We start from the raw sequence: 114845 nt of genomic DNA on the forward strand, positions 1-114845 counted from the left end.
CCCATCAGCTTGCTGCAGGCTTCGCTGCCGTCGATGGTCATGACCTGGGTGCCTTCCTTCAGCGGCATCCGCACGATGCGGTTGCGCACGCCGAAGCTCTTGTGCTCGTGGGGAATGCCCTCGGCGTCCCATTCCGCGGACTGGCGGGCGTAGTGGGCCAGGAACTCTTCGCTGGCGCGGGGATCGTTGGTGTCATCCCACTCCAGCAGGGTGTTCAGCAGTTCCGGGTGGCTGCCTGCGCAGTGGTAGCATTCGCGGTTGTTCTCGAGGACCAGCTTCCAGTTGGCCTGCTCGTACATGTTGGATTCCACCGCCAGCTTGGTGTTCTCAACGTCGTACGGAGCCATGTACTCGTCCAGAGTTGCCAGGAACTCTTCGAAGTCGCCCTCCGGCTCTTCCTTGCCGAGGCAGACGAAGATGAAGCCGCCGGCGGTCTTGCAGAAGGCTTTCTTCAGGCCGTGCTTGGTCTTGTCGAAGCTGTCGCCCATATCGGTGCCGGCGAACAGCAGGTTGCCCTTCAGGTCGTAGGTCCACTGGTGGTAGGGGCACACCAGGTTGGCGACCTTGCCGCGGTGCTGCGAGCAGATGCGCGAGCCACGGTGACGGCAGGTATTGTGAAAGGCGTTGATGGTACCGTCGGCATCGCGTACGACGAGGACCGGGTTCTGGCCGATTTCGACGGTGAGGTAGTCGCCCTTCTTGGGAATTTCGCTGCTCATGCCAACGAACAGCCATTCCTTCTGGAAGACCTCTTCCATGTCGACTCGGAACATCTGCGGGTCGTTGTACAGCTCCCGCGGCAGCGAGTAGTTACGCTCGCGGGTTTTCAGCAGGCGGTCCATCTCCTGGCGCGCGGTGTCGATGTCGGCGTAGGTGATGTTCAGCAGGTCGTTCTGGTTCATGTAGCGCTTATCCTCGTTAACCCTGGGGTCACACGGGTGACCCTGATTTGACCCATTTACGTTTTTCTTGGAGACGCCGCCTTGCCTCATGCAGTGCGTCTTGAGACGAATAGTGCGCCAACACCTTTTGTGGGGTTTATCTGTTTGCGACACTAACCGCTGTTCTTTTCGACGTCCCAGTAATGGCGGGGGGTTGAGGTGGTGTGAAGAGACACGTTTGTGTCGCGCAGAGTTAAGTCGCCGGCAGCGACCGGGCACAAAATGGCGCTATAAAAAAGGGGCGGAATCGAGAGATTCGCAAGGTCGCCCCGGACGCGGAACCTGAAGGTATTCAGGCTGCACCCGACCCAACCTGCGTCAGCGCACAACCACGAGAGATGCACCATGAACAATCCCACTGTCAGCCTGGTGAATACCGAAGCCCTCAACCCGGTAACCACCCAGACCTGGGCTAACGGCCGCCACGTTGTGCGCTGTGTCAAGGCGATCCAGGAAACCTGGGACGTCAAGACCTTCTGCTTTATGGCCGAACAGCCTGTGATGTTCTTCTTCAAGCCCGGACAGTTCGTGACGCTGGAGCTGGAGATCGACGGCGAGCAGATTTTCCGTTCCTACACTATTTCCAGCTCACCTTCGGTGCCGTACAGCTTCTCCATCACGGTCAAGCGCGCGCCGGGCGGTCTGGTGTCCAACTGGCTGCACGACAACATGGTCGAGGGCACCGAGCTGGCCGTGCACGGACCGGTTGGCCAGTTCAACTGTATCGATTATCCGGCGGACAAGGTGCTGATGCTGTCCGGCGGTGTGGGGATCACCCCGCTGATGTCCATGATGCGCTGGTACTTCGACACCAATGCCGGCGTGGACGTGGAGTTCATCCACAGCGCCCGCTCGCCGAGAGACATCATCTATCATCGTGAGCTGGAGCATATTTTCTCGCGTATTCCCGAGTTCAAGCTGCATATCGTCTGCGAGCACAGCGACAAGCTGGGCGAGGCCTGGTTTGGCTTCCGTGGCTTCCTGACAAAGCCGATGCTCGAGCTGATGGCGCCGGACTTCATGGAGCGCGAAGTCTATTGCTGCGGCCCGACCCCCTACATGAACGCCGTCAAGAAGCTGCTCAAGGACAACGGCTTCGACATGAGCCGTTACCACGAGGAATCGTTCGGCGCGACTCCGGTCGATGTTCAGGAAGAAGTCGTCGAGTTCGCCGAGCAGGCGCTGGAAGACGCCGAAGCCATCCAGGCCTCCGACATGCTGCGTGTGGACTTCTCCAGCACCGGCAAGAGCGTACAGATCGTACCGGGCGAAACCGTCCACGCCGCTGCCTCCAAACTGGGACTGCACATTCCCAAGGCCTGCGGCATGGGCATCTGCGGTACCTGCAAGGTACTCAAGGTCTCCGGCGACGTCGAGATGACGCACAACGGCGGCATCACCGATGAGGACGTCGAAGAGGGCTACATCCTGTCCTGCTGCAGCGTGCCGCAGGGTGACGTGGTCGTCGAGTATTGAGCGCAGGAGCCCGCTCCGCGGGCGAACCCGTTCGGTAGGCGCTGTACGGTTCGCCCGGAGACAGGACTCCCGCGCTGCGTCGGCCGGGCGAGCACACCCCTGAATACCGTTGTCTTGATGCCCGGCCCCGAGCCGGGCTTTTTTATGCCGTCATTCCCGCGTAAGCGGGGAGCCATCAGCCGCACGCCGGTATTGCCTGATGGTGCGGTTCGCGAGGCTCACCGATCACCACCGCTTCATTCCGTTCTTTATCCTTGCTATGCTTCACTCCACTTAGGGGAGTAGTCTCCTGGCGCCCGCCAGGATGGTCGTCAACAACCTCCGGACCCACAGGTCCGTGGCGGCCGTGTCCGATTCCGGATTGATGAGACCTGAGACGAACCGATCGCCACAGGGCCGGCGCTTTCGGTGCGTCTCCGTGTCGGTGCCGGCCCCGAATAATCCCATGCCAAGCTGCCAATACCTCTTGCTTTCGCCCACTGCGCGAACGTCGACTTCCATAGCCTGCATTTTTGCGGAGGTGCGCCCATGACGCTGCCTTTGCTCGCGCTGGTTGCAGGCCTGGCTTTGCTGGTCTGGAGCGCAGACCGCTTCGTTGACGGTGCTGCCGCCACCGCCAGACACTTCGGCATGCCGACCCTGCTGATCGGCATGGTGATCATCGGTTTCGGTACCTCGGCGCCGGAGATGGTGGTCTCGGCCCTGGCCGCACTGGACGGCAACCCTGGACTGGCGCTCGGTAACGGCTACGGTTCGAATATCGCCAATATTGCGCTGATTCTCGGTCTGGTCGCGGTGATGAGTCCGATCGCGGTGAAGTCGGGCATTCTGCGCAAGGAGTTGCCGCTGCTCGCCGCGATAACCCTGTTCGCCGCGGTTCAGCTTCTGGACGGTGCGCTGAGCCGGCTCGACGGCTTTCTGCTGCTGCTGGTGTTCTTCGCGGTTTTCGGCTGGCAGATACACGGCGGCCTGCGTCAGCGCAACGACGTGATGCTCGCGGAGCTCGAAGCCGAAACCGAGGCCGAGTTCGAGAGCCACCCGATGCCGCTGGGCAAGGCGGTTTTCTGGCTGCTGTTCGGCCTGGTGCTGCTGATCGTCAGCTCCCGCGTGCTGGTCTGGGGGGCGGTGTCGATTGCCCAGAGCCTTGGCGTCAGCGATCTGGTGATCGGTCTGACGATTGTGGCCATCGGCACGTCGCTGCCGGAGCTGGCATCGTCGATAGCCGCCGTGCGCAAGAACGAGCACGACCTGGCGCTGGGCAACGTGCTGGGCTCCAACCTCTTCAATACCCTGGCCGTGGTCGGTATCGCCGCGTCGATCCATCCGCTGGAGGTGGAGCCGGTCATTCTTTACAGGGACTGGGCGGTGATGATGGCGCTGACGCTGGCGCTGTTCGTCATGGGTTACAGCTTCCGCAAGGGGCGGCAGGGCCGCATCAATCGCTTCGAGGGCGCCGTTCTGCTGGCCGCCTATGTTGGCTATATGGGGTATCTCGGTACGACCGTGATTTCGTCCGCGGGCGGCTGATCATTCGCGGCCCGGCAAACGGGCAGGGGCGACGTCTAAGCGTTGTTGCGCCACCCATCCGGTTCGCCGGGCGAATAGTGGCGGGCGACAATCGGTAACAGCTCGTCGTGCACACCCGCGGGGGCGGCGACGATCAGCCGGTCCTCGCCCATGCGGTAGGGCTCTCCGTCCCCGTTGCTGACCCTGTGTCCGGCTTCCTCGAGCAGCAGCAGCGCCGCGGCAACGTCGTAGGGCTGCAGGTCGGTTTCCCAGAACCCCTGCAGATAGCCGCAGGCCAGATAGGCGAGGTCCAGTGCCGCAGAACCGAAGCGGCGAATGCCGCGACAGCGGTACAGCACGTCTTCTGCGCAGGCGAAAAAAGCCCGGGCCTGGTCCGGCGAACGGTAGGGGAAACCGGTGCCCAGCAGGGCATCGGCAAGCTGCAGTCCGGCGGGCAGTGGTGTTGCCGGGCGGCCGTCGTGCTGCAGCCCCTGGCCCCGGATGGCGCTGAAGACCTCGTCCGAGGCCGGCCGGTAGACGACGCCGAGCACCGGCTGGCCCTGCTCGAGAAGGGCGATGGAGATCGAGAACTGATCCAGTCCCGAGAGGTAGTTGCTGGTGCCGTCGATCGGGTCGATCACCCAGCAGCGGCGCTGGTCCCCCTCGCGACCGCTTTCCTCTCCGAAGATGCCGGCATCCGGCTGCAGTCGCTTCAGACCTTCGATCAACCGGCGCTCGCTTTCGATATCGACCCGTGACACCAGGTCGCGGGGGCCCTTGTGCTCGCCGCTGCCCGGCGGCATGCGGCGGAACTCGCCAAGCTGGTAGCGTCCCGTGTCCCGCGCCAGGGCCACCACCGCCGTCAGCAGTTTTTCGGGCGCTTGCATCAGGCCTTCGACTTCCACTTGATGTTGCAGCCGCTACTCGGCTTCTGATCCGGGTCGATGGGATCGCCGGCGAAAAGGGCGTCACAGGCATGGCGCAGGTCCGCCCCTGTGGCGGCTTGTTTGCTACCGGGGCGGGTGTCGTCGAACTGGCCGCGATAGACGCATTTGAGCTGGGCGTCGAACAGATAGAGGTCGGGAGTGCAGGCGGCATCGTAGGCCCGGGCGACCGCCTGGGTTTCGTCGTAAAGGTAGGGGAAGGGGTAGCCCTTGGCGGAGGCTCTGTCCTGCATCAGCTCAGGGCTGTCCTGCGGGTGGCTGTCGACGTCGTTGGCCGAGATGGCGATGACGTTGATACCGCGGGGCTGGTAGTCCCAGGCAAACTCGATCAGGGCGTCTTCGATATGGCGCACGAACGGGCAGTGGTTGCAGATGAAGATCACCAGCGTGCCCGCCGCGCCGGCGCCATCCTCCAGCGACAACGGCTGGCCGTTGCAGACGTTGAGCAGTTCGAAGTCGGGCGCCCGGGTGCCAAGGGGCATCATGGTCGAGGGGGTAACAGCCATCCGTCTCTCCTTTGTCGAAATCGGAACAATGTCCGCAGGCATGCTGGAATAGTAGCAGCTGGTGGCGGGAGGGCTGGCAGCCGGCGTCGTCTTTCCTTTCAGGAGGTCATGTATGCGCGCTGTGCGAAAGCTGCCACCGGCAGGATATATTCACAAACATCGACAGCCCCTAGTAACATGGCGCGATTTGTCGGGGATATCGCGATGCTGGAAACGCTGGCAGAGATCAGGAATGCGGCCATCCGGCTGCTGGCCCGGCGCGAGCAAAGTCGCCAGGAGCTGCGGCAGAAGCTGGGCGCGCGCTGCGATGAGGTGCTGTTGGAACAGGCGCTGGATGCGCTGGAGGCGGACGGCTATCTCAGCGATGCCCGTTTTGCCGCCAGTTATCTGCGCAGCAAGGCCGGCCAGGGATTCGGTCCGATGCGGATACGCGCGGATCTGGGGCGCAAGGGTATCGGCAGCGATCTCTGGCAGCAGGCGCTGGACGAAGAGCCTGTGGACTGGTTCGCGCAGGCCCGGGATCTGGCCCGCCGGCGCTTCGCGCCTGTGGCACGGGATGACCGCCAGACCTGGGCCAAGCGCATGCGTTACCTCACAGGGCGCGGCTACAGTCCCGATCAGGCGCGCTACGCGCTCGAAGCGGACGAGGACGACTGAGCGGGCAATGTCCAGTCCGGGCGGCCCGAAATCGGAAAAAAGGTCGTACAATAAACGCCCGTGTTCTATACTATCTCGCCTTTTTTCGCCCGGTTTTCACAGTCGGGCCGGATTTCCAGTCGAGCAACCAACCACCCGTAACGGTTCGTGCTAATGAAATACATGACGAGTGCCGAGATTCGCCAGGCTTTCCTGGATTACTTCAAACAGCAGGGCCATGAAGTCGTGCCCACGAGCCCGCTGATTCCCGCGAACGACCCGACCCTGCTGTTCACCAACGCGGGCATGGTGCAGTTCAAGGATGTGTTTCTCGGTGACGACAAGCGCGACTACAGTCGCGCCACGACCGCACAGCGCTGCGTGCGCGCCGGCGGCAAGCACAACGACCTGGAAAACGTCGGCTATACCGCGCGCCACCATACCTTCTTCGAGATGCTGGGCAACTTCAGCTTCGGCGATTACTTCAAGCCGGAGGCGATCCGTTTTGCCTGGACGCTGCTGACCGAAGTTTTCCAACTGCCGAAGGAACGCCTCTGGGTCACCGTGCATCACAGCGATGATGAAGCCGAGCGCATCTGGAAGGAGGATATCGGCGTCGATCCGGAGCGTTTCTCCAGACTCGACGAGGACAACTTCTGGGCCATGGGCGACACCGGTCCCTGCGGTCCCTGTACCGAAATCTTCTTCGATCACGGCCCCGAAGTGGCCGGTGGTCCTCCGGGCAGCCCGGACGAGGACGGCGACCGCTACATCGAGATCTGGAACGTGGTCTTCATGCAGTACAACCGCTCCGCCGACGGCGAGATGACGCCGCTGCCGCGCCCGTCCGTGGATACCGGTATGGGGCTCGAGCGTATCGCCGCGGTGCTGCAGGGCGTGCACAGCAACTACGAGATCGATCTGTTCCAGAACCTGCTCAAGGCCGCCGCCGCCGCTGTCGGCACCGACGATCTGAACAGCAAGTCGCTGCGCGTCATTGCCGACCATATCCGGTCCTGCTCCTTCCTTATTACCGATGGCGTGCTGCCGTCCAACGAAGGACGCGGCTACGTGCTGCGCCGCATCATCCGCCGTGCCATCCGTCACGGCAACAAACTCGGCGCGCGCGAGCCGTTCTTCCACAAGCTGGTCGCGGCGCTGGTGGCGGAGATGGGCGAGGCTTATCCGGAGCTGGCGAAGCAGCAGGATCAGGTGGAGCGCGTGCTGCTGAAAGAAGAGCAGCAGTTCGCCCGCACCCTGGATAACGGCATGCGCCTGCTGCAGCAGGCGATCGACGAACTCGACGGCAAGGTCATTCCGGGCGAGACCCTGTTCCGTCTCTACGATACCTACGGATTCCCGGTCGACCTGACCGCCGACGTGGCGCGCGAGCATGGCTTTGGCGTCGACATGGACGGCTTCGAGCAGGCGATGGCGGAGCAGCGCGAGCGTGCCCGCGCCACCGGCGCCTTCTCGGTCGACTACAACGACAAGCTGGACCTCGAGGGCGAGACCGCTTTCAGCGGCTACGAGCTGCTCGAGGACAGCGCCTCCGTGGTGGCGCTGTTCCGCGACGGCGAGGCGGTCAACCAGCTGTCCGCCGGCGAGTCCGGCATCGTGGTGCTCTCCAAGACGCCGTTCTACGGCGAGTCCGGTGGCCAGGTCGGCGATAGCGGCGTACTGCGCTGGGATCGCGGTGAGTTCGCCGTGGCCGACTGCACCAAGGAAGGCAAGAATCATCTGCATCACGGCAGCGTCCGTGAGGGCGTGCTGAAGGTTGGCGACAAGGTGGCCACCGAGGTCGATCGCAAGCGCCGTCAGGCCACCGCGCTGAACCACTCCGCCACCCACCTGCTGCACGAGGCGCTGCGTCGCGTGCTCGGCGAACACGTGCTGCAGAAGGGCTCGCTGGTTAACCCCGAGCGCCTGCGCTTCGACTTCACCCATTTCGAAGCGATGACGCCGGAGCAGATCCGCGAAGTCGAGCAGATGGTCAATGACCAGATCCGCGCCAACAGCGCGGTCGAGACCGAGGTCATGGACATCGAGGCGGCCAAGGAGAAGGGCGCGATGGCGCTGTTCGGCGAGAAGTACGACCAGCAGGTGCGGGTACTGTCGATGGGCTCCGACAACTTCTCCACCGAGCTCTGCGGCGGCACTCACGTCAAGCGCACCGGTGACATCGGCATGCTCAAGGTCGTTGCAGAGAGCGGTATCGCCTCGGGCGTGCGCCGTATCGAAGCAGTGACCGGCACCGGCGCCGAAGCCTACGTCGGTCATCTCGAGAGCACCTGCAGCGAGATTGCCAGCCTGACCCGCGGCAGCCGCGATAACCTGACCGACAAGGTCCGCGGCATGGCCGAGCGCAATCGTCAGCTGGAAAAGGAACTGGAGCAGCTCAAGGGCAAACTGGCCAGTCTGCAGGGCGGCGAACTGGTCGGCAAGGCAGTCGAGATCAAGGGCGTCAAGGTGCTGGTCGAGAAGCTCGAGGGTGTCGAGCCCAAGGCGCTGCGCGACACCCTCGATCAGCTCAAGAACAAACTCGGCAGTGGCGTGGTGGTGCTGGCCGTGGCGCAGGACGACAAGGTCAGTCTGGCCGCGGGCGTCACCAAGGATCTGACCGGCCGCGTCAAGGCCGGAGACCTGATTCGCGAGCTGTCCGCCAGGGTCGGCGGCAAGGGCGGCGGTCGCCCGGATATGGCGCAGGGCGGTGGCAGCGACGTGGCTGCCCTGCCGGCGGCGCTGGAAGCGGTGCCGTCACTGCTCGAGGCGGCACTCTAAAAGCCAGTTAACAGTTTACAGACAACAGAAACGTAGGATGGGTTAGCCGCCACGTCGGTATATCCTGCCGATTGGCACTCGTGTGTGATGGCGGCGTAACCGCCAGGGATGGCGGGAATCCCGAAAACGCAGGAGCGGCTTGTCGGGTAACCCATCATAGGCGCCGAAGGCGACTTGATGTCCGTCCGCTGCGGGGCCTTTACAAGGAACTGAGGAAAAATGGCTCTATTCGTACAGAAATACGGCGGGACGTCCGTTGGTACCGTAGAACGAATCGAAATGGTCGCTGACAAGGTCAAGCGCTTCCGTGACGAAGGGCACGATCTGGTGGTGGTGGTCTCGGCCATGAGCGGTGAAACCAACCGCCTGATCGGCCTGGCCAACGCCATTCAGGAGACGCCGAGTCCGCGTGAGCTGGACGTGCTGGTCTCGACCGGCGAGCAGGTTACCATCGCGCTGCTTTGTATGGCGCTGGAAAAACGCGGCGTCAGCGCCCGTTCCTACACCGGCAGTCAGGTGAAAATCCTGACCGACAGCGCCCACACCAAGGCGCGAATTCAGGATATCGAGGTCGAAGGCATGCGCCGTGACCTGGCGGCGGGCCGCGTGGTCGTGGTCGCCGGCTTCCAGGGCGTCGATGATCACGGCAACATCACCACCCTGGGGCGTGGCGGATCCGATACCACCGGCGTGGCGCTGGCGGCGGCGCTGAAAGCCGACGAATGTCAGATTTATACCGACGTCGACGGTGTCTACACCACCGACCCGCGGGTGGTTGAAGACGCGACCCGTCTCGACAAGATTACCTTCGAGGAAATGCTGGAAATGGCCAGCCTTGGCTCGAAGGTGTTGCAGATCCGCTCGGTGGAGTTCGCCGGCAAGTACAAAGTGCCGCTGCGCGTGCTGCACAGTTTCCAGGACGGCCCTGGCACCCTGATTACCATAGAGGATGAGGATACAGTGGAAAAACCAGTTATCTCCGGTATCGCTTTCAACCGCGACGAAGCGAAACTGACCGTTATGGGCGTTCCCGATATTCCCGGTGTCGCCTCCCGCATTCTCGGTCCGATCAGTCGCGCCAACATCGAAGTCGACATGATCGTGCAGAACATCGCCGACGATCGCACCACCGACTTCACCTTTACCGTGCACCGCAACGACTTCGTCAAGGCGCAGGATATTCTGAGGCAGGTTTGCACCGAGCTTGGCGCGCGCGAGGTGCTGGGTGACAACAAGATTGCCAAGGTCTCGATCGTGGGCGTCGGCATGCGTTCACACGCCGGTGTCGCCAGCAAGATGTTCGATGCCCTGGCGCAGGACAATATCAATATCCAGATGATATCGACGTCCGAAATCAAGGTTTCGGTAGTCATCGCCGAGAAGTATCTTGAGCTTGCCGTGCGCGGTCTGCACTCCGCATTCGAGCTCGACAAGGCCGATACCGTCAGCGAATAGTGACGTCGTTGAAGTAGGCTATAGTTAATTCAGCCTCAACCGACCCGGATTATGCAAGAGGGGAGCCATAAGGGCTCCCCACTGGGCAGGGGGTCCCGAACTTTCCGTCAGGCTGTGGAGCCATGGGGGTATGGAACCGGCGGAAGGTTCTGAGAAAAGCGGCTGGCCGACGATCCACGGGCCTGCAGTACCAGGAAAGCTTAAGGAGATCCGACAGATGTTGATTCTAACCCGTCGTGTGGGTGAAACCCTGATGGTCGGCGACGACGTCACCGTTACCGTGCTGGGCGTCAAGGGGAACCAGGTCCGCATCGGTGTCAATGCACCGAAGGATGTCTCCGTGCATCGCGAAGAGATTTATCAGCGCATCCAGCGCGAGAAATCCGGCGATAACCCGGAGCAGGAATAAAAAGTTTAATTTCCCCTTTTCTTTTTAAAATCAGTCCTATATAGTACGCCCCGTTGTCGCGGTGAGATGGCCGAGTGGCTGAAGGCGCACCCCTGCTAAGGGTGTATACCTCCTGGGTATCGAGGGTTCGAATCCCTCTCTCACCGCCATTTTCTGAAGGCGCCCGTAGCTCAGCTGGATAGAGTACCTGGCTACGAACCAGGCGGTCGCACGTTCGAATCGTGCCGGGCGCGCCACTTCTGAGAAGAAGCGGATAGAGTACCTGGGCTCTCATGAGCTCCGCGGTACCAGGCGGTCGAAGGTTTAAACCTTCCAGACTCGCAACTTTGGAAAATGACTTTGAAGCTCCGGGGATCCAGGCGGTCACCGAAGCGGAAAAAGACCAGACAACAATCCCCCAGGGGAATCAGGAAGCGCCCGTAGCTCAGCTGGATAGAGTACCTGGCTACGAACCAGGCGGTCGCACGTTCGAATCGTGCCGGGCGCGCCACTTAGAAAGAAGTGGTCAACTTTCCTGAATAGTCCTCATACCTGATACGCGCCCGTAGCTCAGCTGGATAGAGTACCTGGCTACGAACCAGGCGGTCGCACGTTCGAATCGTGCCGGGCGCGCCACTTCTTTTAAAGAAGGCAGTAAAGCTTCCACAGCTTCCACAGCATCCACCCATCTATTCGAACATGTAGGATGGGCTGAGCGATGCATCCGCAGGAATTCTAACGTTACCCTGATCTTCGGGCATCGCGAACCCCGTCATATCGATCGCCTTACAGATCGATGGGTATCGGCTGGCACATTCCCGAGCCTGTATGAACCCGTGGCTCAGCTGGATAGAGTACCTGGGCTTTGACAGCCGCAGGCGCTACCAGGCGGTCGCACGTTCGAATCGTGCCGGGCGCGTCACATCCTTTAAAGAAGGCAGTAAAGCTTCCACAGCATCCACCCATCTATTCGAACATGTAGGATGGGCTGAGCGATGCATCCGCAGGAATTCTAACGTTACCCTGATCTTCGGGCATCACGAACCCCGTCATATCGATCGCATTACAGATCGATGAGTATCGGCTGTCACATTCCCGAGCCTGTATGAACCCGTGGCTCAGCTGGATAGAGTACCTGGGCTTTGACAGCCGCAGGCGCTACCAGGCGGTCGCACGTTCGAATCGTGCCGGGCGCGCCACTTCTGAAAGAAGCCTGATAAGCTTGCATAACGAAGCGGTTAAATTCCTCGTTTTCCCACATCTGTAAGCACCGGTAACGTAGGACGGGCTGAGCGATGCATCCGCAGGAATTCTAACGTTACCCTGATCTTCGGGCATCGCGAACCCCGTCATATCGATCGCATTACAGATCGATGGCTATCGTCTGGCACGAAAAGCTGTTGGGTTCACTTGAAATTGCTCCTGCAGTTCAAGTATTCCCGTCGTCCCTGACGGTTATGTGGCTGCGCCACTTCACCCAACCTACCCGACGCCACATCACGAACCCCGTCATATCGATCGCATTCCAGATCGATGGGTATCGGCTGGCACGAAAAGCTGTTGGGTTCACTTGAGATTGCTCCTGCAGTTCAAGTATTCCCGTCGTCCCTGGCGGTTACGTGGCTGCGCCACTTCACCCAACCTGCCCGACACCGCGTCAGCGAATGCCCTTCGAACCCCGTCTTTGCATCTGCGGCGCTAGAGTACCGGTGCAGCAAGCCGCGAGAGGTTCACCGCCAGGCGCCACCAGAAGGGTTTCTGCGTCACTGCCTCAGGGTCGATGAGTTCCGAGTGGGCGAAGTCGGCTTCGAACATGCGTGCCATCTGTGCGGCGAATGCAGGGTCTCTGATCAGTGCCGTGACTTCGAAATTCAGACGAAAGGACCTGTTGTCGAAGTTGGCGGTGCCGATGGTCGATATTTCGTCATCGATCAGCATTACCTTCTCGTGCAGGAAACCCGGCGTGTAGGCATAAAAGCGGATCCCCAGGCCTTTCAGGTGATCCATATAATGGAAGGCTGCCAGGAACACCGGCAGGCTGTCCGCCTTGCCGGTGGTGATGATACGCACATCGACGCCTCTGAGGGCTGCCAGTTCCAGTGCCTTGAGTATGGCTTCGTCGGGCACGAAGTAGGGAGCCGAGAGCCAGATGCGCTCCTGCGCCGACTGCAGGGCAGCCACGAACATCAGTCCGGCGGTTTCGAGACGCTGGGATGGCGACGAGGCGATGATCATCGCCTGGAGATTGTCGTCCGGTGCGGCTGCCGGTTCCCAGTTCAACCTGGGAATGCGTCTTGTCGCCCAGTACCAGTCCGCGAGCAGTACGGCCTGCAGTTGTTGCACGACCGGACCTCGCAGTTTGACGTGGGTATCGCGCCAGGGACTGAACTCGGGGTCCCGCCCCAGGTATTCGTCGCCGATATTATGGCCCCCGACCCAGGCGCTGCGCCCGTCGACAACGACCATCTTGCGATGATTGCGGAAATTGAGCTGAAAGCGGTTTTTCTGCCCCTGAGTGGGTTTGAAAGAACTGACCTCGACGCCGGCGGACCTGAGTGCCTCCAGGTAGCGCTCCGGCAGGCCCTTGCTGCCGACTTCGTCATACAGCAGATGCACGCGCACGCCGGCGCTCGCCCGTTCGATCAGCGCCTGCTGGATACGTCTGCCGAGTCCGTCGTCGTGGATCATGTAGAACTGAATCAGGATGTAATCCCTGGCATCGGCAATGCCCGCCACTATGCTGTCGAAGGTCGCATCGCCGTCGATCAGCAGCTGCGCGCTGTTGCCACCGGTCAGTTCGGTGCGGGACAGCTGACGTATCGCCCGGTGCATGCCTTTGCGGCTCTGCACCTCGATCTTCCAGGGTTCGAGTCCCTTGGCGAACTCGGCCAGCAGGCCGTCGATTTCGTCCTTGTTCTGCTCGTAGGCTTCGACCATGCCCGAAAATTTGCTGCGACCCAAGACCCAGTAGGCAGGTACCGCGACAAACGGAATCGAGACCAGTGAGATGGACCAGGCGATGGCGCCCTGGGCGGTGCGCGTGGTCATGATAGAGTCGATGGCGCTGAATAGGCCGGCCAGGTAGAACAGCGTGACTAAGGCGGCGATCATGCGACTTTTCCTTATCCTCAACCGGTATTCCATTCTTTTTCGCCGCGCAGGCGGCGTACAGGTGCCGGGTTTCGTTCGCCCCGGGTTATAGAGCCCCTTCAGTGTAGTCGCTGACCCGAATCGCTGGCCTGGCCCGCATGCCTGCCTGCAGGCGGTTGCCATGCAATTCGACTATTCTCATCTGAGCTGCACGGTTGGCGGCAGGGAGGAAAGATAATTTGCGGAAACTGAGAATGTCCGGGCACTGGCACCGGCTGTGCATGGGTTCGGGCGCGGGACTGGTAGCGGTGTCGCTGGCGGCCCTGAGCACTCCGGCACCGGGTTCTGTGATCGAAGACTGGGTTCTGGCTTTCGAACAGAGCGATATCGAGTTTCAGCGCAGTATCTCGAATGCGCCTTTCCCGCCGATCGCCTTTATCGAGGCAACGCACTACGACAACATCGACCTGAGCCTGCGGAATGGTCGCGAACTCAGCTATGACCATTCGTCCATCTCCCAGGCAGCCGGAGTGCCTTTTCTGGTCGGTGATCGGGATGCCTTGTTTGTGGGCGAGTATCTGAGCCGCTCCCGGTTCGAGGCGCGCAGCGCCGGTCGAAAATCTTTCGATGTTCATGCAGTGGGAATTCCTGTCGGCTGGCTGCGTCAGGCTTCGCCCGCGTGGCAACTGACAGGCTTCGTCATGCCGCTGGGGCACAAGGCCAGTCTCGACGGCGCTTCCTGGGAGTGGGAGTACATGGGAGGCGCCTTTGCGCGCTATGTCCAGAACGACCGGCTCTGGTGGGCCGCCGGCTTCTTTGCCGATGTGGGTCCCGGTGATGACATGGTGTTGCCCTACATGGGCGCATCCTGGGCCATTTCCGAACAGTGGCTGCTGAGCGCGGTGATGCCCTGGCCCGGCATTAGCTGGGCGCCGTCCGGCGATGCCTTCGTGCGCCTGGGGATATCGCCATCCGGTACCAGCTGGTCGCTGCAGGATGACCAGAACGATCTGTCGTTCGAACTCGATGCCTGGGACTTCGGGCTGAGTGCTGGCCGGCGCCTCGGCGGCAACCTCTGGGGACGAGTCGAAGCCGGTGTCGGTGGCCTGCAGGGGCTCAGTATCAGCAATGACAGTGTCCACGAGCCGGAATTCGAACTCGACAGCAGCCCCTACCTCAGCCTCGGTCTCGAGTTCCGTCCCTGAGATATAATGAGTACTTACTGCCCGCCGGTCGTATCAATGGCGCCGCACATCCATTCACCGGATGATCCCAGGAGGTCAGAATGATGCTTCGACTGACCGCGATGGCCGCGCTGGCCGTCGCTTCTACACCGCTGCAGGCAGCGCCGGACATACCCGAGGGACAGGTCGTGATCGACAGCGCCGCCGAGGCGGTGCTGCTCGATGCCTGCGCCTGGCTGAGGGATGCGCAGAGCTTCAGTGTTCAGGTCGATATCGGCTTCGATGAAATTACCACCGACGGTGCCCGCGTCGAGTACCATCGCCAGGACGTTGTCGCTCTGAATCGTCCCAATCATCTGCGCATCGAGGTCGAGGGAGACCAGGGCCGACGTTCGGTCTATTACGATGGCGAACAGGTCACACTGTACCGGCCCGGCAGCGGTTATTACACCCGTATCGATGCCCCGGACAGCCTCGACGCCACCCTGGATATGGTCCTCAACAGCGGAATCGAGATGCCGTTGAGCGATATGTTCTACAGTCATCCCTGCGCCGGTATCGCCGATCATCTGCGCACCGCCACGTACGGCGGCCTGCACTTTCTCGGCGGCGACAGGTACCACCACCTGCTGCTGACGACCGATGCGGTCGATGTGCAGATGTGGGTCGCCAACGACGAGGTACCCAGCATTCGCAAGGTGGTGATCGCCTACAGCCGGGAGCTCGGCACGCCGCAGTACAGGGCGCTGTTCTCCAACTGGAACTTTGCACCGAACATCGCCGACGACATTTTCCGCTTCGAGCCTTCGGACGGAGACCGTGAGGTGCCGTTCCGTGCCGCTGCAACCGACCCGGAGGAGGCCGAACAATGAATATCGACAGACCCTCGATCCGGCGCCGGAGCCTGAATATCGCCATGAAGGCGGCCCTGGCCGCGATGCTGTTCGTCGGGGCCGGTCCCGGCGGCAACCCCCTGGTGCCGGTCGCAGGCCAGGCCGAAGCCGCGCTACGCGACCGTGTCGGTGCCGACAGGGCGGGGCATGCCAAGGCCAAGCGCAGCAAGATCGACCGCAAACCCAAGGCCGCGAGCGCTCGCAAGGGTTCGGTGAAGAAGGCCAGCAAAGCGCCGCAACGCAAAAAGGTCGACCGCAGCAACTCCGAGATCGGCAAGAAACTCGCGGCCCGGGAAAAGAAACGCGACGTACGCAAGACCCGGCAGATCGAGCGCAGTCCCAATACCAAGAACCGGCAGGAGCTCGGCAAGAAGCTGGCCGCGCACAAGCCGGCGAAGATCAGCCCTGAACGCAAACAGGCACTCGCCGAACGGCGTGACAGTCGCCCGCAGAACCGGCAGGCGAACGAGGATCGTCGGCAGCAGCTGGCGGACCGTTTGCAAAACCGTCCGGGCAATCAGCAGGGCGGTGACCGCGCAAGCCTGGCCGACCGTCTGGAGAACCGTCCGGGCAACCAGCAGGGCGGCGATCGCGGGAGCCTGGCCGACCGTCTGGAGAACCGTCCTGGCAATCAGCAGGGCGGCGATCGCGGGAGCCTTGCCGACCGTCTGGAAAACCGTCCGGGCAACCAGCAGGGTGATGATCGCGGGAATCTGGCCGACAAGCTGGAGGATCGCCAGGACAATCGGGAGGAGCGGCGCGAAGAGCGTGAGAAGCGCAGGGAGGAACGGCGCGAGAATATTGCCGACAACCGCAAGAAGTTTGCCGACAACCGCGAGGATATCCGTGAGGAGCGGCGCGAGGCGCTGGAGGATATTCGCGAGAATCGCCGCGACTTTCTCGAGGAACGTCAGGAGGACCGTCAGGACTTTATCAGGGACATGGCGCACGAGCGCCGGGACCTGTGGGACGATATCTACGACGATCATCATTACTGGGGCCACTACGACCGCTGGGAAAACGATGATGACGACGACTGGTTCTGGGGCTTGTTCGGCGGCGCGGTCGGCTTTGCCATCGGGGCGGCGGTGGCTTCGCCGCCCGAAGGCACGGTGGTGGTGCCCTACCAGAACACGGAGTATCAATACTATGGCGGCGCCTTCTACGAGCCGGCTCCGAGCGGCCAGGGCTACGTGGTGGCGCCGGCGCCGGTCGGTGCGGCTGTGGAGGCGCCGCCAGTCGACTGCACCATCGTATTCAGCCCGAATCCGGACGACCCCGGTTACTGCTATTTCCAGGGAGCATTTTTCGTCTACGACGATCAGGCCGACAACTATGTCGTGGCCGAGCCGGCCGAGGGTACCGAGGTGCCCTACCTGCCGGACGGCTACGAGATCATCACGGTCAACGGCATCGATTACTATCAGCTCGGTCCGACGCTTTACCGCCCCTATATCGCCGGCGACAGCGAAGTCTACGTGGTGGCCGGCGGCTGACCGGCGGTTCGTCGGCAGGGGGAGCACGTCAAGCGACGGCCTCCCCGCGCCGGCGCCCAATCGGGGCGCCGGTAGGGTATAATATGGCCCCTTCCACTGTCCCGTCCCGTTGCTGGTTGTTCGCATGAAATTTATCGTCAAGCTGTTTCCCGAAATCACCATCAAGAGCCGTCCGGTACGCAAGCGCCTGATCCAGCGCCTGAGCACCAACCTGGACGTCATGCTGCGCCGTGTCGATGATGGCATCAAGGTCAGATCCACCTGGGATAGGGTCGACGTGCATTGCAGCAGCGACGCGCTGCGGGACGAGGTGGTCTCGGTACTCAGCCGTACGCCGGGCATCCAGGCCTTCCTCGAGGTGCGGGAATTTCCTCTGGTCGATTTCCACGATGCCTACGAGCGCACGCGCGACGCCTATGCCGATGTCATAAGGGGCAAGACCTTCAAGGTTCGGGTCAAGCGCAGCGGCAAACACGACTTCACCTCGGTGGACATGGAACGCTATATCGGCGGCGGTCTCAACCAGCACACGGAGGCGGCGGGTGTCGATGTGCGCAACCCGGACGTCTACGTCGATCTCGAGGTGCAGCAGGACAAGCTCTTCATCGTCACCGAGCGCCACGCCGGCCTCGGCGGTTTTCCGCTTGGCACCCAGGAACCGGTACTGTCGTTGATCTCCGGCGGTTTCGACTCGGTGGTCGCCTCCTATATGTCGATGCGGCGCGGCTGCAAGACCCACTTCGTGTTCTTCAATCTCGGCGGCCATGCTCACGAGATCGGTGTCAAGCAGGTGGCGCTGTATCTGTGGCAGAAGTATGGCTCCAGCGCCCGGGTGAAGTTCATCACCGTGCCCTTCGAGGAAGTGGTCGGCGAGATCCTGCAGAGCGTGCATCACTCCCATATGGGCGTCATTCTCAAGCGCATGATGCTGCGCTCCGCCGAACGGGTCGCCGATTTCATGAAAATCGATGCGCTGGTGACCGGCGAGAGTATTGCCCAGGTCTCCAGCCAGACGCTGCCGAACCTGGCGATCATCGACCGGGTCACCAACAAGCTGGTCATCCGGCCGCTGGTGACCATGGACAAGCAGGAGATCGTCGATCTGTCGCAGCAGATCGGCACCTTCGACTTCGCCAAGAACATGCCGGAGTACTGCGGCGTGATCTCGGACAGACCCACAACCCGGGCCAAGCTCGAAAGGGTGCTGGAGGAGGAGGAAAACTTCGACTTCGAGGTGCTCGAGCAGGCGCTGAAAAAGGCCCAGGTAATCTCCATCGACGATATCGTCGAAGACGTCAACGCCCACGCTACCGTCGAAGCGCTGACCCGGGTGGCCGACAACCAGGTGATTGTCGACATTCGCGCCGGCCATGAGCAGGAAAGGAAGCCCCTCAACATGCCGGGCTGCGAAGTGCTCTGCATTCCGTTTTTCAAGCTCGACGCCGCAGCCGAGAACTTCGACAGCGACAAGGAATACCTGCTGTACTGCGAGAAAGGCGTGATGAGCCAGATGCAGGCGCATCACCTGCAGGAAAAAGGTTACGGCAACGTTAAGGTTTTCCGCCCGGAAGCCGGCTGACGCGCGGATGTATCGCTCCGGGGCCGTGCTTCGGAGCGAAGATGTCTTTTGCGGTGCACAAGGAGGACTGCGGGGAAGGTTCCCGGTCCTGCGGCAGGCGCAATCGATCACCCCTCTTATAATGCCTGGTATTAATCCTACTATAATCAGGTATAAGCTCTTCTAAATGCTGTCCATAAATTCTATTGTCGACAGTAACCTCCCCTGTTTTTCGGCTTTTGTTTACTATACGTTCGCGTATTACGTGGTTTGATGCGGTTGCATCTGACCTGACTGAAAGGCCTGTTGCTGACTGATACCCCCGGTTTTTCGGGAAATTGCCGCGAAACGCCGGCAAATACCCTCGTCTCGACAGGCATAGAAGGAGCACTCGAATGGAAAACCTGCTCTCGGAAGGCGTTTCTCTCATGGTGTTTGGCATGGGGTTCGTGTTCGTTTTCCTGACGCTGCTGGTATTCGCCACGAGCCTGATGTCCAAGCTGGTGGTGAAATATCAGCCGGCGCCGGAACCTAAACCGTCTGCCCGCAAAGCGGCCAAACCGTCGGCGGGCACCGGCTCCGCCGCGGCCACTAATGACGAGCTGGTCGCCGTGATCAGTGCTGCGGTGCACAAGTACCGGTCCCGTTGATTGCAGCGGAAACGACAAGAATATCTGCATTCACTCGATATAAAGGCCCTTGAACATGTCCGACGCTAAAAAACCTCTAGGCATTACCGACGTAGTGCTGCGTGACGGCCACCAGTCGCTGCTGGCCACACGCATGCGCCTCGACGATATGCTGCCGATTGCCGAGAAACTCGACCAGGTCGGTTACTGGTCGCTGGAAAGCTGGGGTGGCGCCACTTTCGATTCCTGCATCCGCTTTATCGGCGAAGATCCCTGGGAGCGTATCCGCGAACTCAAGAAAGCGATGCCGAATACCCGCCAGCAGATGCTGCTGCGCGGTCAGAACCTGCTCGGTTACCGTCACTACGCCGACGATGTTGTGGCCAAGTTCGTGGAACGCGCCGCGACCAACGGCGTCGACGTCTTCCGCATCTTCGACGCCATGAACGACCCTCGCAATCTGCAGGCTGCGATCAAGGCGGTCAAGGAAACCGGCAAGCACGCCCAGGGCACCATCTCCTATACCACCAGCCCGGTGCACACCATCGACAACTGGGTGGATTACGCCAAGACGCTCGAAGACATGGGTGCAGAATCCATCTGCATCAAGGATATGTCCGGTATTCTGACGCCCTATGACGCCTTCGATCTGGTATCGCGTCTCAAGAGCCAGACCGATCTCGAGGTGCAGCTGCAGTCCCACGCCACCTCGGGCCTTGCCGACATGACGCTGCTGAAGGCGATCGAAGCCGGAATCGACCGGGTCGATACCTCCATCTCGTCGATGTCCATGACCTACGGTCACACCGCGACCGAAACCGTCGTTGCGGCCCTTGCCGGCACCGACCGCGATACCGGTCTGCGGCTGGAGCTGCTGGAAGAGATTGCCGCTTACTTCCGTGCCGTGCGCAAGAAGTACGCACGGTTCGAAGGTTCACTGCGCGGAACCGATTCCCGCATCCTGATCGCTCAGGTTCCGGGCGGCATGCTGACCAACATGGAGAACCAGCTGAAGGAGCAGGGCGCCGCCGACAAGTTCGACGAGGTGCTGGCCGAAATTCCGCGTGTGCGCGAGGACCTGGGTCTGATCCCGCTGGTGACCCCGACGTCGCAGATCGTTGGTACCCAGGCGGTTATCAACGTGCTGATGGGCGAGCGCTACAAGAGTATCTCCAAGGAAGTTCAGGCGATTCTCAAGGGCGAGTATGGCGCGGCGCCGGCACCCTACAATGCCGAACTTCAGGCACGTGTACTGGAAGGCGGCGAAGCGATCACCTGCCGTCCGGCGGACCTGCTCGAACCCGAACTCGACAGGCTGACCGCGGAGCTGCGCAAGCAGGCCCAGGAGAAGGGCATCAGGCTCGCCAGCGGCGGCGACGAGATCGACGACGTTCTGACCTACGCTCTGTTCCCGCAGATCGGCCTTAAATTCCTGGAAAATCGCGGCAACCCCGACGCATTCGAACCTGTACCGACTTTAGAGGACGCTCAGACCATGGCAGCACCGAAGAAAACCGGCCCGGAAGTCTACACCATCACCGTCAATGGCCAGAACTACGTGGTTCAGGTCACCGAGGGTGGCGACGTCTCCGCCATCACGCCGGCGGCACCGGCTGCCACCGCCGCTCCTGCTGCAGCGCCGGCGGGCGAGGGCGAGGAAGTGCCGGCACCGCTGGCCGGCAATATCTGGAAGGTACAGGTCAGCGCCGGCCAGGCCGTGCAGGAAGGTGATGTGCTGGTGATCCTCGAGGCGATGAAGATGGAAACCGAAGTCCGCGCCGCCCGCGCCGGTACCGTGGTAACCGTCGACGTCAAGGAAGGCGATGCCGTCCAGGTGGGCGACTCCCTCCTGACGCTGGCATAAGCGAGGCTCGCCATGGAAAAGCTTTTGACACTGCTGACCGCGTCGGGGATCTACAATATCTCCGCCGGGCAGTTCTTCATGATCCTGATTGGCCTGGGGCTGTTGTTCCTCGCGATTCGCAAGAATTTCGAGCCGCTGCTGCTGGTGCCGATCGGTTTCGGCGGCATCATGGCCAACATCCCGGAAGCGGGACTGGCCTACTCTGCGGTCGAGAACGCGGTTCATTTCGCCAAGCCTGAAGTGCTGCAGTCACTGGCATCGGTGCTGAATATCGGCAGCAGCGACCCCCACGACATCCTGCATGCCTATCACGGATCCAACGCGACCGTGCATGCGGCGGCATCCCTGGCGGCGCAGGATGCCGGTTACAGCAACGGCATGCTGTACAACTTCTACCTGGTGGCGATCGCCTCGGGAGTCGCGCCCTTGCTGATCTTCATGGGCGTCGGCGCCATGACCGACTTCGGTCCGCTGCTGGCCAACCCGAAGACGCTGTTCCTCGGCGCCGCGGCGCAGTTCGGCATCTTCGCCACCGTGCTCGGCGCGGTCGCGTTGACGATGCTCGGATTGATGGACTTCAGCATCCAGGATGCGGCGGCCATCGGCATCATCGGCGGCGCCGACGGTCCGACGGCGATCTATGTGACCAGCCTGCTGGCGCCCCAGCTGCTGGGTGCGATCGCGGTTGCAGCCTACTCCTACATGGCGCTGGTGCCGCTGATTCAGCCGCCGATCATGCGCGCCCTCACCACCGAGGCCGAGCGCAAGATCAAGATGAGCCAGCTGCGTCACGTGTCCAAGACCGAGAAGGTTCTGTTCCCGATCGTGCTGCTGATTCTGGTCGCGTTGCTGCTGCCGGATGCCGCACCGCTGCTGGGCATGTTCTGCTTCGGTAACCTGATGCGCGAGTGTGGCGTCGTCGATCGTCTGAGCGATACCGCCCAGAACGCGCTGATCAACATCGTCACCATCTTCCTGGGCCTGTCGGTCGGCTCCAAGCTGTCCGCCGACAAGTTCCTGGATTTCCAGACGCTGGGCATTCTGCTGCTGGGTATCGTGGCCTTCGGTATCGGTACCGCCTGCGGTGTGCTGATGGCCAAGGTGATGAACAAGATGGCCGGTGGGGATTCCATCAACCCGCTGATCGGCTCCGCCGGCGTGTCGGCAGTGCCGATGGCGGCACGTGTGTCGAACAAGCTGGGTCTGGAAGCCAACGCCCAGAACTTCCTGCTGATGCACGCCATGGGCCCGAACGTCGCCGGCGTTATCGGCTCGGCCGTAGCGGCGGGTGTGATGATCAAGTTCGTCGGTTGATGGTTAAGCGTTACGCGTGACCAGTTACGCGTGACGCGTCACCAACAAAAAGGGCCTTCGGGCCCTTTTTTGCGTTGTCGGGTTACGCGTGACAGGTGACGTGTCATTATTTTCCCGTAACCCGTAACCCGTAACCCGTAACCCGTAACCCGTAACCCGTAACCCGTAACCTTCAATACCCCGCCAACACCTCCAGATGCGCCTGCACCGAAAACGCCAGCGCCACCGGGTTGTAGCCGCCCTCGAGCACCGACACGATGCGGCCCTTGCTGTAGCGCCGGGCGGCATCCATGATCAGGCTGGTCGCCCAGCGGTAGTCTTCCTCGGACAGCTGCAGGTCGGCCATCGGGTCTTCGGCGTGGGCGTCGAAGCCGGCGGATATGAAGATGATGTCCGGCTTGTGCGCCTCGAGCGCCGGCAGCCAGCGTTCCTCGAGGGCGCTGCGAAACAGCGTCGCGGCGCTGAAGGCCGGCAGCGGGCAGTTGACGATATGGTCGCGCCGGATATCGAAATAGCGCTCGGGGTAGTAAGGGTGCTGGAAGGTGGAGCAGACCAGCACTTCGGGTCTGTCCTTGAAGATATCGACGGTGCCGTTGCAGTGGTGCACGTCGAAATCGAGGATCGCCACCCGCCCGATGCCCGGCTGTTGCAGCGCGTGCAGCGCGCCGATAGCGACGTTGTTGAAAAAGCAGAAGCCCATCGGCAGATCGTACTCGGCATGGTGACCGGGTGGGCGCACGGCGCAGAAGGCGTTTTCGTTGCTGCCGCCGATCACCCGGTTGGCGGCGAGTATGGTGGCGCCGGCGGCCAGCGTTGCAGCATGCAGCGAATCGGGGCACAGAGCGGTATCGTCGTCGGTGTAAACAACGCCTTCGCTGGGCTGCATGCGGATCAGACGGGCCTGGTGGAGCTTGGCGTGCGCCAGCTGAATCTGCTCCGGCGTGGCGGCAACCGCTTCGTGCCTATCGAGCTGCTGAATCAGACCGGTACGTTCGAGTACCCGGCCGATCGCGGCCAGCCTGATGGGACTTTCCGGATGCTCCGGCCCCATGTTATGCAGGGTGCAGTCCTGGTGCGAAATATAGGCGGTGGTCATCTTCGGCAACTCTTTTCGTTATTGTCTGCGCGGCAGTGTATCGGATCGCGACACCGATTACCGCTAGTCTAAGGTATCCCGGTGCTGCTGTTTCGCGACCGTTCGCTTTAATTGATCCAGGTCATTTAGCCTTGGCCGGTCGCGGGCTACTATCCCTCTGACAGCATAGAACTGTATTCAGCGCCGAATGTATCACCCTGCATTCGGCGTTTTTTTTGTCGTCATTCCCGCGCCAGCGGGGATCCAGCAGTTCCCGGTGTTTATGGATTCCCGCGTTCGCGGGAATGACGGTGTCTCTAAGGTTTGATGATATTCCCGCAGGGCAGCCTCCCGCCGTCCTTGGCGGTCATGCCGCGGGCGCATGGATGCGTGCGAGCGGCGCCTGTACGGTCTTTCGCGTTTCCTCCAGACTCGCCGCCTTTTATACTCTCGGGATCTCGCCAAGCAATCTGGGATCAATCAGCCGGTGGCAACCAGACGGATCGACTATTCAGACAAGCAGGTCTTGCTCATCGACAGCAGTGGTCATGTTCGATCCGCGATCGTTCACATGCTGCGGCAACTGGGTGTCGACAATATTCGGGCTGTCGGTGTCAATGACCGGGTATTGCAGCTGATCGCCGAGGGCAACTTCGACATCCTGCTGCTCGGCCACAATGGCAGCGATGTGCTGACCGGCGTCCAGATTCTCGAGGAAGCCCGCTACCGGGGCTTTATCAAGGCCAGTGCCTGTTGGGTGTTCATGACCAGTGACGCCAGTCAGGAGCTCGTGCTGCATGCCATCGACAGCCATCCCGATATGCTGCTGACCAAACCCTTTACCATCGAGGATCTGAAGTACCGGCTCGATACGCTGGTCAGGCGCAAGGATCTGCTGCGTCCGGTCGATACCGCTGTGGAGGCCGGCGATCTGGAGACCGCGATCGCGCTGTGCCGTGATCTGGTGAGCCGGCAGGATCCCCTGTACGAGACGGTGCAGCAGGTGCGGGGGCGGCTGCTGATAAAAGCCGGGCGCTATGACGAGGCGAAAGCGCTGTTCGAGAATCGTTTCTGGCAAAGTCAGGACAAGGAGGCCGGATTCCATCTGGCCGAGGCGCTGGCAGGGCTGAGCCGGGTGCGGGATGCGATCGAAGTGCTGCAGGGTCTGGTGGCCCAGTATCCGCTGCTGATCGCGGCTTACGACCTGCTGGCAACATTGCATGAGCGCCTGGGGGAAGTGGACGTCGCGCGGGACGTGCTGCAGGAGGCAACTGCCCGCAGCCCGCTCGGTATCCCCAGGCAGATGGCGCTTGGTCGCGTCGCTACCCAGACCCGCAGCCTCGATACGGCGGAAGGCGCCTATCGCAAATCGATCCAGCTGGGCCAGCGCAGTGTTTACCGCTCGCCGGAACCTTATCTCAGGCTCGCCAACGTCCATCGCCTGGCGCTGCAGGATGCCGACGAGCGGCAGCGTGGGGCTCTGCAGGAAGCTTTTGACCGGGCGCTGAATCAGGCGTCGTTCAATTTTCCCCGCGACGAACGCTGCAAGATCCAGTCGGCGCTGTTGCGCGGCCAGCTGCTGCGGGACAAAGGAGACGAGTCCGGTGCAGAGCGCTGTGAGCGCGAGGCGGAGCACATCAACAGTCAGCTCGAGACGCCGCTCGATCTGAAGCGCGAAGGTTTGCTGCTAAGCGCAGACCCGGTACCGATGCTGGAGCCGGCCCCACCGGCCCCACCGGCCCCGCCGGAGCCTGCGAACCCCGGCAAACGAGACAGCGCCATGAGCGAAAAGGTCAACCGGCTGGGGGTCAAGCACTACATGGCGTCCAAGACGTCGCAGGCGTTTCGCTACTTTGGCCTGGCGATCGAATACGATCCCGCCAACCCCTTTGCGCTGCTGAATCTGGCGCAGTTGTACCTCGAGCTTGCACGGGACAGCGAGAACAAGCGCAAGGAGCGCCTGCGCATGTTCGACCGTTACCTGCGCCTGACATCGCAGCTGCCGCTGCAGGAGCCGGCCCTGAGCCGGCAGCGGCAGCTGCTGGCGCTGCGCCATCAACCTCTGGCGGCATTGCCGGGAGGATGCCTGGCGCCGCTGCTGGGATAGCTGTGAAAAACCGCCTGTGGATAACATCTCTGTTGAGAACGGTGGATTTCATTCACAGAAACCCTGAGCAAGATTGTGAGTATCCTTGGTATAACCGCCGCACAGATGGCTGTAAAGGCCGCCCGCGCGGGCGTTGCAATAGCTGTACAACATTTCGGCCCGGGCAGTGCAAATCCGGCGCGTAAACACCCGGGGCCTGTTCCGGTGCCGAATTTATCCCGAGGTTTTCAACAGCTCTTACGGATCCCGGCGGTTCGCATAAATTCCGCCTGACCGCTACGCTTGAGAAAGGGGCGCCGTCATCATGGTTTCGTGTGCCCGCTTACCCGTTCGTCGCGACCGGGTGATTGCTTGACGACCCTGAATCTCAGAGCCAAAGCAGGCCCGGTGGAACTTGAGTCTCCGCTATCCGGCGACGGGGCAGGTCGAACTGCGGGGACAAGGCTGATCACCGATGGCGCTGGCGCTCGTCTTTTTCATCATCGTTGCCGGATCCGTACTCTTTCACCTGCTCAACCCCTGGCACGCCACCGAGGCGGCGTCGAACTGGGGCAGTATCGATCAGACGCTGTTCCTGACCCTGGTGATCACCGGCGCGTTTTTCGTTGCCATTGGCCTGTTCATCATCGTCGCGCTGATCCGCTACCGCCATCGCGACGGCACCCGGGCTCACTCAGATCCTGAGAGCAGGCGGCTGGAGTGGTGGCTGATCGGCATTACCACTGTTGGAATCGTCGGGCTGCTGGCGCCGGGGCTGGCAATCTACAGCCAGTTCGTCCGGGTACCGGATGACGCCTACGAAGTGGAGGTGGTCGGCCAGCAGTGGCAGTGGGCGTTTCGCTTCCCCGGCGCCGACGGCACGATGGGAGCCTCCGGTATCGACTGGATCGGCGCGGGCAACCCGCTGGGCGTCGACCCCGGGGATCCCGCCGGGCAGGACGATATCATCGTCAGCGGTAACGAACTTCGCCTGCCGAGCGGCAGGTCGGTGAAGATGCTGCTGCGCTCCAAGGATGTGCTGCACAATTTCTACATACCGCAGCTGCGCGCCAAGATGGATATGGTACCGGGGCTGGTGTCCTACTTCTGGTTCGTGCCGACCCGGCCGGGCAGCTTCGAGATACTCTGCGCCGAGTTCTGCGGCGTCGGTCATTACAACATGCGCGGACGACTGCAGGTCGAGGAGCCGGCGGGTTTCGAGCGCTGGCTCGGCGAGCAGCCGACCTTTGCCCAGCTGCAGAGCGAGCAGCGGGGCCAGCCCTCGGATCCACAGGTCGAGCGGGGGCGACAGCTGGCACAGCGCCACGGCTGCGTCGCCTGTCACAGTCTCGATGGCAGCCAGAGCCTGGGGCCGGGGTGGCTGGGGCTTTATGGCAGTCGCGAGACTCTCAGCGATGGTAGCGAGGTAAAGGTGGACGACGCCTACCTGCGCGAGTCGATCCTCGATCCCGCGGCGCGTCTGGTCGAGGGCTATGCGCCGGTGATGACCGCCTACGACCTCGACGAAGCCAGTCTGGAGGCGCTGCTGGCGTTGATCCGGTCGCTGGGATCATCCACTGAAACCCTGGTCGAGACCGGCCGTCAGCTGGCGCAATCGCTGGGATGTCTGGCCTGTCACAGCGTCGACGGCAGTGCATCGCCGGGGCCGGGATGGCAGGGGCTGCTGGGACGCAGCGAAACACTGGCGGACGGTTCCCAAATCAGGGTCGACGAGGCCTACCTGCGCAGCTCCATTCTCGAACCCGGCGCCCAGATTGTCGAAGGGTACAGTCCGATCATGCCGGCCTACGACCTGGATGAGGCGGAGCTCAAGGCCCTGGTCGCTTTCATCGGCGCCCAGTAGGGGAGGAGACAGCATGGCCTATGCGGATCAGGCGGAGCGGGAAGCAGTGCACGAACCCACCGGATTCGTGCGCCGCTATATCTGGAGCCAGGACCACAAGGTGATCGCGGTACAGTACGCGCTCACGGCAATCTTCGTCGGCCTGGTGGCGCTGGTGCTTTCGGCGCTGATGCGCCTGCAGATCGGCTTCCCCGGCAGCCTCGGGTTCATGGACCCGTCGGCCTACTACCAGGCCATGACGATGCACGGCATGATCATGGTGATCTATCTGCTGACTGCACTGTTTCTCGGCGGCTTCGGCAACTATCTGATACCGCTGATGGTCGGGGCCCGGGATATGGTGTTCCCGTACCTCAATATGCTCAGCTACTGGTTCTATCTGCTGTCGGTGCTGGTGCTGCTGGCCAGCTTCTTCGTACCCGGCGGCCCCAGCGGCGCCGGCTGGACCCTCTATCCACCGCAGGCGATAACAGCGGGAACGCCGGGCAGCGAGTGGGGCATCGTGCTGATGCTGGTGTCGCTGGCGATTTTCATCGTCGCCGCCACCATGGGCGGGCTCAACTATGTCACCACGGTGCTGCAGGCCCGTACCCACGGCATGACGCTGTTCCGCATGCCGCTGACCGTCTGGGGCATCTTCATGGCCACGGTGCTGGCGCTGCTGGCGTTTCCGGCGCTGTTCGTCAGCGCGGTGATGATGCTGTTCGACCGCCTGCTGGGCACCAGTTTCTTCATGCCGGAGATGGTGCTGCTGGGGCAGCAGAGCGAGCACAGCGGCGGCAGCCCGATCCTGTTCCAGCACCTGTTCTGGTTCTTCGGCCATCCCGAGGTATACATCGTCGCGTTGCCGGCCTTCGGTCTGGTCTCGGACCTGATCAGCGTGCACGCGCGCAAAAAAATCTTCGGCTATCGCATGATGGTCTGGGCCATCGTCGTCATTGGCGTGCTGAGTTTCGTGGTCTGGGCGCACCATATGTACGTCAGCGGCATGAATCCCTACTTCGGTTTCTTCTTCGCCACCACCACCCTGGTGATCGCGGTGCCGACCGCGCTGAAGGTCTACAACTGGGTGCTGACGATCTGGCGCGGCGACATCCGGCTGACGGTGCCGATGCTGTTCGCCCTGGCCTTCATCCTGACCTTTCTTGTCGGTGGTCTCACCGGCCTGTTCCTCGGCAACGTCATCGTCGACATCCCGCTGTCCGACACCTACTTCGTCGTTGCCCACTTCCACATGGTGATGGGTGTGGCGCCGATTCTCGTGGTGTTCGGCGCCATCTACCACTGGTTTCCCAAAATCACCGGCCGGATGCTCGACGACCGCCTGGGCAAGCTGCATTTCTGGATCACCTTTCTCGGCACCTATGCCATCTATTTCCCGATGCACTACCTCGGTTTTCTCGGTATGCCGCGGCGTTACTACAACTACGACGGCTACGAGTTCATTCCCCAGTCCGCCCACGACCTCAATGCCTTTATCACAGTGGCGGCGCTGATCGTCGGCGTGGCGCAGCTAGTGTTCCTTTTCAACCTGTTTCACAGTGCTTTTCGCGGCCGTCGTTCCGGTCCCAATCCCTGGCGGGCGGCCAGCCTGGAATGGCAGACGCCTCAGACGCCGCCGGCGCACGGTAACTGGGGCGCGAAGTTGCCGGTGGTGTACCGCTGGGCCTACGACTACAGCGTACCGGGGGAGAAACAGGACTTTATTCCACAGACTGTCGCGCCGCAGGAGCTGCAGGGACCCGGAATCGAGCCGGAATCGGAGGTGAAGAGATGAACGAATTGCCGCTGTCGGGCTTTCGGGATAACGCGCTTCCGTCCGAACGCGAGGGCAGAGGCACGGCGATTGCCGGCATGCGTATTTTCCTGACGGTCGTAACGATGCTGTTTCTGCTGTTGCTGATCGCCTTCCTCGCCCGCTCCCAGGGCGGTGACTGGCGTTCGTTGAGCGACCCGACCGCGCCACTGAGCCGGCCCTGGCTGCTGTGGATCAATTCGCTGTTGCTCGGGCTCGGCTGCCTGGCGTTGCAGTGGGCCCGCGTTGCCGGTCGCCATGGTCAGCGAGGCGAAAGCCTGGTGGCCTTCTGGCTCGGAGGCCTCTGCACCCTGGGCTTCATCTTCGGGCAGCTGGGCGCCTGGTGGCAGTTCGAGCTCTGGGGCTACGGCGTTGCCGCCAATCCGGCGAGCAGCTTTTTCTATCTGCTGACCGGACTGCACGGACTGCACCTGGTCGGCGGGCTTTTGGTTTGGGGACTTACGTTGCGAGGCTTTAGCCGGGGAAGGGCGCCGGCACGGCTGCAATTGCGTGTCGAGCTCTGCGCCATCTACTGGCACTACCTGCTCGCGCTCTGGCTGCTGCTGTTCCTGGTGTTGAGCAGCCCGCCCGGGGTCTATAGCGTCATAGCAGCGTTGTGCGGACTGGGGTGAGCCAATGAACGATCGGAGCGAGGGCAGAGCAGGCAGCGGCTGGCAGAATATCTATCGCGACTGGGCCTCGGACAAGGACGCCTTCAAGCAGGTGCCCTGGGGCAAGGCGATGATGTGGATATTCCTCGTCAGCGACACCTTCGTGTTCTCCTCTTTCCTGATCGGCTATATGAGCGTGCGGATGACCACCACCGAGCCCTGGCCGGTGCCGAGCGAGGTGTTCGCGCTGACGATTGCCGGTCAGTCGATTCCGCTGATCCTGATCGCCATCATGACCTTCATTCTGATCAGCAGCAGCGGCACCATGGCGATGGCCGTTAATTTCGGCTATCGCCGCAATCGCGTGGCGACCGCGGTACTGTTGCTGGTCACGGCATTGCTCGGTGCCAGCTTCGTCGGCATGCAGGCGTTCGAATGGACCAAGCTGATACACGAAGGCGTACGTCCCTGGGGCAACCCGATGGGCGCGCCGCAGTTCGGCGCCGCCTTCTTTACCATCACGGGCTTTCACGGCATGCACGTTTCGATCGGCGTGCTCTACCTGCTGGTGGTGGCGATCAAGGTACTGCGCGGTGATCTGGACCGTGTCGGGAACTATCAACTGGTGGAGATTGCGGGACTCTACTGGCACTTCGTCGATCTGGTCTGGGTGTTTATCTTTGCATTCTTCTATCTCTGGTGAGGAGGTCGTTATGGCATCTTCAGAAGGCCAGCAGCATCCGATAGGACTGTACCTGAAAATCTGGGCGTTGCTGTTCGTGCTCAGCACGCTGTCATACCTGGTGGACTATTTCCATTTCCAAGGCCTGTTGCGCTGGTCGCTGATCGTCGTTTTCATGCTGTTGAAGGCGGGCCTGATCGTCTCGATTTTCATGCATCTGGCCTGGGAGCGCCTGGCAATGGTGTATGCCATTCTGCTGCCGCCACTGTGCCTGCTGGTACTGATGGGTCTGATGGCGGCCGAGGCTGACTATGTGCATTTCAGCCGGGTGCTTTTCTTCGGTGCCAACGGCGGATGACAGATAGGATTGGCGCCCCGCCGCGAAGGTTGAGCGGCACGGCGCCGGATCGGCTGGCCCGCGGAGCGATCTCCAGCAGGAGCCTCAGATGGTGCGCTTGAACTGGTGCCACCTGTGCTGCCAGGCCACCAGCCAGTGAGGCGCGCCGGAGCCGTAACCGGCGGTCTTGAGGTGCGGATGCTGCCTTAACACCCGGTTCAGCGTGGCTTCCTGCTCCGGCTCCACGTCGACGAAGAATATATGCTTGCCGTGCTTGAGCAGTTTTTTGAAGCGCCGGAAGTGGGCATTGGGCTCCTGGAAGCCGAAGAAGCCGCCTTCCCAGGTGCAAAACCCGAACACGACCACGGCCAGGAAGATGAATGGCAGCCAGCCGGCCGCGGTGTCGGTCCAGCCCAGAAGCCAGGCTCCGACCAGTAGCAGGGCCGCGATCAGCAGACCGACCACGGCGCCAATTTCGCCCGAGTGGACCATGTCCTGTTTCATGAATGACGTCACCTCATGGAGGTGATGTTGTTCGACTTCCGCATCCTTTTCTGTCAGTACGTGCATCTGCTCGGGGGCGATGCCGCCGGCCTCCAGTTCCTGTTCGACCGATTCCAGTTCGTCGAGATCTGCGCTGACGTAATAGTGCCGGTTCATAAGACACCTCCCGGGTTGGGTTGTCCTCCATTATTGTGCCGTCGCCAGTGGCGAAGGCTATCTTCTTCCTGAGCTTGCTATGCGTACTACCGAAGTATAGCAAGGGCTCGAAGTCCACTGCAGATAGCCGTATGGGTTACTACGCAGCGGTTGCCATTCGGGATCACTAAAGCTCGCGACTGAAGTCGACGGCCACGGTTGTCCCGCCAAGGTTCAGTTCGGGAACAGCGGGAGCCGTGCGGGCGATGACCTTGCCACGGCTTACGACCAGCAGGCGCTGGGGACGCAGACGCAACGCCTCGATCGGGTTGGGCGCCTGCAGTATGACGAGGTTTGCGCTGTTGCCGGTTTCGAGGCCGTAATCACGAAGCCCAAGCACCCGGGCGCCGTGATCGGTAACGGCGGCGAAGCATTGGCGCATCTCCTCGATGCCGGTGAGCTGGCCGACGTGCAGGCCCATCTGGGCGACTTCGAGCATGTCGTGTGACCCGAGGCTGTACCAGGGATCCATCACGCAGTCGTGGCCGAAGGCGACGTTGATACCGGCCTGCATCAACTCCTTGACGCGGGTCATGCCGCGCCTTTTCGGATACTGATCGTGCCGGCCCTGCAGCGTGATGTTGATCAGCGGATTGGCGACCACCTGGATATCGGCTTCGCGCATCAGCGGCAGCAGCTTGCTGACGTAGTAGTTGTCCATCGAGTGCATCGAGGTCAGGTGCGACCCCGTGACCCGTCCCTGCAGGCCCAGTCTCTGTGTTTCGAACGTCAGGGTCTCGATATGCCTGGACAGCGGATCGTCGCTTTCGTCACAGTGCATATCCACGGGTAGCCCGCGTTCTGCGGCCAGTTCGCACAGGGCGCGGATCGACCGGGCGCCCTCGTCCATGGTGCGCTCGAAATGCGGAATGCCGCCCACGATATCGACCCCCTTGTCGAGCGCTCGCCGCAGATTCTGCTCCGCGTCGGGACAGCGGAAATAGCCGTCCTGTGGGAAGGCGACCAGCTGCAGGTCGAGGTAGGGTTTCATCTCTTCCCGTACCTCGAGCAGGGCCTCGACGGCCAGCAGGCGGCTGTCGCAGATATCGACATGGCTGCGGATCGCCAGGGTGCCGCGGGCGATCGACCACTGGCAGAGCTCGAGTGCCCGCCGCTTGATCGCCTCGACCGTCAGCTGGGGCTTGAGCTCGTTCCAGAGCCCTATACCCTCGAGCAGGGTGCCGCTCTGATTGAGCCGCGGCAGGCCAAGGCTCAGCGTGGCATCCATATGAAAGTGGCTGTCGACGAAGGGCGGGGATGCCAGGCAACCCGGGTGGCGGAACTCCTGTTGTGCGGATGCCGGGATGTCGGGCCCGATCTCGACAATGCGGCCCTTGTCGATGGCGATATCGACGTTTCGGGTGCCGTCGGGCAGGTTGATTTGACGAATCAGCAGGTCGATCATCACGGTGGCTCCCTGGCTATGCCTGTGGCTACCGATACAGAATAAGCGGTAACCGGTCCGCTTTGGCAAGCGGTATGGCGGTTTGATAGTGCCGGATCCCGGCTGCGCACCACCGGTCGTTTTTCTGCCGACAGGATAAATCGTGTAAACAGATGACCGTGACAGGCGCCTGGGGCTGGCATTCTGGCCTTGTTTGTTTTGGCCGAGGGCTTGTATGGACTGGTTGGATTCGACTTGCGAGTGACGGATATGGATGAAACAGGAGTGATTGCCCTGGTGCTGGCGGCCGGGCGCGGCAGACGTTTCGGCCAGGACAAGCGGTGTCTGGTCATGGATGACGGCAAGACGCTGCTGAGGGCGACGATCGACAGCATTGCGTCGCACTTTGCGCAGGTGACGGTGGTGCTGCGTCCGGAGGACGACGCCGAGGCTCTGCAGGCGGCCCCCTGTCCGCTGATTCGCTCACCCAATGCCGATCGTGGCATGGGATTCAGCATTGCCGACGGTTTTGCCGCGATCCGCGCTTGCGATGCCGTAGCCGCGGCCGTTTTTCTCGGCGACATGCCCTGTATCGAGCCTGCGACTTTAGCGGGACTGCTCGAGCACGCAGGCCCGGACCGGATCGTGCGGCCGGCATTTCATGGCCGAGCAGGGCATCCGGTGATATTCGGGCGCGATTTCTGGAGCGAGCTTGCCAGTCTGGGAGGCGAGGAGGGCGCGCGTTCGGTACTCCACGATCATCCTGAGGCTTGCATGCATATCGAGTTGGATGACCCCGGGGTGCTGATGGATGCCGACCGCCCGGAGGCGTTCGAGGCGCTGCGCGAGCGCTATCGGCTCATGCATGCGGGCGATTAGTCTACAGAGCGCCGGTTAAACCCTTACAACGACGGTGCTTCAGCGCCGGGCGGTACATTTTATAGCACATTATTTACGTACTTCATCTTGCTGTACGGCCGGGATTTTTACTTGTATTTCCGCCAAGCCTGCCGACTATGACGGTGAAATGACAAATTGAGGTCAGAAATGACTTCCGTGTTGCAGAGCATTGCGAGACACTTAGCCGCTCAAAAAAGAGCCTGCAACAAAACCGAAATCCAAAGGCGGGCGTAATATTCAATCGATTGAGATGCATCGACAGTCAGGTCGGGGCAGACTGCAGGGTGACAAGATGATTTCCAATGAAGCGCAGCGCGTTCGCGAGGTGTTGATCGAGAAGGGGCTGGAGACGCCCCTGAAAGAAAACGGCATGACCGCGGAGCAGAAATACGAGCGTATCAAGGGGCTGATGGCAGAGGTTGTCGGTACCCTGGGGCTCGACCTCGAAGACGACAGCCTGGCGGAAACGCCGCACCGTATCGCCAAGATGTACGTACGCGAGATCTTCGGCGGGCTCGACTACGCGAACTTTCCCAAGATGGCGCTGATCGAGAACAAGATGGGCGCCGAGGAGATGATCAAGGTCCGTGACATTTCGGTCACCAGCACCTGCGAGCATCATTTCGTTACCATCGACGGCTCCGCCAACGTGGCCTACATCCCGGGCGACAAAATCATCGGTCTGTCGAAGATCAATCGTATCGTGCGCTTCTTCGCTCAGCGCCCCCAGGTGCAGGAGCGCCTGACCCAGCAGGTGCTGGTGGCGCTGCAGACGCTGCTGGAAACCGAGAACGTCGCCGTGACCATCAATGCCGCACACTACTGCGTCAAAGCGCGTGGCGTCATGGACGTCAACTCCCAGACCGAGACCACGGCGCTTGGCGGTATCTTCAAGAGCGACGCCCGCACCCGCGCCGAGTTCCTGCGCAATTGACCCCGGTGTTGGGTCCGCTCCTGCGTCGCTTGACCCAACGACGCTATATCACAACGGGCTAACGAGGTATCCGGCCGGGTAGGATGGGTCAAGCGATGCAATGGCAAGCCGGTTAAGGGTTGCTGCAAGGTCCGGGCATCGTGGACCCATCATATCGATCGCGGTACAGATCGATTGGCATACGTCGGCTCGGATCTTCCCGGCCGACAGCCATGCCAACGCCTCACACCCCGCTGTACAGCGCCTTGGTGGTGATATCGGCGACAGTCGGCGTACCGGCCAGAGCCATCGTCACTTCCAGCTCCTCTCGCAGTACCCGTAGCAGGTGAGCCACACCGAGCGCACCGGCTGTCGCCAGTGCGAAAATCTGTGGCCTGCCGATCATTACGGCATCGGCGCCCAACGCCAGCGCCTTGAAGACATCGGTGCCGCGCTCGATGCCGCCATCGAGCAGCAGCGCAACCTCTGCACCCACCGCCGCGCGTATCCGGGGCAATACCTCGATCGCGGCCGGCAGGCAGTCGAGACCCCGGCCGCCGTGGTTGGATACCACTACGCCGTCGAGCCCCATGTCCACCACCCGCCGCGCGTCCGCCGGATGCAGTATCCCCTTGACCAGGATCGGCAGCTCCGTCTGGCCACGCAGCCATCGCAGGTCCTGCCACACCGGTGCTTCGCTCATCATGCCCTGAAACACGATGCTCTGGTGCGGTTTCAGCGTGGCCCGCGGCAGCGGCGGGCGATCCTTCAGGTTGACCGGCTCGATTCCCGGCGGCAGCTCGAAGCCGGCGCGCTGGGCGCGGTTGCGGATGCCGTGCAGCGGCGCATCCACGGTGACCACCAGGTGCGAGTAGCCGGCGCGCTCGGCCCGGCGTACCAGCGACAGGGTGAAGTCGCGGTCCTGCTGGAAGTAGAGCTGGAACCAGCATGGCGCCTCGGTTTGCGCCGCAATCGCCTCGAGTGGCCGAGACGCCAGAGTGCTCACCACCATGGCGGCTTCCAGTGCGCTGGCGGCATGCGCGGTGGCCAGTTCGCCGTCGTCGTGAACCAGCCGCTGAAAGGCGACCGGCGCCAGCAGGATGGGGTGCCGCAAAGCCTGCCCGCAGACAGCGGTTGCGGTGCTGCCACCGGTACAGTCGACCAGTGCCCGGGGCTGTATCAGAAGCCGGTCCAGCGCTTCGCGGTTGCGACGCAGCGTCATTTCGTCGCCGCCACCGCCGGCGATGTATTCGAAGATTGGCGCCGGCAGGCGCTCGCGGGCGTGTCGGGCGTAGTCGGCGGCGCAGACAAGGTCCTGCGGGATACGGTCGAGAGGGGGGAGCAGCGCTTGTCGGTTCATGTGTCGGCCCATTGCCGGATCAGGTTGTGGTAACAGCCGGTGAGGCGCACGACTTCGGCATCATCGCCACCGAGACGGCCGCCAAGGCTCTGGATGCTCTGGTCGAGGTCGTAGAGCAGCTCGCGGCGGGCGTTGTCGCGCACCATGCTCTGCAGCCAGAACACCGCGGCGATGCGCGCACCGCCGGTTACCGGTGTCACGCGGTGCAGGCTGGTGGACGGGTAGAGAACCAGGTCGCCGGCCGCGAGCTTGACGGTCTGGGCGCCGAAGCTGTCCTCGATCTGCAGCTCGCCGCCGTCATAGTCGTCCGGCTCGCTCAGGAACAGGGTCGCGGAAAGATCCGCGCGCACGGTTTCGGCGCTGCCCGGCACCTGGCGGATGGCGTTGTCGACGTGCAGGCCGTAGGTTTCGCCAGACTCGTAGCGGTTGAACATTGGCGGCATGATTTTCAGCGGCAACGCCGCCGAGAGAAAGCGCGGGTGACGGGAGAGTGCGGCCAGCAGGGTCTCGCCGAGCGTACGCGACAGCGGGTCGTCGGCGGCCAGCTGACGGTTGCGCTTGACCTGCAGCGCCTGGCCCCCGGCGGTGGCGCGCCCGTCGATCCAGGTGCCGTCCTCGAGTTGCTCGCGGAGGCGGTGCGCCAGCTCGGTGTCGAGCAGCGCGGGAATATGCAGAATCACAGTATGTCCTTCAGAGCGTCCTTCAGATGCAAAAGTATCCGGAGCGCGTGAAGCCGCGCTCCGGGTGGGTGGAGGCTGTTTCAACTCTATACAGGTTGCCGGCTGCAGCGCTCCAAACAGGCTCGGTCTGCAGGATGGGTGGAGCCGCAATGGCTCCGTGCTGCCAGGCGGCACGAAGCTTGTTGCGGCGCAACTCATCAACGATATCAGCCGTCGCCTCTATGGACTGATCGCGCGGGATGGGTTTCACGACGCCTTCACCGCGTCAGTCATGTACGCTCCTTGCCATGCGTCGCTTCACCCATCCTACGGCGCTTCAAATAGCCTTTTAGAACCTGTACGTCAGCGCCAGGTTCGCGGCACGACCGTCGCCGATGTAGACAATGCTGCCGCCGCGGTAGGTCGCGGTGTAGTAGTCCTTGTCGAACAGGTTCTGGACGTTGGCGCGCAGGTTGAGCTGCGGACTGAAGTCGTAGCTGACGAAGGCGTCGTAGACGGTGTAGCCCGGCAGACGGATGCTGGTGCGGGCCGCCGCATCCGGCTGACCGCCGAAGATTTCGCTCGAATAGGTCATGACACCGCCGAAGGCGAAGGCTGGCGTTGCCTGGTAGCGCAACTGGATGTTGGCGCTCTTTTCGGCGAAGTTGGCCTTGGGACGACCGATGTTGGCCTCGTCGTAGGAGTCCAGGGTCTCGGAGTTCATCAGCGCGATGCCGGCCTGGCCGCTGAGCCTGTCGGTAATATTGCCGGAGAGGCCGAGTTCGATCCCTTCGACGCGGTTCCTGCCGGTGTTGAGGTTGCCACCGGTGGCATAGGAATCGCCATTGTCCTCGATGACGTCGTCCTTGGTGGTGCGGAACAGTGCCGCGGTCAGCAGCAGGCGCTCGTCCATCAGGTTCCACTTGGTGCCGAGTTCGAGGTTGGTCGACTGCTCCGGATCCGCCGCCTCGTATTGGCCATCGGCATCGGTGCAGATGCCACCGTAACCGCAGTTGGTCGCGGCATCGGCTTCACCGCCGTTGATGTTCGACGAGGTGCTCCAGGTTGCATAGACGTTGCCGTCTTCCCAGGGCGACCAGGTCGCGCCCAGGTGGCCGTTCCAGAAACCGTCGCTGTACTTGTACTGCGCCTCCGGAATGATGACACCGCCACGCCCGGTACGCTCGCCCGCCCAGAGGTCGTAGTCGAAGTGGTCATAGCGCACGCCGGCGAAGATTTCCCAGTCGTCGTTCAGCGTGATGGTGTCCATCAGGTAGGCCGAGACCGTTTCCAGGTTCAGGCGGGTCAGGGTATCGCTGCGGCCGTAGGAGCCGTTCCAGCCGGAATGGACCGGGTTGTACGGATCGACGACGAAGCTGCCGTCGGCGGTGACGTTGTAGTTGCCGGCGTCGGTGTCTTCGTCGGCGTACTCGATACCGCCGATGATGGTGTGGCGCATGCCGCCGAGGCGGGTGTCCCAGATCAGGTTGGTCTGGTTGCCGACGTAGTCGTTTTCCTGCCAGCCGGTGAACGAGCGCAGGCCGCCGCTGCGGGCGCTGTAGACCGAAACGATATAGTCGTTGGCGGTGGAGCCGATACGGCTCTTGTTTTCCAGGCGCAGCTCGTCGGTCAGCTCGGCGTCGATTTTAAAGGTGAAGATATCGGCTTCGGTATCCTGGAAGTCCAGACCGTCGGGGCCGACATAGCGGGCGTCCTGGTCCGGGCGGCCATCGGTCATGAAGGTGCCGGGATCGGAGCGGTCATCGCCGCGGAAATAGTAGTAGTCGGCCGACAGCGCGAGCGCGGCGGTGGCCTGATAGACGCCGGACAGCAGTGCGCCCTGGCGCTGTTCGCCGGCCGGCTCGCGGTCGGGAATGTCGGCTTCGGTATAGAGGGTGTTGAAGCGCACCGCCAGATCGTCGTTGACGACCTTGTTGCCGTCGAAGGTATAGCGCTGGTAGTCGTCGGTTCCGAGTCCGCCCTGGACGGTGGCGAAATCGTCGTCCAGCGAGGCTTTCTTGGTCACGCTGTTGACGGCGCCGCCGGTGGAGCCGCGGCCGGCGAAGGTCGAGCTCGGCCCCTTGGAAATCTCGATCTGTTCGAGAGCGAAGGTTTCGCGGGTGATCAGACCGGGGTCGCGCAGACCGTCGGTGAAGACGTCGTTGCGGGCTTCGTAGCCGCGGATGATGTAACGGTCGCCGAAGGAGTTGCCGCCCTCGCCGGTGCCCAGGGTAATGCCGGGCTGGGCGCTGAGGATGTCCTTGAGCTCGGTCTTGCCGGAGTCCTCGATGGCATCCTTGGTCAGCACCGTCATGGTCTGGGGCGTGTCGGCGATGTCACGGGCGCGGCGGCTGTCCGAGGTGCGCCTGGCTTTGTATGGAGCGTCCGGTTCGGCGTAGGGGTTAGCGTCGGCGGCGATGCGCCCGTCCTCGATCACCAGCGTATCGAGGGATAGTTCCTCCGCAAAGGCCGGCGTGATCATGGCCGACGACAGTGCCAGCGACAGGGTGCCGGCGATGGTCGCCGAGCGGTTGAAATCCAGCTCCCTGCGCAGCGTTGCAGGTCCGTTTACAGCTTTTCCGGTCATTTTTCCTTTCCTGATGACGTGACGGATGAGACCTCCCGCCCGGCGGGAAGCCACTAGATTGCTTTTATCGATTCGTGGAGGCTGTCAGTTAGCGGCGATCGTTTATCGCGAAGGCGATGGGAACGTTCACGGATAGCCTGGCCTGACCCATATCCGGCGGGAAAGCCGGCAGTGGAGCGGCACTTTCGAGCATCTTCAGTACCGCCGCATCGAGCCGTTCGTGCCCGGAACTCCCGGTGATGCGGTAGTGCAGCACGGCGCCGTTGCGATCGATCTCGAAGAACAGCCTGACGACGCCTTCTTCGCCGCGCCGTCGGGACGCTGCCGGGTAGCGCTTGTGCCGGGCCAGGTGCGCGGCCAGTGCGGCGTAATAGGTTCGTTGTGCGCCCGGATTGCCGCCGGCGCTGGCCGCGTTGCCGCTGCCGGTCGTCGCCTTGCGGCTGCTCCGCTGTGCCGGCGTATCCAGGTTTGCCGTCTCCGCCGCCGGGTTGGGCTCGGGCTTTGGCGCCGGATTGGATTGCGGTTCCGGCAGTGGTGCGGGCTCAGGCTCAGGCTCGGGACGGGCTTTCGGTTCGGGCTTTGGCTCGGTACGCACCTCGGCCTGCTGTCTGGGTGTCACCGGTTCGGGCTCGACGATCGGCTGCGCAACGGGTTCCGGCTCCGGCTCCGGTTGCAGCCTGGCCTGTGCGGCTTCGTGGGTGACCGCTTCGGCGCCAAGATCGCCGAGCATGCCGAGGTCGATCTCGATTCCCTGTTCCCCCTGATCGCGGGCGCCGTCGTCGCTGTCGGTCTGCGCCATCACCAGCGCGAAGCCGGTCAGGTGCAGCAGCATCGCGAGGCAAAGTGCGATCAACCAGTGTCGGGTTGCGATCATACCGAGGCTCCCTGCAGTCGGGTGGCCAGCGCGACCTTCATCAGACCGGCGGCGCGAATCTGTTTCAGTACCGCCTGCAGCTGGTCGACCGGGGTGTCCGCGTCCGCCTTGACCAGTACCGAAAAATCGTCCGGGTTTTCGGCGTTGTCGAAGCGCAGCATCAGGGCTTCGCGGATGCCTTCCAGGCTGACCGGGCGTTCGTCCACGAACAGGCCTTCCTGTACGGAGATCAGTACCAGTGCGCGGTTGTCATCCTTCGAACGTTTTTCGCTGAGCGAGGCCGGCGGCATGACGCTGATCGCATCCGAACGGCTGATCTGGCCCGCGACCATGAAGAAGATCAGCATCAGAAAGACGACGTTGATCAACGGGATCAGGTTGTCGTCGCCGCTGTTTATACGGCGGCTATGGGTGGGTGAGAATTTCATGGTGCGGTTTCTGTCAGTGATACCCGGGTAGCGCCCGCCTGCTTGAGCGCATCCAGCAGCCGGATCATCGCCTGGGTGGTCAGCCCCGGCGCGACGCTGAGGGCGTAGAGATCATCCGGCGCTGCAGCGATGAGACCGGCCAGCGTGGCCGGATCCTGCGCGCTGTACTGCTGACCGTCGAACTCGAACAGGCCGTCATCGCTGATCAGATGAATCCGTTTCAACGCGCGCTCCTGTGCGGCATTGTCGCCGGATGTCGACAGGTCGATCTGGCGCCACTGCATGAAGGACGACGACAGCATGAAGAACAGCAGCAGGATGAACACCACGTCGATCAGCGGTGTCAGGCTGATGGCGCGGCGTCGGGGCCCGGTCGCAAGATCAAGCCGCATGTCGCGACGGCTCCGACGTCTCGGCCAGTTTCGGCTTTCCCGGCCGGCAGGTGAACACGCGGGTGACGGCGTCGCTCATCAGCGCGGCGGCACGTTCTGTCTTGCGTTCGAGCCAGTGGTGCGCGGTGAGCACCGGAATCGCGACCGCCAGACCCACGGCTGTGGTGAGCAGCGCCTGCCAGATCCCGCCCGATAGCACCGACGGGTCGACCTGGTTGCCGGCGGCTTCCATCTGCTGGAAGGCGACGATCATGCCGAGAACGGTACCCAGAAGGCCCAGCAGAGGGCTCAGGGTGGCGATCACTTCGAGCGGACGCAGAAAGCTGCGCAACTGGTTCAGTCGCAGTGTCGCCACCCGCTCCAGTTCGTCTTTCAGCAGGCTGCTGTCGCGGCTGTCGTCGCTCAGCCCCCGGATGGCGAGCGCAACCAGTTCCGCAGCCGGACGGCGATCATTCAGTACTTCCAGCGCGCGCGTGGTCTGGCCGTTGCGCCAGAATTCGAGGCTGCGGTCGAGTTCGCGGTGGCTTTCCGGTCGCAGCCGGGCGAACTGCCACAGCTTGAGCAGTGCAATGCTCAGGGCAATGACCGAGAATCCGAGCAGTATCCAGACCACCGGACCGCCGACCTGGAGAAAGCCGGCCAGCTGATCGGTCAGTGTGACTGGATCCAATCCGGAGGCCGAGGCATCGGCCGCCGCCAGGGCGCCGGGGTCGGCGAGGGAATCCGTTGGCGGGGGAGTGGCGTCTGACTCCGGGGACATGCTGTCCTGTGGCAAGTCAGTGTCCAAAGCCGGGGTGCTGCCCGACAGGGCGGCATTATCGCCCAGGGCCGGGGCCTGCGCTTGCCCCTTTGAGATCTCGTCCATCGTTCCAAATCCATTTATTTAATAACGCTGGTCGCAATGGTAATCATTATCATTACGAATGGCAACAATATGGGAGGCTGTTGCAGCAGCGCGAAAGAGATTTTCTCAGATGGAAGAGGGCGCAGATGGGATCCAGAACGTCTGCGCGAGTCCGGTGCGGTTGACGCTTTGACGGGAATTCAATAGGATGCGCAACGCTAATCGAGTATGCCGGCGGTAATGGCCGGTATCGCAACAAGTCCCCGTAGCTCAGCTGGATAGAGCAGCCGCCTCCTAAGCGGCAGGTCGGAGGTTCGAATCCTCTCGGGGACGCCATTGCATTGCGGGTCGTCCGATCCATTCCTTTTCCATCGGGTGTTGTCGCCTGGCTCACCGCACTTTCGCGGGCGTAAAGCCCCGTGTCTGCTGGGGAGGCGTCGCATCGCGCTCCGTTCAGAAACCCGCATGCCTGCTCAGACCGCCCGGTCAGGCGCCGGCGAGGCTTCGGTGTCCGCTATTCACAGGCGTTGACAGCGCCCCGACTGAACTACGCTTTGTTCTGAACTTTGCGAATGCCGGAAACGGCCCGGCCTGATAGAGGGAGAGCAACATGGCGATTCGAATTGTGTCCATCTGCGGCAGCGTGCGACCCGGCAACTACAGCGCCAAGGCAATGCAACTGGCCATTGACGAGCTGGCGAGTCTGCCCGACGTCGAGGTGACACCCGTGTATCTGGAAGCGCTGGAAATGCCGCTGCCGGGGCTGCCGGCCAGCAAGCCCGATGCCATCGAACAGTTCCAGCAAACCGTGAAGGGAGCGACGGGCGTGCTGCTGGTATCGCCGGAATACCATGGCGGTATCAGCAGCCCGATGAAACTTGCGATCGACAACCTGGGCTTCCCGAGCATGCTTGCCGACAAGCCGGTTCAGCTTATCGGCGTGGCGGCAGGGGTGATCGGCGCGATCAAGTCGACCGAGCAGCTGAGGGCGATCTGCGCCCATGTCGGTGCGATTCCGCTGCCCATGACGGTGTCGGTGGCGAAGGTGCAGCAGGTTTTCGACGAGGAGGGCAACTGCCGCGATGCGGAGATCGAGAAGTTCATTCGCCGCGCCGCCCGCAACCTTATCGAGTACATCCAGGACACCATTTGCCACAAGGTAAGTCTCGAAGAGGTGCTGCGCGGCGAGTCGGATGCCTGATCCCGCCTGGATGTATCCGCCGCGCAGATCGGGGCGTACAACAGCGTTAGTTGTCGAATCGAGTGATTCGCCACTGGCGCGGGGCCCCTGATCAGGCTCGTAGCGCGGCGCCTCGCGGCGAACTCAGGATTCGTCGCGGATCGAGTGATTCGCCATATGCTCCAGCGCGCGGATCATGGCCGAGTGATCCCAGTCGCCGCCACCGAGCGCGACGCAGGTACTGAAGTTCTGCTGCGCCAGTGCCGTATTCGGCAGGTTCAGAGCCAGTTCCCGGGCGCCGCTCAGCGCCAGATTCAGATCCTTCTGGTGCAGCTTGATGCGAAAGCCCGGATTGAAGGTGCCCTTGACCATGCGCTCGCCATGAACCTCGAGAATCTTCGACGACGCGAAGCCGCCCATCAGCGCCTCTCGCACGCGGGCCGGATCCGCACCGGCCTTCGAGGCGAACAGCAGCGCCTCTGACACCGCCTGGATGTTCAGCGCGACGATGATCTGGTTGGCCACCTTGGCGGTCTGGCCGTCGCCGTTGCCGCCGACCAGGGTAATGTTCTGGCCCATGATGTCGAACAGTGGCCTGGCGCGGGCGAAGGTTTCCTCGCTGCCACCGACCATGATCGAGAGGGTGCCGGCCTTGGCGCCGACCTCGCCGCCGGAGACTGGCGCGTCCAGGTATTCGGCTCCCAGGTCGTTGACACGCCTGGCGAAATCCTTGGTCGCCAGCGGCGAGATCGAGCTCATGTCGATCACCACCTTGCCGCGCGAAAGCCCTTCGGCGATGCCGTTGTCGCCGAACAGCACCTCTTCGACCTGCGGCGTGTCCGGTACCATCAGAATGATGAATTCGGCCGCGCGGGCCACCTCGGCCGGGCTGGCGCAGCCCTCTGCGCCGGCCAGTTCCGCCGGGACCGGGCTGCGGTGGGTCGATACAAAAAGCTGGTGGCCGGCGTTGGCAAGGTTCTGCGCCATGGGCAGGCCCATGATGCCGGTACCGATAAATCCGATATTGGCCATTGGTTGTCTCCGTTGTTTGTTTCAGTCTGTGGAGCGGGTGCGGCCCCACAGTTATTCGGTGTTCGAGGTGTCTCGTTGAAGGTGACGGGTTACGCGTGACGCGTGACTTGTCCGTGGAAACCGGATACATAGACCCGTAACCCGTAACCCGTCACTGCAATCCGTGCTCTTTCATCCAGCCCAGGCCCGCTTCGGTGGTCGTGGCGGGCTTGTACTCGCAGCCGATCCAGCCGTCGTAGCCGATGCGGTCGATAAAGCCGAAGATGAAGCGATAGTTGAGCTCACCGGTCCCGGGCTCGTGGCGGCCCGGATTGTCGGCCAGCTGCATGTGCCGGATGGCGCCGATATGGGCCTCCAGCGTCGGGCAGATATCGCCCTCCATGATCTGCATGTGATAGATGTCGTACTGCAGCGTCAGGTTGTCGCTGGCCACCCGGTCGCGAATGCGCAGCGCCTGCTGGGTGTTGTTGAGGAAGAAGCCCGGGATATCGCGGGTGTTGATCGCTTCCATGACCAGCCGGATACCGGCGTCTTCCAGCTTCTTCGCCGCGTACCTGAGGTTTTCGACGAAAGTGTCTTCGGCTTGGCTCGCGGACACGCCCTCAGGCTGTATGCCGGCCAGGCAGTTGACCTGTTCGTTGCCGAGGACTTTGGCATAGGCGATTGCCCGGTCGACGCCGGCGCGAAATTCCTCGATGCGGTCCGGGTGGCAGGCGATGCCGCGCTCGCCCGCGGCCCAGTCGCCGGCCGGCAGGTTGAACAGCACCTGGGTCAGGCCGTTGGCATCCAGTTTTGCCTTGATCTCGCTGGCGTCGTAGTCGTACGGGAACAGGTATTCGACGCCTTCGAAGCCGGCTTTGGCGGCGGCATCGAAGCGGTCCAGAAAGTCGTGCTCGGTAAAAAGCATCGACAGGTTGGCGCAAAAGCGTGGCATGGTGTTCTCCTTGTGGTCGGTGGAGGGGAGGGCAGGAATCGTAGGAGCCCGGTCCCCCGGGCGAATGGTGCCGGCGGTGGCAATTCGCCCACAGAGTGGGCTCCCACAAGATCGGAGTCCCGCAGGCCCCCTTTCCCCCTGTGTTACTCGAATTCGTTTATAGCATCGATCTCGGTGCCCATGGCGATATTGGTCACGCGTTCGAGAATGACCTCGACCACGACCGGTACCCGGTGTTCGCTCATCAGACGGCGCGCTTCCTCGAAAGCGCTGCCGATCCCGTTGGGGTCGCGCACGCGGATCGCCTTGCAGCCCAGTCCTTCGACGACGGCGACGTGGTCGACGCCGTAGCCTTCGAGTTCAGGCGCGTTGATGTTGTCGAAGGCCAGCTGCACGCAGTAGTCCATGTCGAAGTTGCGCTGTGCCTGGCGGATCAGCCCCAGATAGGAGTTGTTCACCACGACATGCAGGTAGGGTAGGTTGAACTGGGCGCCGACCGCCAGCTCCTCGATCATGAACTGGAAGTCGTAGTCGCCGGAGATCGCAACCACCTCTCGACCCGGGTTGGCCTTGACGACGCCGAGCGCGGCGGGAGCCGTCCAGCCCAGGGGGCCGGCCTGACCGGCGTTGATCCAGTTGCGCGGCTCGTAGACATGCAGGCTCTGGGCGGCGGCGATCTGCGACAGGCCGATGGTGGTGACGTAGCGCGTATCGCGGCCGAAGAACCGGTTCATCTCGGCATAGACGCGCTGCGGCTTGATCGGTACCTGGTCGTAGTCACTGCGCCGCAGCATCGTCTGTTTGCGCTCGCGGCAGTCCGCGGCCCAGCCGGAGCGATCCTTCAGCTTTCCTGCCGAGCGCCATTCACGGGCGATTTCGACGAACAGCTCCAGGGCGCTTGCCGCGTCAGAAACAATGCCAAGGTCCGGCGTGAAGACCCGGCCGATCTGGGTCGGCTCGATATCGACGTGAACGAAGGTGCGTCCTTCGGTATAGACGTCGACGGAGCCTGTGTGGCGATTGGCCCAGCGATTGCCGATACCGAGCACGAAATCCGACTCCAGCAGGCTGGCATTGCCGTAGCGGTGCGAGGTCTGCAGGCCGGCCATGCCGGCCATCAGTGGATGATCGTCGGCGATGGCGCCCCAACCCATCAGTGTCGGGATGACCGGTACGCCAAGGGTTTCGGCGAACTCGACCAGCCTGTCGGAGGCGTCGGCATTGATGATGCCGCCGCCCGCGACGATCAGCGGCCTTTCCGATGCCTGCAGCATCTCCAGCGCCCGCTCGACCTGCTTGCGTGTTGCCGTCGGCCGATAGGGCGGCAGGGGTTCATACAGCTCGGGATCGAATTCGATTTCGGCCATCTGTACATCAAACGGCAGGTCGATCAAGACCGGCCCCGGACGGCCTGAGCGCATCAGATGAAAGGCCTTCTGGAATACCTGCGGGATCAGCCCGGGTTCAAGTACCGTGGTCGCCCATTTGGTGACGGGCTCGGCGATCGATTCGATATCGACGGCCTGAAAGTCCTCCTTGTGCAGTCGGGCACGCGGCGCCTGTCCGGTGATACAGAGCATCGGGATGGAGTCGGCCGAGGCCGCATAGAGTCCGGTGATCATGTCGGTGCCAGCGGGACCCGAGGTGCCGATGCAGATGCCGATGTTGCCCGGCTTGGCGCGGCTGTAGCCATCGGCCATGTGCGAGGCGCCTTCGACATGGCGGGCCAGTACGTGGTCGATGCCGCCGAGCTTCTTCATCGCCGCATAGATCGGATTGATGGCTGCACCCGGCACGCCGAATACCGTCTCGACCCCTTCTTTCCTGAGAATCTCGACTGCTGCTTCGATCGCTCGCATTCTGGCCATGGGGCGTCCTCCGGTGAGCTGTTGAGTGAAAACGATAAGCGGTTGACAGGGCCGCTTATGCGTTACATCAAAACAGTTCGGCTCCCGGATTTCAACAAAAAATGGAAATGTATTTCATGATGTGGATTTAAGGTGTTTTTTTCGATGCGTTTTGGAAAGCCGTTAGTCCTTTAAAAACAGATTATTGGGATGAATTTTGGTGCCGTTAAAGGCATTTTTGGAAACCGTTAAAAGTTTTATTTTATTTTGGAATCTATTTTCATTTTGTTGAGTGGGCGGGTTCCTGGCTGTCGTCAAGGGCGGCGCGTATCAGGCTTTTTTCCTCCTGTTCGATCTGACGCATCGCCTCGCTGACATGATGGACGTGTGCCATGGCCGCCTTCTGCGCCCAGTTGGCCTGACCGCTGATCACGGCGTTGTAGATCTGCCGGTGGTGCTTGTCGATCTGCTGCTTGAACGCCTTGCGATGGCTGAGGTTCAGCACCGAGGCCTGAACCGAGTGCAGCATCAGGCTCTTGAGGCTGTTGAGAATGTGGATCAGCACCGGATTGTGCGAGGCCTCGGCGATGGCCCTGTGAAAGGCATGATCGAGCTCGGCGTTAGCCATCGGGTCGGCGGCTTCCATCGCCTCGAAAGCGCGGCTGATGCGATAGCGGTCCTTGTCGGTGGCGCGCTGGGCGGCCAGGTTCGCGGCCTGCCCCTCGAGCTGTTCGCGCACCTCGAGCAGGTCGAAGAGGGTGCGGGCATGGCCGAAATAGAGCTGCATCAGCGGGCTTTCGTCTTCCGGCTCCGGCAGGATCGAGGCGACGAAGGAACCCTTGCCGTGGCGGGTCTCGATGATGCCGCGACCATGCAGCTCGTGCAGCGCTTCGCGAATGATCGATCGGGACACGCCGAGTTTTGCGGCCAGCTGGCGTTCGGACGGTATCTTTTGCTCGGGCGCCAGGCTGCCGTCGAGAATCAGTTGCTCGAGGCGGTGAGCGATGGCCTGGGCGATCGGCTGGTGTTTGTTATTCATGGTTGCCGTCACTGGTTGGACCAGTTCTCAGTCTAGTTGGGCAGGCCCCCGCGTGTGGCCTGTTTGAGCCGCTACTATCGGGTATTCCCCTACCAGCGTCCAATATCCCCGTCAAAAACTGGTCGGACCAGTTCGCAATTGAGTGGACGATCAACCGGGACCCGCTAAAACTCCTTCTCCATGTCGCTGCGAGCCCTGTCCTGCGGCGGTAACGCTAAAAATAACAACGCATCGAGAGAGTGAGTCTATGAACAATCGGAACGACCACCAGACGGCGCCGCGGCGCGGCTTTCTGAAATCCCTTGTCCTGACCTCGGCGGCCATTTTCGGCGCCTCCGCGATTACGGCGGTACCGGCCCAGGCCGCAACGACCTGGAAAGTGCAGTCGGTTTGGGATGCCGGCACCGTGGGTTACACCCTGTTCGAGGATTGGTGCAACGGCATGGAAGAGAAAACCGGGGGTGAGCTCAAGTTCAAGTGCTTCCCGGCGAAATCCGTCGCAGCCGACAACAACGCGCTGTTCGACGCCGTGCGCAACGGCGTGCTGCAGGGCATGAATCCCTTCACGCTCTACTGGTCCGGTAAGATTCCGGCCTCGGTGTTCCTGTCCTCCTACCCGGCCGGTCCCGACCAGCCGCACCAGTGGGACACCATGTTCTACAGCATGGGCATGCTGGACAAGACCCGCGAGATCTACAGGAAACTGGGGCTTTTCTACGTCGGTCCGATCCAGCACGACGCCAACATCATTCACTCCAAGAAACCGGTCGACAGCCTCGATGATCTAAAGGGCATGAAGATCCGCCTGCCGGGTGGCATGGTGGCCGAGGTATTCCAGCAGTTCGGGGTTTCGACCGTCAGCCTGCCGGGCTCCGATATCTTCCCGGCGCTGGAAAAAGGCACCATCGATGCCGCCGATTACGTCGGACCCGCCGTGAACTACGAGCTGGGCTTCGCCCAGGTGACGGACAATATCCTGTTCGGGCCGCCGGGGGTCATGTCCATCTACCAGCCGGTCGACCTGATGGATCTGACGGTAAACCTGAGAGCCTGGGAAAAACTGTCGCCTAAGGTGCAGCAGATCGTCGAGGACGAGGTGCGTAACTACTCACAGCGCCACTATCTGACGATCCAGAAGCGCAACATCGAGGCGATGGAGAAGTTCAAGGCCTCTGGCAGCCATGTCTCCCGCCTGAGCCAGGAGGACCTGGAACGCTTCCGCCGGGCTGCCATTCCGGTCTGGTACAAGTGGGCCAACAAGGACGAGGACGCGCGCGCCATTTTCGACATGCAGCTCAAATACATGATGAACGACACCGTCGGCTACATCACGCCGGACGACATCAAGGGCATGGAATAAACGGGCGAATCCACACCGAAGGGGCAGGACCTGCCCCTTCGGAGTCAACTTGAGAGGTAGACCATCATGTCTGAGTTGGAAGGATTCGGTTTCGTCATGCCCCACTGGCTGTACTGGGGCTGGCTCGCGGTGATGCCGCTGATCATGCTCGCGCTGGACAGGTTCAAGTCCGCCGGCAAGGGGCGGGAAGCGCCGCCTCACCCGGTGATGGGCGAAGTCCAGGCGGACGAGGATCCGGTGATTCAGCGCCATTTCGAGGGTAACGGGCTGACCCGTGTCATCGACTGGATCAGCGAAAAGTCCGGTGTCTTCGTGGCGTTCTGGACGGTCAACGCCGTCTGTTTTTATTTCTTCGAGGTCGTCATGCGGTATCTGTTCAACATGCCGACCATCTGGGTGCACGAGGCCAGCTATCTGCTGCTGGGCATGCAGTATCTGATGGCTGGCGGTTTTGCGCTGCTGCACGGCGCCCATGTGCGGGTCGACGTCATGTACAACTTTCTGCCCGAGCGCGGCCGGGTCGGCATGGACATCTTCACCTCGATGTTTTTCTTCATTTTCGCGCTGGCCCTGACCGGGACTTCCTGGACCTTTTTCATGAACGCCTACTCGATCGGTGAAACCACCGTCGAGACCTGGGGAATCCAGTACTGGCCGGTGAAAGGCGTCATGCTGCTCGGTTCGGTGCTGATTCTGCTGGCCGGCATCTCGAAACTGATCAAGGACGTCGCGCTGTTCGTCCGTATGGGACGGGAGGCCTCCTGATGAATACCAAGGTTATGAATTCGACCGATCTGAAACCGGTACAGGGCAATTTCACCGGGACCCTCGGCACCTGGCTGATGATACTGGCGACGGCGGGGATGGCTTTCGTGATCGGTATCGAAACCATCAATACGCTGTTCTTCGATCCCTACGAGGACCAGTACTTTCTGTTCCGTCTGGCCGGCAGTCTGGCCGATGTCGAGATCGGGCCACTGACCTACCTGATGTTCGGCTCGCTGCTGGTGGCGCTGATGATGGGGCTGCCGCTGACCTTCGTCACCGGTGGGCTGGGGGTGATGTTCATCTATCTGGTCGGTGATGCGACCATGCTCAACATCATCCCGGGCCGCATTTTCCCGATGATGACGAACTCGGATCTGGCGGCGATCCCGCTGTTCATCTTCATGGCATCGATGCTCGAGCGGGCCGGTCTGATCGAGGAAATGTTCAACGTTGTCTACAAGTGGATGGGTGGGCTCAATGGCGGTCTGGCCACCGCCACCATCCTGGCGTCGACGATTCTGGCCGCGATGGTCGGGGTGATCGGGGCCGCCGTGGTGACCATGGGCATCATCGCGCTGCCGGCGATGCTCAAGCGCGGCTACGATCACCAGATCGCACTCGGCTCGATCATGGCAGGCGGTACCCTCGGCATCCTGATTCCGCCGTCGATTCTGGCGATCCTCTACGCCGTCGTGGCGCAGCAGTCGGTTGGCGAACTCTATCTCGGCGCCATCGTACCCGGCCTGATGCTGTCCGGCATGTATATCGCCTACGTGCTGTTCCGTACCTGGCTGAAACCCGATCTGGGCCCGCCGGTGCCGGCCGAGGAGCGCATCTCGCTGAAGCAGAAGTTTCTGCTGCTGAAAGATCTGATCGCGCCGCTGATCCTGGTCATGCTGGTGCTGGGGCTGCTGTTCGGCGGTATCGCGACGCCGGTGGAGGCGGCCGGTATCGGCTCCTTCGGTGCCATGCTGGTGGCCTGGAAGCACGGTTCCTTCTCGGTGGCGGCGCTCAAGGATGCGTCGGTGACCACCGCCAAGGCTTCGGCAATGGTGCTGTGGATCATGTTCGGCGCCTCGGTCTTCGTCGGCTTCTACATCCTTCAGGGCGGCCAGGACTTCATCACCGAAACCATCCTTGGCACCGGGCTGTCACCCTACGGCATTCTCTTCATGCTGATGGTGCTGCTGGTGATCCTCGGCATGTTCCTGGACTGGGTTGGCATCCTGCTGCTGGCCGTACCGATCTTCATTCCCATCGTCCAGGCGCTGGAGTTCGACGGTCTGTTCGGGCTGCCGGCCGTACCGGGGGAGGATGTGGTGCTCTGGTTCGGCGTACTCTATCTGGTCAACATGCAGATGTCGTTCCTCAGCCCTCCGTTCGGCTATGCGCTCTTCTATATCCGCGGCGTCTGCCCGCCCGAGATCACGATGGGCACCATCTTCAAGTCGTCGCTGGTGTTTCTGGCACTGCAGGCTTTGGGACTTTTGGTCTGCATCCTGCTGCCGGGCGTGGTGACCTGGCTGCCGAACCTGGTGTACGGCTAACGCCGATCAGGGGCCGGCGCTTTGCGCCGGATCCCCAATACCCCTCTGAAGCATCCGCGATGCAGCCCGTTCGCTGCAGGGATGCGCTCGGCCTGTGAATACGATGAGAGTGATCATGAACGAAAGAATCCGCATTGGCGGCCTGCAGATTGCGAAGCCGCTCTACGAGCTGATAGCCCGGGACGCCGCGCCGGGCACAGGTATCGACCCCGACCGTTTCTGGCAGGCCTTCGAAGCCATCGTCGATGATCTGGCGCCGAAGAATCGTGCCTTGCTGGAAAAACGCGATGAAATACAGTCGCACCTGGACGAATGGCACCGGGCCCACAAGGGGCAAGCGCTGGATATGGCCGAATACAAGGCCTTTCTCGCGGATATCGGCTACCTGGTACCGGAAGGAGAGCCCTTCAGTATCAGTACGGACAAGGTGGATGACGAGATTGCCCGGGTTGCCGGTCCGCAGCTGGTGGTGCCGGTCAACAATGCGCGCTTTGCGCTCAACGCCGCCAATGCCCGCTGGGGCAGTCTGTACGATGCGCTTTACGGCACCGATGTGATTCCGGAATCGGGGGGGCTGGGGCGCGGCCATGCTTTCAACCCTGCGCGCGGTGAGGCTGTAATCGCCTGGGCGGCCGGCTTCCTCGACCAGGCAGCGCCGCTGGCGCAGGGCGGTCATGGCGATGTCGCCGACTACAGCCTGGAGGCGCGAAACGGCCGGATCGAACTGGTCATCCGGCTGCTCGACGGCCGCGTCACGGGGCTGCAGGACGCGTCGCAGTTTGCGGGCTTTAGCGAGGAGCGGGGCGTAAGGGCGATCCTGTTGCGCCATCACGGCCTGCATGTCGAACTGCAGATTGACCGGAACCACCCGATCGGCGCCATGGCGGCTTCCGGCTTGCGCGACCTGATCCTGGAGTCGGCGCTGAGCACCATCATGGACTGCGAGGATTCGGTCGCCGCCGTCGATGCCGATGACAAGGTCGCGGTCTACCGCAACTGGCTCGGCCTGATGACGGGTACACTCGAGGAAATGTTCGAAAAGGGCGGTGTCGCACTGACCCGGCGACTGAACCCGGACCGCGAGTACCGCACGCCGGCGGGCGAAGAGTTGCGCCTGCACGGCCGCAGCCTGCTGCTGGTGCGCAACGTCGGCCACCTGATGACCACCGATGCGGTGCTCGATCGCGATGGCCGTCCGGTACCGGAGGGGTTTCTCGATGCGATGGTCACCAGTCTCTGTGCGCTGCATGACCTCAGGGGCCTGGGGCGATACCGCAACAGCCGTCGCGGCAGCCTCTATATCGTCAAGCCGAAGATGCACGGGCCCGAGGAGGTGGCGTTCACCGACGAGCTGTTCGGACGCGTCGAGCAGGCGCTGGGACTCGGCCGCAACACCCTCAAGGTGGGGGTGATGGACGAGGAGCGGCGTACCTCGGCGAACCTCAAGGAATGCATCCGCGCCGCGCGCGAGCGTCTGGTGTTCATCAATACCGGCTTCCTCGATCGTACCGGCGACGAGATTCATACCTGCATGGAGGCGGGCCCGGTTCTGCCCAAGGAAGTGATCAAGGCACAGCCCTGGATCAGGGCCTATGAGAACCGCAATGTCGATATCGGTCTCGAGTGCGGCCTGCAGGGCGTGGCGCAGATCGGCAAGGGCATGTGGCCGATGCCGGACGAGATGGCGCGGATGATGGAGGTCAAGATCGGTCACCCCCAGGCCGCCGCCAATTGCGCCTGGGTACCGTCGCCGACAGCGGCCACGCTGCATGCAATCCACTACCACCAGGTCGATGTGGCGGCGCGTCAGACCGAGCTGGCGCAGCGCGCCCGTGCCAGCCTCGACCTGTTGCTGATGCCGCCGTTGCTGGGCAACCTGCGACTCGCTCCGGAGCAGATCCAGGCCGAGCTCGACAACAACGTGCAGGGGATTCTCGGCTACGTGGTGCGCTGGGTCGACCAGGGTATCGGCTGTTCCAAGGTGCCCGACATCCACAATACAGGCCTGATGGAGGATCGCGCGACGCTGCGCATCTCCAGCCAGCACCTGGCCAACTGGCTGCTGCACGGTATCTGCACCGACGATCAGGTGCTGGATACACTGCATCGGATGGCGGCGGTGGTGGACAACCAGAACGCCGGCGATCCGAACTATCGCAAGATGGATCCGGATTATGACCGCAGCGTTGCCTTCAAGGCGGCCTGCGACCTGATCTTCAAGGGCTGCGAACAACCCAACGGCTATACCGAGCCGCTGCTGCATCACTGGCGCCGCGAGGTGAAAGCGCTGTCGGCTGATTGAATCCCGGGTGTGTGAAGAATTGTAGGATGGGTGAAGCCGCAACGGCACGATGCTGACGGTTCGCAGCGGATTTACTGCGGCGCAACCCATCATAGGTGCCGAAGGCGCCTGGGCATCGGCTGTCTTGCGGTTCTCACGGCCGGTGCTCGCACAGTAGCCGAAGACAATCGATCTGTAATGCGATCGATGTGATGGGTTTCGCGATGCCCGAACGATGAAGGAAACTTTCAAATTCAATGGGGTGCATCGCTTCACCCATCCTACGATTCCGTAAACCCATCAGTCATAAAGAAGCAATGCCGTAAAAGTTTCATCTAACAGGAGTGAGAAGCGATGTTGTCCATACAGAGGCTCGATCTGGCCGATGCCGGTTTGATGATCGAAGGTGCGGCGGCCCATGCCCGCGAGATCGGAGTGCCGATGTGCATTGCCGTCACCGACGAGTCCGGCAACCTGATTGCCTTCGAACGCATGGACGGTGGTAAGGTGACCAGTATTACCGTCGCCCAGGACAAGGCCTTTACCGCAGCCGCTGCGCGCAAGGCGACCCACGAATACAATCAGGCCTGCACGCCGGGCAATCTGGTGTTCGGTATCCATACGGCGCTCGGTGGACGCCTCAGCGTGGTTGGCGGCGGCCTGCCGGTCCTGGTCGAGGGCGCGGTGGTCGGCGGTATCGGCATCAGTTCCGGCACGCCGCAACAGGACATGGCCTGCGCCCAGGCTGGCATCGAACACTGGCGCCGTCATCAGGGATAGGCCCAGGCAACGCTAAATCCGGAGAGCCAGATGAGCAATCTGAACAATTCAACAAAGGCACAGCTGGCGGAACGCTTTCGGCGCTTTATCGATCCCGAATACGTGATCAGCGACGACGAAACGCTGCGCCCCTACGAGTGCGACGGCCTCTCGATGTACTGTGAAATGCCGATGCTGGTGGTGCTGCCGGAAACCGTCGAGCAGGTACAGGAGGTGCTGCGCATCTGTCATCGCGAGCAGGTGCCGGTGGTCGCCCGGGGCGCCGGTACCGGCCTGTGCGCCGGCGCCATGCCCCATGCCGAAGGTGTGGTGCTGTCGCTGGCAAAGTTCAACCGTATCCTCGAGATCGATCCACTGGCCCGCAGCGCCCGGGTGCAGCCCGGTGTACGGAATCTGGCGATCAGTGAGGAAGCGGCCGCGTTCGGCCTTTACTACGGCCCGGATCCTTCGTCCCAGATCGCCTGCACCATCGGTGGCAACGTGGCCGAGAACTCCGGCGGCGTGCACTGCCTCAAGTACGGTCTGACGGTTCACAATATTCTCGGCGTCGAAATGGTCACGGTCGAGGGCGAGCGGGTGCAGATTGGCGGTGAGGGGCTGGACAGTGCCGGCATGGACCTGCTGGCGCTGATGACGGGCTCCGAGGGGCTGCTCGGCATCGTCACCGAAGTGCGCGTCAAGCTGCTGCCGACGCCGGAACGGGCGCGGGTGGTGATGGCCGGATTCGACAATGTCCAGACCGCCGGTGACGCGGTCGGCGGCATCATCGCCGCGGGCATCATTCCGGGCGGGCTGGAAATGATGGACACCCATGCCATCCAGGCGGCCGAGGACTTCGCCAGGGCCGGCTATCCGCGCGACGCCCGGGCGCTGCTGCTGTGCGAGGTTGACGGAACGGCTGAGGAGGTGCAGGAGCATATCGAAACGGTCGAAACCCTGTTCGCTCAGCTTGGTGCCACCTCGGTCCGCACTTCCCATGACGAGGCCGAACGTGCGCTGCTGTGGAAAGGCCGCAAGTCGGCATTCCCTGCGGTCGGGCGCATCTCGCCGGACTATTACTGCATGGACGGCACCATACCGCGCGGCAAACTGGCTCAGGTGCTGACCGAGATGGACCGGATGGCGGAGCGGGTCGGTCTGAGGGTCGCCAACGTTTTCCATGCCGGCGACGGCAACCTGCATCCGCTGATCCTGTTCGATGCCAACGTCCCGGGGGAGTTCGAGAAGACAGAAGAGCTCGGCGGCAAGATACTCGAGCTCTGCGTCGAGGTCGGCGGCTGCATCACCGGCGAGCACGGTGTCGGGGTTGAGAAGCTCCGGCAGATGCCGGTGCAGTTCAGCGATCAGGAGTTGCGCCAGTTTAACGCGATCAAGGATGCCTTCGATCCGCAGGGTACGCTGAATCCCGGCAAGGGAGTGCCGACGCTGCGCCGCTGCCAGGAGTACCGGTCGATCGAAGCCAACCCCGAAGCCGTGGGAGCCTGAAATGAGCGATATCAGCCAACAGCTGCGGGAACAGATCCTGCAGGCGCGTGCGGGCGCAACCAAACTCGATATTCGCGGCGGCGCAAGCAAGCGCTTCATGGGCCGCGAGCCGCAGGGCGAGGCGCTCGAGGTCGGCCGTCACCGTGGCATCGTCAGCTACGAACCGGTGGAGCTGGTGCTGACGGCCCGGGCCGGCACGCCGCTCGAGGAGATCGTCGCCGCGCTGGACGAACAGGGACAGATGCTGTCGTTCGAGCCGCCATGCTTCGGCGGCAATGCCACCCTCGGCGGTACCCTGGCCTGCAACCAGTCCGGGCCCGGCCGGCCCTGGGGGGGCTCGGTGCGCGACCAGGTGTTGGGTATCCGGCTTATCAACGGTCTCGGCGAGGAGCTGCGTTTCGGCGGCCAGGTGATGAAGAACGTCGCCGGCTACGATGTCTCGCGCCTGCAGGCCGGAGCCATGGGAACGCTGGGTCTGATCACCGAGGTCAGCCTCAAGGTGCTGCCCAAGCCTGGCGAGACCCTGACCCTGGTGACAGAGACCAGCATGGCCGAGGCGGTGCGTCTGATGAACGAGCGCGCCGGCCAGCCAAAGCCGCTCTCGGCCGCGTGCTGGCACGACGGTCGTCTCTACCTGCGCCTTTCCGGCGCCCGCAGCGCCGTCGACGCCACCGTGCGTCAGTGGGGCGGCGAGTTGCTCGAGAACGATGTGGCCTTCTGGCGGGAGCTGCGCGACCAGCGTCTCGGCTTTTTCGACGGCGACGCGCCGCTGTGGCGCTTCTCGCTGCGGTCGAGCGCCGAGCCGCTGCCGCTCGAGGGCGACTGGCTGATCGACTGGGGCGGCGCCCAGCGCTGGTACCGGGGCGATGCCGACCGGGCCCGGCTGGACGCGCTGGCCGCTGAGGCCGGAGGTCAGGTCAGCCTGTTCCGTGGCGGTGACCGCAGCGGCGAGGTGATGCCCGCGCAGGCGCCGGCGCTCAGGCTGATTCAGCAGCGGCTGAAGCGGGCCTTCGATCCGGACGGCCTGTTCAATCCCGGACGCCTCTACAGCTGGATGTGACGCCATGAAAACCAATATTCTCCCGCAATACAAGAACAGCGCGCAGGGGCAGGAGGCCGAAGAGATTCTGCGCACCTGCGTACACTGCGGCTTCTGCACCGCCACCTGTCCGACCTATCAGGAGCTCAACGACGAGCGTGACGGGCCGCGCGGGCGCATCTACCTGATCAAACAGCTGCTCGAGGACGGCAAGGTCACCGAGAAGACCCGTACTCACCTCGACCGCTGCCTGACCTGTCGCAGCTGCGAAACCACCTGTCCGTCGGGCGTCCAGTACGGTCGGCTGGTGGATATCGGTCGCGGTCTCGTCGAGGCGCAACTGCCAAGAGAACCGAAGGAGCGATTGCTGCGCTGGGGACTGCGCCAGGTGCTGCCCTATCGCCATCGCTTTACCCCGCTGCTGCGTGCCGGCCAGCTGTTGCGACCGCTGCTGCCGGCGCCGCTCAAGACCAAGGTGCCGCCCCGGCGCGTGGCGAAACCCTGGCCCGCGAGCAGCCACCCGAGGGTGATGCTGGCTCTGGCCGGCTGTGCCCAGCCGGCGGCCGCACCCAATACCAATGCGGCGGCAGCCCGGGTGCTGGACCGTCTTGGCATCACCCTGGTCGAGGCGCCGAAGGCCGGCTGCTGTGGCGCCGTCAGTTACCACCTGTCGGCGCACCAGGACGGGCTCGATTTCATGCGGCGCAATATCGATGCCTGGTGGCCCGCGATCGAGGCCGGCGCCGAGGCGATCGTGATGACCGCCTCGGGCTGCGGCGCCATGGTGCAGGAGTACGGGCATTTGCTGCGACAGGACCCGGAGTATGCCGACAAGGCGCGCCGGGTCAGCGAGCTGACCCGGGATCTCGGTGCCGTACTGCTGGATGAGGACCTGTCGAAGCTCGGTCCGGACAAGGGCAGCGACAAGGTCGCCTTCCATTGTCCCTGCACGTTGCAGCATGCGATGAAGCAGAGCGGCGTGGTCGAGCAGGTATTGCGCAAGGCCGGCATTGACCTGGCCGTCACCCGCGACAGGCACCTGTGCTGCGGTTCGGCCGGTACCTATTCGATCCTGCAGCCCAAGATGAGCCAGCGGCTGCTGAACAACAAGCTGAAAGCGCTGACCGTCGACAATCCGGACCGGATCGTTACCGCCAATATCGGCTGCCAGCTGCACCTCGAAACCCGATCCGAGGTGCCGGTGCAGCACTGGATCGAGCTGTTGGACCGGTGAAGGTGCTTAATCGGTGCGGTTCGCGTTGCTCACCGGCACCCTACGGGGCCCGATATATCGTAGGGTGCCGGTAAGCGAAGCGCACCGCACCGTACTTTACCGCCAGCGCGCACGCTTCGATGATGCGCGCCTGGGTGCTATGCTGTGCCGGTTTTCGCCCAGACCGCCACAGGGAAAAGTCTCGATGAGTGAACGCCGCAGCGACGCGCGCAGCAGTGCCAGCAAGAAAAACGCTTCCTCCGGAGCCGGGCAGGTGCAGTCCCTGACCCGGGCGCTGACGCTGCTGCAGCGTCTGGCGACCTCTGATATCGGCCTCAACCTGACCGAGCTGTCCGGCGGCGTCGGGCTGGCGCCCTCGACCGCGCACCGGCTGCTCAACAGCATGCGCCAGCTGGACTTCGTGGACTACGACGAACAGAGCGGACTCTGGTCGGTCGGGGTCACCGCTTTCTCGGTCGGCAGTGCCTATCTCAAGAAGCGTGATTTCGTCGCCCAGGCCCGCCCTTACATGAAGCAGCTGGTCGCCGAGACCGGCGAAACCTCGAATCTTGCGGTTCTGGAAGGCGTGCAACACGTGTTCGTCGGTCAGGTGGAGTGCAACGAGGTGATGCGCATGGTGGTGCAGATCGGCAGCCGCGGCGCGCTGCATGCTGCCGGTGTCGGCAAGGCGCTGTTATCGGCGCTCGAAGACGATACGGTGATGGCGATCATACAGCGCACCGGTCTCGAGGCGATGACGCCCAACACCATTACTTCGCCAAGCGCCTTTCTCGAGGAGCTCGGGCGCATTCGCGACCAGGGATATTCGGTCGACAACGAGGAGCAGACCTCGGGCCTGCGTTGCGTGGCGGCCAACATTTACGACGAAAACGCCGAAGCGATCGCCGCCGTCTCGATCTCAGGGCCCTCTGTGCGGGTGAAGTCGGACCGCATTCCGGTCTATAGCGCCGCGGTGATCAAGGCGGCCGACGGCATTACCCGTGCCATTGGCGGCCACCGTCCGTCTTAACCGCCTGCTAAGGCGCTGCGAGGCAACAAAGGGAGCTACGTCGGATGCTTGTCGCGCTGACTCTGATTATCGGCCTCCAGGTGCTCGGAACCCTGGTGGCCGAACTGATGGCGTTACCGGTGCCGGGACCTGTGCTCGGCATGCTGCTGTTCCTGCTGCTGTTGCCACTGCTGCCGCGGGAATGGAAGGAGCTCGAGCAGGTGACGCGTTTCTTTCTTGCCAACATGTCGCTTTTGTTCGTTCCGGCGGCGGTCGGTATCGTGCGTCATCTCGATCTGGTCAGTCCCATCCTGCTGCAGCTGCTGGCGGTGCTGTTGCTGAGCCTGATCGTCGGCCTGGCGGTGACGGCCTGGGTTTTCGCCACACTGGCGCGGCGCCTGGCGCCGGCGCGGGACGGGGAGCTGGAGCCATGAGCCTTGAGCCGCTGGCGTTCTGGGTCTACCTGGAGCGAAACCCTCTGATCTGGTTGCTGGTGACGCTGTCGGCTTTCGTGCTGGCGCAGTGGCTGCATCGCAGTGCGCGTTATTCGCCCTGGCTCAATCCGGTGGCCACCACCGTATGCCTGCTGGTGCTGTTCCTGTCGCTGACCGGCGTCTCGTACGAGGATTATTTTGCCGGCGCCCAGTTCATCCATGTGATGCTGGGGCCGGCAGTGGTGTGCATGGCGCTGCCGATGTGGCAGAGTCGGCAAAGTCTGAGGCGTAGCCTGCCGGCGCTGCTGCCGGCGCTGCTGGCCGGTTCGCTGGTGTCGGTGCTCAGTGCGCTGGGGCTGGCCTGGCTGTTCGGCCTCGACCGCAGCCTGCTGCTGACGCTGGTGCCCAAATCCGTGACCGCGCCGGTGGCCATGGGCATCGCCCAGGACATTGGCGGCATACCGGAGCTGGCGGCGGTCATCTGCGCCGTCACCGGTATTTTCGGCGCGGTGCTGTCGCTGCCGCTGATGCAACGGCTGCGGATCCGCGACCGACGTGCCCGCGGCCTGGCACTGGGCGTCAATGCCCACGGCATCGGCACCGCCGCCGCCTTCCAGCAGCACGTCGTTACCGGCGTCTACAGCTCCATCGGCATGGCGATGAATGCGGTGCTCACGGCTGTCCTGGCCGGCACTCTGCTGCTGATCTGGCTCTGACCCCGCCGCTGCGGGCTATGCTTAAAGCGTGACCACAGGTTCAGGGCCGGGACTGTCTCGGAGCCGGTCCGTCCGTGCATAGAGGAGGCCAGTCATGGGTGATCTTTTCGAAAATCCCGCGGGGCTCTGCGGCTTCGAGTTCGTCGAGTTTGCAGGTCCCGAGCCCGACAAGGTTGCACAGGTGCTGCGCATGCTGGGTTTCACGAAGGTGGCGCGGCATCGCTCCAAGCAGGTCGATCTTTACCGCCAGGGCGGCATCAACTTCATTCTCAACCGCGAGAAAAAAAGCCTTGCCGACTATTTTGCCCAGGAGCATGGTCCGTCCGCCTGCGGGTTCGGCTTTCGGGTGCGCAATGCCCACGCCGCCTACGCCCACGTGCTCGAGCGCGGGGCTCAGCCGCTGGAGATCCCCACGGGGCCCATGGAGCTGCGGCTGCCCGCAATCAAGGGTATCGGTGGCGCGCCCATTTACCTGATCGACCGTTTCGAAGAGGGCTCGTCGATCTACGATATCGATTTCGAGTTTCTCGACGGCGTCGACCGTCACCCCGAGGGCTGCGGCTTCTACGAGATCGACCACCTGACCCATAACGTCTATCGTGGCCGCATGGCCTTCTGGGCCGACTTCTACGAGCGCCTGTTCAACTTTCGCGAGATCCGCTACTTCGACATCAAGGGCGAGTATACCGGCCTGACTTCCAAGGCGATGACGGCGCCGGACGGCAAGATCCGCATTCCCCTCAACGAGGAAGCCTCCGCCGGAGGCACCGGTCAGATCGAGGAGTTCCTGATGCAGTTCAACGGCGAAGGGGTACAGCATATCGCCCTGCGCTGCGACGATCTGCCGGGCTGCGTCGATCGTTTGCGTGACAACGGCGTGCCGCTGATGACGGCGCCACCCGATGCCTATTACGAAATGCTCGAGGAGCGTTTGCCGGGGCACGGCGAGCCGGTGGAGGAGCTCAAGGCGCGCGGCATTCTGGTCGATGGCAGTACCGCGGACGGCGAGGTGAAGCTGCTGTTGCAGATATTTTCCAGCACTCTGCTGGGGCCGGTGTTCTTCGAGTTCATCCAGCGCAAGCAGGACGAGGGATTCGGCGAGGGTAATTTCAAGGCGCTGTTCGAATCGATCGAACGCGACCAGATTCAGCGCGGCGTGATCAAGGGAAGCTGCGAATAAGTCCCACAGAGATCAAATGGGACTTGTTCGCAGGTTCCCAAATCAGGCCTTGCCGATACGCTTCTGAGCGGCCGCCGGCCCCTTGGTGCCGGTTGCGTTGTAGAGGGTCTGGGCCGGGTTCTGGCCACGCAGCAGATTGAGCAGCTGCTCGTTGTTGCGGCTGTTGCGCACGATCACCTGTTCGTTGCGCAGGTTGAGTCGGCTGATCTCTTCCAGATCCTGCTGCAGCTGCTGCCAGGCCTCATCGGCCACAGGACGCTGCGGTTCCGGCAGACTGTTCAGCCAGGTGGACACAGCAGCGCCGGACGCTTCGATGCCGCAGCCGGACAACAGTGCAGTACGTTCCCGGTTGATTTCGGAAAACTGTGCCAGCAAATGCTGTTTGGCGTCGGTCGAGCCGCGCAGCGCGTCCAGGTCCTGCCGCTGCAGGGCTGCAAGCTCGGCGTCGAGCTGCGCCCGCAGATCCGCCAGAACGGCGCTACCCCGGCGAGCCAGGGTGGTGAAGGATTCTGCGGCGCTCGAGCTCAAGGGGTTCAGTCCAGCAGGGATTCGAAGTCCAGCATGCGTTCGGCGACGCGCTGGGAATCGATCTGATAGCTGCCGCTCTCGATTGCGGCACGCAGCTCTGCCACCCGCTTTTCATCCACTTCCGGGGTGTCGGCCAGACGCTTGTCCGCTGCCTGCAGGGCCTTCATGGCTTCACTCAGACGCACTTCGTCACTGCTGCCGGCAGATGGCGCTTGCGCCGCCGGCCGCCGTTCCGTGACGGTGTCGTTGTCGGTTTTGGCACGGGTACTGTTAGCCTGGCTGTGCGGAGGCAGTCCCGTGAAATTGATTGCCATCCTGTGTGTCCTCATTTGCCTTACGCTGAGGGTTATCGGCCGATTCGGAAAATCTTTAGGTTTTTTTGATCTGGCGCATATCGAAACCCGCGTCTGTGTATTTTAGCGCCCCGGGCCTGGGTCGCAAAACGTAGAATGCTTCAGCGTCCGGCCGGGTGTACCAGACCCCTGGCGACGATACGTGCCCGTATCTCCTCGCCCGAGCGGTCGTTACGCACCCGGATCTGCTCGCCCTTTTCGCCGTCTTCGAGCGCGGTGCCCTGGGCGCGAATGCGCAGGCTGCCGGTTTTGACCTCGATGATGAGGCTGTCGCCGCGGTGAATCAGCACAGGCTCGGTCAGCATACCGGCGTTGAGCAGGCTGCCGTTGGCGATGTTGCGGCTGGCGCTGCGGCCGATAACGTCTTCCGGGCGGGTGTAGTAGCCGCGGCTGTTGTCGCTGATATCCTGCTGCCGGATGCTGATATCACGGTTATCGATGATCTCGCCGCGACCGAGCGGGCGACGGCTGACGACGACGTCCCGCAGCACTTCGACTCGGGCCGTGACGAACAGACCCCAGTTGCGCGGGCCGGCGCAGGATACACGGGTCGTAAGGCGGCTGCCGCTGCCGCGTGGCGGCTCCACGCTCAGCGGGCTGCTGCAGTCGGGCAGTTGCAGGGCGGTGCTGACCGGGTTCAGGTGCAATCGGATCTCAGCATTTGGAAACTGCTGCCGATAATGTTGTTCGAGGTAGCGCGCTGCGGCTGCCTCGACGTCGGCGGCGCGGGTTTCGGCCTGCGCAGGCCCCAGCAGCAAAAAGGTGGTCAGGCCAGCGATGAGTGGTGTTAAATAAGGACGGCTCACAAGGATGTCCTGACCGCATTGGGACTTTTAGCGACTTTTGTAAACAAAGCAACGGGTAGTGATGATGTCAGGTATCCTGGACACTGTAAACCTGAGAACCCAGATGGTCGGGCAGAACCGGCTGGAGCTGCTGCTGTTCGGGCTGGAAACCGATCAGCAGTACGGTATCAACGTGTTCAAGGTGCGTGAAGTGCTGCAATGCCCGCATCTCACCGAGGTACCTCGCCAGACGACGGCGGTGAAGGGGATGGCGCATATTCGCGGGGAAACCATCCCGGTGCTGGATCTGTCCGAGGCCATTGGACGGACTCCGATCCCACAGGACCAGCGACAGGGCTGCTTCCTGATCGTCGCCGAATACAACAAGCGCACCCTGGCGTTTCTGGTTCGCAGCGTCAACCGCATTTTCAATACCCAGTGGGATCAGATCATGCCGCCGCCGGCGGAGATCGGCGCAGAGAACTACCTGACGGCGGTGTTCGAGTTCGAGGGCCGGCTGATCGAGATTCTCGATGTGGAGCAGATTCTGGCGGACCTGTACCCGACTCCGACAGCGGTCAGCGAGGAGGTCGCCACCGAGGACGTGCGTCGTGAGGCGAAGCAGCATCATGTGCTCATCGTCGATGACTCCAGTGTCGCACGGCACCAGATGCAGCGCAGTCTCGAGGATCTGGGCGTCAAGGTGACGGCCGCCAACAATGGTCGTCAGGCCTGGAACCTGCTGTGTCAGCTTGCGGACAAGGGGCATGATCCCAGCGAGGTGTTTCTGATGATGATTTCCGACATCGAGATGCCCGAGATGGATGGTTATACCCTTACCTCGATGGTACGCGAGGACACCCGGATGGCCCGGCTCAACGTGGTGCTGCATACCTCCCTGAGCGGTGGCTTCAACGTCTCGATGGTGAAAAAGGTCGGGGCCGATGGCTTTTTGGCCAAGTTCAATCCCAACGATCTCGCCTCGGTGGTGGTCGAACGTATCGAGAAGGTCAAAGCGGCGCGCTGAAGGACGACAGGATGATTCAGGGGACAGGGCTGTCTTTCAATATCAAGAGCGACGATTTTCGGCAGTTCTGCCAGTTTCTCGAATCCAGCTGCGGCATTCTGCTGGCCGAGCACAAACAGTATCTGGTGCAGAGCCGGCTCGGTACCATCATGCGCGAGCAGCGGGTCGCCTGTCTGAGCGACCTGCTCAAGCTGCTCAAGAGCCCTTCCGGTCTGCGCCTTCGCGAGCAGGTCATCGATGCGATGACCACCAATGAAACGCTCTGGTTCCGCGACGTACACCCGTTCGAAATTCTCTCCGGCAGAGTGCTGCCGGAGCTGCGCGGCGAGATCGGTTACCGCCGCCTGCGTATCTGGTCGGCGGCCTGTTCGACCGGTCAGGAACCCTATTCCATCAGCATGCTGCTGGACGAGTACCGACAGGCGAACCCGGGCGCCTTCGGCGCCGGTGAGGAAATTCTGGCGACCGATATTTCCAGCCGGGTGCTGGAGCAGGCCCGCTCAGGGCGTTACGAGATGCTGGCGATCGGCCGCGGGCTGGCGCAGGACCGCCTGCAGCGTCACTTCATGCGCGAAACCGACGGCAGCTGGACGCTCAAGCCCGGCATCCGCTCGCGGGTGCGCTTCCAGAGCCTCAACCTGCTCGGCCCCTACGGCAGTCTCGGCCAGTTCGACATCATCTTCTGCCGCAATGTACTGATCTATTTCTCCACCGAACTCAAGCTCGACATCCTGCGCCGCATGCGCGCGCAGTTGCGACCGGGCGGGTATCTCTTCCTCGGCGCCTCCGAGTCGCTGTCGGGATTGTCCGACTGCTACCGCATGATTCACTGCCGCCCCGGCATTATCTATCAGGCCGTTTGAAACCGTGGGAGCGGCGCCCCGCCGCGAATGCTTTGCCAGCTGGCGGATCGTCGCTTCCTAGGGCCAAGCGAACGGCGCCGGATACCTGGCACGTTTCGCTTAGGCTCAAGGTGCCCTACGGCGCAGGGGCGACGATCTCCGTAACCCGTAACCCGTAACCCGTAACCCTTAATGCCTGACGCGTAACCATTCCATCCTTGCCGCCCGGCGGCAAAGCGGCAATCGGCTGCCGCAAAGGTATAGGGTGTCAGATCGAAAAGCCCGGAACGACGGGTTTTTCGGCTATTGGCATATCCATTGCTTCTTTAGTGTCGAGAGCTAACGAGAGGCAAGCGGATGTCCATCAGTTTCGACAATGCGCTCGGTATCCACGCGGAAGCGACCCTGCTGCGCGCCCGGCGCGCCGAGGTGCTGGCGAACAATATCGCCAACGCCGATACACCGGGGTTCAAGGCCCGCGATATCGATTTTGCCGCCATCCTCAAGGGTGAGCAGTCTGCCGGGCCGGCTCTGCCGTTGCAGACCACGAGTGCCGGTCACCAGCAGCCCCTGGTCGATCCGTCGCTTGCCGCAGACCTGCTGTTCCGCACGCCGACGCAGCCAAGCGTCGACGGCAACACCGTCGAAATTCAGCAGGAGATGGCGCGCTATACCGAAAATGCGCTCGACTACCAGGCCTCGTTCGACTTTCTCAATCGCAAGTTCAACGGTCTCAGCAAAGCGCTGAAGGGTGAGTAAGCATGTCGCTGTCCAATGTCTTCAATATCGCCGGTTCCGCCATGAACGCCCAGACCGTGCGGCTCAATACCACGGCAAGTAACCTGGCCAACGCCGAAAGTGTCAGCTCCAGTTATGGCGAGACCTACCGGGCCCGTCATGCCGTGTTCGAGGTGCAGCCGCTCGAACAGCAGAGCCTGTGGCCGGCGGGCGAGAGCGAGGCGGGGCAGGGCGTCCGGGTGGGGGCGGTTGTCGAGAGCGGGGCGCCGTTGCGTCAGGAGTACAGCCCCGGCCATCCGATGGCGGACGAAAACGGCTATATCTACTATCCCAACGTCAACGTCGTCGAGGAAATGGCCGACATGATCTCGGCCTCGCGTTCTTTCCAGATCAATGCCGACATCATGGACACTGCCAAGCAGATGCTGCAGCGTACCCTGTCGCTCGGCCAGTAGGGGAGGTAAGCCTCCGTGAGTAACGTCAACAACGTCAACGGCAGCAATGTCTTCGACCAGATAAACCAGGCCAACCAGGCCAATGGCTCCTCGAAGAGCAAGGCCGAGTCCGACAGCGAAATGTTCATGAAGCTGATGATTGCGCAGCTGCAGAACCAGGACCCGACCAGCCCTGCCGACACCACCGACTTCATGCAGCAGATCGCCACCATGAGCAACGTCGAGAGCATCGCCAACCTCACCACGGCGGTCGAGTCCATGGGCGAGTCGCTGCTGAGCAGCCAGGCCGCGCTGCAGGCCTCGTCGATGGTCGGTCAGAAGGCTTTCGTGCAGACCGATCTTGCCAACCTGCCGGAAGACGGCCAGGTGGACGGGCTGGTAAGCCTCGAGAATGCCGCCTCGGACGTGTGGCTGTCGGTATACGACCGCAACGGCGTGCTGGTGGATCGCCAGCAGCTGGGCGCTCAGGTCGCCGGCGATCACAGCTTCGTCTGGCGCGGCAACGACGAGGCACCGGCCGGCCAGTACAAGGTCGTGGCCCAGGCTCAGGTCGGCGACAATCTCGAAACGCTGCCCGTCTATATCGGGCACCGCATCAACAGCGTCACCCTCGGGCAGAACGGAATCGGCATGCAGGTCAACACCGACGTCGGCTCGACCTCCGTCGATAACATCAAGCAACTTGGCTGAGAGAGAACAGCATGGCAGGTTTCAATACGGCGATTACCGGGCTGAAAGCGGCCTCGACCGATCTGGATGTCACCGGTAACAATATCGCGAACTCCAGTACCGTCGGTTTCAAGGCCTCTCGCACCGAGTTCGCCGACATCTACGCCACCGCCGTGGTCGGCGCAGGCTCCAGCAATATCGCCGGTTCCGGCGTCACCGTTTCGGATATCGCCCAGGATTTCAGCGCCGGCACCATCGAGTTCACCAACAACAACCTGGACCTGGCGATCAACGGCGCCGGCTTCTTTCAGCTCGACGATGGTCAGGGCGGCGTGACCTACACCCGTGCCGGCGCCTTCGAGCTCGACAAGGATGGCAATATCGTCTCGAAGAACGGCAGCTATCTGCAGGGCTACGGCCTGGACGCAGACGGCAACCTGCTGCCGGTCGGCAACCTGGCGGTCACCGAGAAGGAGAGCCCGCCCAAGGCCACCGAATCCATCGACCTGTCGTTCAACATCGACTCCCGCGAGGATGCGACGCTGCTGACCGCGCCTTACGACAAGGATGACCCCGGTTCCTTCACCTACAGCACCACGGTGCGGACCTTCGACAGCCTGGGTAACGAGCACACGGTCAAGTTCAACTTCGTCGAGCAGCGTCCGGTGCGCGAGGTTTACAGCTTCGATGGCGACACCGCGACCCTGTCCGGCATCGCGGGGGTGGGCGCCAGCGCGCTGGCGGGCGATCCGGACCTGCGCAATGCCCTGGTGGCGGCGGATCCACGCATCGATCCGGAATCCTTCGTTTACGATGCGGTCACCGATACCACCACCTTCGAGTTCTACGCCGAGGCGACCGCGTCGGGCGACATGATCCTAGGTACCGGTGCCAGCGCCGAGGCGCTGACGCCAATCGAGCGCCCGTCCAACGAAGTCCATAACTATGTCTTCGACGACAGCGTCTTTAGCGCCGGCGTCGACGGCAACGAGCTGGCGAACGAAACCTCGGTCGAAATCGGCGGTATCCCGGTGGTACTGAGCGCCGGTTCCACCAAGGCCGACGTCGGCACCGCGATCGAAGCGTCCCAGGGGCGCATCCTCGAAGCGAACCCGGACGTCGAGTCCGTTGTGTTCGACGGCTCCGGCATCGTCATTACCTTCAAGGCGGATGCCGGCAACGTCGACACGCTGCCGATCAGCTTTGCCAGCGGCGATGAGTTCTGGGATCTGGATGACCCGGCCGTTCCGGTGACCATCGAAGGCGACAATTCCTTCCAGGGCGTGTACCGCACCTACGCCTACCTCAATGGCGAGCAGCAGCTGGATCTCGGCAAGGCGGTCGACCCGGGCGAGCCAGGCTCCTCCAATGTGCCGCCGCTGACCGAGGTCGGGCCGGTGATCGTCGAGTTCGATCCCACCAACGGTCTTTTGACCAGCGTCAACGGCCGGGACTTCGTGCCGGGCGCCAATGTTCCGCCGATCACCATCTCCGGCGCCGACCCGGCCGACCCGAATACCCAGATATCGCTGGATATCACCAATACCACCCAGTTCGCCTCCGCCTCCATCGTCAAGAGCCAGGCGCAGGACGGCTACACCAAGGGCGACCTGATAGGGGTCTCGTTCGGCGGCAACGGCGAAATGGTGGCCTCGTTCAGCAACGGCCAGAACCAGTCGCTGGGTGTCGTCGCCATCGCGACCTTCGAGAACCAGTCGGGCCTGCAGCCCAGCGGCGATACCGAATGGACCGCAACGCTGGACTCGGGGGATGCCGTGATCAACCCGCCCGGAACCGGCCTCAACGGTTCGCTGCGCTCGGCCGCGCTGGAGCAGTCGAACGTCGACCTCTCGGCGGAGCTGGTCAACCTGATCGAGGCGCAGCGCAACTTCCAGGCCAACTCCAAGACCCTGGAAACGCTCAACACCGTAACGCAGACGATACTGCAGATCTGATAGTTGCAAGTGACGCGTGACGCGTGATGGGTTACGCGTCAAATAACCCCACCGACGATCCGTAGGTTGGGTGGAGCGGCGCAGCCGTGAAACCCAACACACACTCTGCCGGCCGAAACCAATCGATCTGGAATGCGATCGATCTTGCGGGTTACGCGCTGTGCTCTGTTGTAGGTTGGGTCCAGCGGCGCAGCCGCGTAACCCAACAGGCTCTCTGCCGACCGAGACCAATCGATCTGTACTGCGATCGATATTGCGGGTTACGCGATGCCCGTATCTCGCGGAAAACTTTCAAATCAATCGGAATGCATCGCTAGACCCACCCTCCGGTGCGTGCCATATTCCCGTCACCCGTCACCCGTCACCCGTCACCCGTCACCCGTCACCCGTCACCCGTCACCCGTCACCCGTCACCCGTAACCCGTTACCCGTCACCTCTCCTGGCACATGCCTTGCTTGATACCTGTAAATGCCGCTGAAGCGGCAATGGATTTCCCCGGTGTTTGCCCTGTTCGGCAAGCGCCCACAGGAGCGAGCGATGGATAAAGTGCTCTATGTGGCGATGAGCGGTGCCCGCGAGACGATGCTGGCGCAGCAGGCCCATGCCAACAACCTGGCCAATGCCACCACCACGGGCTTCAAGGCGGATCTCGCCCAAGCCCGCGCCATGCCGGTGTACGGCGAGGGCTGGGCGAGCCGTGTCTATGCCCAGACCGAACGCCCCGCCACCGATACCAGCACCGGCACCCTGACCCAGACGGGGCGGGATCTGGATGTCGCCATCGACGGCGAAGGCTGGCTGGCGGTGGTCGCGCCGGATGGCAGCGAGGCCTATACCCGTGCCGGCGAGCTGCAGATCAATGCCGCCAACCAGCTGGTCACGGGCAGCGGTTTGCCGGTGCTGGGGGCCGGTGATATCCCGATCATCATTCCGCCGTCGGAAAAGGTCGATATCGGTGTCGACGGTACCATCAGCGCCCGCCCGCTGGGTGAAGATGCCGCAGAGCTGCTGCTGGTGGACCGCCTCAAACTGGTCGACCCCGATGCCGGTACCCTGTTCAAGGGCGAGGACGGCCTGATGCGAACCGGCGACAACCAGATTCAGCCGCTGGCGCTGGATGTGCGCATCCGTCCGGGGTATCTGGAAACCAGCAACGTCAACGCGGTCAGCGAACTGACCGATATCATCAGCCTGGCGCGTCAGTTCGAGGTGCAGGTGAAGCTGATGAAGACCGCCGAAGAAAACTCCACCGCCGCAGCCCGCGTGCTGCGGCTGAGCTGATCGCCCCAAGGCAGAAAATTGCTCCTGCATTTGCTGCATAGAGGCCATCCATGGCCAAGGAGATAAAACGATATGAACGGAGCCCTGTTCGTCGCCAAAACCGGCCTCAGCGCCCAGGATACGTCGCTGAAGGTGATTTCCAACAACCTCGCCAATGTCAGCACCGTCGGGTTCAAGAAGGATCGCGCGGTGTTCGAGGACCTGCTGTATCAGATCAAACGGCAACCCGGCGCCCAGTCGGCGCAGGACTCGCAGCTACCGTCGGGTCTGCAGCTTGGCAGCGGCGTGCGCGTAGTCGGCACCCACAAGCAGTTTTCCACCGGCGACCTGCAGATCACGGAGGAGCCGCTGGACGTGGCGATCAACGGCCGTGGTTTCTTCCAGGTGGTGCAGCCCAACGGCGATCTGGCCTACACCCGCAACGGCCAGTTCCAGATCAACAGCGACGGCCAGCTGGTGACCGCCGAAGGCTTTTTGCTGGAGCCGGCGATCACCATTCCCGACGAGGTGCTGAACCTCAGTATCGGTCTCGACGGTACCGTCCAGGCCACGGTGGCCGGCGATCCCAATCCGCAGGATCTGGGACAGCTGGAACTGGCGGACTTCGTCAATCCCCAGGGCCTCGAGGCGATCGGTCAGAACCTCTTTGTCGAGACCGCGGCCAGTGGCGCCCCTCAGCTGGCGATCCCGGGCGAGGCCGGTACCGGCCTGCTGCAGCAGGGCACACTGGAGGGTTCCAACGTCAATGCCGTCGAGGAGCTGGTGAACATGATCACCACTCAGCGCGCCTACGAGCTCAACTCCCGCGTGATTTCGACGGCCGATGAAATGCTGTCGTTCGTGACGCAGCAACTCTGATAAGACCGAGGTGAGACGATGAAGCCGCGCTGCCTATCCGTACTGATGCTGGCCCTGCTGCTTGGCGGCTGCGTCTCCAAACCGCCGGAGCCGGACAACCCCTATTTCGCGCCGGTGCCGCCGCAGGCGTATCAGCCGGTGGCTCCGGTCAATGGCTCCATCTACAATGCGGCGACCAGTATGAATCTCTACGGTGACGGTCGTGCCAGCCGCGTCGGCGATATTCTCACCATTGTGCTGTCGGAGCGCACCCAGTCGTCCAAGTCCGCCGAGACCGACATCGACAAGAGCAGCGGCTTCGACCTGCCGCAGCCGAACATCTTCGGCAACGCGCTGAGCGCTTTCGGCAATCCGGTCAGCGCCTCCTTCGACAGCGACAGCGAGTTCGCCAGCGAGGGCACCTCGGACATGAGCAACAGCCTGTCCGGCAATATCACCGTGACCGTGCACGAGGTGCGGCCCAACGGTACCCTGCTGGTGCGGGGCGAGAAATGGCTGACGCTGAACCAGGGCGACGAGTACATCCGCGTCAGCGGTATCCTGCGCGAGCGCGATATCGGTCCGGACAACACCGTCGCTTCGACCAAGCTTGCCGATGCCCGCATCTCCTACAGCGGCACCGGCGCTGTCCACAATTCCAACGTTACCGGCTGGCTCGGAAAGTTCTTCCTGAGCCCGCTGTGGCTGTTCTGAGGAGTACAAGGCGATGCTCGACAGCTTGCGCAAGATCGTAGGATGGGTGAAGCCGCCATTGGTAAGCGGCTGGCGTATAGCGCGGTGGGTCGGGCGGTGTAACCCATCACCGGTTGGTAGCCATGGTTTGATGGGTTCCGCGACGCCCGAACTGACTTGCCACTCCAGTTTTCGGTGTAAAAGCGTCGCTCACCCATCCTACATCCTGGTAATGTTTCTGATCGGTTTCGCCGGCTTTGCCCAGGCGGACCGCCTCAAGGACCTGGCCTCGGTGGCCGGCGTGCGGCCCAACCAGCTGGTGGGCTACGGCCTGGTGGTCGGGCTTGACGGTACCGGTGACAAGACCAGCTTCACCTCGCAGACGTTTCGCAACATGCTCAACAACTTTGGCGTCGCCATTCCCGCCAACGAGAACCCTTCGTCGAAGAACATCGCGGCGGTGGCGATTCATGCCGAGCTGCCGGCGTTCGCCAAGCCCGGCCAGACCATCGACATCACCGTCTCGGCGCTCGGCGACGCCAAGAGCCTGCGCGGCGGCAGTCTGTTGATGGCGCCACTCAAGGGCGCCGACGGCAACGTCTACGCCATCGCCCAGGGCAACCTGGTGGTGTCGGGGCTCGGCGCCGAGGGGCGTGACGGTTCGCGTATCACCGTCAACGTGCCCAGCGTCGGCCGCATCCCCAACGGCGCTACTGTCGAGCGCGCAGCGCCGAGCGCCTTTGCCCGGGGCGACAGCCTGGTGCTGAACCTGCATCACGCCGATTTCACCACCGCGCGGCGGGTGGCCGAACAGATCAACGGTCTGCTGGGCCCGGGCGTGGCCACGGCGCTCGACGGCGCCTCGATACAGGTGCGGGCGCCGCGTGACCCGTCGCAACGCGTCTCTTACCTCTCGGTACTGGAGAATCTGCAGATCGAACCGGCCGAGGAAGTCGCCAAGGTCATCATCAACTCCCGTACCGGCACCATTGTGATCGGTCAGAACGTGCGTATTTCGCCGGTGGCGATCACCCACGGCGGCATGACGGTTTCGATCACCGAGTCGTTCGATGTCGATCAGCCCGAGCCGCTTGGTCGCGGCGAAACGGTGGTGACGCCGCGCAGCGGAGTGGAGGTCGATGAAGGCTCGGGCCATATGTTCGAGTTCGCGCCCGGGGCGACGCTGCAGGATATCGTCGAGGCGGTGAACCAGGTCGGCGCTGCGCCCGGCGACCTGATGGCGATACTCGAGGCCCTGAAGCAGGCAGGCGCCTTGCGCGCCGAGCTGGTGGTGATCTGATGGAAAACAACCGTCTGCCCGGCGCCAAAGCCGCGCTCTATACCGATCTCAACCAGCTCAGCGAGATCAAGCGCACTTCGAAGGACGACAGCCCCGAAGCGCTGAAACAGGTGGCGAAGCAGTTCGAGCAGATGTTCATGAGCATGATGCTCAAGAGCATGCGCGAGGCCAACGCCGGCTTCGCCGAGGACAGCCCCTTCAACAGCAGCAATGTGCAGTTCTACCAGGGCATGCTGGATCAGCAGATGACGCTGGAGTTGGCGCAGGGCAAGGGTATGGGGCTGGCCGAGGTGCTGGTGAAGCAGCTCGGCCAGCAGCTCGATATCGCCGGTAAACCTGAGGACAGACGCGATCTGAAGCCCCTCGGCGAGTCGGACCGCATGCTGCGCCGGGCCTTCGACGGCGGCGCCGGACTCGGTTCCCGGTCGCGGATCGGACAGGCGGCGATGGCAAAACCGGCGGAGCCAGCCGATGCCGGACAGGCGGCGGAGCTGCCGCCCCATGTCAGCGCGCCGACAGCGGATGCCGGTGCCCGCGTGGAACCGGAGCGCTTCGAGTCGCCGGCGCACTTCGTCGCCGAACTGCTGCCCCACGCCGAGCGCCTGGCGCCGCAGATCGGCGTCGATCCCAAGGTGCTGCTGGCGCAGGCGGCGCTCGAGACGGGCTGGGGCCGGCATATCGTCGGCGATGGCGCCGGCAACAGCAGTCGCAACCTGTTCAATATCAAGGCCGACAGCCGCTGGCAGGGCGAGCGGGTCGGCGTGACCACGCTGGAGTACCGCGATGGCCTGGCGGTGCGCGAGCCCGCCGCTTTCCGTTCCTACGGCTCCTACGCCGACAGCTTCGAGGACTATGTGAGGTTTCTCAAGCAGAACCCGCGCTACAGTCAGGCGCTGGAGCGGGCCGCCGATCCCGGGGCCTATCTGCAGGAGCTGCAGGCCGCCGGTTACGCCACGGACCCGGCTTATGCGCGCAAGATCGAGCAGATTTTCGCGGGTGAGCAGTTGTCGGGAGCGTTGAAGGATGGAACCTAAAGTGACGTGTCACGCGTAATCTTGATACTCAGTTTGAGTGAAGTCTTGTCACTGAACGCTGAAGTGTGGTCGGAAAATGCTCAAGATTCAGGTCGTCCCGCCGCTAAAAGGCGGATGAACGAAGGGGTGCGCCCCACAGGAGTTACAGATGTCCAGCTTTGATCTGCTGTCCCTCGGCGTGCAGGCCGTACGGGTCAGCCAGACCGGCCTCTCGGTGACCGGCAACAACATCAGCAACGTCAACACCCCCGGCTACAGCCGCCAGGTGAGCTATCCCGAAAGCCGGGAAGGCGGTGGCGTCGAGCTGGATCACATCCGGCGGATCACCGACCGCTACCTGAACGACCGTGTCTGGGCGGACAGCTCCCGCTTCGGCGCGGCCGAGGCCTACGAGGCCCTGTCCAACGAACTCGATGACCTGCTGGCAAGCGACAGCACCAGCCTGTCCGAAGGCCTGGACAGCTACTTTGCCGCGCTGCAGACCGCGGCGGACGATCCGGCCTCGGTGACCAATCGTGAGCTGTTCCTGGCCGAAGCCGATGCCATGGTGCGCCGTTTCCAGGATCTGCACGGCCGCATCGCGACTCAGAACGAAACCGTCAACACCCGCATTCGCGAGCTGACGCAGGAGGTCAACAGCCTTGGCAGTCAGGTGGCGGATCTCAACGATCGTATCCGCATTGCGACCAGTGCCGGGCAGTCCGCGTTCGAGCTGCTGGACCAGCGCGAAGAGGCGATCCGCCAGCTGTCGAGCCTGGTGGACGTTCAGGTCACCGACCAGTCCAACGGAGAGCTCAGCGTATTCGTCGGCAACGGCCAGCCGCTGGTGGTGGGTATGACCGCCAATCCGATGCAAGCCTATCCGGGCGATCCGGACCCTTCCAGCTTCGATGTCGGACTGGTCGTGGCCGGGCGCAACACCGAACTGACCGCGCAGATCAGTGGCGGCGAGCTGGGCGGACTGCTGCAGTACCGCGACGAGTCCCTCGGCAAGTCGCTGGACGAGCTCGGCCGGCTCGCGCTGGTGCTTTCGGAAACCATGAACGAGCAGCACAAGCTGGGCATGGACCTGGACGGCAACCAGGGCGGACTGCTGTTCAAGGACATCAACAGTCTGCAGGCGCAGCAGTCGCGGGTACAGGCGGCGGTGGGAAACTATACGCCGCTGCAGGACTCTCCGCGGGTGGAAATCACCGACGTCGGGCAGCTCAAGGCCGAGTCCTACGAACTGATCTTCCAGGGCCAGAACGATTTCGTGATCCGCCGCGGCAGTGACGGTGTGCTGCTTCGGCCGGCGCTCGATCCGGGGTCCGATCCCGCCACCGGCGATATCAGCGTGACGCTGGACGGCTTTACGCTGAGCCTGAACAGCGAGGGCAATATTCCTTTCGCGGCGGGCGATCGCTTTCTGATCCGGCCGTCCCGTAACGGTGCCGAGGAGCTGCAGCTCAATATCCACAACGGGCGTCAGCTGGCGCTGGCCTCCCCGGTGACCGTGAGTGGCGACAGCGGCAATACCGGTACGGCCAAGGCGTCGGTAAGCGTAACCGACTCTCTCGAGTTCCCGGCGCCGGCGGACTTTCCGGTTACGGTCGCGTTCAACCAGACCGGTCCGACCACCTTCGACTACCTGATCAACGGTGCGCCCGGTGGCAGTTTCGACAGCGCCGCGCCCGAGCCGATACAGATCGACGGCTACCAGCTCGAGTTGACCGGCATGCCCGCGGACGGCGACAGCTTCACGCTGGCGTACAACGAAGGCGGTGTGTCCGATAACCGCAACGCGCTGCTGATGTCGCAGCTGATGAAAAGCGCGACATCCCTCGATGGCAACTACCAGGAAACCTATACCCGGCTGATCGAACGCGTCGGCACCGATACCCGGGTGGCGCAGATGGACCGCTCGGCGGCTGAGTCGGTGTTGCAGAGTTCGGTGGCGCGCCGGGATGCGGTCAGTGGCGTCAACCTGGACGAGGAAGCGGTGAAGCTGATCCAGTTTCAGCAGGCCTACCAGGCCGCGACACAATTGATTTCGGCCTCGCAGCGGATCTTCGATTCGCTGCTGCAGGCGGTTTAACGGGGCCCGAGAACGATGAGACTTTCGACACAGCAGTTCTTCCTGCAGAACCTCGATACCGTCAGCCGCGGCAATGCCGAGCTGTTCAAAGTGCAGCAGCAGCTGGCCTCCGGCAAGAAGGTGCAGCAGCCCTCGGACGACCCGCTGGCGATGACCCAGATTCACAAGTTCGACCGCGTCATCGCCCGCACCGAGCAGTTCAGCCGCAATATCGACGTTTCCGAGCGTCGCCTGAACCTCGAGGAGAGTACGCTGGCGCAGGTCAGCGACAGTCTGCTGCGGGGCAAGGACATCGCGGTGCAGGCCGGCAACGGCAGTCTGTCCGACAACGACCGGTCCATTATGGCCGAGGAGCTCGACCAGTTGCTGGGGCAGCTCACGGGGCTGGTGAATACGCAGGATGCGCAGGGCGAGTATCTGTTTTCCGGCTACAGGGGCGGGACGCCGAGCTATGCCCGGAACGCGGCCGGCCGCTACGAATTCCAGGGCGATTCCGGCCAGCGGTTTCTCGAAATCGGCGAGAACACCACGATCGCCGCGACCGACTCCGGAGCGGCCATCTTCGGCAGCGGCGAGGCCAACGTGCTCAACGCCGTTCAGGATCTGCGCGACCATCTGACCGGCGTGCCCGCAAGCCCCACGCTCAGCGAGGCTCAGGCATCGATCGAGAACCACTTCGAGGAAGTGGTGATTCAGCGCGCCCGGATCGGTTCGCGGCTGAGGGTGCTCGAGGACCAGGGCAACGCTCTGGCCGACTTGAAGCTCTATACCCAGCAGACGCTGTCGAAATTCGAAGATACCGACTACTACGAAGCGACCAGCCAGCTGCTGCTGCAGCAGAACGCGCTGCAGGCCGCCTATTCGAGTTTCGGCAAGATCCAGCAGCTGAGCCTGTTCAATGTCATCGGCTAATCGGGCGCTCGAGGATCTGGAGCGGCTGTATCGGCTGACGGAGCAGGCAATGGAACGGCTCAAGGCCGGTGATCTCGAGACAATGATCGGGACGGAAAGCGAGAGGCGCGAGTTGATGGCAACGATTGCCTGGGAGTCGCTGAAGGGAGATCGGAGCGCACTGAAAAAGCTCCAGGAACTGGTCGCTCTGGATACCGAGCTGCGCCAGGCGGCCACGGCTGTCAGGGACACGCTGGGGCAGCGGCTTGCCAAGCTCAGACGCGGCAACAGCGCTGTCGGTGTCTACAACCGAATTGACGGCTAAGGCGCTAAAGTTCTGTTGCGGCCGGCCGCTACCAAGGGCATCTGCATGAACGCGCCCTGGGGGTATGGCAGTTTTGCCCTGTGGCGTTTCGAGATGAGGGATAAACCATGGCCATTGATCCAGCAGCATCGTCCGGGAAACTGATACCGGGTGCTGTCCTGCAGGGCAGCGATGAGCGCCCTGTGCGTCCGGCACAGGAGGGCGGGCTGACGCACCGCCCGGTCGAGCAGGCCGCCGAGGCCGCAGATCTGCAGCAGCAGGCCGCGGTGGTACAGGAAGCGGCACAGCATCTCAACGAAGTCGTGAAGCTGATCAGCAGCAATCTCGACATATCGGTCGACGACAACCTGGGCCAGACGGTGGTCAAGGTCGTCAATCGCGAAAACGAAGAGGTCATTCGGCAGATACCCTCCGAGGAAGTGCTGGCACTGATGCAGCGGCTGAGCGAAATTTCCGGCCAGTATGCCGCGGACAGAAGCGGCCTGCTGATCCATGATCAGGCCTGAACGACGTCGGCCCTGCAGCGACGCATAGCGAGAAATCCAATCAATGGCGAACATCACCTTTTCCGGCATCGGCTCCAGTCTCGACACCCAGGCGATCGTCAACGCCATCGTCCAGGCCGAGATCCAGCCGCAACGCCAGTTGCTGAGCGATCGCAAGTCCGCGATCAACAGTCAGCTTTCGGCCATGGGCAAGCTCAAGAGCGCGCTTGAAGGGTTTCAGAAGGTTCTGGAGGACCTTAAGAGCCCGGACAAATTCCAGGCCCGCTCGGTCAGCGTCGGCAATGAGGACCTGCTGTCGGTATCGGCTTCGGGCTCAGCGGTGCCGGGGCGCTACAGCGTTCAGGTCGAACGGCTCGCCGAGCAGCACAAGCTGATCACCGCCGCCGGCAGTTTCAGCAGCAGTTCGGACGCCGTGGGCACCGGCTCGCTGTCGATCAGTGCCGGTGACAACAGCTTTACCGTGGATATCGAGGCCGGCAAGTCGTCGCTCGCCGATATTCGCGATGCGATCAACAAGGCCGCCGACAATGACAGCGTGTCCGCCACCATCGTCAATGTCGACGATGGCAGCGGTGGTACCGAGGCGCGGCTGGTGCTGACGTCGATTGACGGTGGGGTCGCCAATCAGATTTCGGTATCCGCCACCGATGACGACGGCAACTCGAGCGATGCCAGCGGTTTGTCGCAGCTCAGCTACGATGCCGCGACGGCAACCGGCAATATGGCCGAACACCAGGCAGCGGTCGATGCCTTGATTTACGTCGACGGCCTGGCGGCGACCCGTTCGACCAACTCGATCAGCGACGTGATCGACGGCGTCACACTCGATCTCAACAAGGCCGAGCCGGGAACCGAGATCACAGTCGACGTGGGAGTCGACAACGACAAGATCGCCGAGAACGTCCAGGCCTTTGTCGATGCCTACAACAACGTAAGGTCGATCGTTAAATCGACCTCGGAAAACAAGGACGCCAGCGCGCTGAGCGGCGATGCGACGGTACGCTCGATCTACAACCAGATGCGGGCCCTGATGTCGTCGCCGGTCACCTCGGCCTCACCCGATCTGAACGTGCTGAGTCTGGTGGGTATCGAAATCGACCAGTACGGCACCATGTCGCTGGATCGCGAGAAACTGGACGAAAAGCTCGATATCAGCTTTTCCGCCGTATCGGACCTGTTCGCCAGCAGCGACGGTATGGCCGCCCGGCTGGATACTCTGATTGACAGTTATACCGAGTTCAAGGGACTCCTCGAAAACCGCACCGATGGCCTGAACAGGCGCCTGGACGGTATCAGTGACGCCGAGGAGCGCCTTGACCGTCGAGAGGAGTCCATGACGCTCAGGCTCTCCCGCCAATACAATGCGATGGATACACTGGTGGGGCAGCTCAATTCCACCGGCAGCTACCTGGCCGCTCAGCTGGCTTCGCTCAACAGCTCATTCGGTAATTGAGAGAGAATTTATGTATAAGGGTATCAACCAGTACCGGCAGATTGACACCGAAACGGCTGTGCACAATGCCAGCCCTCACCGCCTGATCCAGATGCTGTTCGAAGGCGCGCTCAAGAGCGTTACGGCGGCAAAGGGCGCCATGGATAACGGCAGTCCTGCGCAGCTTGGTGAGCACATCAAGAAGGCCGCTACCATCATTGCCGGCCTCGAGGAAGGCTTGGACAAGGAAAACGGTGGCGAGCTGGCGGAGAATCTGGAACGTCTGTATCAGCATGCGCAGGACACGCTGGTGCTGGCTCAGTCCGAAAAGAGCGTGGCCAAACTCGATCAGGTGACCGCCATACTGCTGGAACTGAAAAGCGGCTGGGACCAGGTCGCACCGTCAGCGGACTGAACCGCGCGCGGGCCCATGTTGCGGCCTCGGGTAGTCGGGAGGTTTCAACCACTGGCGTGTTTGCGAAGAGATTGAAAAAGCCCCTGTAGCGAATGCTGCCGGGGCTTTTTCTTGGCCAGCCTCAATTGCTTGGGGGCACGCGAAAAGGCATCGGTCGCTCCCTTTCCCCGCGGTTTAAAAATTGTTTTTGAAATCGCCAAAAAAAGGCTCAAGCATGGGGGGAACTAGCCGTTAAAAGGGGTACACGGGATTGATGGTGCAGTGGGGCACTGATCAGTGCCCTACCGTTTAGGAGAACATGAAATGGCAAACGTCGTAGCAACCAATACTTTTTCCCTGTCCGCACAGCGTCACCTGGCCAAAACCGAAACCGGCATGGCGACCGCAATGGAGCGTCTGTCGTCCGGCCTGCGCGTCAACAGCGCCAAGGACGACTCGGCGGGTCTGGCCATTGCCGAGCGAATGAATGCCCAGGTTCGCGGCATGAACGTCGCGATCCGCAATGCCAGCGATGGTGTTTCTCTGGCACAGACCGCTGAAGGCGCTCTGCAGCAGGTTTCCGATACGCTGCAACGCATGCGTGAGCTCGCAGTGCAGTCCGCCAACGCCACCAACAGTGCCAGTGACCGTGCCAACCTGGATGCCGAGTTTCAGGACCTGGGTGCAGAAGTGGGCCGGATTCTGACCTCTACGGAGTTCAACGGTCTGAAAGTTCTGGCAGGGGACGCAGGTGCCCAGATTTTTCAGGTTGGTGCCAATAACGCGGGCGACAATCAGATCACCGTAACCACAACCGACCTGTCGGCCGCTGCTAGTATTACCGCAGTCACTGGTGGCGCCATTACCGATGTCGCCACCTCGCAGGCCGCAATGGACAATATCGATACGGCAATCGATACCATCACCACCGAACGTGCGACCCTGGGTGCCGCCCAGAACCGTTTCGAAACCACCATTCAGAACCTGCGCAACGCCTCGGAAAATCAGGCAGCGGCCCGTAGCCGTATCATGGATGCCGACTTCGCGATGGAAACCGCGGCCCTGACCAAGGCGCAGGTGCTGCAGCAGTCCGGTATCGCAATGCTGGCCCAGGCCAACCAGGCACCGCAGGCGGTTCTGAGCCTGCTGCGCTAATTCAGGCATAAGTCTGCAACTCAAACGGCACGCTCAGGCGTGCCGTTTGTGTTTTTACGGAGCCTTCAAGGCAACGCTTGCGCTTGAAAATTGACGCCCTATGCCTTATTAATGCTGCTCGAGTGTCATTAATTTGACTGCCGGCACCCGGGACGGGCAAGGGACAATGCGGCCAGGTTTGCAGATTCAGCTGATAGAGGACGACCGGGAGCGGCGCGAGCGGCTGGCCGGGTTGCTGACGTTTGTCGGGTTGCGGGCGGTTGCGACCGATTTCGTCTCCTGGCTGCAGCGGGGCGATGACGCCGTCGACGCCTCGCTGATCCTGCTTGGCGAATGCCGCCTGCCCCTGTCGCTGGAAAAGCTGCTGACGGAGCTGCGGGCGCAGGATGCCGCCATGCCGGTGATTCTGGCGAATGACTGGAGCGAACAGGCCTCCTTGCCGTCCGAGCTGAAAAGCATGCTTATCGGTGTGCTGTCGCCGGATCCCGATTACGCCACCCTCGTCGATCTGCTGCATCTGGCCCAGGTGTATCGCCAGCAGTCCGGCAGCGAGCAGAGCTGCCTGATGCACCTGTTTCCCGACCTGGTCGGCGCCAGCCTTTCGCTGCAGGGCGTGCGCCGGATGATGGCGCAGGTTGCCGAGCGTGACGTCAGCGTGCTGATCACGGGCGAGTCCGGTACCGGCAAGGAAGTGGTGGCGCGCTGTCTGCACGAGCATTCGTCGCGCCGAGACGGCCCCTTTGTGCCGGTGAACTGCGGCGCCATCCCGGCTGACCTGCTCGAGAGCGAGCTGTTCGGCCACGAGAAGGGGGCTTTTACCGGCGCCATCTCCAGCCGTGCCGGGCGTTTCGAGCTGGCGCAGGGCGGCACGCTTTTCCTCGACGAAATCGGTGACATGCCGTTGCCGATGCAGGTCAAGCTGCTGCGTGTGTTGCAGGAGCGCCGCTTCGAACGGGTCGGTGGCAGCAAAACCCTGGATGCGGACGTGCGCATTCTGGCCGCGACCCACAAGAACCTGGAGCGAATGATCGAAGGTGGCGACTTTCGCGAAGACCTCTACTACCGACTCAATGTCTTTCCCATCGAGCTGCCCGCGTTGCGCGAGCGCAACGAGGATATCCCCCAGCTGATCGACGAGCTGTGCCGCCGCCTGCGCCGACAGGGACTGGGTCAGCTGCACTTTCATCCGGCGGCGCTGGAATCCCTGCAGCGGCACCCCTGGCCCGGTAACGTGCGGGAGCTGGCGAACCTGCTGGAGCGGCTGGCGATCCTCTACCCGGACGGCGTGATCGGGGTGTCGGAACTGCCGGCCAAGTTTCGCCATGTCGAAGAGCCGAATCCTGGCCGTTACCGCAAGGCGCCGGCGGCAACAGCGACCACCGGCGATCAATTGCCGGACGCCGGCGCCCCGGCTGAGCCGGCGCTGCCGGAAGCGGGCATCGATCTGAAAGCCCATCTGGAGACCCTGGAGCAGGCCCTGATCGAACAGGCGCTGCAGGGCTGTGACGGCGTCGTGGCGCGGGCGGCGGACAGGCTGCAGGTGCGTCGCACGACCTTAGTCGAGAAAATGCGCAAGTACGGGATCAGCAGAAAATGACGCCGGTGCAAGCACAGGCCCGGATCGCCGAGCTGGAGGCGCAGCTGACCGAGGCACGCGGCGAGCTCGAGCGCGAACGCGAGGCTCACCGTCAGGAGCGCGAGCACGCCGCCCGGCTGGTGGAGCGGATGCGCAAGCTGCTCGACCTGCTGCCCGCCGGCGTCATCCTCATCGGTGGTGACGGCCGTGTGCGTCAGTGCAATCCGGCCGCCGCCGATCTTCTCGGCGAGCCGCTGCAGGGCGAGCCCTGGATCGATATTATCGGGCGCAGTTTTTCGCCGCGCAGCGACGACGGCCACGAGGTGTCGCTGCGGGACGGTCGTCGCGTCAGCCTTGCCACCCGGGCGATGGAAAACGAACCGGGGCAACTGGTGTTATTGACCAACCAGACCGATACCCGCCTGTTGCAGTCGCGCCTGGCCCATTACCAGCGGCTGTCGGAAATGGGGCGTATGGTGGCGTCGCTGGCGCACCAGATCCGCACGCCGCTGTCGGCGGCGCTGCTCTATGCCGGCCATCTCGGTCGCGCCGAGCTGACCGCCGAGCAGCGAATTCGCTTTGCCGGCAAGGTGAAAGCGCGTCTGACCAACCTCGAGCAGCAGGTGCGCGATATGCTGGTCTTCGCCCGCGGCGAGACCCGTCTCGACGATAGTGTCACGACGGAAGAGCTGTTTCGCGCCATCGAAGACATGCTCGATGCGCCGCTGTCACAGCAGGACGCCGACTGCGACTGTCGCAACGACGCGCCAGGCGTTCGCCTGCAGTGCAATCGCGAAACGCTGCTGGGGGCGCTGCAGAACCTGGTCGACAATGCGCTGCAGGCCTGCGGCAGCGGTGCCGAGCTGCAGCTGACGGCGCGCATCGAGGATGAGCATCTGCGTCTCGAGGTGGCCGACCAGGGCCCGGGGATGGATGCGGATACCCGCGAGCAGGCGTTGCAGCCGTTCTATACCACGAGGTCTCACGGCACGGGACTCGGTCTTGCGGTGGCCCAGGTCGTGGCCCGGGCGCACCACGGCCGTTTCGAACTGGAATCCGCGCAGGGAGTTGGAACGCGCGCGGCGATATTGTTACCGTTTTTGCGTGAGGCGTGAGGCGTGAGGCGTGAGTCGGTGCGGTTCGTTGCACTCACCGGCACCCTACGTTGCCGGAAAGAATTGTAGGGTGCCGGTAAGCGAAGCGCACCGCACCGATAGGGCGAAGTGTTGCAACCATTTACAGGGACACCGGGAAATAGATGAGCATCAAGGTACTGATCGTCGAGGATGACCGCGAGTTGCGCGAGGCGCTGGCGGATACACTGGAGCTCGCCGGCATGGGGTATCTTGAGGCGTCGGATGGTCTGCAGGCGCTCGAGGTCCTCAGGGGCAATACCGTCGATATCGTCGTCAGCGATGTCAATATGCCGGGTCTCGACGGCCATGGTCTGCTGGCGAAGCTGCAGCAGACTCACCCCTGCCTGCCGGTGGTGCTGATCACCGCCTTCGGGCAGGTGCAGAAGGCGGTCGAGGCGATCCGTGCCGGCGCCGTCGACTATCTGATGAAGCCCTTCGAGCCGGAACAGCTGGTCGAGACCGTTCGTCGCTTTGCCAGCGGCGTGCGTGCCGGGGCTCAGCAGTCGCCGGTTGCGGAGGAGGGCGCCAGTCGCCAGTTGCTGCAGCTGGCGCGCCGGGTCGCCGCGACCGATTCGACGGTGCTGATTACCGGCGAGTCCGGTACCGGCAAGGAGGTACTGGCGCAGTACATCCACCAGCACTCCGCACGCGCCGACAAACCCTTCGTTGCCATCAACTGCGCGGCCATCCCCGAGAATATGCTCGAAGCGACGTTGTTCGGTTACGAAAAGGGCGCCTTTACCGGGGCCTATGCCAGCAATCCGGGCAAGTTCGAGCAGGCCGACGGCGGCACCCTGCTGCTCGACGAAATCAGCGAAATGGATCTTGGACTCCAGGCCAAGCTGCTGCGGGTGCTGCAGGAGCAGGAGGTGGAGCGTATCGGCGGGCGTAGGACCATCAGCCTGGACGTCCGGGTGCTGGCGACCAGCAACCGGTGCCTGGAGGCCTACGTCGCCGACGGCAAGTTTCGCGAGGATCTCTACTACCGGCTCAACGTTTTTCCGCTGCAATGGCTGCCGCTGCGCGAGCGCCCGGCCGATATCGTGCCGCTGGCGGAACGGCTGCTGGCCAAGCACTGCGCCAAGATGCACCGGCCGCCGGCGCAGCTGGATGGTGACGCCCGGCTGTGCCTGCGCGAGCATGCATGGCCCGGCAACGTGCGCGAGCTCGACAACGTCATTCAGCGGGCTCTGATTCTGCAACCCGGCGTGCGGATCGGCAGGGAGGACCTGCACCTGGCGCCCGGCGCCATCAGCCTGAGCCAGTTCGCCGCGGCATCGTCCGCGCCGGCGCCGGAGCCGGTTGTGTCGAACGAGCCGCCGGGCCAGCTCGGCTCAGATATGCGCCATCACGAGTTTCAGCTCATTGCCGACGCCCTGAAGCAGTTCGGCGGCAGCCGCAAGGAGGCGGCGGAGAAGCTGGGGGTCAGCCCGCGAACGCTACGCTACAAGCTGGCGAAGATGCGCGAGTGTGGATTCGAGGTTTGATGTCCGATGTTACGCCCGAGAGGCGACGCGCAACCTGTCACGCGCAACCCGTCACCGGTGTCTATCCTTGTCAATCAGCACCAAGGTCGCAGGCGTCGGGCGACGAACGTCTAATACAAAGCAGCCCGGTGGGTTCGGTATAACACTAGGCAATCATGCCGCTGGTCGAGTGCTTGGCCGGCGGTCAACAATTACAACAAGCAAGCTAAGGGCACCCGAGATGAGTGAAGTGAAGGTTCACCCGGTCAATCCGGAATTCGCCGCCAAGGCGCACATCGACAACGCCAAGTATCTGGCGATGTACGAACAGTCTGTCAACGATCCCGACGCTTTCTGGGGCGAGCATGGCAAACGCATCGACTGGTTCACCCCCTACACCAGAGTCAAGAATACCTCCTTCGATCCGCACAACGTCGACATCCGCTGGTTCGAGGACGGCACACTCAACGCCTCCTACAACTGCCTCGACCGTCATCTGGAAACCCGTGGCGATCAGGTTGCCATCATCTGGGAAGGCGACGATCCCAGCGAATCGGAAAACATCACCTACCGCGACCTCTATGAGCGCGTCTGTCGCTTCGCCAATGCGCTGAAGGCCCAGGGCGTCGAGAAGGGCGATGTGGTGACCCTGTATCTGCCGATGATTCCGGAAGCCGCGGTGGCGATGCTGGCCTGCGCGCGACTGGGGGCGGTTCACTCGATCGTGTTCGGCGGCTTCTCGCCGGAGGCGCTGGCCAACCGTATCGAGGGCGCCGAATCCAAGCTGGTCATTACCTCCGACTACTCCCTGCGCGGCGGCAAGGTGGTGCCGCTCAAGACCAACGTCGACAAGGCGCTGACCGATCCGGCGGCGGCCAAGTTCGTCGAGAAGGTTGTTGTGGTCAAACGTACCGGCGATGACCTGGCCTGGCATGACCACCGCGACGTCTGGTACCACGAGATCACCGAGAAGGCGTCGGTCGAGTGTCCGGCCGAGGAAATGGATGCCGAAGCACCGCTGTTCATCCTCTATACCTCCGGCTCCACCGGCAAGCCGAAGGGGCTCAAGCACACCACCGGCGGCTATATGGTCTATGCCTCCATGACCCATGAGTACGTCTTCGACTATCACGAAGGCGATATCTACTGGTGCACCGCGGACGTCGGCTGGGTTACAGGCCACAGCTACATCGTCTACGGCCCGCTGGCCAACGGCGCCACCACCCTGATGTTCGAGGGCGTGCCGAGCTATCCGGACAACAGCCGCTTCGGCCGCGTCATCGAGAAGCACAAGGTCAACCAGTTCTACACCGCGCCAACCGCCATCCGCGCGCTGATGCAGCAGGGTGAGGATGTGCTCGGCGACTCCGATCTGTCGAGCCTGAAGCTGCTGGGCTCGGTGGGCGAGCCGATCAACCCGGAAGCCTGGGAGTGGTACCACCGCGTCGTCGGCCAGGGTCGCTGTCCGATCGTCGATACCTGGTGGCAGACCGAAACCGGCGGCATCATGATCGTGCCGCTGCCCGGCGCCACCGACGCCAAGCCGGGGTCGGCCACCCGGCCGTTCTTCGGCGTGCAGCCGGCGCTGGTGGACAACGAGGGCAACGAGCTCGAGGGCGCCGTCGACGGCAATCTGGTGATCAAGGACTCCTGGCCGGGCCAGAGCCGTTCGATCTGGGGCGACCACGAGCGCTTCGTGCAGACCTACTTCTCCACCTTCAAGGGCATGTACACCACCGGCGACGGCGCCCGCCGCGACGAAGACGGCTTCTACTGGATCACCGGCCGCGTCGACGACGTGCTCAACGTTTCCGGCCACCGCATGGGCACCGCCGAGATCGAATCGTCGCTGGTGGCGCACCCGGCGGTTGCCGAAGCCGCGGTGGTCGGCTATCCGCACAACATCAAGGGCCAGGGCATCTACGTCTACGTGACGCTGCAGGCAGGTTTTGATCAGTCCGAGGAGCTGCTCAAGGAATTGCGCAACTGGGTGCGCAACGACATCGGTCCGATCGCCTCGCCGGATCTGATCCAGTTCGCACCGGGCATGCCGAAGACCCGCTCCGGCAAGATCATGCGCCGGATTCTGCGCAAGATCGCCGAAGACGATTACGGCAGCCTCGGCGATACCTCGACCCTGGCCGATCCGTCCGTGGTCGACGATCTGATCGAGAACCGCCTGAATCGGAAGTGACGAGTGACGAGTGACGAGTGACAAGTGACGAGTGACGGGTAACGGCTTGGCACGTTTCGCTTAGGCTCAAGGTGCCCTACGGTTATCGCGCGCCGGTAGGGCGCACGGAGCGAAGCGAACTGCGCCGTCGCGTAACCCGTAACGCGTCACCGGTAACCCGTAACCAGTAACCCGTCACATCCCTGTACAAACCCCGCTTCTGAACGTCCCTGTTCTCGCGGGATAAGTACATCCCTGTACAAAAAGCCTCCCGGCCTCTGGTCGTGGAGGCTTTTTGTATTTAAAGTCAGGGCATCGCCACGATACAGCGTCGTGGCGGAGGGCGGTCCGCCGGATGCGGACAACTCGCAGGGATTCCTATAATAAAAGCCTGGCTGGGCACCAAAAGGGGAGAGACAGTATGCAGTTAGCACAAAAGATCATCATCGCCGACGACCATCCGTTGTTTCGCGCGGCGCTGAAGCAGGCTGTCACTCAGGCCGTGCCGGGCGTTGAGACCGTCGAGGCGGATACCCTCGAAGCGGTGCAGGAAGCGGTCGAGCGGCACGATGACGCCGATCTGGTGCTGCTGGATATCCATATGCCAGGTGCCAATGGCTTTTCAGGCCTGGTGTTCCTGCGCGGCCAGAATCCCGGTATGCCGGTGGTTGTTGTGTCCGGCAGCGAGGAAGTACAGGTGATGAAACGCGCCATCGAATATGGCGCCTCCGGCTTTATCCCCAAGTCGGCGCCGCTTGAAGTGATCTCCGAAGCCATTACCGCGGTGCTGCAGGGCGAGGAGTGGCTGCCGCAGGAAATCGCCGAGAGCCTCGAGGAGGTTTCCGCCGAGGACCAGGAGTTCGCCGAGGCGCTGGTGTCGCTGACGCCGCAGCAATTCCGGGTGCTGAACATGCTGACCGAAGGGTTGCTGAACAAGCAGATCGCCTATGAGCTCAATGTTTCCGAGGCCACCATCAAGGCGCACGTCACCGCCATTTTGCGCAAACTCGGCGTGCACAGCCGCACCCAGGCGGTGATCGCCGCGCAACGCCTCGGTGTCGAGCCGCCGAAAACCGAACTGGGATGAAGTGTCGGGTGGCGGGGTACGCGTGACCCGATCGGACGCACGAACCGGAGGGTGGGTGGAGCGATGCATCCCATTAATTCGAAGGTTTTCCGCTGGTTACGGTCCTTCGGACCGGGACCCAACCTACGAAACTGGCCCCTGTAGGAGCCCACTCCGTGGGCGAATTATTCCGGCAGGGAGGTTGTTCGCCCGCGGAGTGGGCTCCTACAATTTCCCGTCACCCGTCACCCGTCACCCGTCACCCGTCACCCGTCACCCGTCACCCGTCACCCGTCACCCGTCACCCGTCACCCGTCACCCGTCACCCGTCACCCGTCAATCAAACGGGTGCTATGGTCGAACCTGAGGCATTCGCGGCGAGGGCGCCGCTCCCACTGCTGGCCGTGAGCTTGTTGATCATTGCGCGCAGGGCCGCAGGCTTGACCGGTTTGGTCAGCAGCAGTGCGCCGGCGTCGGCGACCTCGTCGCGCACGCTGTCGGTGCGGTCGGCAGTGATGATCACCGCCGGTATCTCCCTGGACCAGAGCGGCGCCAGATCCCGCAGTGCCATCAGGCCGGTATAGGTTTCGTTGAGGTGGTAGTCGGCGAGGATGATGTCCGGCTCCGTTTCCGTTTCCGTTTCCCGCAGCCGCTCGCGGGCCTCGTCGACGCTGAGCGCCGTGATGGGTTCGCAGGACCAGCCGGCCAGCAGGGCCCGCATGCCTTCGAGGATCTTCGGCTCGTTGTCGATCACCAGAACCTTCAGGCCGTTGAGGCCCTTGCTGCGAATCCAGCCGCGCTGGTCTGCCTTCGGCTTGACGGCCTTGGCCGGATCGCCCAGGGGCACCTCGACGCTGAACAGGGTGCCGCGACCGGGCCAGGATCTTACCTGGATCCGGTGTCCGAGCATCCGCGCGATACGGTCGGTGATGGCAAGACCGAGACCGAGCCCCTTGACCTGGCTGTGCTTGGGATTGTCGATCCGTCTGAACTCCTCGAACACCTCGTCGATCCTGTCCGGCGCGATGCCGACACCGGTATCCCAGACTTCCAGCCGCAGGCAGTCGCCGCGTTTGCGCGCACCCAGCAGGATCTTGCCCTGCTGGGTGTAGCGTACGGCATTGGAAAGGAAGTTCTGCAGGATGCGGCGCAGCAGAGCCTGGTCCGAACGCACCACCTGACGGCTGTCGCGCCAGCGCAGCTGCAGTTGTTTCTCGCCCGCCACCACGCTGAATTCGGCGCTCAGGTTGGTCAGCATCTGGCTGATGGAAAAGTCGGTGATATTGGGCTCCAGGGCGCCGGCGTCCAGCTTGGAAATATCCAGTATCGCCGTGATCAGTTCCTCGGCGGCCTTCAGCGAACCGTCCAGGTTGCGCACCAGCTGATGGGTACTGGCGTCGTGGCTCTGCTGGTCCAGCGCCGAAGTGAACAGGCGCGCGGCATTGAGCGGTTGCAGCAGATCGTGGCTGGCGGCGGCCAGGAAGCGGGTCTTGCCGAGGTTCGCCGCCTCCGCGTCGGCCTTGGCCTGGCGCAGTTCGTCCTCGATCAGGGCGCGCACGGTATTTTCCTTGCGCAGCTCGCGGTTAACGCTCGACAGTGCCTGGGTGCGTTCGCGCACGCGCAGCTCCAGCGTCTCGTTGGTTTCCTTGAGCGCCAGTTCCGCCAGGCGTCGCTCGGTGATGTCCTGGTAGAGAGTGAACTGGCCGGTAACCCGTCCCTGTTCATCGCTGTGCGGAATGTAGGTGACTTCGGCGTAGCGGCGCGGGGCCGACGCCGAGCGGGTCGGCATCACCGATTCGAACCGCACCCGCTCGCCCTTCAGGGCCCTGTCGATATGGCGGTCGCGGTCCGCCAGCTCCTGCGGGCTCAGCACGTCGCGATAGCTCAGACCCTGTACATTGTGGCGGTCCAGTCCGAAAGCGTCGGCGTAGGCCTTGTTGACGAAGAGGTAATTGCCCTTGTTGTCGAGATAGGCGATCAGGATCGGCACGTTGTCGGTGTAGGTGCGAATATTCTGCTCGCTCTCGCGCAGCGCAGCCTCGATGCGTTTGTGGCTGGTAATGTCGGTGTAGGTGGTGACGAAACCGCCATTGGGCATGGGGTTGCCGCGTACCTCCACCACGGTGCTGTCGGGCCGGTAGCGTTCATAGACGTGGGGTCTGGTGTCCTGCAGGCTGGCCATGCGCTGCTGCACCAGTTCCTCGATGTCGCCCTCGCCGTACTCGCCCTGGCCGGCGTTGTAGCGGAAGATTTCCTCGATCGGCCGGCCTACGCAGATAAGCCCGTCGGGGTAGCGGAACATTTCCAGATAGCGCCGGTTCCAGGCGACCAGGCGCAGCTGCTGGTCGACCACGCTGATGCCCTGGGTGATGTTCTCGATGGTCGACTGCAGCAGCGAGCGGTTGAAGCGCAGTGCTTGGGAGGCTTCGTCGACGATGGTGACGACGTCGCCGATCTGCATCTCCTTGCCGCGCAGAATGGAGGCGAGCACGATGCGGGCCGAGGAAGCACCGATCACGCCGGCCAGCAGGCGTTCGGTGAACTGGATCATTTCGGAGGTGGCCCGGTCACCGGACAGCGGCGGCTTCTCGTTGCGCTGCGTCGAGAAGCCGGCAAATGCCTGGCGGGTGCGGCTGGCGCCGAGGAATCGTTCGGTCAGCATCTGCAGGTCGCCGACGGTGACCTGGCCGTAGTGCCGGCCGGTGTCGAGCAGTTCCTTGCCGTAGACGTCGACGAAGGCGCTGGCCTGGATGCGATCGACCAGGCGCGAGCTGCTGTAGTGGGACAACAGGGTATACAAAAAGCAGTTGACCGCGAGACTCCAGAAAACGCCGTGCGTCAGGGGTTCGAGGCCATCGGGTCCGCCCAGACCGAAGATATTGGTCGGCGCCAGCAGGCCGTCGCTGGTGATGTGCGGCGGCAGCAGGCTGTTGGAGATCAGGTTGGCTTCGAGCAGGGTCGGAATCACCAGGGTATAAATCCATAGGAAGAAGCCGCCGCAGAGCCCGGCCAGGGCGCCGTAGCGGTTGCCCCTCTTCCAGTAGATGCCGCCGAGGATCGACGGCAGGAACTGAATGGCGGCGACGAACGCCAGCAGTCCGAACGAAGCCAGCGAGCCCTGGTCGCCGAGGATGCGGTAGTAGAAATAGGCCAGCAGCAGCAGGCAGACGATGGTGATGCGTCGCACCCGCAGCAGCAGCGCGCCGAGATCCTTGTTCTGATCCAGTCGCAGTTGCGGAATGCGCAGCAGCAGCGGCATCACGATATCGTTGCAGACCATGGTCGCGAGGGTCACGCTGGCGACGATCACCATGCTGGTGGAAGCCGAAAGGCCGCCGATGAAGGCGAAGGTAGCCAGTGCCTTGTAGTCCGCGGCCAGCGGCAGCATCAGCACGAAGGTGTCGGCGTCGACGTCGCCAGCGCCGAACATCAGGTAACCGGCGACCGAAATCGGCAGCACGAAGGCGGCCAGCAGTACCAGGTATAGCGGGAACAGCCAGCGCGCGGTACGCAGGTTGTCGACGTTGGTGTTCTCGACGATGGTGACGTGGAACTGGCGCGGCAGGCACAGTACGGCGCCGCAGGCCAGCAGGGTTTCGGTCAGGAAGCTTTCCTTGAACAGGGTACCGAAGTTTTCGTTGTAGCTGAGCTGCGAAACCAGATTGAACAGCATGTCGTCGAGTCCTTCGAAGACCTGGAAGGTGACGAACAGTCCGACCGACAGAAAGGCGGCCAGCTTGACGATCGACTCGAACGCCACCGCCAGCACCATGCCCTCGTGATGCTCGGTGGCGTCGATGTGCCGGGTGCCGAACAGCACCGCGAATACCGCCATCAGCAGCGCCACGAACAGTGCCGTGTCGTGGCCCTTGCTCAGGCCCTCGTTGGCGGCCGGCGCCAGAGCGTCGTAGCTGATCGCGACGGCCTTTAGCTGCAGCGCGATATAGGGAATGGTGCCGAGCACGGCGATCAGCGTGATCAGTATCGCCAGGCTCTGACTCTTGCCGTAACGCGACGACACGAAGTCCGAGATGGTGGTGATATTCTGTTCCTTGCTGACCAGGATGACCTTTTCGATCAGGCGCCAGCCGAAGATGAACACCAGCACTGGGCCGAGGTAGGTGGCGAGAAACTCCCAGCCGCTGGAAGCGGCGCGACCGACGGCGCCGTAGAAGGTCCAGGACGAGCAGTACACCGCAAGCGACAGCGAGTAGATCACCGGGTTGGCGGCGTAGGAGCGCCCCTTTGCGGTCGAGTCGCCGTAATAGGCGATGGCGAACAGCAGGCCGACATAGGCCAGCGAAATCAGAATGATGGACCAACCGGACAGCATGGATTCGCCGACTCCGAGTTATTCTTGTTGTTGGGTGGAAAGAGTTTGCTCATTCCACCTGTGAAACGGGCCTGCCGTGCCGCAGTCCGTGCCGTCTGTGATAAATCGATCTGCACTGCGATCGATACGACGGGGTTCGCCGCCCCGGGGAACGGTGCCAGGCACAAAGGTACTGCCGGTGGCGGCTTGGCCCGTCCTACCCGTTCCGAACCGGGCGTGCCGTATTCGATGGGTTGCGCCGCCATGGACAACGCTGCCAGGCGCAAATCGACTGCCGGCGGTGGCTCCACCCATCCTACAAAATCCCGTCGCCTGTGCAGTCGCCATACGACTATTGTATAACCCCTGGGGCGTGCTGCGCCCCTGTTCGGTAAAAAGTCCGCTAAATCCTTTGTTTTCAGATGGTTAATGCATGAGTTCCGGCCCGCTGGCGGCCGCTCTTTGACTAAAGTCGGGGCTTTGCAGCGCCGGACTCTTTGTTAGATTCAGACTGTTCCTCCATTTCAACAACAATAAAGGTATGCGGCTATGTCCATGAGTGTTGAAAAAGCCAAAGCCTACTGGAGCGAAAACCTGCGCATCATCAGTACCTACCTGGTGATTTGGTTCATCGTTTCCTACGGTTTCGGGATCCTCTTTGTTGAGCAGCTGAACGCCATTCAGTTCTTCGGTTTTCCGTTGGGCTTCTGGTTCGCCCAGCAGGGCTCCATCTTCGTTTTCGTCGTTCTGATCTGGGCCTACGTGTTCAGCATGAACAAGCTCGACGAAAAATACGACGTCCACGAATAACAACGATAATCATCAGCTGAGGGCGGTAGCATCATGAGTCTCGATTTATTGACATACCTCTTTATCGGGGGATCCTTTGCGCTCTATATCGGTATTGCGATCTGGGCGCGCGCGGGGTCGACCAAGGAATTCTACGTCGCCGGCGGCGGCGTGCATCCGGTCGCCAACGGCATGGCGACTGCGGCGGACTGGATGTCGGCGGCATCCTTCATTTCCCTGGCCGGTATCGTATCCTTCGTCGGCCGTGACGGCTCCGCCTACCTGATGGGCTGGACCGGCGGCTACGTGCTGCTGGCGATGCTGCTGGCGCCCTACCTGCGCAAATTCGGCAAATTCACGGTGCCGGACTTCGTCGGTGACCGCTATTACAGCAACACCGCCCGCACCATCGCGGTGGTCTGTACCATCGTCATCTCCTTCACCTATGTTGCCGGCCAGATGCGCGGCGTGGGTATCGTGTTCTCGCGCTATCTGCACGTCGATATCAACACCGGCGTCGTTATCGGTATGGCGATCGTGTTCTTCTACGCCGTACTCGGCGGCATGAAAGGCATCACCTACACCCAGGTGGCGCAGTACTGCGTACTGATTCTGGCATTCACGGTGCCGGCCTTCTTCCTGTCGGCGCAGGTGACCGGCCACTTCCTGCCGCAGACCGGCCTCGGCGCCACCCTCGGCAACGGTCAGTCGGTACTGGCGACCCTCGACCAGCTCTCCACGGATCTCGGCTTCAAGGCCTATACCGAGGGCAGCAAGTCGACCGTCGACATGTTCTTCTTCACCATCGCCCTGATGGCCGGTACCGCGGGTCTGCCGCACGTTATCGTGCGCTTCTTCACCGTGCCGCGCGTCAAGGATGCCCGTACTTCCGCTGGCTGGGCGCTGATCTTCATCGCCATTCTCTACACCTCCATCCCGGGTGTGGCCGGCTTCGGTCGCGTCAACCTGATCCAGACCGTCAACGGCGCCGACAATACCGGTACCGCCTACGAGTCGATGCCCTCCTGGTTCAAGAACTGGGAGAATTCGGGTCTGATCGGCTGGGTTGACCACAATGGCGATGGCAAGGTGCAGTACGCTGCCGGCAACGCCTTCGAAGGCGGCAAGCCGAACTTCATCGAGGGTACCGGCGAGCACGGCGAGCGCATGGTCTCCAACCCGAACACCGCGCCGGTGGCCGTGAACGGCGCACCCTTCGCCAACGAAGTCTATGTCGACCGTGACATCATGGTGCTGGCGAACCCGGAAATCGCCAATCTGCCCAACTGGGTCATTGCGCTGGTGGCGGCCGGTGCCGTAGCGGCGGCACTGTCGACGGCTGCGGGGCTTCTGCTGGTCATCTCGACCTCCATATCCCATGACCTGATGAAGAAGACCATCAACCCGAACATCACCGACAAGCAGGAGCTGATGTACGCCCGACTGGCCGCCGTAGTGGCGATCTGCGTGGCCGGCTACTTCGGCATCAATCCTCCGGGCTTCGTCGCCCAGGTGGTGGCGCTGGCCTTCGGCCTGGCCTGTGCCTCGGTGTTCCCGGTCATCGTCATGGGTATCTTCAGCAAGCGCATGAATACCCAGGGCGCCATTACCGGCATGGTCGTCGGTCTGGTCGTGACCATGGCCTACATCATCTACTTCAAGTTCATGGGCGGCAGCGCCGACCAGTGGATCTTCGGTATCTCGCCGGAAGGCTTCGGTACCGTTGGCATGCTGCTGAACTTCGCGACTGCCTACACCGTCGCTGCGATGACCCCGGAACCCCCGGAAGACATCCAGCACATCGTCGAGGATATCCGTATCCCGCGCGGTGCCGGTACGGCTCACGCCCACTAAACTGAACCGGGCCGTTCGGCTCGAATGACAAAGGGCACACCGGCAATCCGCAGGTGTGCCCTTTTTTAGTTACGGGTTCCGGGTTCCGGGTTACGGGTGACAGGTAACGCGTAACACGTCATCTGGTGCTCTGTGTCACCGATCCCATGAAATCTCAGCCACATACCGGGAGTGGCCCATGTCTTCAACATTCACTTTCGACAATCTCCCGTTCAGCCTGCTGGAAGAGGCGGAGCGTGAGCATCTGTTGCGACATCTCGATATCGCCTACTACCAGAAAGGGGAAACCATACTGGCGGCCGGCGATGTACCCGAAGGCGTCTATATCATCCTCAAGGGACGGGTGAGCGAAAACGACGTGCGCGAGGCCGATCGTGCCGAAGCTCCGCAGCAGCCTTACGTGCACTATGAGGACGAGGACTACTTCGGCGGCTGGTCGGCGCTGCGGGGGCGGGCGATTCACAACTTCGTCGCCGAGGAAGAAACCATCTGCCATGTGCTGCCGACCGCGACGCTGCTCGAGCTGGTCGCCGGCAACCCGAGCTTCGCCGACTACTTCCAGCAGAACCTGGCGGCCAAGTCCGAGATCGTGGCGCAGCACGGCCAGGATCAGGATATCGCCGAATTCATGCTGGCGCGGGTCGACAGCGGGCTGGTGCAGCAGCCGCTGAACGTGCTGGAGGGCACCAGCATCCGCCAGGCCACCGAGCTGATGCGCGAGCAGATGGCGGACTGTGTGCTGGTGCGCAAGGGCAATCGTCACGGCATGATCACCAAGACCGATCTGCTCGAGGCGCTGGTGCTCAAGGGGCTGCCCCAGGAAACCGATATCGCCGAGATCGCCAGCTTCCGCCTGATCACCATCAGCCCCGAGGACTATCTCTTCAATGCCCTGGTGCTGATGACCCGGCAGCACATCGAGCGTCTGGTGGTGATGCGCGGCGAGGAGCTGGTCGGCATCGTTTCGCTTACCGATATTCTCAGCTTCTTTTCCAGTCACTCCCACGTGATCGGTTTGCGTATCGAAAGGGCCCAGACCGTGGAGGATCTGCGCCAGGCGGCGCGGGGGCTGAACGACCTGATCCGCTCGCTGGTGTCCCATGGCGTCAAGGTCCGCTTTATCATGGACCTGCTCTCGGCGATGAACGGGCGGGTCATGGCCAAGCTGTTCGATCTGATGGTGCCGCCGGACATGCAGCCGCATGTCTGCCTGATCGTGATGGGCTCGGAAGGGCGCGGCGAACAGATACTCAAGACCGACCAGGACAATGCCATCATCCATCGCGACGGTCTCAGCTGGCCCGGCATGGCCGAGATGCTGGAGCGCTTCAGCGAAAGGCTGATAGAGTTCGGTTACCCGCCCTGTCCGGGGCACATCATGGTGTCCAATCCCGAGTGGGTCAACTCGCTCGGCGACTGGACCACCCGGCTGGGCGACTGGGCCGACAGCTGCGAAGGGGAGGCTGTGATGAGGCTGGCGATCGCCGTGGATGCCAAGCCGGTGGCCGGCAACCCCGCGCTGTTCAAGGCCGCCCGCAACTGGTTCCTGCGGCATCTGCGCAACAACGACGTATTCTTTTCCCACTTCGCCCGCGCCGCGCTTGAGTTCGACACGCCGCTGACCTTCTTCGGCAATCTGCGGGACAAGTCGCAGCTGGATATCAAGAAAGGTGGTATCTTTCCGATAGTGCACGGTGTCCGCACCATGGCACTGGAGCAGCGCATCCTCGCCACCAACACCTTCACCCGGATCGATCAGCTGGTCGAAGGGGGGTTGTTGCAGGCCGAGCAGGGCGGCGAGCTGGCCGAAGCGCTGGGCTGGTTCGTGCAGCTTCGTCTGCGCCATCAGATCCGGCGCCTGGAGTCGAGCGAGAAGGATCCGACGCCCAATCTGGTCGATCTGAAAACCCTGAACAAGATGGAGCGCGAGTTGCTGCGCGATGCGCTGCACGTCGTGAAAGGATTCAAGCGTCACCTGGCGCAACGCTATCATCTGGAGGTGTGATGAAACAGCAACGGAGTTTCGTTTGCCATCCGGCCCTATGGCGCATCGAAAACCGGGAGGTAAGATGATCATTCCCCGCAGCATCCGGCGCTTCAAGGAAAGGCTGGATCAGCGCGACGGCAACTACGCCTGGCTGTTCGAACCCTATCAGGGCGACGAGCTGGTGTCGCTGGACTGCGAGACCACCGGACTCGATGTGCGGCAGGCGGAAATCATCTCGATCGGCGCGGTGAAGATCCGCGGCAAGCGGGTGCTCACCAGCGAGCGTCTCGATATCAGGCTCAAGCCGCCGGCCAGCCTGACCGGCGATTCGATCAAGATCCACAAGATTCGCGCGGCGGACCTGGCCGACGGTATCGAAATGGACGACGCGCTCGACCAGCTGCTGGCGTTCATCGGCAACAGACCCATTCTAGGCTACTACGTCAATTTCGATGTCCGCATGCTGGACAAGTACATGCGCCCGCGCTTCGGTTTCGGTCTGCCCAACAAAACGGTCGAGCTGTCCCACGTGTACCACGACATCATCAAGTGGAAGTCGGTCGGGGGCAGCGTCGATCTTCGCTTCGATACCATTGCCTCCAAGCTGGACGTGCCGATTATCGAACGGCATACCGCGCTCGGCGATGCCATCACGGTGGCGCTGATGTATGTCCGCCTGAAGCACGGCGAAGCGCCGGTGTAGGGGGCGCGCACGGCGTTACGTCTCAACTGCGCCTGACCGGATCCGCGATTGCGGGTTACGCGGTTTGGTTTTTCGTAGGTTGGGTCTAGCGACGAAGTCGCGTAACCCAACAACAACCTTTCGCGCCACCCGTCACCTCTCACGCCTCCGTCAAATAAAAACCATCTGTTTGGCGCACTAATTGCTTAACCCTCTCTGAATAATGATATAATTGACGCTTCGGTGACGTTTTTTTGTCGTTTCTGATTCATTGGCGGCTTGCTGATGTGAATCGGCGACATATAATGTCAAAAAACTGCCGAAGCAGCGGAAGGGAGGCTGTTATGGTAGATCGCGCCGATATCAATAGCGTGCTGATGCAGATGCGGGCTATCCAGGCTCAGGCCCAGCAGGGCGTGGCACCGGTTCAGCTGCCGGGGCAGGAGTCGCAGATGACGGCCGGGGCCGTCGACCGTACCGGTTTCGGCGAGCTGCTGAAAAACGCCGTCGACCAGGTCAACGAGCTGCAGACCGACGCCAAAAAAATGGCGACCTCGTACGAGCAGGGCGATGCCATGGTCGATCTGCCCCAGGTAATGGTCAGTATCCAGAAAGCGTCGGTATCCTTCGATGCAATGACACAGGTCCGTAACCGCCTGGTTTCGGCCTACGAGAACATCATGCAAATGCCGATCTGACCGGCATAAACACAACGGAACCCGACGCGGCTTTACCTGAATGGAAAACACCCCGGCGCCAACAGAAGGCGGTAGACGCGGCTTGATGGCCGGCTTCAGCGGCCTCTCGATACTGCGACAGATCGGCCTGATGGTCGGCCTCGCCGCCAGTGTCGCGATCGGCTTCGCCGTGGTGCTCTGGTCGCAGCAGCCGGACTACCGGGTACTGTTCTCCAATCTCTCCTTCGCCGACGCCAATCAGGTGATCGAGCAGCTGCGCCTTTACAACACTCCCTACCGCTTCGATGCCGAAGGCCGGGCCATTCTGGTACCCCAGGAACACGTCCACGAAGCGCGCCTTAAGCTCGCGGCCGAGGGCTTTACCGCCGACAAGAACGTCGGCTTCGAACTGCTCGACCAGGAACAGACCCTCGGCACCAGCCAGTTCATGGAAAACGCCCGTTACCGTCGGGGTCTCGAGGGCGAGCTGGCCCGTACCATCGCCAGTCTGGTGGCGGTGCGCAGCGCCCGCGTTCATCTGGCGATTCCCAAGAGTACCGTGTTCATCCGCGACGAGCGCAAACCCAGCGCGTCGGTCTTTATCGAGCTGTTTGCCGGCCGTCGCCTGGCGCCGGATCAGGTCGCCGCGATCGCCAGCCTGGTGGCTTCGTCGGTGCCGCAGATGGATCAGCGCGATGTCACCGTGGTCGACCAGAAGGGGCGCCTGCTCAATACCCGCGAGGTCGACGAGGATGTGGTGTTGGCGGCGAAGCAGCTGGAGTACACCCAGCGAATAGAGGAAACCCTGCTCAATCGCGTCAACAGCATCCTGCAGCCGGTGGTGGGGCTGGGCAACTACCGCGCCGAGGTGTCGGCGGATATTGACTTTACCGCGGTCGAGCAGACCAGCGAGATCTACAATCCGGACCTGCCGTCGCTGCGCAGCGAGCAGGTGCTCGACGAGAGCCGCGCCGGTCAAGCCGTTCCCGGCGGCGTGCCGGGCGCGCTGTCAAATCAGCCGCCAGGCCCGAGTCAGGTGCCGGAGCAGGCCGGCGGCGCCAACGGCGCTGCGCCGGGCGGTGGCCTCAGCGGCAGCAGCCGCAAGCAGGAAACCCGCAATTACGAGCTGGATCGCTCCATCAGCTACACCCGTCATCAGATGGGACGCATCCGTCGTCTGACCGTCGCGGTGGTGGTGGACGACCTGCCGGCTTCGGGTCAGGCGCCGCGCCAGCCCTGGACCCAGAACGAAATCGATCGCCTGCGCATTCTGGTGCAGGACGCCGTCGGCTATTCGCCGGAACGCGGTGACAGCGTCAACGTCGTCAATTCCCCGTTCGCCGCCCAGGAGATGCCCGCGGAGCCTGAGGACACGCCGATCTGGATGCAGGACTGGCTCTGGGATCTGGTCAAGCAGGTGCTGGCGGCGCTGTTCGTGCTGCTGCTGGTATTCGGCGTGCTGCGGCCGATTCTGAAGAATTTGGCGTCATCCGGCGCCGGTGACGCCAACGCGGGCCTTGGCAGCGCCGGCACCGTAACCGCCGAACTCGAGGGGCTGGAGGGGTCCGAGCTTGCCGAGGATCGCGTGACCTTCGGCAGTGGCGGCAGCGGCAGTGGCGACATGCTGCCGACGCCGAACGAGAGCTTCGAATACCAGATCAATACCATCCGTAGTATGGTGGCGGAAGATCCTGCGCGGGTGGCGCAGGCGGTGAAACAGTGGGTAAGGGACAATGAGTGACGGTGCCGCCGGCGGCGAACTGAGCGATATCGAAAAGGCCGCGATACTGCTGATCAGCCTGGGCGAGGCCGACGCCGCCGAAGTGCTCAAGCACCTGGGGCCCAAGGAGGTGCAGCGGATCGGCTACGCCATGACGCAGCTGGACAACGTGCCCCAGTCGCAGGTCGAGGCGGTGGTGTCGGATTTCATGCACGTGGTCAGCGATCAGACCGGTATCGGCATCAACAACGACCGTTATATCCGCTCGATGCTGAACCAGGCGCTGGGCGAGGAAAAGGCCAAGACGCTGCTCGATCGCATCCTGATGAGCACCAATACTTCGGGGCTGGATACGCTGCGCTGGATGGAGCCGCGCCAGATCGCCGAGGTGATGCGTTTCGAACATCCCCAGATTCAGGCGGTGGTTACCGCCTACCTGGACCCGGATCAGGCGGCCCAGGTGCTGACGTACTTCGACGAAAAAGTGCGCCTCGATATCCTGATGCGCGTCGCCGCGCTGGATCAGATCCAGCCCGAGGCGCTGCAGGAACTCAATGATCTGTTCGAGGTTCAGTTCACCGGCAGCGCCTCGAGCAAGAGCGCGACCCTGGGCGGCGTCAAGGCGACCGCCAATATCATGAACTTCATCGACAGCACCGTGGAAGCGGAGCTGATGGACGGCATTCGCGATGTCGACGAGGGGCTGGCGTCGCAGATCGCCGAGCTGATGTTCGTGTTCGACAACCTGATCGATGTCGACGACCGCGGCATCCAGGTGTTGCTGCGCGAGGTCTCGACCGATTTGCTGGTGGTGGCGCTGAAGGGGGCGGATTCGGGGCTGCAGGAGAAAATCTTCAAGAACATGTCCAAGCGTGCCGCCGAGCTGTTGCGTGATGACCTCGAAGCCAAGGGTCCGGTGCGCGTCAGCGAAGTCGAAACGGCGCAGAAGGAGATCCTTGCGGTGGCGCGGCGTCTGGCCGACGAAGGCGAGATCATGCTGGCCGGCAGCGGCGAAGAGATGATCTAGTGCCATGAAAGGTTCGAGCTAAGTCTATGAGTCAGTCCGACAAGCCTCCGGTGCGTATTCGCGCCGCCGACGTCGGCGCGGTCGAGCTCTGGCGGCTGCCGCAGGTCGAGGGGCGGCACCGCGTGGCGCTGGTGCAGCGGGAAGAAAGTGCGGTGGACGAGCAGCTCGACGCCGACGAGCTGCCGTTCGGCGACGGCAAGCTGACCCTGGCGGAGCTCGAGCGGATCCGCGAGGAAGCGCGTCAGGAAGGGTTCGAGGAAGGTCATCGGGAGGGGTTCGACAAGGGACTCGAAGCAGGGCGTATGCAGGGGCATGACGAAGGCCTGCAGCAGGGGCAGCAGGAGATTGCCGCTGCGGTGGCGCGCCTTGACGAGATGATCAGCGAATTCGAAGCGCCGTTGCAGACGCAGGCGAGGGAGCTCGAAAGCTGCCTGCTGCGGATGGTGGTGCAGCTTGCCGCCGCGGTGACCCGGCATGAGCTGGTCAGTCGCCCCGAGCTGATCCTCGACTCGGTGCGGGAGGCGCTGGCGCTGCTGCCGGACGAGGCGGGCGACGTGCGCATTCACGTCAACCCCGAGAACGAAGTGCTGCTGCAGCCGCTGTGCGACGCCCGGGAGCACAGAACCCTGGTGCCGGATCCTGGCATCAGCGCCGGCGGTTGTCGGGTGCGCACGCCCGCAAGCCGGGTCGACCAGACCCTCGAGACCCGCTTCGGTCAGGTGGCGGAGCAGCTTTTAGCCCGGCTGGCGGAATCCCCGGGCGATGAATGACGGATTTCTGACGCCATGTCGCGGTTGCTGAAACGCCTGCAATCCCACCTCGATCTGCGCTACGAGGCCCCGGAGCCCCGTATCGAAGGTCGTATTACCCGCCTGATCGGCCTGACCATCGAAGCCGTCGGTCTTCAGGTCGCCATCGGTGACAACTGTCTGATCGCGGTGCGTCCGGGCCTGGAGGTCGAAGCTGAAGTGGTTGGTTTCGCCGGCGATCGTATCTACCTGATGCCGCTGGACAGCGTTGACGGGCTGCAACCCGGCGCCCGTGTCATGCCGTTCGGCAATGCCGGTCAGGTGGCGGTGGGCCCCGGTCTGCTCGGGCGGGTGCTGAACGGCGTCGGCCGGCCGCTCGACGGCAAGGGGCCGCTGCAGGTCGAGACGCGGGTCGGGCTTGCCGGCGAAACCATCAACCCGCTGGAGCGTCACCCGATCGAGCAGCCGCTGGACGTCGGTATCCGTGCGATCAACGCGCTGTTGACGGTCGGTCGCGGTCAGCGACTCGGGCTGTTCGCCGGCAGTGGCGTCGGCAAATCGGTGCTGCTGGGCATGATGACCCGTTTCACCGAGGCCGAGATCATCGTCGTCGGGCTGATCGGCGAGCGTGGCCGCGAGGTCAAGGAGTTCATCGAGCACAACCTGGGCGCCGAGGGGCTGGCCCGCTCCGTGGTGGTGGCCTCCCCGGCCGACGACTCGCCGCTGATGCGCCTGCGGGCGGCCCAGCTGGCGACCCGCATTGCCGAGTATTTTCGCGCCGAGGGGCGCAATGTGCTGCTGCTGATGGACTCCCTGACCCGCTATGCCCAGGCGCAGCGCGAAATCGCGCTGGCGGTTGGCGAGCCGCCGGCCACCAAGGGCTATCCGCCGTCGGTCTTCGCCCGGCTGCCGAGGCTGGTCGAACGCGCCGGCAATGGCGCCAGTGGCGGTGGCTCCATCACCGCCTTCTACACCGTGCTGACCGAGGGGGACGATCAGCAGGACCCGGTTGCCGATGCGGCGCGGGCCATCCTCGACGGCCACGTGGTGCTGTCGCGACGGCTGGCGGAGCAGGGGCACTATCCGGCGATCGATATAGAAGCCTCGATAAGCCGCGCCATGCCGGCGATCGTTGATGCCGGTCATCTGGGTACGGCGATGCGCTTCAAGCAGCTGATGTCGCGCTATCAGCAGAACGAGGATCTGATTACCGTCGGCGCCTACACCCGCGGCAGCGATCCCGATACCGATTTCGCCATCGAGCGCATGCCGGTACTGAAGGCTTTTCTGCAACAGGGGCTTAACGAGTCCAAACCGCTGGCGCAGAGCGTGCAGGAACTGGCGATGGTGCTGTCGCCGCCGCCCAAGGCGCCCGCGAAAGCGCCGCCGCAGCCGGGAGCTAGAGGATGAAGAAGCGTTCCGAGCGCATGGCGTTGCTGCAGGATCTGGCCGAGCGCAAGAAGCGCCAGGCCGACCAGTTTCTCGCCGACAGCCGTGGCCGCGTCGAGCGTGACGAGGCAACCCTGGCGCAGCTGGAACGGTTCCTTGCCGAGTATCAGGCGCAGCTGCAGGAGAAGGGGCGGCAGGGCGTGGCCATGGATCGGTTTCTTGCCGCGCGAGCCTTCGTCGACAAGATCGAGGCAACGCTCAGACAGCACCGTGAGGCGATGCGCACCAATCGTCAGCAACTCGAACAGGTCGAGCAGCACTGGCGCAGCACTTACGGCCACCTCAAGGCGATGGAACACCTGACCGATCGCGCGCGGGCGCAGGAACGCAGCGAGGAAGAGAAGCGCCTGCAGAAACTGCTCGACGAGCGCGCGCAGCTCATTCGGCCGCCGTTTATTTGATGATTAGTAAGTGGTGAGGTGTGAAAGCTAAAGTTTCAACCGCGCATAACCGGATCCACGATCGGAGGATGGGTAGAGCGATGCACTGGTAGGGACATGACCGGTACCAATACCGCTCGGGCATCGCGAAACCCGTCAAATCGATCGTAGTACAGATCGATTGGTTTCCGGTGGCACAATTCGCTGCGCTCATGGTGCCCTACACACTGATGGATGCGTAGGAGCTCGCTCCGCGAGCGAAGCGAATATTGTCAGCGTGCCGCAAGGCTGTTCGCCCACAGAGTGGGCTCCTACGCCATCCCTGGCGGTCACGCCTCACCATAAATTTTGGCCCATAACCTGCATCGATACGACAATCGAGCGTTTTTCAGGAGTCGTCGATGGTCGCCCCCCTTGTTCCCATGGCTGCCGGTGTCGGAATCAGCGCGTCCGCGCAGAAGCCCGCAACGCCGGTGTCCGGCGTGCCCGCCGCAACGCCTTCGGCATTTGCAGCCCTTTATACCGCTGCGGCAGGCGCCGCGGCACCGGCGGGTGCGGGCGGCGAAGAATTGCCGCCGCCTAGCATGGCTTTGCCGGATGAGGGACGCCTGGCGGACGAGGCGGTGCCGGCTTTGGCATTGCTGGCGGCCGACCCCGCTTTGCCGTCAGACCGGGCCGCAGCGGCAGTGCGGGCCGGTGGCCATGCGCCAGAGGCGGAAACGGACGATCAGGCTGCCCGGCCGCCTGTGCTACCCGATGCCGCCGTCAACAGAGTTGCAGCCGGCCCGCCGCTGCAGCAGGCAGATTTGATGGCGGCGGATGCCGGGGCCTTCGAAACGTCGGCGAAGGGCCTGTCGCTGTCGCCTGCGCTGGCAGAAGGGCAGGCGACGGCGGGGCAAGCCTCAGCGGGGCAGGCTGTCGAACGGCGTGCTCAGGCGAGTCGCACAGATCCTGAGCCGGCAGTGGTCGACGCGCCTGCGGTATCCGTCACCGCGCAGGCTTCGCCCGCGCCGGGCGAGCAGACGCCGGCGAGCGCGGGCGCTGCGGTTGAACAGCGGCCGTTGGCTCCGGCCCCGGCGCCGCAGCAGGCCGTGGCCGCGCGCCTGCCGGCAGCAAAAGAGCGCGTGGATCAGACAGGCAGTGGCAGCGGCGCAGATGATATCGACTCGCTGCTGCGCTTCGTGCAGCAGGCCGAGCGCAAACCCCTGCCTGAGGGGATTCTGAAGGCGCTTGAAGTGCAGCAGCGTCTGGCCGCCGCAGCGCCGGGCGATGCCGTACTGGCGCCGGCAGCGGCAGGCGGCCCCGGGCTCCCGGTCGCCTCACCGCAGACGGCGGCCGGCTCGGCGCTGAATCTGTCGGCAGGACTGCCCCCGCCGGGAGCGGCCGCGGTCGCCGCGACCGGTAACGGCGGCCCGGCAACCGGGGGGCTGGCCGGGACCGCTGCGCTGACCGACAGCCTCGAAGCCGCTGCCGATTCCGTGGCAGAGGGCGGCGATGCTCCGGACGAGGCGCTGAATCGCCCGGCTCTTGCGCAGACGGTCACGAGCGTTGCCCGCGGCGCGCCGCCTGGTGCGGGCTTCAGCCTGCCCCAGGGGCTGGCGCCGGGAACCCCCGCCTGGGGACAGACGGTCGGCGAGCGTTTGCTGATGCTGTCGGCGGGCGGGGTGCAGATGGCGGAGATACAGCTCGATCCGCCCGAGCTTGGCAGTCTGCAGGTCCGGCTGCTGGTGCAGCATGATCAGGTCAGTCTGAGCATCAGCTCACCCCACGCCCAGGTCCGGGATGCGCTGGAGCAGCAGATGCCGCGATTGCGGGAGATGCTGGCCGAGCAGGGGCTCAATCTCGACAGCAGTACCGTTGCGGATGATTCCGGGCGGCGGGGGCGGCAGGCTGACGGGGAGCCGGAGCGAATTTTCACGTCCAGCGTCGGCGCCGGTGATGCCGGAGAGGTCGTCGAGGCGGCTGCGCCTGCCGTGACGGCCGTCAGGCGTTCGCTGGTAGACCAGTACGTGTAACCGGCACGCCTGTGTCACGCCGAAGGCATCACGGAACGCTCCGTTCCCGGGCGCCGGGCTGGGCCGTTAAAATCAGTATGATATAGTTAGCTCCGGTTAATGGAGGGGTTATGGCAGACGGAAGCGACGCCGCTGACGGCAAAGCAAGATCGCGCAAATGGCTGGTCATCGGCGCCGTGCTGACGCTGCTTCTGGTAGGCGGTGGCGGCGCTGCGGCGTTTTTCCTGCTGGGCAAGGATAATGCCGGTGCAGAGCAGGCGGCTCCGGAACTTGCCGAGGCGATCTACACCAAGATCCGCTCGCACGAAGGGCGGCCGATGTTCGTCGTGACGCTGGAGTCGGAGGATGGTCGCCGGCACTCCATGCAGGTCTATATCGAGGCGCTCAGCCGGGACCCGAAAGCCGATGAAATGCTCAGCCTGCATATGCCGAGGATCGTCTCGCTGCTCAATGCCCTGTTGAGTGCGCAACAGTACGAAGCGCTGCGTACCATCGAGGGCAAGCGTCAGTTGCAGGCTCAGGCGACCGAGCGCCTGCAGGCGTTCCTGCACGAAAAAATCGGTCAGCCCGGGGTCGAGACGGTCCTGTTCACCAACTTTGTCATGCAGTAACGGGCGGCCAGAATGTCGGTAAAGGATCTGCTGTCTCAGGACGAAATCGATGCGCTGTTGCACGGCGTGGACGATGGCGATATCGAAACCTCCGACGAGACGGATGAGTCCGACAGCGGTGAACTGAAAGCTTACGACCTGGCCAGCCAGGAGCGTATCGTGCGCGGGCGCATGCCGACGCTGGAAATGATCAACGAACGCTTCGCCCGCCATACCCGCCATACCCTGTTCAACCTGCTGCGCCGCAACGCCGATGTGACCGTCGGCGGTGTCCAGGTAATGAAGTACGGTGACTACATTCATACGCTCTACGTTCCCACCAGCATGAACCTGGTGCGAGTAACGCCGTTGCGCGGCACCGCTCTCTTCATTCTCGATGCCAAGCTGGTGTTCAAGCTGGTCGACAACTTTTTCGGCGGCGATGGCCGTCACGCCAAGATCGAGGGACGCGACTTCACGCCTACCGAGACCCGCCTGGTGCACAAGACCCTCAAGCTGCTGTTCGAGGATCTGAAAGAGGCCTGGCGGCCGGTGATGGGGCTCGGTTTCCAGCACACCGGTCACGAAATGAACCCGGCGATGGCGAACGTCGTCAGTCCCACTGAGGTGGTGGTGGTCAGTACCTTCCAGATCGATCTGGAGGGGGGCAGCGGCGAGCTGCAGGTCACCATGCCCTATTCGATGCTCGAGCCGATTCGCGACCTGCTGGTATCGGGATATCAGCGTGCCGAGGACGAGATCGACGAGCGCTGGATGCAGGCCCTGCGGCGTGACATCATGGCGGCCGAGGTCGATCTGAAGCTGCGGATCGCCGAGCGCGAGATGACCCTGCGCGACGTGATGGAGCTGGAGGCGGGGGATGTGATTCCGGTGGAAATACCGGAACAGCTGACGCTGCGGGCCGCCGGCGTACCGGTCTTCGGTTGCAAGCTCGGGGTGTCGCGCAACAACCTGGCGGTCAAGATCGTCGATCAGATCAAAACGACGGAATGAAGAGACTGAATCCATGAGTGACAACAAGGACAATCCCGTCGACCAGCAGGCGATGGCGGACGAGTGGGCCGCGGCGATGGAAGAGCAGACCGGCGGGGCCAGGGCGGTCGAGCTCGACGAACTGAAGGACGAGTCCACGCCGGTTAACGATCCCAAGCTGGATGTCATCCTGGACATACCGGTGACCCTGTCGATGGAGGTCGGCAATACCGAGATCGCCATCCGCAATCTGCTGCAGCTCACTCAGGGCTCGGTGATCGAGCTTGGACGCGTCGCCGGTGAGCCGCTCGACGTCATGGTCAACGGTACCCTGATCGCCCACGGCGAGGTGGTGGTGGTCAACGACCGCTACGGCATTCGCCTGACCGACGTGATCAGTCCCCAGGAACGCATCAAGAAGCTGCGCTGATGAAATATTTGCTGATGTTGACCGGCCTGCTGGCGATGCCGGCCCGGGCCGAGACCGCCTCGGGTGCGGGGACCTCGCTGCAGGACCCGGTATCGCTGGAAATGCTCGGGCAGCTGCTGATCGGACTGGTGGTGGTGGTCATCGCCATCCTGCTGGTGCTCTGGGTGCTCAAGCGCTTCACCGCTATCGGCGGGCATCACCGCGATATGAAGGTGATCGCGGTGCTGCCCCTGGGCACGCGGGAGAAGGCGGTGCTGGTGCAGGTCGGTGCCCGCCAGTTGCTGCTCGGCGTGGCGCCGGGGCGGGTCAGCCTGCTGGAGCGCTTCGAGGAGCCGGTGATCGTGCCGCCGCAGAGCGGTCAGTTCGGCGCCAAGCTGCGCGAAGCCTTCGCGCAACAGCAACAAAAGGACGGCTGGTGACGGCGATTAACGGCATTCTGGTGCGGCTCTGGCCGCTGCTGCTGCTTTTCGCTCTGCCCGCCGGCGCTCAGGATGTGGGCATCCCCGCGGTCAACGTGACCACGGCCGAAGATGGCAGTGCCAGTTACAGCGTGACGATCCAGATCCTCGCGCTGATGACCATGCTGACATTCCTGCCGGCGATGGTCATGATGATGACGTCCTTTACCCGCATCATCGTGGTGTTCGCGATCCTGCGCCAGGCGCTCGGGCTGCAGCAGACGCCGTCCAACCAGGTGCTGATCGGCCTGTCGCTGTTCCTGACGCTGTTCATCATGACGCCGGTGCTGGACCGGGTGAACCGGGACGCGGTCCAGCCCTATCTCGAGGAGCAGCTGGCGCCGATGGATGCGGTAAGGGCCGCCGCGGCGCCGTTTCGCGACTTCATGACGATGCAGACGCGGGAGAACGACCTCGAGCTGTTCATGCGGCTGGCGAAGACGCCGCCGGTGGCGTCGATCGACGAGGTGCCGTTCACCGTGCTGGTGCCGGCGTTCGTCACCAGCGAGCTCAAGACGGCGTTCCAGATCGGCTTCATGCTGTTCATACCCTTCCTCGTCATCGACCTGGTGGTGGCCAGCGTGCTGATGGCGATGGGCATGATGATGCTGTCGCCGGTGATCATTTCGCTGCCGTTCAAGATCATGCTGTTCGTGCTGGTGGACGGCTGGGTGATGGTGGTCGGCACCCTGGCCAGCAGTTTCGGAATGTGAGTTTTGTTGTGTGACGGGTGACGGGTGACGGGTGACAGGTGACAGGTGACAGGTGACAGGTGACAATTTCCCGTAACCCGTAACCCGTAACCCGTAACCCGTAACCCGTAACCCGTAACCCGTAACCCGTAACCCGTAACCCGTAACCCGTAACCCGTAACCCAGGCCGACGAAGGAGACAGTGCGATGACGCCACAGATGACGCTCGACCTCTTCGCCGACGCGCTCTGGCTGGTGGTGATACTGGTGACCGTCATTATTCTGCCGAGCCTGCTGGTGGGGCTGCTGATCTCGATGTTTCAGGCCGCGACCCAGATCAACGAGCAGACGCTGAGCTTTCTGCCGCGCCTGATCATCACCCTGGCGATGGTGATGTGGGCGGGCCCATGGATAGTGACGCGACTGCTGGACCACTTCCGCATGATATTCGAAGCCATCCCGCAACTGATCGGGACCGGCTGATGTTTGACGTCAGTCTGCTGCAGATCGAGCAGTGGGTGGCCGATTTCCTCTGGCCGCTGTTTCGCGTTGCCTCCTTCTTCATGGCGATACCGATGATCGGCAGCAATCTGGTGCCGGGGCGGATCCGCCTCGGGCTGGCGCTGCTGGTCACCATGCTGCTGGTGCCGGTGCTGCCGCCGATGCCGGCATTCGACGGCTTTTCGCTGCAGAGCTACCTGATCATCGCCCAGCAGATACTGATCGGCGCGGCAATGGGCTTTATGGTGCAGATGCTGCTGCAGGTGTTCGTGATCGGCGGGCAGCTGATCTCGACCCAGATGGGGCTGGGCTTCGCCTCGGTTTCGGACCCGGTCAACGGCGTCGCGGTGGTGGTGCTGACCCAGTTCTACCTGCAGCTGACGATGCTGCTGTTCCTGGCGATGAACGGACATCTGGTGATGATCGATGCGCTGGCGCAGAGTTTCGAGCGTATGCCGGTGGGGCTGGCCGGGATCGACCGTTCGATCTTCATCGAGGTGGTGCGCAGCGGCGGCTGGATGTTCGCCTCGGCGCTGCTGATGTCGCTGCCGGCGATTACCGCGTTGCTGGTGATCAACTTCGCCTTCGGCATCATCACCAAGGCGGCGCCGCAGCTGAACATCTTCGCCATCGGCTTTCCCTTTACCATGCTGATGGGGCTGCTGATTGCCTGGGTCAGTCTCGGCGGCTTCCTCGGCCAGTACCTGCGCATCGCCACCGAGGCGCTGGAGCGTGTCGGCCAGTTGTTCGCCGGCGGATGATGGCGGGATGATGGGAGAATTGTAGGGTGCCCTGAGCGCGGCGAACGGCACCGCCGTACCTCTCGATCGGCGTAGGGTGCTGCTGAGCGAAGCGATGCGCACCGAAAGAGACAGCACGTCGGGGAGCGCTCACCGCCACCCCGCGGATTCTGGAGGGCTTGCCTGCAATGGCAGACGAATCCGGTCAGGAAAAGACCGAAGACCCAACCCCCAAGCGATTGCGTGAGGCGCGCGAGAAAGGCGACGTGCCGCGATCGCGCGAACTGGGCGCCGCGGTGCTGCTGCTGGCGGCCGCCGCCAGTGCGTTGCTGTTCGGCGAAACTGCCGCACGGCTGATGGCGGACATGATGGTCGGCAACTTCCGTCTCGAGCGCGACGCACTGTTCGATCCGGCGATGATGTTCGCGCATCTCGGACGCTCGCTGTTCGATGCGCTGCTGGGAATGACCGGCTTTTTCCTGCTGGTGCTGCTGGCCGCGGTCATTGGCCCCATCGCCCTGGGCGGATGGAACTTCAGCGGCCAGGCGTTGCAGCCCAAGGGCAGTCGGATCAATCCGCTGTCGGGCCTCAAGCGGATGTTTTCGCTCAAGGCGCTGGTGGAGCTGGTCAAGGCGCTGGCGAAGTTTCTGCTGGTCGGTGCCGGCGCGGTACTGGTGCTCGGGCTGATCCAGCAGCAGCTCCTGGCGCTGGGCGCGAGCGACGTGTTGCTGGCGATGCGCGATGCCGTGCATATCGTCAGCTGGTCGTTTCTGGTCATCAGCGCAACGCTGATCCTGATCGCGGTGATCGATGTGCCTTTTCAGCTTTACGATTACAGCAAGAAGCTGAAGATGACGCTGCAGGAGGTCAAGGACGAGCTCAAGAACACCGAAGGCAAGCCCGAGGTGAAGGGCCGGATCCGGCAGTTGCAGCGCGAGATCGCGCAGCGCCAGATGATGACCCGGGTGCCCGAGGCCGATGTGGTGATTACCAACCCGACCCACTACGCGGTGGCGCTGAAGTACGACCCGGAGTCGGGCCGGGCGCCGGTGGTGCTGGCCAAGGGTGCCGATTTCGTGGCGCTGAAGATTCGCGAGCTGGCGATCGAGCACGAGGTGCCGCTGCTGTCGGCGCCGCCGCTGGCGCGGGCCCTGTACCGGCATACCGAGCTGGAGGAGGAAATACCGGCGGGGCTGTTCAAGGCCGTGGCGCAGGTGCTGGCGTATGTCTACCAGCTGCGCGAAGCGCGAAGGCGGGCCGGGGATGCGCAGCCGCTGCGGGACCAGGATCTCGATATCCCCGATGATCTGCGGTTCGATGGTGAGGAGTAAGGCGTAAGGTGGGGCGTGAGGCGTGAGGCGTGAGGCGTGAGGCGTGAGGCGTAAGGTGCGAGGTGCGAGGTGCGAGGTGCGGGATAGGCTGTTGAACGCTTAACGCTTAACGCTTAACGCTTAACGCCCTGGCGAGAAAATTGCATGAAACCACCCTGGTGCCCCTGGAGGGCGTCAATAAATTGAATGCTGGCGGTTGCCAGGTCTTCCAATAGCGACAGTTACGATTGTGCTGGCTGTGACTGACTGAATTTTGACGGTAGGCGGAGTGGATAGAGCGGTCATTCTCAACAACGTGCGCAGCCTGAGCCAGGGAAACCTGGGGGTGCCGCTGTTGCTGCTGGCCGTGATCGGCATGGTCACGCTGCCGATGCCGCCGTTCCTGCTGGATGTCTTCTTCACCTTCAATATCGCGCTGTCGCTGGTGGTGCTGCTGGTCTGTGTTTACGCATTGCGACCGCTCGAGTTTACCGTTTTCCCGACCATTCTGCTGGTGGCGACGCTGCTGCGGCTGGCGCTCAACGTGGCCTCGACCCGGGTGGTGCTGCTGTACGGTCACGAAGGCGGCGATGCCGCGGGCAAGGTGATCGAAGCCTTCGGCTCGGTGGTGATCGGCGGCAACTACGTGGTCGGTATCGTGGTGTTCCTGATACTGGTGATCATCAACTTCGTGGTGGTGACCAAGGGGGCCGGCCGTATTTCCGAAGTGAGTGCTCGCTTTACACTCGATGCCATGCCCGGCAAGCAGATGGCGGTCGACGCCGATCTCAATGCCGGCCTGATCAGCCAGGAAGAGGCGAAGCAGCGACGTCAGGAAGTCACCCGCGAGGCGGACTTCTACGGCGCCATGGACGGTGCCTCCAAGTTCGTCCGTGGCGACGCCGTCGCCGGTATCCTGATTCTGGCGATCAACCTGATCGGCGGCCTGTCCATCGGCATGCTGCAGCACGGTCTGAGCTTCGATCTGGCGGCGCGCTACTATTCGCTGCTGACCATCGGTGACGGTCTGGTGGCGCAGATTCCGTCGCTGCTGCTGTCGACCGCGGCGGCGATCACGGTGACGCGACAGAACACCTCCCAGGATATGGGGCATCAGGTGCTGCATCAGATGTTCTCGGCGCCGCGGGCGCTGATCGTCGCCGCCTGCGTGCTGACGGTCATCGGTATCGTGCCGGGTATGCCGCATGTCGCTTTTTTGACGCTTGCCGCAGCGGCCGGCGGTGTCGCCTGGTGGATTCTCAAGCTGCAGCGTGAAAAGGCCGGCGCCGAAGCCGCCGAGCGGCAGGAGCTGGCGCGCACCGAGCCGATGTCGGGCCCGGACGAGCAGAAAGAACTCGACTGGGATGATGTCATGCCGGTGGACATGATAGGACTCGAGGTCGGCTACCGCTTGATACCGATGGTCGACAAGATGCAGGGCGGCCAGTTGCTTGGCCGGATCAAGGGCGTGCGCCGCAAGCTGTCGCAGGACCTCGGCTTTCTGGTGCCCTCGGTGCATATCCGCGATAACCTCGATCTGTTGCCGGGGGGGTACCGCATACTGTTGATGGGTGTGATCGTCGGCGAGGCCGAGGTATATCCGGATCGCGAGCTGGCGATCAATCCCGGACAGGTCTTCGGTACGCTCAAGGGCACGGCGGTGAAGGATCCGGCCTTCGGGCTCGATGCCGTCTGGATCGAGAGCGGGCAGAAAGAGCAGGCCCAGTCGCTGGGCTATACGGTGGTGGACGCCAGTACCGTCGTGGCCACGCACCTGAACCAGCTGCTGCAGACCCACGCCCACGAGCTGCTGGGGCACGAGGAAGTGCAGCAGCTGCTGGATATGCTGTCGCGGCACTCGCCGAAGCTGGCCGAAGAGCTGGTGCCCGGCAAGCTGTCGGTCAGCGCCCTGCTCAAGGTGCTGCAGAGCCTGCTGATGGAGCAGGTGCCGCTGAAAGACTTCCGCAGCATCGCCGAGGCGCTGGCCGAGGCGGTGGGGCGTACCCAGGATCCGGTGGCGCTCACCGCGGCGGTGCGGGTGTCGCTGGCACGCCTGATCGTGCAGGAAATCAACGGTCCGGCCGACGATATTCCGGTGATTACCCTGGATCCGAAGCTCGAACAGCTGCTGCTCGGCTCGGTGCAGAACCCCTCCGGCGGCGAGGGGCTTGCGCTCGAGCCCGGTATGGCGGAGCGGTTGCAGAGTTCGCTGTCGACGGCGGCGCAGAACCAGGAAATGGCCGGCAAGCCGACGATACTGCTGGTGGCGGCGCCGGTGAGACCGCTGATGGCGAAGTTCGTACGCTATGGCCAGCATCAGATTCACGTGCTTTCCTATCAGGAAATCCCGGAGAGCAAGAAGGTCACCATCGTGGCCACCGTAGGTGGACAGTGATGAGCGTAGGGCGCCTTGACCGCCAGGGATGGTGGAAATGCTGAGAATGCAGGAGCGGTTCGTAGTGGAGCGAAGCGAGCTGCGCCGCAAGCAGTGGCACGTTTCGCTTCGCTCAAGGTGCCCTACATCAATCGAAACGCTTCGCTGTGAGCGCGCACCGGTGGCGTCACGCGTAACCTGTCACGCGTCACCCAGAGGACGACTATGAAGGTAAAACGCATTTTTGCCCCTGACATGCGCCAGGCGATGCGGCGGGTCCGTGAAGAAATCGGACCCGATGCGGTCATTGTCTCCAATCATCGGGTGGCCGGCGGCGTCGAGGTGGTGGCCGCCCACGAGCACGAATACGAGGCGGCCCAGGCCGAGTTCAAGCGCCAGGGCCAGGAGCGGCGCCGGCGCGAGGAG

At 62.8% G+C, this 114845-nt stretch carries 101 protein-coding genes and 5 tRNA genes (2 of these 106 only partly in view); 83 read left to right on the forward strand and 23 right to left on the reverse strand.

Features of this window, described 5'->3' with window-relative positions:
• Window positions 1-902, reverse strand: partial view of a glycine betaine monooxygenase oxygenase subunit gene (gbca, locus tag IEX85_RS15730; protein WP_188861572.1) — the 5' portion only. Its footprint begins 370 nt before the window's first position; 902 of the gene's 1272 nt are visible here — the first part of the coding sequence; the start codon lies at window positions 900-902; the stop codon falls past the left edge of the window.
• Between the two features lie 384 nt (window positions 903-1286).
• Here gbca and gbcB point away from each other — a divergent pair, with 384 nt between their 5' ends.
• Together gbcB and IEX85_RS15740 are read left to right on the forward strand one after the other, a co-directional pair.
• Window positions 1287-2417, forward strand: coding sequence for a glycine betaine monooxygenase reductase subunit (gene gbcB / locus IEX85_RS15735; RefSeq protein WP_373290923.1), 1131 nt, complete (start codon window positions 1287-1289; stop codon window positions 2415-2417).
• A gap of 528 nt (window positions 2418-2945) precedes the next feature.
• Window positions 2946-3944: a calcium/sodium antiporter gene (locus IEX85_RS15740; protein WP_188861573.1), complete on the forward strand. Its 999-nt coding sequence runs from the start codon at window positions 2946-2948 to the stop codon at window positions 3942-3944.
• 35 nt (window positions 3945-3979) lie between these two features.
• Here IEX85_RS15740 and IEX85_RS15745 read toward each other — a convergent pair whose 3' ends face one another.
• Together IEX85_RS15745 and IEX85_RS15750 are read right to left on the reverse strand one after the other, a co-directional pair.
• Window positions 3980-4810, reverse strand: coding sequence for an inositol monophosphatase family protein (locus IEX85_RS15745; RefSeq protein WP_229721961.1), 831 nt, complete (start codon window positions 4808-4810; stop codon window positions 3980-3982).
• Window positions 4810-5373, reverse strand: a complete 564-nt coding sequence (locus IEX85_RS15750) for a thioredoxin family protein (protein WP_188861574.1) — start codon at window positions 5371-5373, stop codon at window positions 4810-4812. The genes IEX85_RS15745 and IEX85_RS15750 overlap by 1 nt, the downstream gene beginning before the upstream one ends.
• A gap of 204 nt (window positions 5374-5577) precedes the next feature.
• On the opposite strand from IEX85_RS15750, the gene IEX85_RS15755 reads away from it, so the two are divergent.
• The 8 genes from IEX85_RS15755 to IEX85_RS15790 all read left to right on the forward strand — a co-directional run bounded on the left by IEX85_RS15755 (window position 5578) and on the right by IEX85_RS15790 (window position 11269).
• A complete protein-coding gene (locus IEX85_RS15755) occupies window positions 5578-6030 on the forward strand; it encodes a regulatory protein RecX (RefSeq protein ID WP_188861575.1) in 453 nt (150 codons plus the stop codon).
• A 162-nt stretch (window positions 6031-6192) separates the two neighbouring features.
• The gene (gene alaS / locus IEX85_RS15760; protein WP_188861737.1) at window positions 6193-8790 is read left to right on the forward strand and encodes an alanine--tRNA ligase; all 2598 of its coding nucleotides are present in this window, start codon (window positions 6193-6195) and stop codon (window positions 8788-8790) included.
• Window positions 8791-9009: 219 nt separating this feature from the next.
• Window positions 9010-10245 carry an aspartate kinase gene (locus IEX85_RS15765; protein ID WP_188861576.1) on the forward strand — a complete coding sequence of 412 codons (1236 nt, stop codon included), beginning with the start codon at window positions 9010-9012 and terminating at the stop codon, window positions 10243-10245.
• Between the two features lie 217 nt (window positions 10246-10462).
• Entirely contained in the window at window positions 10463-10654 is a 192-nt protein-coding gene (csrA, locus tag IEX85_RS15770; protein WP_188861577.1) for a carbon storage regulator CsrA, read from the forward strand.
• Window positions 10655-10714: 60 nt separating this feature from the next.
• Window positions 10715-10803: transfer RNA gene (locus tag IEX85_RS15775), tRNA-Ser, on the forward strand.
• 10 nt (window positions 10804-10813) lie between these two features.
• Window positions 10814-10890: transfer RNA gene (locus tag IEX85_RS15780), tRNA-Arg, on the forward strand.
• Between the two features lie 177 nt (window positions 10891-11067).
• A tRNA-Arg gene (locus IEX85_RS15785) sits at window positions 11068-11144 on the forward strand.
• A 48-nt stretch (window positions 11145-11192) separates the two neighbouring features.
• Window positions 11193-11269 (forward strand) — tRNA-Arg (locus IEX85_RS15790).
• 1062 nt (window positions 11270-12331) lie between these two features.
• Here IEX85_RS15790 and cls read toward each other — a convergent pair.
• Complete coding sequence (gene cls / locus IEX85_RS15795; RefSeq protein WP_229721962.1) at window positions 12332-13744, reverse strand: cardiolipin synthase; 1413 nt, start codon at window positions 13742-13744, stop codon at window positions 12332-12334.
• 218 nt (window positions 13745-13962) lie between these two features.
• On the opposite strand from cls, the gene IEX85_RS15800 reads away from it, so the two are divergent.
• The 7 genes from IEX85_RS15800 (at window position 13963) to IEX85_RS15830 (ending at window position 22661) form a co-directional block, all read left to right on the forward strand.
• Window positions 13963-14928 (forward strand): hypothetical protein, encoded by a 966-nt coding sequence (locus IEX85_RS15800; protein ID WP_229721963.1) that lies wholly within the window; start codon window positions 13963-13965, stop codon window positions 14926-14928.
• 80 nt (window positions 14929-15008) lie between these two features.
• The gene (locus IEX85_RS15805; RefSeq protein WP_188861579.1) at window positions 15009-15779 is read left to right on the forward strand and encodes a DUF2092 domain-containing protein; all 771 of its coding nucleotides are present in this window, start codon (window positions 15009-15011) and stop codon (window positions 15777-15779) included.
• On the forward strand, window positions 15776-17296 hold the full coding sequence (locus IEX85_RS15810) for a DUF6515 family protein (RefSeq protein WP_188861580.1): 1521 nt from the start codon (window positions 15776-15778) through the stop codon (window positions 17294-17296). The genes IEX85_RS15805 and IEX85_RS15810 overlap by 4 nt, the downstream gene beginning before the upstream one ends.
• Window positions 17297-17420: 124 nt before the next feature.
• Window positions 17421-18875, forward strand: coding sequence for a tRNA uracil 4-sulfurtransferase ThiI (gene thiI / locus IEX85_RS15815; protein WP_188861581.1), 1455 nt, complete (start codon window positions 17421-17423; stop codon window positions 18873-18875).
• 374 nt (window positions 18876-19249) lie between these two features.
• On the forward strand, window positions 19250-19504 hold the full coding sequence (locus IEX85_RS15820; protein ID WP_188861582.1) for an OadG family protein: 255 nt from the start codon (window positions 19250-19252) through the stop codon (window positions 19502-19504).
• 55 nt (window positions 19505-19559) lie between these two features.
• Window positions 19560-21347, forward strand: a complete 1788-nt coding sequence (gene oadA, locus IEX85_RS15825) for a sodium-extruding oxaloacetate decarboxylase subunit alpha (protein WP_188861583.1) — start codon at window positions 19560-19562, stop codon at window positions 21345-21347.
• Between the two features lie 12 nt (window positions 21348-21359).
• Entirely contained in the window at window positions 21360-22661 is a 1302-nt protein-coding gene (locus tag IEX85_RS15830; RefSeq protein ID WP_188861584.1) for a sodium ion-translocating decarboxylase subunit beta, read from the forward strand.
• A gap of 172 nt (window positions 22662-22833) precedes the next feature.
• On the opposite strand, the gene IEX85_RS15835 is transcribed toward IEX85_RS15830, so the two are convergent.
• Window positions 22834-23757 carry a histone deacetylase family protein gene (locus tag IEX85_RS15835; RefSeq protein WP_188861585.1) on the reverse strand — a complete coding sequence of 308 codons (924 nt, stop codon included), beginning with the start codon at window positions 23755-23757 and terminating at the stop codon, window positions 22834-22836.
• A gap of 550 nt (window positions 23758-24307) precedes the next feature.
• On the opposite strand from IEX85_RS15835, the gene IEX85_RS15840 reads away from it, so the two are divergent.
• The 6 genes from IEX85_RS15840 (at window position 24308) to IEX85_RS15865 (ending at window position 31132) form a co-directional block, all read left to right on the forward strand.
• Window positions 24308-25843: a tetratricopeptide repeat protein gene (locus tag IEX85_RS15840; protein ID WP_229721964.1), complete on the forward strand. Its 1536-nt coding sequence runs from the start codon at window positions 24308-24310 to the stop codon at window positions 25841-25843.
• Window positions 25844-26297: 454 nt separating this feature from the next.
• Window positions 26298-27686, forward strand: a complete 1389-nt coding sequence (locus IEX85_RS15845) for a cytochrome c oxidase subunit II (protein WP_188861587.1) — start codon at window positions 26298-26300, stop codon at window positions 27684-27686.
• A 13-nt stretch (window positions 27687-27699) separates the two neighbouring features.
• Complete coding sequence (gene ctaD / locus IEX85_RS15850) at window positions 27700-29463, forward strand: cytochrome c oxidase subunit I (protein WP_188861588.1); 1764 nt, start codon at window positions 27700-27702, stop codon at window positions 29461-29463.
• On the forward strand, window positions 29460-30113 hold the full coding sequence (locus tag IEX85_RS15855) for a cytochrome c oxidase subunit 3 (protein WP_188861589.1): 654 nt from the start codon (window positions 29460-29462) through the stop codon (window positions 30111-30113). Before ctaD ends, IEX85_RS15855 begins: the two co-directional genes overlap by 4 nt.
• A gap of 4 nt (window positions 30114-30117) precedes the next feature.
• Complete coding sequence (locus IEX85_RS15860; protein WP_188861590.1) at window positions 30118-30795, forward strand: heme-copper oxidase subunit III family protein; 678 nt, start codon at window positions 30118-30120, stop codon at window positions 30793-30795.
• A gap of 10 nt (window positions 30796-30805) precedes the next feature.
• Window positions 30806-31132, forward strand: a complete 327-nt coding sequence (locus IEX85_RS15865; protein ID WP_188861591.1) for a cytochrome C oxidase subunit IV family protein — start codon at window positions 30806-30808, stop codon at window positions 31130-31132.
• A gap of 84 nt (window positions 31133-31216) precedes the next feature.
• Here IEX85_RS15865 and IEX85_RS15870 read toward each other — a convergent pair whose 3' ends face one another.
• Both IEX85_RS15870 and IEX85_RS15875 read right to left on the reverse strand, forming a co-directional pair.
• Window positions 31217-31771 (reverse strand): magnesium transporter, encoded by a 555-nt coding sequence (locus IEX85_RS15870; protein ID WP_188861592.1) that lies wholly within the window; start codon window positions 31769-31771, stop codon window positions 31217-31219.
• A 166-nt stretch (window positions 31772-31937) separates the two neighbouring features.
• Window positions 31938-33215 (reverse strand): amidohydrolase family protein, encoded by a 1278-nt coding sequence (locus IEX85_RS15875; protein ID WP_188861593.1) that lies wholly within the window; start codon window positions 33213-33215, stop codon window positions 31938-31940.
• 249 nt (window positions 33216-33464) lie between these two features.
• On the opposite strand from IEX85_RS15875, the gene IEX85_RS15880 reads away from it, so the two are divergent.
• Both IEX85_RS15880 and folE read left to right on the forward strand, forming a co-directional pair.
• Window positions 33465-34073, forward strand: a complete 609-nt coding sequence (locus IEX85_RS15880; protein ID WP_188861594.1) for a nucleotidyltransferase family protein — start codon at window positions 33465-33467, stop codon at window positions 34071-34073.
• Between the two features lie 313 nt (window positions 34074-34386).
• The gene (folE, locus tag IEX85_RS15885) at window positions 34387-35028 is read left to right on the forward strand and encodes a GTP cyclohydrolase I FolE (RefSeq protein ID WP_188861595.1); all 642 of its coding nucleotides are present in this window, start codon (window positions 34387-34389) and stop codon (window positions 35026-35028) included.
• A gap of 223 nt (window positions 35029-35251) precedes the next feature.
• On the opposite strand, the gene IEX85_RS15890 is transcribed toward folE, so the two are convergent.
• From IEX85_RS15890 to IEX85_RS15920, 8 genes are all read right to left on the reverse strand, one after another.
• The gene (locus IEX85_RS15890) at window positions 35252-36367 is read right to left on the reverse strand and encodes an alpha-hydroxy acid oxidase (protein ID WP_188861596.1); all 1116 of its coding nucleotides are present in this window, start codon (window positions 36365-36367) and stop codon (window positions 35252-35254) included.
• Window positions 36364-37047 carry a Fe2+-dependent dioxygenase gene (locus IEX85_RS15895; protein ID WP_195826180.1) on the reverse strand — a complete coding sequence of 228 codons (684 nt, stop codon included), beginning with the start codon at window positions 37045-37047 and terminating at the stop codon, window positions 36364-36366. Before IEX85_RS15895 ends, IEX85_RS15890 begins: the two co-directional genes overlap by 4 nt.
• 22 nt (window positions 37048-37069) lie before the next feature.
• Window positions 37070-37297: a hypothetical protein gene (locus IEX85_RS23900; RefSeq protein WP_195826181.1), complete on the reverse strand. Its 228-nt coding sequence runs from the start codon at window positions 37295-37297 to the stop codon at window positions 37070-37072.
• A gap of 78 nt (window positions 37298-37375) precedes the next feature.
• A complete protein-coding gene (locus tag IEX85_RS15900) occupies window positions 37376-39613 on the reverse strand; it encodes a TonB-dependent receptor (RefSeq protein WP_188861598.1) in 2238 nt (745 codons plus the stop codon).
• Between the two features lie 88 nt (window positions 39614-39701).
• Window positions 39702-40487: a TonB family protein gene (locus IEX85_RS15905; RefSeq protein ID WP_188861599.1), complete on the reverse strand. Its 786-nt coding sequence runs from the start codon at window positions 40485-40487 to the stop codon at window positions 39702-39704.
• The gene (locus IEX85_RS15910) at window positions 40484-40915 is read right to left on the reverse strand and encodes an ExbD/TolR family protein (protein WP_188861600.1); all 432 of its coding nucleotides are present in this window, start codon (window positions 40913-40915) and stop codon (window positions 40484-40486) included. The genes IEX85_RS15905 and IEX85_RS15910 overlap by 4 nt, the downstream gene beginning before the upstream one ends.
• Window positions 40912-41307: an ExbD/TolR family protein gene (locus IEX85_RS15915; protein WP_188861601.1), complete on the reverse strand. Its 396-nt coding sequence runs from the start codon at window positions 41305-41307 to the stop codon at window positions 40912-40914. The genes IEX85_RS15910 and IEX85_RS15915 overlap by 4 nt, the downstream gene beginning before the upstream one ends.
• Entirely contained in the window at window positions 41297-42172 is an 876-nt protein-coding gene (locus tag IEX85_RS15920; protein ID WP_229721965.1) for a MotA/TolQ/ExbB proton channel family protein, read from the reverse strand. Before IEX85_RS15920 ends, IEX85_RS15915 begins: the two co-directional genes overlap by 11 nt.
• Before the next feature lie 238 nt (window positions 42173-42410).
• On the opposite strand from IEX85_RS15920, the gene IEX85_RS15925 reads away from it, so the two are divergent.
• Both IEX85_RS15925 and IEX85_RS15930 read left to right on the forward strand, forming a co-directional pair.
• Window positions 42411-42487, forward strand: a tRNA-Arg gene (locus IEX85_RS15925).
• Window positions 42488-42761: 274 nt separating this feature from the next.
• Window positions 42762-43352, forward strand: coding sequence for an NADPH-dependent FMN reductase (locus IEX85_RS15930; RefSeq protein ID WP_188861602.1), 591 nt, complete (start codon window positions 42762-42764; stop codon window positions 43350-43352).
• A gap of 123 nt (window positions 43353-43475) precedes the next feature.
• Here IEX85_RS15930 and glxR read toward each other — a convergent pair whose 3' ends face one another.
• From glxR to IEX85_RS15950, 4 genes are all read right to left on the reverse strand, one after another.
• On the reverse strand, window positions 43476-44363 hold the full coding sequence (glxR, locus tag IEX85_RS15935; protein ID WP_188861603.1) for a 2-hydroxy-3-oxopropionate reductase: 888 nt from the start codon (window positions 44361-44363) through the stop codon (window positions 43476-43478).
• A 151-nt stretch (window positions 44364-44514) separates the two neighbouring features.
• Window positions 44515-45297: a hydroxypyruvate isomerase gene (gene hyi, locus IEX85_RS15940; RefSeq protein WP_188861604.1), complete on the reverse strand. Its 783-nt coding sequence runs from the start codon at window positions 45295-45297 to the stop codon at window positions 44515-44517.
• Window positions 45298-45440: 143 nt separating this feature from the next.
• Entirely contained in the window at window positions 45441-47165 is a 1725-nt protein-coding gene (gcl, locus tag IEX85_RS15945) for a glyoxylate carboligase (protein ID WP_188861605.1), read from the reverse strand.
• Between the two features lie 259 nt (window positions 47166-47424).
• Complete coding sequence (locus IEX85_RS15950; RefSeq protein ID WP_188861606.1) at window positions 47425-48183, reverse strand: FCD domain-containing protein; 759 nt, start codon at window positions 48181-48183, stop codon at window positions 47425-47427.
• Between the two features lie 247 nt (window positions 48184-48430).
• On the opposite strand from IEX85_RS15950, the gene dctP reads away from it, so the two are divergent.
• From dctP to hppD, 12 genes are all read left to right on the forward strand, one after another.
• Window positions 48431-49543: a TRAP transporter substrate-binding protein DctP gene (gene dctP / locus IEX85_RS15955; RefSeq protein WP_188861607.1), complete on the forward strand. Its 1113-nt coding sequence runs from the start codon at window positions 48431-48433 to the stop codon at window positions 49541-49543.
• Window positions 49544-49609: 66 nt separating this feature from the next.
• Window positions 49610-50308 carry a TRAP transporter small permease subunit gene (locus tag IEX85_RS15960; protein WP_188861608.1) on the forward strand — a complete coding sequence of 233 codons (699 nt, stop codon included), beginning with the start codon at window positions 49610-49612 and terminating at the stop codon, window positions 50306-50308.
• On the forward strand, window positions 50308-51858 hold the full coding sequence (locus IEX85_RS15965) for a TRAP transporter large permease (protein ID WP_188861609.1): 1551 nt from the start codon (window positions 50308-50310) through the stop codon (window positions 51856-51858). The genes IEX85_RS15960 and IEX85_RS15965 overlap by 1 nt, the downstream gene beginning before the upstream one ends.
• Window positions 51859-51973: 115 nt before the next feature.
• Window positions 51974-54160, forward strand: coding sequence for a malate synthase G (locus tag IEX85_RS15970; protein ID WP_188861610.1), 2187 nt, complete (start codon window positions 51974-51976; stop codon window positions 54158-54160).
• A 333-nt stretch (window positions 54161-54493) separates the two neighbouring features.
• Window positions 54494-54919, forward strand: coding sequence for a GlcG/HbpS family heme-binding protein (locus tag IEX85_RS15975; protein ID WP_188861611.1), 426 nt, complete (start codon window positions 54494-54496; stop codon window positions 54917-54919).
• 30 nt (window positions 54920-54949) lie between these two features.
• Window positions 54950-56404, forward strand: a complete 1455-nt coding sequence (locus IEX85_RS15980; RefSeq protein WP_188861612.1) for an FAD-linked oxidase C-terminal domain-containing protein — start codon at window positions 54950-54952, stop codon at window positions 56402-56404.
• A gap of 1 nt (window position 56405) precedes the next feature.
• A complete protein-coding gene (gene glcE, locus IEX85_RS15985) occupies window positions 56406-57464 on the forward strand; it encodes a glycolate oxidase subunit GlcE (protein WP_188861613.1) in 1059 nt (352 codons plus the stop codon).
• 4 nt (window positions 57465-57468) lie between these two features.
• A complete protein-coding gene (gene glcF / locus IEX85_RS15990; protein ID WP_188861614.1) occupies window positions 57469-58677 on the forward strand; it encodes a glycolate oxidase subunit GlcF in 1209 nt (402 codons plus the stop codon).
• A 184-nt stretch (window positions 58678-58861) separates the two neighbouring features.
• A complete protein-coding gene (locus IEX85_RS15995) occupies window positions 58862-59686 on the forward strand; it encodes an IclR family transcriptional regulator domain-containing protein (RefSeq protein WP_188861615.1) in 825 nt (274 codons plus the stop codon).
• A gap of 44 nt (window positions 59687-59730) precedes the next feature.
• Window positions 59731-60099 (forward strand): CidA/LrgA family protein, encoded by a 369-nt coding sequence (locus IEX85_RS16000; protein ID WP_188861616.1) that lies wholly within the window; start codon window positions 59731-59733, stop codon window positions 60097-60099.
• Window positions 60096-60815, forward strand: a complete 720-nt coding sequence (locus IEX85_RS16005) for an LrgB family protein (RefSeq protein ID WP_188861617.1) — start codon at window positions 60096-60098, stop codon at window positions 60813-60815. Before IEX85_RS16000 ends, IEX85_RS16005 begins: the two co-directional genes overlap by 4 nt.
• Window positions 60816-60909: 94 nt before the next feature.
• A complete protein-coding gene (gene hppD, locus IEX85_RS16010; RefSeq protein WP_188861618.1) occupies window positions 60910-61995 on the forward strand; it encodes a 4-hydroxyphenylpyruvate dioxygenase in 1086 nt (361 codons plus the stop codon).
• 42 nt (window positions 61996-62037) lie between these two features.
• Here the strand turns inward: hppD and IEX85_RS16015 are convergent, their stop codons facing one another.
• From IEX85_RS16015 to flgA, 3 genes are all read right to left on the reverse strand, one after another.
• Window positions 62038-62523 (reverse strand): flagella synthesis protein FlgN, encoded by a 486-nt coding sequence (locus IEX85_RS16015; protein WP_188861619.1) that lies wholly within the window; start codon window positions 62521-62523, stop codon window positions 62038-62040.
• Between the two features lie 5 nt (window positions 62524-62528).
• Window positions 62529-62837, reverse strand: coding sequence for a flagellar biosynthesis anti-sigma factor FlgM (flgM, locus tag IEX85_RS16020; protein ID WP_188861620.1), 309 nt, complete (start codon window positions 62835-62837; stop codon window positions 62529-62531).
• A gap of 140 nt (window positions 62838-62977) precedes the next feature.
• Window positions 62978-63682: a flagellar basal body P-ring formation chaperone FlgA gene (flgA, locus tag IEX85_RS16025; RefSeq protein WP_188861621.1), complete on the reverse strand. Its 705-nt coding sequence runs from the start codon at window positions 63680-63682 to the stop codon at window positions 62978-62980.
• A gap of 64 nt (window positions 63683-63746) precedes the next feature.
• Here flgA and IEX85_RS16030 point away from each other — a divergent pair, with 64 nt between their 5' ends.
• The 23 genes from IEX85_RS16030 to IEX85_RS16140 all read left to right on the forward strand — a co-directional run bounded on the left by IEX85_RS16030 (window position 63747) and on the right by IEX85_RS16140 (window position 88711).
• Window positions 63747-64688 carry a chemotaxis protein CheV gene (locus tag IEX85_RS16030; protein ID WP_188861740.1) on the forward strand — a complete coding sequence of 314 codons (942 nt, stop codon included), beginning with the start codon at window positions 63747-63749 and terminating at the stop codon, window positions 64686-64688.
• 11 nt (window positions 64689-64699) lie between these two features.
• A complete protein-coding gene (locus IEX85_RS16035) occupies window positions 64700-65551 on the forward strand; it encodes a CheR family methyltransferase (protein ID WP_188861622.1) in 852 nt (283 codons plus the stop codon).
• Between the two features lie 336 nt (window positions 65552-65887).
• Window positions 65888-66289, forward strand: coding sequence for a flagellar basal body rod protein FlgB (gene flgB, locus IEX85_RS16040; protein WP_188861623.1), 402 nt, complete (start codon window positions 65888-65890; stop codon window positions 66287-66289).
• 2 nt (window positions 66290-66291) lie between these two features.
• Window positions 66292-66723 (forward strand): flagellar basal body rod protein FlgC, encoded by a 432-nt coding sequence (gene flgC / locus IEX85_RS16045; protein ID WP_188861624.1) that lies wholly within the window; start codon window positions 66292-66294, stop codon window positions 66721-66723.
• A gap of 15 nt (window positions 66724-66738) precedes the next feature.
• The gene (locus IEX85_RS16050) at window positions 66739-67413 is read left to right on the forward strand and encodes a flagellar hook assembly protein FlgD (protein WP_188861625.1); all 675 of its coding nucleotides are present in this window, start codon (window positions 66739-66741) and stop codon (window positions 67411-67413) included.
• 11 nt (window positions 67414-67424) lie between these two features.
• Window positions 67425-69347: a flagellar hook-basal body complex protein gene (locus IEX85_RS16055; RefSeq protein WP_188861626.1), complete on the forward strand. Its 1923-nt coding sequence runs from the start codon at window positions 67425-67427 to the stop codon at window positions 69345-69347.
• 538 nt (window positions 69348-69885) lie between these two features.
• Window positions 69886-70629: a flagellar basal-body rod protein FlgF gene (gene flgF, locus IEX85_RS16060; RefSeq protein WP_188861627.1), complete on the forward strand. Its 744-nt coding sequence runs from the start codon at window positions 69886-69888 to the stop codon at window positions 70627-70629.
• 72 nt (window positions 70630-70701) lie between these two features.
• Window positions 70702-71487 (forward strand): flagellar basal-body rod protein FlgG, encoded by a 786-nt coding sequence (gene flgG, locus IEX85_RS16065; RefSeq protein WP_188861628.1) that lies wholly within the window; start codon window positions 70702-70704, stop codon window positions 71485-71487.
• 18 nt (window positions 71488-71505) lie between these two features.
• On the forward strand, window positions 71506-72180 hold the full coding sequence (gene flgH, locus IEX85_RS16070; protein WP_188861629.1) for a flagellar basal body L-ring protein FlgH: 675 nt from the start codon (window positions 71506-71508) through the stop codon (window positions 72178-72180).
• A gap of 211 nt (window positions 72181-72391) precedes the next feature.
• Window positions 72392-73459, forward strand: coding sequence for a flagellar basal body P-ring protein FlgI (locus IEX85_RS16075; RefSeq protein WP_188861630.1), 1068 nt, complete (start codon window positions 72392-72394; stop codon window positions 73457-73459).
• On the forward strand, window positions 73459-74493 hold the full coding sequence (gene flgJ / locus IEX85_RS16080) for a flagellar assembly peptidoglycan hydrolase FlgJ (RefSeq protein ID WP_188861631.1): 1035 nt from the start codon (window positions 73459-73461) through the stop codon (window positions 74491-74493). The genes IEX85_RS16075 and flgJ overlap by 1 nt, the downstream gene beginning before the upstream one ends.
• A 148-nt stretch (window positions 74494-74641) precedes the next feature.
• Window positions 74642-76570: a flagellar hook-associated protein FlgK gene (gene flgK / locus IEX85_RS16085; protein WP_188861632.1), complete on the forward strand. Its 1929-nt coding sequence runs from the start codon at window positions 74642-74644 to the stop codon at window positions 76568-76570.
• A 15-nt stretch (window positions 76571-76585) separates the two neighbouring features.
• Complete coding sequence (gene flgL / locus IEX85_RS16090) at window positions 76586-77482, forward strand: flagellar hook-associated protein FlgL (RefSeq protein ID WP_188861633.1); 897 nt, start codon at window positions 76586-76588, stop codon at window positions 77480-77482.
• Window positions 77469-77786, forward strand: a complete 318-nt coding sequence (gene fliT / locus IEX85_RS16095; protein ID WP_188861634.1) for a flagellar protein FliT — start codon at window positions 77469-77471, stop codon at window positions 77784-77786. Before flgL ends, fliT begins: the two co-directional genes overlap by 14 nt.
• Before the next feature lie 107 nt (window positions 77787-77893).
• Window positions 77894-78292, forward strand: coding sequence for a flagellar protein FlaG (locus tag IEX85_RS16100; protein WP_188861635.1), 399 nt, complete (start codon window positions 77894-77896; stop codon window positions 78290-78292).
• A gap of 43 nt (window positions 78293-78335) precedes the next feature.
• Window positions 78336-79745: a flagellar filament capping protein FliD gene (gene fliD / locus IEX85_RS16105; RefSeq protein WP_188861636.1), complete on the forward strand. Its 1410-nt coding sequence runs from the start codon at window positions 78336-78338 to the stop codon at window positions 79743-79745.
• A gap of 10 nt (window positions 79746-79755) precedes the next feature.
• On the forward strand, window positions 79756-80139 hold the full coding sequence (gene fliS / locus IEX85_RS16110; protein ID WP_188861637.1) for a flagellar export chaperone FliS: 384 nt from the start codon (window positions 79756-79758) through the stop codon (window positions 80137-80139).
• Between the two features lie 303 nt (window positions 80140-80442).
• Entirely contained in the window at window positions 80443-81273 is an 831-nt protein-coding gene (locus tag IEX85_RS16115; RefSeq protein WP_188861638.1) for a flagellin N-terminal helical domain-containing protein, read from the forward strand.
• A gap of 166 nt (window positions 81274-81439) precedes the next feature.
• Entirely contained in the window at window positions 81440-82870 is a 1431-nt protein-coding gene (locus tag IEX85_RS16120) for a sigma-54 dependent transcriptional regulator (protein ID WP_188861639.1), read from the forward strand.
• Window positions 82867-83964, forward strand: coding sequence for a sensor histidine kinase (locus IEX85_RS16125; RefSeq protein WP_188861640.1), 1098 nt, complete (start codon window positions 82867-82869; stop codon window positions 83962-83964). The genes IEX85_RS16120 and IEX85_RS16125 overlap by 4 nt, the downstream gene beginning before the upstream one ends.
• 143 nt (window positions 83965-84107) lie before the next feature.
• Window positions 84108-85472, forward strand: a complete 1365-nt coding sequence (locus IEX85_RS16130) for a sigma-54-dependent transcriptional regulator (RefSeq protein ID WP_188861641.1) — start codon at window positions 84108-84110, stop codon at window positions 85470-85472.
• A 220-nt stretch (window positions 85473-85692) separates the two neighbouring features.
• The gene (acs, locus tag IEX85_RS16135) at window positions 85693-87645 is read left to right on the forward strand and encodes an acetate--CoA ligase (protein ID WP_188861642.1); all 1953 of its coding nucleotides are present in this window, start codon (window positions 85693-85695) and stop codon (window positions 87643-87645) included.
• A 400-nt stretch (window positions 87646-88045) separates the two neighbouring features.
• A complete protein-coding gene (locus IEX85_RS16140; RefSeq protein ID WP_188861643.1) occupies window positions 88046-88711 on the forward strand; it encodes a response regulator transcription factor in 666 nt (221 codons plus the stop codon).
• A 319-nt stretch (window positions 88712-89030) separates the two neighbouring features.
• Here IEX85_RS16140 and IEX85_RS16145 read toward each other — a convergent pair whose 3' ends face one another.
• The gene (locus IEX85_RS16145; RefSeq protein ID WP_188861644.1) at window positions 89031-93023 is read right to left on the reverse strand and encodes a hybrid sensor histidine kinase/response regulator; all 3993 of its coding nucleotides are present in this window, start codon (window positions 93021-93023) and stop codon (window positions 89031-89033) included.
• A 534-nt stretch (window positions 93024-93557) separates the two neighbouring features.
• On the opposite strand from IEX85_RS16145, the gene IEX85_RS16150 reads away from it, so the two are divergent.
• The 21 genes from IEX85_RS16150 to flhF all read left to right on the forward strand — a co-directional run.
• Complete coding sequence (locus IEX85_RS16150) at window positions 93558-93812, forward strand: DUF4212 domain-containing protein (RefSeq protein ID WP_188861741.1); 255 nt, start codon at window positions 93558-93560, stop codon at window positions 93810-93812.
• A gap of 33 nt (window positions 93813-93845) precedes the next feature.
• Complete coding sequence (locus tag IEX85_RS16155) at window positions 93846-95645, forward strand: sodium:solute symporter family protein (RefSeq protein ID WP_188861645.1); 1800 nt, start codon at window positions 93846-93848, stop codon at window positions 95643-95645.
• A 178-nt stretch (window positions 95646-95823) separates the two neighbouring features.
• The gene (locus IEX85_RS16160; protein ID WP_188861646.1) at window positions 95824-97650 is read left to right on the forward strand and encodes a putative nucleotidyltransferase substrate binding domain-containing protein; all 1827 of its coding nucleotides are present in this window, start codon (window positions 95824-95826) and stop codon (window positions 97648-97650) included.
• A 64-nt stretch (window positions 97651-97714) separates the two neighbouring features.
• Entirely contained in the window at window positions 97715-98335 is a 621-nt protein-coding gene (locus tag IEX85_RS16165; RefSeq protein ID WP_188861647.1) for a 3'-5' exonuclease, read from the forward strand.
• Between the two features lie 323 nt (window positions 98336-98658).
• Entirely contained in the window at window positions 98659-99012 is a 354-nt protein-coding gene (gene fliE / locus IEX85_RS16170) for a flagellar hook-basal body complex protein FliE (protein ID WP_188861648.1), read from the forward strand.
• A gap of 40 nt (window positions 99013-99052) precedes the next feature.
• Complete coding sequence (gene fliF / locus IEX85_RS16175) at window positions 99053-100732, forward strand: flagellar basal-body MS-ring/collar protein FliF (RefSeq protein ID WP_188861649.1); 1680 nt, start codon at window positions 99053-99055, stop codon at window positions 100730-100732.
• A complete protein-coding gene (gene fliG / locus IEX85_RS16180) occupies window positions 100725-101738 on the forward strand; it encodes a flagellar motor switch protein FliG (RefSeq protein WP_188861650.1) in 1014 nt (337 codons plus the stop codon). The genes fliF and fliG overlap by 8 nt, the downstream gene beginning before the upstream one ends.
• A 26-nt stretch (window positions 101739-101764) precedes the next feature.
• Entirely contained in the window at window positions 101765-102508 is a 744-nt protein-coding gene (locus IEX85_RS16185; RefSeq protein ID WP_188861651.1) for a flagellar assembly protein FliH, read from the forward strand.
• 15 nt (window positions 102509-102523) lie between these two features.
• Window positions 102524-103897: a flagellar protein export ATPase FliI gene (gene fliI, locus IEX85_RS16190; RefSeq protein WP_188861652.1), complete on the forward strand. Its 1374-nt coding sequence runs from the start codon at window positions 102524-102526 to the stop codon at window positions 103895-103897.
• On the forward strand, window positions 103894-104337 hold the full coding sequence (gene fliJ / locus IEX85_RS16195) for a flagellar export protein FliJ (protein ID WP_188861653.1): 444 nt from the start codon (window positions 103894-103896) through the stop codon (window positions 104335-104337). Before fliI ends, fliJ begins: the two co-directional genes overlap by 4 nt.
• A 563-nt stretch (window positions 104338-104900) precedes the next feature.
• Complete coding sequence (locus IEX85_RS16200; RefSeq protein WP_188861654.1) at window positions 104901-106331, forward strand: flagellar hook-length control protein FliK; 1431 nt, start codon at window positions 104901-104903, stop codon at window positions 106329-106331.
• Window positions 106332-106441: 110 nt separating this feature from the next.
• Complete coding sequence (locus IEX85_RS16205) at window positions 106442-106942, forward strand: flagellar basal body-associated FliL family protein (RefSeq protein ID WP_188861655.1); 501 nt, start codon at window positions 106442-106444, stop codon at window positions 106940-106942.
• A 12-nt stretch (window positions 106943-106954) separates the two neighbouring features.
• Complete coding sequence (fliM, locus tag IEX85_RS16210; RefSeq protein WP_188861656.1) at window positions 106955-107935, forward strand: flagellar motor switch protein FliM; 981 nt, start codon at window positions 106955-106957, stop codon at window positions 107933-107935.
• Between the two features lie 13 nt (window positions 107936-107948).
• The gene (fliN, locus tag IEX85_RS16215) at window positions 107949-108344 is read left to right on the forward strand and encodes a flagellar motor switch protein FliN (RefSeq protein ID WP_188861657.1); all 396 of its coding nucleotides are present in this window, start codon (window positions 107949-107951) and stop codon (window positions 108342-108344) included.
• Window positions 108344-108763 carry a flagellar biosynthetic protein FliO gene (gene fliO, locus IEX85_RS16220; RefSeq protein ID WP_229721966.1) on the forward strand — a complete coding sequence of 140 codons (420 nt, stop codon included), beginning with the start codon at window positions 108344-108346 and terminating at the stop codon, window positions 108761-108763. The genes fliN and fliO overlap by 1 nt, the downstream gene beginning before the upstream one ends.
• Window positions 108764-108768: 5 nt before the next feature.
• Window positions 108769-109515 (forward strand): flagellar type III secretion system pore protein FliP, encoded by a 747-nt coding sequence (fliP, locus tag IEX85_RS16225; RefSeq protein WP_188861743.1) that lies wholly within the window; start codon window positions 108769-108771, stop codon window positions 109513-109515.
• Between the two features lie 186 nt (window positions 109516-109701).
• Complete coding sequence (fliQ, locus tag IEX85_RS16230) at window positions 109702-109977, forward strand: flagellar biosynthesis protein FliQ (protein ID WP_188861658.1); 276 nt, start codon at window positions 109702-109704, stop codon at window positions 109975-109977.
• Window positions 109977-110756 (forward strand): flagellar biosynthetic protein FliR, encoded by a 780-nt coding sequence (gene fliR / locus IEX85_RS16235; RefSeq protein ID WP_188861659.1) that lies wholly within the window; start codon window positions 109977-109979, stop codon window positions 110754-110756. Before fliQ ends, fliR begins: the two co-directional genes overlap by 1 nt.
• A gap of 167 nt (window positions 110757-110923) precedes the next feature.
• Window positions 110924-112066: a flagellar biosynthesis protein FlhB gene (gene flhB, locus IEX85_RS16240; protein WP_188861660.1), complete on the forward strand. Its 1143-nt coding sequence runs from the start codon at window positions 110924-110926 to the stop codon at window positions 112064-112066.
• Between the two features lie 268 nt (window positions 112067-112334).
• Entirely contained in the window at window positions 112335-114440 is a 2106-nt protein-coding gene (gene flhA / locus IEX85_RS16245; RefSeq protein ID WP_188861661.1) for a flagellar biosynthesis protein FlhA, read from the forward strand.
• Between the two features lie 204 nt (window positions 114441-114644).
• Window positions 114645-114845, forward strand: the start of a protein-coding gene (flhF, locus tag IEX85_RS16250; protein ID WP_188861662.1) for a flagellar biosynthesis GTPase FlhF. The gene runs 1227 nt beyond the window's last position; only the first 201 of its 1428 coding nucleotides appear in the window; it begins with the start codon at window positions 114645-114647; the stop codon falls past the right edge of the window.

This window comes from Marinobacterium nitratireducens (assembly GCF_014645375.1).
GTDB lineage: Bacteria > Pseudomonadota > Gammaproteobacteria > Pseudomonadales > Balneatricaceae > Marinobacterium_A > Marinobacterium_A nitratireducens.

What these genes read in the sequence shown, in the direction of transcription:
- gbcB (WP_373290923.1), top strand. Translation starts at nt 1,287, where the DNA reads ATGAACAATCCCACTGTCAGCCTGGTGAATACCGAAGCCCTCAACCCG.
- IEX85_RS15740 (WP_188861573.1), top strand. Translation starts at nt 2,946, where the DNA reads ATGACGCTGCCTTTGCTCGCGCTGGTTGCAGGCCTGGCTTTGCTGGTC.
- IEX85_RS15745 (WP_229721961.1), bottom strand. Translation starts at nt 4,810, where the DNA reads ATGCAAGCGCCCGAAAAACTGCTGACGGCGGTGGTGGCCCTGGCGCGG.
- IEX85_RS15750 (WP_188861574.1), bottom strand. Translation starts at nt 5,373, where the DNA reads ATGGCTGTTACCCCCTCGACCATGATGCCCCTTGGCACCCGGGCGCCC.
- IEX85_RS15755 (WP_188861575.1), top strand. Translation starts at nt 5,578, where the DNA reads ATGCTGGAAACGCTGGCAGAGATCAGGAATGCGGCCATCCGGCTGCTG.
- alaS (WP_188861737.1), top strand. Translation starts at nt 6,193, where the DNA reads ATGACGAGTGCCGAGATTCGCCAGGCTTTCCTGGATTACTTCAAACAG.
- IEX85_RS15765 (WP_188861576.1), top strand. Translation starts at nt 9,010, where the DNA reads ATGGCTCTATTCGTACAGAAATACGGCGGGACGTCCGTTGGTACCGTA.
- csrA (WP_188861577.1), top strand. Translation starts at nt 10,463, where the DNA reads ATGTTGATTCTAACCCGTCGTGTGGGTGAAACCCTGATGGTCGGCGAC.
- cls (WP_229721962.1), bottom strand. Translation starts at nt 13,744, where the DNA reads ATGATCGCCGCCTTAGTCACGCTGTTCTACCTGGCCGGCCTATTCAGC.
- IEX85_RS15805 (WP_188861579.1), top strand. Translation starts at nt 15,009, where the DNA reads ATGATGCTTCGACTGACCGCGATGGCCGCGCTGGCCGTCGCTTCTACA.
- IEX85_RS15810 (WP_188861580.1), top strand. Translation starts at nt 15,776, where the DNA reads ATGAATATCGACAGACCCTCGATCCGGCGCCGGAGCCTGAATATCGCC.
- thiI (WP_188861581.1), top strand. Translation starts at nt 17,421, where the DNA reads ATGAAATTTATCGTCAAGCTGTTTCCCGAAATCACCATCAAGAGCCGT.
- IEX85_RS15820 (WP_188861582.1), top strand. Translation starts at nt 19,250, where the DNA reads ATGGAAAACCTGCTCTCGGAAGGCGTTTCTCTCATGGTGTTTGGCATG.
- oadA (WP_188861583.1), top strand. Translation starts at nt 19,560, where the DNA reads ATGTCCGACGCTAAAAAACCTCTAGGCATTACCGACGTAGTGCTGCGT.
- IEX85_RS15830 (WP_188861584.1), top strand. Translation starts at nt 21,360, where the DNA reads ATGGAAAAGCTTTTGACACTGCTGACCGCGTCGGGGATCTACAATATC.
- IEX85_RS15835 (WP_188861585.1), bottom strand. Translation starts at nt 23,757, where the DNA reads ATGACCACCGCCTATATTTCGCACCAGGACTGCACCCTGCATAACATG.
- IEX85_RS15840 (WP_229721964.1), top strand. Translation starts at nt 24,308, where the DNA reads ATGCTGCGGCAACTGGGTGTCGACAATATTCGGGCTGTCGGTGTCAAT.
- IEX85_RS15845 (WP_188861587.1), top strand. Translation starts at nt 26,298, where the DNA reads ATGGCGCTGGCGCTCGTCTTTTTCATCATCGTTGCCGGATCCGTACTC.
- ctaD (WP_188861588.1), top strand. Translation starts at nt 27,700, where the DNA reads ATGGCCTATGCGGATCAGGCGGAGCGGGAAGCAGTGCACGAACCCACC.
- IEX85_RS15855 (WP_188861589.1), top strand. Translation starts at nt 29,460, where the DNA reads ATGAACGAATTGCCGCTGTCGGGCTTTCGGGATAACGCGCTTCCGTCC.
- IEX85_RS15860 (WP_188861590.1), top strand. Translation starts at nt 30,118, where the DNA reads ATGAACGATCGGAGCGAGGGCAGAGCAGGCAGCGGCTGGCAGAATATC.
- IEX85_RS15865 (WP_188861591.1), top strand. Translation starts at nt 30,806, where the DNA reads ATGGCATCTTCAGAAGGCCAGCAGCATCCGATAGGACTGTACCTGAAA.
- IEX85_RS15870 (WP_188861592.1), bottom strand. Translation starts at nt 31,771, where the DNA reads ATGAACCGGCACTATTACGTCAGCGCAGATCTCGACGAACTGGAATCG.
- IEX85_RS15875 (WP_188861593.1), bottom strand. Translation starts at nt 33,215, where the DNA reads ATGATCGACCTGCTGATTCGTCAAATCAACCTGCCCGACGGCACCCGA.
- IEX85_RS15880 (WP_188861594.1), top strand. Translation starts at nt 33,465, where the DNA reads ATGGATGAAACAGGAGTGATTGCCCTGGTGCTGGCGGCCGGGCGCGGC.
- folE (WP_188861595.1), top strand. Translation starts at nt 34,387, where the DNA reads ATGATTTCCAATGAAGCGCAGCGCGTTCGCGAGGTGTTGATCGAGAAG.
- IEX85_RS15890 (WP_188861596.1), bottom strand. Translation starts at nt 36,367, where the DNA reads ATGAACCGACAAGCGCTGCTCCCCCCTCTCGACCGTATCCCGCAGGAC.
- IEX85_RS15900 (WP_188861598.1), bottom strand. Translation starts at nt 39,613, where the DNA reads ATGACCGGAAAAGCTGTAAACGGACCTGCAACGCTGCGCAGGGAGCTG.
- IEX85_RS15905 (WP_188861599.1), bottom strand. Translation starts at nt 40,487, where the DNA reads ATGATCGCAACCCGACACTGGTTGATCGCACTTTGCCTCGCGATGCTG.
- IEX85_RS15910 (WP_188861600.1), bottom strand. Translation starts at nt 40,915, where the DNA reads ATGAAATTCTCACCCACCCATAGCCGCCGTATAAACAGCGGCGACGAC.
- IEX85_RS15915 (WP_188861601.1), bottom strand. Translation starts at nt 41,307, where the DNA reads ATGCGGCTTGATCTTGCGACCGGGCCCCGACGCCGCGCCATCAGCCTG.
- IEX85_RS15920 (WP_229721965.1), bottom strand. Translation starts at nt 42,172, where the DNA reads ATGGACGAGATCTCAAAGGGGCAAGCGCAGGCCCCGGCCCTGGGCGAT.
- IEX85_RS15930 (WP_188861602.1), top strand. Translation starts at nt 42,762, where the DNA reads ATGGCGATTCGAATTGTGTCCATCTGCGGCAGCGTGCGACCCGGCAAC.
- glxR (WP_188861603.1), bottom strand. Translation starts at nt 44,363, where the DNA reads ATGGCCAATATCGGATTTATCGGTACCGGCATCATGGGCCTGCCCATG.
- hyi (WP_188861604.1), bottom strand. Translation starts at nt 45,297, where the DNA reads ATGCCACGCTTTTGCGCCAACCTGTCGATGCTTTTTACCGAGCACGAC.
- gcl (WP_188861605.1), bottom strand. Translation starts at nt 47,165, where the DNA reads ATGGCCAGAATGCGAGCGATCGAAGCAGCAGTCGAGATTCTCAGGAAA.
- IEX85_RS15950 (WP_188861606.1), bottom strand. Translation starts at nt 48,183, where the DNA reads ATGAATAACAAACACCAGCCGATCGCCCAGGCCATCGCTCACCGCCTC.
- dctP (WP_188861607.1), top strand. Translation starts at nt 48,431, where the DNA reads ATGAACAATCGGAACGACCACCAGACGGCGCCGCGGCGCGGCTTTCTG.
- IEX85_RS15960 (WP_188861608.1), top strand. Translation starts at nt 49,610, where the DNA reads ATGTCTGAGTTGGAAGGATTCGGTTTCGTCATGCCCCACTGGCTGTAC.
- IEX85_RS15965 (WP_188861609.1), top strand. Translation starts at nt 50,308, where the DNA reads ATGAATACCAAGGTTATGAATTCGACCGATCTGAAACCGGTACAGGGC.
- IEX85_RS15970 (WP_188861610.1), top strand. Translation starts at nt 51,974, where the DNA reads ATGAACGAAAGAATCCGCATTGGCGGCCTGCAGATTGCGAAGCCGCTC.
- IEX85_RS15975 (WP_188861611.1), top strand. Translation starts at nt 54,494, where the DNA reads ATGTTGTCCATACAGAGGCTCGATCTGGCCGATGCCGGTTTGATGATC.
- IEX85_RS15980 (WP_188861612.1), top strand. Translation starts at nt 54,950, where the DNA reads ATGAGCAATCTGAACAATTCAACAAAGGCACAGCTGGCGGAACGCTTT.
- glcE (WP_188861613.1), top strand. Translation starts at nt 56,406, where the DNA reads ATGAGCGATATCAGCCAACAGCTGCGGGAACAGATCCTGCAGGCGCGT.
- glcF (WP_188861614.1), top strand. Translation starts at nt 57,469, where the DNA reads ATGAAAACCAATATTCTCCCGCAATACAAGAACAGCGCGCAGGGGCAG.
- IEX85_RS15995 (WP_188861615.1), top strand. Translation starts at nt 58,862, where the DNA reads ATGAGTGAACGCCGCAGCGACGCGCGCAGCAGTGCCAGCAAGAAAAAC.
- IEX85_RS16000 (WP_188861616.1), top strand. Translation starts at nt 59,731, where the DNA reads ATGCTTGTCGCGCTGACTCTGATTATCGGCCTCCAGGTGCTCGGAACC.
- IEX85_RS16005 (WP_188861617.1), top strand. Translation starts at nt 60,096, where the DNA reads ATGAGCCTTGAGCCGCTGGCGTTCTGGGTCTACCTGGAGCGAAACCCT.
- hppD (WP_188861618.1), top strand. Translation starts at nt 60,910, where the DNA reads ATGGGTGATCTTTTCGAAAATCCCGCGGGGCTCTGCGGCTTCGAGTTC.
- flgM (WP_188861620.1), bottom strand. Translation starts at nt 62,837, where the DNA reads ATGGCAATCAATTTCACGGGACTGCCTCCGCACAGCCAGGCTAACAGT.
- IEX85_RS16030 (WP_188861740.1), top strand. Translation starts at nt 63,747, where the DNA reads ATGTCAGGTATCCTGGACACTGTAAACCTGAGAACCCAGATGGTCGGG.
- IEX85_RS16035 (WP_188861622.1), top strand. Translation starts at nt 64,700, where the DNA reads ATGATTCAGGGGACAGGGCTGTCTTTCAATATCAAGAGCGACGATTTT.
- flgB (WP_188861623.1), top strand. Translation starts at nt 65,888, where the DNA reads ATGTCCATCAGTTTCGACAATGCGCTCGGTATCCACGCGGAAGCGACC.
- flgC (WP_188861624.1), top strand. Translation starts at nt 66,292, where the DNA reads ATGTCGCTGTCCAATGTCTTCAATATCGCCGGTTCCGCCATGAACGCC.
- IEX85_RS16055 (WP_188861626.1), top strand. Translation starts at nt 67,425, where the DNA reads ATGGCAGGTTTCAATACGGCGATTACCGGGCTGAAAGCGGCCTCGACC.
- flgF (WP_188861627.1), top strand. Translation starts at nt 69,886, where the DNA reads ATGGATAAAGTGCTCTATGTGGCGATGAGCGGTGCCCGCGAGACGATG.
- flgG (WP_188861628.1), top strand. Translation starts at nt 70,702, where the DNA reads ATGAACGGAGCCCTGTTCGTCGCCAAAACCGGCCTCAGCGCCCAGGAT.
- flgH (WP_188861629.1), top strand. Translation starts at nt 71,506, where the DNA reads ATGAAGCCGCGCTGCCTATCCGTACTGATGCTGGCCCTGCTGCTTGGC.
- IEX85_RS16075 (WP_188861630.1), top strand. Translation starts at nt 72,392, where the DNA reads ATGTTTCTGATCGGTTTCGCCGGCTTTGCCCAGGCGGACCGCCTCAAG.
- flgJ (WP_188861631.1), top strand. Translation starts at nt 73,459, where the DNA reads ATGGAAAACAACCGTCTGCCCGGCGCCAAAGCCGCGCTCTATACCGAT.
- flgK (WP_188861632.1), top strand. Translation starts at nt 74,642, where the DNA reads ATGTCCAGCTTTGATCTGCTGTCCCTCGGCGTGCAGGCCGTACGGGTC.
- flgL (WP_188861633.1), top strand. Translation starts at nt 76,586, where the DNA reads ATGAGACTTTCGACACAGCAGTTCTTCCTGCAGAACCTCGATACCGTC.
- fliT (WP_188861634.1), top strand. Translation starts at nt 77,469, where the DNA reads ATGTCATCGGCTAATCGGGCGCTCGAGGATCTGGAGCGGCTGTATCGG.
- IEX85_RS16100 (WP_188861635.1), top strand. Translation starts at nt 77,894, where the DNA reads ATGGCCATTGATCCAGCAGCATCGTCCGGGAAACTGATACCGGGTGCT.
- fliD (WP_188861636.1), top strand. Translation starts at nt 78,336, where the DNA reads ATGGCGAACATCACCTTTTCCGGCATCGGCTCCAGTCTCGACACCCAG.
- fliS (WP_188861637.1), top strand. Translation starts at nt 79,756, where the DNA reads ATGTATAAGGGTATCAACCAGTACCGGCAGATTGACACCGAAACGGCT.
- IEX85_RS16115 (WP_188861638.1), top strand. Translation starts at nt 80,443, where the DNA reads ATGGCAAACGTCGTAGCAACCAATACTTTTTCCCTGTCCGCACAGCGT.
- IEX85_RS16120 (WP_188861639.1), top strand. Translation starts at nt 81,440, where the DNA reads ATGCGGCCAGGTTTGCAGATTCAGCTGATAGAGGACGACCGGGAGCGG.
- IEX85_RS16125 (WP_188861640.1), top strand. Translation starts at nt 82,867, where the DNA reads ATGACGCCGGTGCAAGCACAGGCCCGGATCGCCGAGCTGGAGGCGCAG.
- IEX85_RS16130 (WP_188861641.1), top strand. Translation starts at nt 84,108, where the DNA reads ATGAGCATCAAGGTACTGATCGTCGAGGATGACCGCGAGTTGCGCGAG.
- acs (WP_188861642.1), top strand. Translation starts at nt 85,693, where the DNA reads ATGAGTGAAGTGAAGGTTCACCCGGTCAATCCGGAATTCGCCGCCAAG.
- IEX85_RS16140 (WP_188861643.1), top strand. Translation starts at nt 88,046, where the DNA reads ATGCAGTTAGCACAAAAGATCATCATCGCCGACGACCATCCGTTGTTT.
- IEX85_RS16145 (WP_188861644.1), bottom strand. Translation starts at nt 93,023, where the DNA reads ATGCTGTCCGGTTGGTCCATCATTCTGATTTCGCTGGCCTATGTCGGC.
- IEX85_RS16150 (WP_188861741.1), top strand. Translation starts at nt 93,558, where the DNA reads ATGAGTGTTGAAAAAGCCAAAGCCTACTGGAGCGAAAACCTGCGCATC.
- IEX85_RS16155 (WP_188861645.1), top strand. Translation starts at nt 93,846, where the DNA reads ATGAGTCTCGATTTATTGACATACCTCTTTATCGGGGGATCCTTTGCG.
- IEX85_RS16160 (WP_188861646.1), top strand. Translation starts at nt 95,824, where the DNA reads ATGTCTTCAACATTCACTTTCGACAATCTCCCGTTCAGCCTGCTGGAA.
- IEX85_RS16165 (WP_188861647.1), top strand. Translation starts at nt 97,715, where the DNA reads ATGATCATTCCCCGCAGCATCCGGCGCTTCAAGGAAAGGCTGGATCAG.
- fliE (WP_188861648.1), top strand. Translation starts at nt 98,659, where the DNA reads ATGGTAGATCGCGCCGATATCAATAGCGTGCTGATGCAGATGCGGGCT.
- fliF (WP_188861649.1), top strand. Translation starts at nt 99,053, where the DNA reads ATGGAAAACACCCCGGCGCCAACAGAAGGCGGTAGACGCGGCTTGATG.
- fliG (WP_188861650.1), top strand. Translation starts at nt 100,725, where the DNA reads ATGAGTGACGGTGCCGCCGGCGGCGAACTGAGCGATATCGAAAAGGCC.
- IEX85_RS16185 (WP_188861651.1), top strand. Translation starts at nt 101,765, where the DNA reads ATGAGTCAGTCCGACAAGCCTCCGGTGCGTATTCGCGCCGCCGACGTC.
- fliI (WP_188861652.1), top strand. Translation starts at nt 102,524, where the DNA reads ATGTCGCGGTTGCTGAAACGCCTGCAATCCCACCTCGATCTGCGCTAC.
- fliJ (WP_188861653.1), top strand. Translation starts at nt 103,894, where the DNA reads ATGAAGAAGCGTTCCGAGCGCATGGCGTTGCTGCAGGATCTGGCCGAG.
- IEX85_RS16200 (WP_188861654.1), top strand. Translation starts at nt 104,901, where the DNA reads ATGGCTTTGCCGGATGAGGGACGCCTGGCGGACGAGGCGGTGCCGGCT.
- IEX85_RS16205 (WP_188861655.1), top strand. Translation starts at nt 106,442, where the DNA reads ATGGCAGACGGAAGCGACGCCGCTGACGGCAAAGCAAGATCGCGCAAA.
- fliM (WP_188861656.1), top strand. Translation starts at nt 106,955, where the DNA reads ATGTCGGTAAAGGATCTGCTGTCTCAGGACGAAATCGATGCGCTGTTG.
- fliN (WP_188861657.1), top strand. Translation starts at nt 107,949, where the DNA reads ATGAGTGACAACAAGGACAATCCCGTCGACCAGCAGGCGATGGCGGAC.
- fliO (WP_229721966.1), top strand. Translation starts at nt 108,344, where the DNA reads ATGAAATATTTGCTGATGTTGACCGGCCTGCTGGCGATGCCGGCCCGG.
- fliQ (WP_188861658.1), top strand. Translation starts at nt 109,702, where the DNA reads ATGACGCCACAGATGACGCTCGACCTCTTCGCCGACGCGCTCTGGCTG.
- fliR (WP_188861659.1), top strand. Translation starts at nt 109,977, where the DNA reads ATGTTTGACGTCAGTCTGCTGCAGATCGAGCAGTGGGTGGCCGATTTC.
- flhB (WP_188861660.1), top strand. Translation starts at nt 110,924, where the DNA reads ATGGCAGACGAATCCGGTCAGGAAAAGACCGAAGACCCAACCCCCAAG.